Here is a 115,343-nt window from a genome sequence, read left to right on the forward strand (position 1 = left end):
GAGCGCTGAGTTTTTCGCAAAGCACGCTAAGCATTTTGTTTTTTTACCACCGAGTGCACAAAGTTTTCACAGAGGGCACTGAGTTTTTATTATTTTTAACCGCAAAGAGCGCTGAGTTTTTCGCAAAGCACGCTAAGCATTTTGTTTTTTTACCACCGAGTGCACAAAGTTTTCACAGAGGGCACTGAGTTTTTATTATTTTTAACCGCAAAGAGCGCTGAGTTTTCGCAAAGCACGCTAAGCATTTTGTCTTTTTACCACCGAGTGCACAAAGTTTTCACGGAGGGCACTGCGTTTTTATTATTTTTAACCGCAAAGAGCGCTAGTTTTTCGCAAAGCACGCTAAGCATTTTGTTTTTTTTACCACCGAGTACACTAAGTTTTCACAGAGGGCACTGAGTTCTATTTTTTTGTTTACCACAAAGGCGCGAAGGGCACCAAGGTTTTTCTATCGGATTTCACACTTAAGGTTGGGCAATTGATAAACAATTTCTTTGTAATCTCTGTGCCAACCTCCGTGTCCTCTGTGGTTAAATTTTTTACTTTATTATTTTTTTAAATAGATTGCTTCGTCATACTTCCTCGCAATGACGATTCATCTTAAGCTATTGCAGGTATTTCACCTATTATTATTTTATTTTTTACTTTATCTTTTTCTTCTTTTGTTAACGCATTTGCATTTTCTTCTACATCGCGGCTTACGCTTAGTATAATCCCGAAAGCCACACTGGTAAAAATCATTGATGTACCGCCCATACTTACCAATGGCAGCGGAACCCCTGTTACCGGACCCAACCCTACAGCTACCGCCATGTTTGCAAAGGCCTGTATGGTCAGACTGAAACTCAGTCCGGCCGCAAGCAATGCACCGAAGGCCTTGGGTGCCCGTGTTACGATCTTGATACATCGGTATAAAAGCACCAGGTATAGTATCATGATTACAATTCCTCCCACAGTTCCCCATTCTTCAATAATAATGGCGAAAATAAAATCGGAATACGGATGTGGTAGGAAATTGCGTTGTGTACTATTACCTGGTCCTTTACCAAAAACACCACCAGTAGCTAAGGCAATTTTTGCCTGATCTGCCTGGAAAGTTTTATCTGAATGCTGCATTTCAGGATGTATAAACGTATTAATACGCGACATGTATGTTTTTCTCCTTGGACCCAAAAAGAAAACAAAGAGCAGGAGTACGAAACCGCCTGCACAAACAATCGCGATCTGTTTAATACTGATCCTACCGATAATTAACAGCAAAATACTTACACCAAACAGCATTAATGCTGTAGATAGGTTGGCTAGTGCGATTAAAACAAACACCACACAAACCGAGCCCATAATTGGTATAAATGACTCTTTAACATTTTTAATATTTTCTTGCTTTTTGGTTAGCATCCTGGCCAAAAAGGTAATCAATGCCAGTTTAGCCAAATCCGAAGTTTGAAAGGTTAATCCGATTACCGGTATTTTAACCCATCTTGATGCATCGTTCAAATTCGTTCCGAATATTAGCGTATAAAACAGCAACGGAATGGTAACGATCATCAGTACCTTTGAAATACCCGCATAATAGCGATAATCGAGCAGGTGGGCAATATAGATCATCCCGATACCCATCAGCACAAAAATTAAGTGTTTGGTAAGTAAAAGCTTTTCTACCGCTTCTCCTTTTTTATATGCCAAGGTACCTGTTGCACTGTACACCGCCATTACGGATATAAGCGAAAGCAGGATGATGATCAGCCAGATCCATCTATCGCCTTTTGTTTTATTAAGTAGTGCCTGGAACATATATTGTACCTCCTATTATAATTCTCTAACTGCCGCTTTAAACTGGTTGCCGCGGTCTTCATAATTTTTGAACAGATCGAAACTTGCACAGGCTGGCGATAATAATACTGCATCACCACGTTTAGCCAAATGGAAAGCAATCTGCGCTGCTTCATCAGCTGAAAAAGTATTTACAATTACTTCTACATCATCCTCGAAAGCATCGTGGATACGTTTGTTGTCCTTACCCAAACAAACGATAGCCTTAACCTTGCTTTTAACCAGATCTTTAAGCATGTTGTAATCGTTTCCTTTATCAACACCGCCCATAATCAGCACTACATCGCTGGTCATACTCTCTAAAGCATACCAGGTAGAGTTCACATTGGTGGCTTTACTGTCGTTGATAAAATCGATCCCCGAAATTTTGGCCACATGCTCTAACCTGTGCTCAATATTTTTGAAATTGCCCATGCTTTCGCGGATGGTCTCATTTCTTAATTCTAAAACTTTAGACACAATGCCTGAGGCCATAGAATTGTAAATGTTGTGCTTGCCCTGTAAGGCTAAATCTGAAATAGACATGGTTAGTTGGTTATTTGGTTCTGTAAGGATATGTATAGTAGTTTCTTCTAAATAAGCACCCAGTTCTACTTTTTTAGTAATTGAAAAGGGATAGGCTTTCGCCACAGGCTTAATCAGCGCGATAGCTTTTAGGCTCTCTTCGTCATCTGCACAATAAATGAAAACATCTTGCGCTGTCTGGTTTTGAACAATCCGCATTTTAGATGCAGCATATTTTTCCAGTTTATAATCGTAACGGTCTAAATGATCTGGAGTAATGTTGAGCAAAACAGCAATATCTGCTTTAAAAGCGAACATATCATCAAGCATGAAGCTTGAGATTTCCAGCACATAATATTCGTAATCTTCCGTAGCCACCTGTGCAGCAAAACTCTGTCCGATATTACCTGCCAGGCCCGCATTTAAACCCGCATTTTTCAGGATATGATAAGTTAATAAACTTGTAGTCGACTTACCGTTTGACCCCGTAATACAGATGGTTTTTGCATTGGTATATCTTTTGGCAAATTCAATTTCCGAAACCACAGGAATCCCTTTTGCAACCAATTTTTTAATAATTGGCGCTGTAGGCGGAATACCCGGACTTTTAATTACCTCTGTTGCATTTAAGATCAGTTCTTCGGTATGTTTTTCATATTCGAACGGAATGGAAAGTTTTTCTAATGCAGCTTTATATTTATCGGTAATTACGCCATAATCGGAAACAAAAACATCGAAACCTTTTGCCTGGGCCAATTTTGCGGCACCAACCCCACTTTCGCCGGCACCAAGAATAACCACACGGCCCTGCCCGGTCATCGCTGACTTAGTATTGCTTGATGTGATGTTATTCGTGCTCATTATTTATTTTTATCAATTTTTACTACCTAAGAGATCTCAATCTCTTCTTTTTACCACCTTAGACACCTGAAGGCACCTTAGTTATTTTTCTTTTAAAGTTGAAACCTTACACCCTCAGCCTTTAAACCTTCCACCTTGAACTACCTTAACTTCAATGTTACAATGGTCATAATTGCAAGCATGATTCCGATAATCCAGAAGCGGGTTACAATTTTGGCTTCATGATATCCCTTTTTCTGATAATGGTGATGTAAAGGCGACATCAGGAAAATCCTGCGGCCTTCGCCAAATTTCTTCTTGGTATATTTAAAATAAGATACCTGCATAATTACCGACACCAGTTCTACCAGGAATATTCCACATAAAATCGGAATCAACAGCTCCTTGCGGATCATGATGGCAAATGAGGCGATGATTCCCCCAATGGCCAAACTTCCGGTATCGCCCATAAAAATCTGCGCAGGGTAAGAGTTGTACCAAAGGAAACCTACGCAGGAACCCACAAATGCACCTGCAAAAATCATCAGCTCTGCAGAATTTGGGATATACATAATATTGAGGTAATCGGCCATAATGGTATTACCGGATACATAAGCCAAAATACCTAGGGTGATCCCGATTACTGCCGAAGTTCCAGTAGCTAAACCATCAATCCCGTCGGTAATGTTTGCCCCGTTCGATACCGCCGTGATAATAAATACCGTTACAATCAGGAAGATAAAAAATGCATATTTCTGGTAATCGGTACCCAAAAACTTCAATACTTTTGCATAATCGAACTCATTGTTCTTATAAAAAGGCATATTGGTTTTAGTCGATTTTACATCTTGTGTATAATAAAAGGTTTCTCCCTTTTGGCGCAATACCATCGGAACCGTAGAAGTGCTTTTTACATCGTCCTGTACAGTTTCCCTTACCACAATATTTGGATGAAAGTACATGGTGCAACCTACAATTAAGCCTAAACCAACCTGACCAACAACTTTAAAACGACCTGCTAAACCTTCTTTATTCTTTTTGAAAACTTTGATATAATCATCTAGAAAACCTACAGCCCCCATCCAGATCGTGGTGATGATCATTAAAATCACATAGATATTGGAGATATTGGCAAATAACAGGGTCGGAATAAGAATACCAAGCAAAATAATGATACCCCCCATTGTTGGCGTACCTTGTTTTTGCATCTGTCCTTCTAAACCTAAATTTCTTACTATTTCTCCAACCTGTTTTTTATGCAGGTAATCAATTAACCTACGTCCGTAAACGGTAGTAATTACTAATGATAAAATAATAGAGATAGATGCACGGAAAGTGATGTACTGAAACAACCTTAACCCAGGTATATCATAATGCTTATGCAGGTATTCGAATAATAAATATAACATTAGCTGATTGGTTTTAATTGTTCAAGTAAAATTTCTTTATCATCAAAATGGTTCCTTACGCCATTAATTTCCTGGTATTTCTCATGCCCTTTACCAGCAACAAGAATAATATCTCCTGGTTGCGCTAAATGGCAGGCTGTTTTTATTGCCTCTTTTCTATCTAAAATGGATAGCGTTTTACGCTTATTGGTTGGTGACACACCTGCTTCCATTTCGCTGATAATCGCCTGTGGATCTTCCGTTCTGGGATTGTCGGAGGTTAGGATCACTTTATCGCTCCAATCGCAGGCTACCTGAGCCATAATAGGGCGTTTGGTTTTATCACGATCTCCCCCACATCCAATCACCGTGATTACCTGTTCGGTTCCTTTGCGGATATTGGCAATAGTGCTCAATACATTCTGAACAGCATCTGGCGTATGCGCATAATCTACAATACCTATAATCTTATCTGCAGAGGTGATGTAATCAAATCTTCCTTCAGCGCCTGATAAACGGCTCAACAAAGTCAGCACCTTTAACTTATCCTGCTCCAACAAAATCGCTGTTCCATACACGGCCAATAAATTGTACGCATTGAAAGAGCCTACAAGCTTGAAGTAAACGTCTTCGTTATCGATATCTAAATGCAGGCCACTAAACTGGTTCTCAATAATTTTTGCTTTGAAATCAGCCAGTTGTTTAAGTGCATAAGTCTTTTTATGCGCTTTAGTGTTCTGCAGCATTACCACACCGTTTTTATCGTCAATGTTGGTCAATGCAAATGCCGATTTAGGCAAAACATCAAAAAATGCTTTTTTTGCTTTCAGGTAAGCATCAAAAGTTTTATGAAAATCTAAATGATCGTGTGTTAAATTTGAAAACACACCACCAGAAAAAGTTAAACCTTCGATCCGGTGTTGAGAAACCGCATGTGAGCTTACTTCCATAAAACAGTAATCGCAACCTGCATCGACCATTTCTCTTAGGAGCTGATTTAATGCGATCGGATTTGGTGTGGTATGTGTTGCCGCCACTACCGTATCATTGATATAATTCTCTACCGTTGATAAGAGCCCGGTTTTGTAACCTAAATCTTTAAATAATTTAAAAAGAATAGTAGCAATGGTGGTTTTTCCGTTGGTTCCTGTTATGCCGATGAGTTTCAGATCTGCTGATGGATTTCCAAAATAATTCCCGGCAATGATACCCAAAGCCACCGCAGTGTTTTCTACTTTGATGTAGGTAACCGTAAAGTCCTGGATCTCTGGCAAATTCTCGCAGATAATTACACCTGCCCCCTGCTCAATGGTCTGCTCAATAAACTGGTGTCCATCAGCCACAGTACCCACTACAGCAAAAAAGATATCATCTTTACTTACTTTACGCGAATCGAAATTCAGCGCATTGATTTCCCTATCGGTTTTACCAACCAATTCTTTAATCGTTACGCCATAAAGTAAATCCTGTAATTGCATCATATTAATTATTGAATGATTGAATTAGAGAATGATAGAATGTGGCTATAGCCTTTAAACATTCACTCATTCAAAATTCTCTCATTTTATCATATCTTATTAATTATTGAATGATTGAATTAGAGAATGATAGAATGGGGCGATCGCCTACAACATTCATTCACTCAAAATTCACTCATTCAATCATGTATTAATTTAACTCTATCTGTACACCCAATCCTTTACCCACCTTTGTTCCGGCGATTATGGATTGACTGACCACTTTTCCAGAACCCGAAACCTTTGTTTTCAAGCCCGCATTCCCTAAAAGGTACAGTGCATCTTTTAATCCCATTCCCGCCACATTTGGCATCACACCTTTACGCTCGTTATTTTCTTGAAAAACTGTTCCTGCACTGGTATCTATAATATTGTAATATTCAGATTTTGAAGCAAAAAGCGGTTTAAAACCAAATGCTTTATACACTTTCTGAGTCGCTTTACTCTGTCCTGCTTTTGTTGGTGGGTTACCTGTATTACCTACCAAACGGGTCGGCATATCGTTATACATCTGCATATCGCTGGCATAAATACGGTCGGCCACTTCCCTAAAAACAGGTCCAGAAACCAAAGCACCATAATACCCTCCTTTTGGATCATTAATTACCACAATCATCGAATATTTTGGTTTATCTGCAGGAAAGTACCCCACAAACGAGGCCTGGTATTGTCTTTTAGCCTTATACCCTTTGTTTGCATCAGCTACCTGAGCAGTACCTGTTTTACCGGCAATTTTATAAAGCGGGTTGTGAACATATTGTTTACCGCTTCCTTCAGTAACCACCCCTTCCAGCATGTTTTTGATTTTACTCAAAGTAACATCTGAACAGATCTTATCTTTAATCACCCTGGCTTTAAACTGCTCAATCGGGTTACCTAACCTTCTGATCTCTTTTACAAAAATTGGCGCAATATATTTTCCATTATTTGCAACCGCATTATAAAATGACAACATCTTTAATGGGGTCAACTGCATCTCGTACCCATAGGCCATTTGCGGCAAAGTCATGTTTTTGTTCCAACTTTTATTTGATGGATTTTTTACTACAGGTTTTGCTTCACCTGGTATTTGTAAATCCATACTTTCATTCAGATGCCAATTATATAAATGATCGGTAAACTTTTTAGGATTAGCACCATATTTACTATTCACAAGATAAGACACAGCTGCGTTTGATGATTGTTCGAATGCTTTTTTAACGGTTACCACACCAATGCTGCCGTGCGAATCCTTGATCATGTGACCGGGTATTTTATAATTACCTGTGCCCACCATTGTATTGGTATCCACCAGCTCATCTTCCAAAAGCGCCATATAAGAGGCTAGTTTAAAAGTTGAACCCGGATCCTGGTTACCTGCAATCGCGTAATTAAATTTTTCTTTGTAAACACCCTCTTCCACTTTAGAATAATTGGCTACTGCTCTGATTTCGCCGGTAGCAACCTCCATTACAATTACCGCACCGTGGTCGGCATCGTACTTAATCAACTGCTTCTCTAAAGCACTTTGCGCCAGATCCTGCATATTGATATCAATGGTTGAAATAATATCAGCACCATCTTTCGGAGCCACCTCAGCCTCCTCGTTTACTGGGATATATACACCCCCAGCGATACGCTGCATTAATCTTTTCCCGGTTTCTCCGTTGATATATTCTTTATACGCTCCTTCTAAACCCACACCGTTTTTAACATTTTCGTTTTTATACCCAATGGTACGGGCAGCCAAAGCCTGAAAAGGAAGAATCCGTTTATTCTGCTGAACAGCAATTAAACCGCCGCTAAACTTACCGATGTTATATAACGGAAAAGTCCTGATGGTTTTAAGATCAGCATAACCCACTTTACGGTGGATCAGTAAATAGCGCGAGCTATCCTGACGACCTTTACGCAGGTATCTAGCATATTCCTTAGCCGTTTTATCCTGAAAGAGCTGAGCTAATTTATAACCCAGTGAATCTACTTTCTCGTTAAATACTTTATCATCGGCAATACCACCAGCAAACATATCCATACGCAGTTCGTATTCTGGTATCGAAGTAGCCAGTAAACTGCCATCGTTAGAATAAATATTCCCACGGGTAGCCTCCACATTTACATATCGTGTAGAAAGACTATCTGCCATAGCTTTCCATTTTTTCCCTTGCACATACTGTACCTGACCTAGGCGTAAAAACACCGCGAAAGCAAAAAGCACAATTAAGCCAAATGCCAGATATACACGAAGCAAGATGTTTGCTCTAATATTCATCGCTTTTAACAATTATTTTTTTTGGTGGTTCAATCAGTTCTTTTATCCCAAGGGTATCTACCTTTTTGGCAACCTCTGTCAATTTACTCTTGAACATCAGGTCGGCCTTGAGGGATTTATACTCCCATCTTAATTCTTTTACTTCTTTATTTAATTTATCAATCCGGCGAACATTGTTTACCGCAAAGTGACTATTGGCAATGTAAATCATTCCCAAAAGTGCCAGAAAACACAAATAAGGCAAAGCATCAGTTGCCGCCTCTTTACTTACTAATCCATCATTAAAAAGCTTGCTGATAAATGAATTGCTATCCATTTTTTCTTCAGCAGTTTTTGGCCTTTTGGGCGCAGCTTTTAATTCTGGTTCAGGCCCAACTTCTTCCTCCTCTATCTCTTCCCTAAACCTGTTCATATCTTTTCTGCAATTCTTAGTTTCGCACTGCGGGCCCTATTGTTTTGAGCAATCTCCTCATCAGTGGCAATTATCGCTTTTCGTGTAATTACATTAAATGGCTTTTGCTGGTTTCCGAAGAAATCCTTTTCTACTTCACCCTGAAATTTGCCTTTCGCCATAAAGTTCTTAACCGGCCTATCTTCTAAAGAATGATAAGACATGACCACTAAATGACCGCCAGGCTTCAACACATCAGCAGCCTGTAGCAGAAAATCTTCAAGCACCTGGATTTCGGCATTCACCTCTATACGTAACGCCTGAAACACCTGCGCCAGATATTTATTCTCTTTTCCTTTTGGGATATAACCGGCAATCGCCTCCTTCAAGCTGTCGATATCAGTAAAAGGCTGCTCTAAACGTGAAGTCACGATGGCACGGGCCAGCGATTTAGCATTCTTCACTTCTCCATAAATCCCAAAGATTTTATGCAGTTTATCCTCTGTATAGGTATTCAATATTTCGGCAGCCGTTAAGTCACGGTGCTGATCCATACGCATATCCAGATCGGCATTATGACGGATAGAGAAACCTCGCTGCGGCACATCGAACTGATGCGAAGAAACCCCAAGATCAGCCAGAATACCATCCACCTGCTTAAAACCTTTTAAGCGGAGATTGTTTTTTAAAAACCCAAAGTTCTGATCTATGAAAATAAAGCGATCGTCAGCAGGAACATTCGCTTGTGCGTCAGGATCCTGATCAAAAGCAATCAATCTTCCTTTCGGACCAAGATGTTTCAAAATCTCTCTCGAATGACCACCGCCGCCAAAAGTAACATCCACATACACGCCGTCAGGCTTGATATTCAAACCATCAATGCAAGGCTGCAACATTACAGGAACATGGTAATTATTCGCCATCTACTACTCCTTTCTTATCACCCATTACTTTCTGGGCAAGGCTTGCAAAATTGGCCGGAACATCATCAAAAATATCTTCGTATGCTTTTTTATCCCACACCTCGATACGATCCAACTGACAGGCCAGAACAAGATCACTGCCGATGCCCGCATATTCTACCAAAGATTTCGGCAAAAGCACCCGGCCGGCAGCATCAAGCGAAAGCTCGGTTGCCCCACGCGTAAAAGCTCGTACAAAGGCCCTGTTTTCCTGATCGTAAATATTAAGCTTGGCAAGATCGGCCACAACAGCATCCCATACTTTTTTAGGATAGATCACCAGGTTTTTTTCAAAACCCCGGTTAATAATGAGCCCATCATTTTCGGCATTAGGCAATTGTTTCTTAAGCGCAGCAGGTACCATAAGGCGTCCCTTTGCGTCAAGTTTACAATCAAATTCTCCTAAAAGTTGGGTCATAGTGGTATCTACACTTTATATCTAGTGTAAAAGTAAAGAGTTCTACCACTTTTTACCACTTTTTACCACAAAAAAGTTTTCCACATCTTTTTTGTTACAATTATGATGCTGCAATATACCTAGAATAAGTAGATCAGCACAAAACAAAAAGCCTTAACAATTGATAATAAGGCCATTAAAATAAAAATAACGAGAAGTGTCACACTCGCCCAATTTCTACTATATTTATTGGATTTTTCTCCAAAAGCACTCATTAATAGCTTTTAAAAAGTGGGAGAACCTCCCACTTTTTTATTTATTTACCATAATTTTTGCAAAAAAATCAGAAGAGAAAGATACTACTTTTTCATAGCCAGTACTTTCCTGATCTGTCCGACTATAAGCTGTGATTCGCTGGCTTGGATCACATGACCGCTTTTCTCTGCGCTGACTAACCAGCTGTCCGTAGAGAGTTTTAAGAAATCTGCTTGAAGACTCGCAACCAGATGCTGATATTCTTTTTTGATGGATTCGTCTTTAAAGCCTTTTGTACGGATAGCTGAGGTTCCGGTAATCACTGCGCGGTTTGAATTTATTCAGGTCCAACTCAAAATATCACTTATTTAGACTTATTAAAAATAATTTGGAGGAAAGCATTTAAAACGATTTCTTTGTAAGCGTAAACCAATATTGCACAACGAGATGCTACGCTCAAAAATGAAATCAGAAAACACCTCCAAAAAATTAAATTGGGCAAAACACCAAAAAAGGTGGTTCGGTAAATGGCATCTTTATGTTGGTATTATTGCCGGCGCAATTGTAGCCTTTGTAGGTGTTACAGGAAGTATCCTGGTTTTTCAGGATGAGATAGACCGCGCGCTGAACCCTAATCTGTTCGAAGTAATTGCGCAGAAACAAAAAATGCCAATTGAGGAAATTGTGCCTTTGATCAGAAAAAACTATCCCAGCTTAAAAATTGATTACCTGATGCTTAACAACTTCAAAAATCCCAATGAAGCATACAGCGTTCTGAATTTAAAAAGTGGTGGAGAAACTTTTATTAATCCATATACTGGAAAAACAACTGGTAAACGAATACACACCAGTTCTTTTATCCATGTGGTTACCGAGCTGCACCGAACTTTGCTTATTCCTGTAGCAGGCCGTTACATCTGTGGTTTAGCTTCTCTCTGCCTTTTAATTTTAACCATTTCTGGCCTGCGTTTATGGATCCCAAAAAAATGGAAACAACTAAAATCGGCACTTACCGTAAGGTTTAGCGGCTCATTTAAGCGGCAAAATTACGATTGGCACAATTCACTCGGGTTTTACTCCTCTCCCATCGTAGCAATATTGAGCCTTACCGGTTTTTCGATTACTTTTTCTACGCTTGTTATTCCACTGTTATTTTTGCTTAGCGGGAAATCTCCTCAGGGCGTAGCTGCGTTATTGGGTGCAAAATCTGCATGGCATGCACAAGCTGTACCCCTTCCACTTAAAGAGATTGTTGCCGCAGCGAAAGAAAAAATGCCCAATGGTTACATTGGTGGGATTTCTTTTCCGGCCGATAAAACAGGCGCCTACCGCTTAGATGTAGTGACTGGAAACCTGCCTAAAGTTGGAAAAAGAGAAATGCTTATTGTTGATCAATATACGGGAAAAGTGTTATTGAACAGCCGGAAGGATTTCCCTAATGTTGGCAATGCTTATCTTAGCTGGTTAACGCCAATCCACTATGGAAGCTTTGGCGGCAGGCCAACACAGATTATTGCCATCATTGCCGGCTTAATGCCACTTGCCTTATTTATTACTGGTTTTATTATCTGGTGGCCACGTTATAAGAAACAAAAGAAAGGCAAAAAACGAAAAACGAATGAAGCAGCTTTAGATGAGGCATTGGAAACTCCGACGATTGAAAAAGAATTAAAACCTGCGAAAACAACAACACCGCTTCCGAAACTGGGCAGTTATTTCCTTTTACAGTTTAAATCGGGATTAAAATATGCAATGATTATCCTTCCGATTAGTTTTATTATGGGTGCACTCTATGGCCTCCCTTCAGGAATTGTTATCCAGCCGGCCATTTTCGTAGTGGCTTTTAGCTGCGTGATGGTCTGTTTGAATTTTATATGCGCATTGTTATCAGAAATATTCAATATTCTTTTTCTACTTCCTTTTAAAAGGGGAAGCCATAGGGTAACAAGTTATTTTGCTTTATCAACTGCATTTTTTGTTTGTTACCTGGCTGTGTATGTCGTTCTGCTCAATACTGGTCTGGAAATCTTCTAAGTTACTGGCACCCTGCCTAAGGCTTGATGTTACCATCCGATTGATAACTCAAAAATTGTAAATTCTTATCGTGTCAGATGGTAACATCTGACATCACTGTTAAAATAAAAAGGGCCTGTACCATAGATTAAAATCACCATGATACAGACCTGGACATTACTGTTATTTCTTTTTCAATATGAAGCATAATCACTGCAAACAACACCTCGGTACAGCCTCTCCTATAAAAGATAATTATTTTGCTGGTGTAATTACAATTTTCCGGTATTCGATCGGTTCATGATCTCCCTGAAGATAAATAGGCCCGGGCTCTCCCTCATTACTATCCAATGCTCCTCCGGTAATACCCGGAATTTCCTGGTTACTGATGATGGTTTTGCCATTGGCTACCACTGTTACCAAACGGCCAACAAGGGTAATATCGTAGCGCTGCCATTCACCAGGCCCGAGTGTAACCATTTCATTGGCTGTTAAAAATCCATAAACACCACCGAATAGCACGCTGTTAGGGTGCGCATCTTTTTTGCTGTCCTCAATCTGCACCTCGTAACGGCCTCTTAAGTATACCCCACTGTTTCCCCCTTTGGCATATTTGAATTCTACATGGAGCTTAAAATCATTAAACTTCTGTTCGGAAATGAGATTTGAACCTGCTTTCGGACTGGTTAAAATACCGTTTTTAACTACCCATTGGTTTGGTCCATTGGTTTTCCAGCCAGATAGATCCTTACCATTGAACAAATTGATGGGTTTACCCCAGGCGGGTGCAACAGTCCTTTTCAGATAAGGTGCCTTAACACCTTTCCAGCTATATTGTTTACCATTGCAATCTATCATTGTTCCTTGAATTCCGGTATCGGCTACAGTGCCATCAATAATCAGATTCGAGGTACCACTTTCCCATTGTGGCGGAATTTCGAACCTAAACTTTCCATTGTCAAACTTCACTTCCGATACCGGACGCGCACTACCGGCAGTAGATACAAAATAACCAACCAATGTTTTCACGCCAGATAGTTTTACTTCCAGCCAGGCAGGTGCTGGTTTTCCGTTTACATCAACGGTAATGTCCCATCGGCCAATCAATGCTGCAGGCTCAATAGCAAGTTTAATATTACCAGGTATAGTTACTGACGAAGCAAATGTTTTTTGAGACAGACCTGCGAGGAGCAGACAGCTTATACTAAACAAAAAGATTTTTTTTCTCATAGATGTAATTTGATTTATTATGTACCTGATGTTTTCTAACCCAGGGCCACCACTAAGTTACAGGCCAAGGTAAATTGCCAGTAAGGTATGATTTATTTGTTTTAAGCGCAAGTAGCACCTGTCTCCTGCACAGTATCGTTACAAGATATTGCTGTATCATTATAACCATAAATCTTAAAAAACAAGTGTGCCAGGCAAACATATAGCTGTGCGGGTTGAAATCATCTAAAACAAAGGCCCTTGCAAACTGATCTGCAAGGGCCTCTTTTATTTTTAAGATTGATATTTTATCCATTAATGGCTTTAACACCTGGCAATTCTTTACCTTCCATATATTCGAGTAAAGCACCACCACCGGTAGAAACATAACTTACTTCATCTTCCATCCCGAATTTTGCAATTGCTGCAGCAGAATCGCCACCACCTATTAAAGAGAATGCGCCATTATCTTTAGTAGCCGCTACAACTGCCTCTGCAACAGCTTTAGTACCTACCTGAAAACTTTCCATTTCAAAAACGCCCATCGGTCCGTTCCACAATAAGGTCTTAGAATTTTTAATCACATCCTGGAATAAAGCAACCGATTTTGGACCGATATCCAGTCCCATCCAATCTGCAGGAATCTGACCAGAGTCTACATCTTTTTTATCGGCATCATTTGCAAATTTATCAGCAATTACCGTGTCTACAGGTAAAATCAGGTTTACACCTTTTGCTTTTGCTTTTTCAATCAGTTCTAAAGAAAGTGCTTGTTTATCAGCTTCTAATAATGAAGTACCGATTTCTCCTCCTTGTGCTTTAGCAAAAGTGTAAGCCATACCACCACCAATAATCAGGTTATCTACCTTATCCAGCAATTTTTCGATTAAAAGGATTTTATCAGATACCTTGGCACCGCCCATAATGGCAGTAAAAGGTCTTTCTGCATGGTTCAATATTTTCTCTGCATTTTCTACTTCTGAGGCCATTAAATAACCAAAGTATTTTGCATCTGGAAAAAACTGGGCAATAATTGAAGTTGAAGCATGTGCACGGTGAGCAGTACCAAAAGCATCGTTTACATAAACATCGCCTAATTTTGATAATTTCTCTGCAAAGGCAACATCACCTTTTTCTTCCTCTTTGTAAAAACGAAGATTTTCTAACAATAAAACTTCACCTGGTTTTAAATCAGCTGCCTGTTTTGCTGCGCTTTCGCCGATACAATCATCAGCAAACTTAACTTCAACACAAACAAGAGCAGATAGATCAGATAAGATGTGTTTTAAAGAATATTTATCGGTAGGGCCATCTTTCGGGCGGCCTAAGTGAGACATTAAAATAACCGCACCACCATCTTTTAAGATTTTAGAAATGGTTGGCAAAGCCGCCCTGATTCTTTTATCATCTGTAATTTTAAATTCGTCATCTAAAGGCACATTAAAATCTACCCTGATTAATGCTTTTTTATCTTTAAAGTCAAACTGGTCAATTGTATTCATGTTTAATTATTTTTGATTTAAGTTTAATTTCATTTCGTAATGGAACCCGATGCCTGGGATATCGAACTCTGGAGATTCGGTAGTGAAGCCGATTTTTTTGTAAAAAGCTGCCGCCGTTGAACGGGCATTACACCATAAATAATCGGTTTTATATTCTTTTAGATACTCAATTGCAAAAGTAACCAGTGCAGCACCATAACCATTTCCAACTGCATCAGGATGGGTGGCCATACCCCTAAGCTGATAGCCTTCTCCTTCTTCAGGAAAAAAATCGTTCCGCATAAATGTGGCTATCGATTTTATTTCTCCATCTTTTAAAAAACCCAGGTGAAAGGTATCATAAGCGGTATCGCCTTCAAAAATGCATGCTTCAAATGGTTTGCCATTGCGCAAAACCAGGCTTCTTAAAGGCAGAACTTCTTCGGGAAGAATAAATTTGACCATATTTTTAGTATCATTAGCTTGTATCGAGTATCAAGACACCGCCATAGGATGCACCGCAAACGTTTGCAAAGTTAATAAAGCAATTGAAACCCGATAATAATATCGACCTGATTTTTTAACATTTTAAATGCTGATCCAACAGACTTTAAAAACAAATAGATTATGTTTTGTTTTTTGTAAAGCAAGTTCATTACTGGTTGGCTACGTTCATTTAACAGAAGATAGTGCAAGAAAACTAAAAATGAATTCTACCAAGGAATTAAACTGGCGTTTTTATATTTCCTTGCACTGCCAAAGTGTTTAGCCCCGGGCATAGCGGCATCCCTGAAGCGCAGCGAAAGGATAAAGCGAAGAACGGGAACAATCTTTAATCGTAGATCAGACCTTGCGCTCCAAAAACCGATACTATTTTTTGTAAAGCAGGTTCATTGCCTGTAGGTTACTGTAGTCCTTCTTTCCGCTCCTATCTTTGTGATCGTAAGCAAATGATGATTGGCGCTGCAACAAAAAGGATAACCGCTGCAATAAGGTTTATTGAACCAAGGTTTGTGCATTAAGACCACAGCCAGATATCAACTTTAAAACTAAGGGTTGTTTTTGCATCGGTTTGCTTGCAGACAAGAAGTGTTTAGCCCCGGGCGTAGCGGCATCTCCAATGTCATTAAGTTAAGCCATCAGCACAGGCAAAAATAATTTAACCACAGATAGAAGGGATGCACACAGATATGGAAATTCGTGTTTATCTGTGTGCATCTGTGGTTAAAAGCTTCACTTAACTACAATTGAGCGGCATCTATGAAGCGCAGCGGAAGAATATACGAAAAACGGAAACAGACACTAATGGCTGTACTAGTTCTGTGCACCAAAAAAATTAAAGCCTCATATAAAATGTTCCAATTACTCACAAGGTCCATTCCTTTCATCTATCCGCTTCAATATAAAAGATAGTACCATGGCATAAGCCACATAGGCCACAAATACAAAAAAACCAAGCTGAAGCGCTGAATTGTTGGCTGTTACGGTTCTAAGCGTTCCACTTTGTACATTCAATCCTGAAAGCTGGCTCTTCAATATACCGTTCAGGCCAATATAGGTCATGGCAATGCCAACCACCATTACATCTGCCATATCCCATTTACCAAGGTCGAAGGCGAGGAAGCGCAATACTTTTCTGCTGCCAAAAAGATGTCCGCAAGACACATGAACCCCTCTGGCGATAATTCGCAGCAAAGGCAATACCACCACAAAAACAAGCAACAGTACACCAACTAGTACCGCATCAGGCTTTGGTTGTTCAATCAGCGTTCCTATAATACCCAGTATGCTTTTGCTCTGAAAGAACAGCACCTGGTTATTAAAAGCAATCTTATCGCCTAAAAGGCTAAATTCGAGTGACTGGATACGCGCATCAACCTCTATAATCGGCGAAGTAACGCCAACAGTGAGCAAAATCACGGCAAACAAAAGCGACATGATAAATAGTGGTACATGCAACTGCACCGATTTTCTTAAAAAAAGCCATAATATGAGTGCAATAGCTATGCAGCCCAGCATCCCCAAGCCACATTGAAGAGTCTCTTTTTTAATCTGTGTAAGCCTTGAGTTTACCAAACGGTCGTACGCGGTTGCATTAGCAACATGATATTTACGGTAGATGTTCTGTTCTACAGTAGTAATGGTGGTATCGGTGCTGTCGTAGGTCTGATTTTCCAGTTCATCTAACTTACTTGTTGCTACACTTTTAAGCCTTTTAAGGCTTGTTGGACTGGTAATTTTAGCCACAATAGTTTTCGCAAAAGAAGGAACCTGGGCATGGAGCTCATCTACATCAACAAAACTGTTAAAGGCCAGTTTTTTCAGTTTACCGCCAAGGGTTTTCTGAGGCTTGGTAACCTCCGACACGGCCTTGTTTACCAAGCCATGCAGCTCTTTTTCAACCTCCTTGCGCATGTCTTTTTTCTGTTTTGCAGTTAAGCTGAAACCTCTTACCCTTCTGTCAACAACTGCCGAAATTTTTTCTCCCCAACGGTCAACCGAGAATATACCAAAAGTGATGTTGTTCGACAAGCTGTAATCTTCTTTGATCCGTTTCTGTTCGTAAGAAAGTGAATGGAAGCGGTAGCCAAAATAGGCCTCGCCCAGCAAAAGGATGCTGAGACCAACGATAAGTGCAAGTGGTGCAAACCAGTTCTTTTTTGCGTGGATATTTTTAGGAGTATTTGTTGTAGTTGCCATAATAAATCAGTCAGCTTTAATAAACAGGTTAGTGGGCATCATGTGGGGTAATAAACTTCAATATCGTAGAAAGAATGAGGCCATAAAGTACAAAACTGATGAATATGATATATCCCGGCTGCAGGGCTGTATTATTAGTGGTTAAGATGGTAAGTGAATCATTTTTGATATTGAGCGCCTGGAGCTGACCTTCGAGCAGGCCGTTCAGTCCGATGTAAGCCATTAGGATAGCGATTACAATCACATCGGCCATACTCCACTTGCCCGATTGGAAAGCGAAGTACTTAATAATCCCATTTTCAGCCAGACGTTTACTGCCCAAAAGATGCACCCCAGTTGAGCTCAGTTTAACTACCGGGAAAAGGATGCTAAATACCAATATCAGCACCCCCACCAGGATAGAATCAATTCCGGGCTGGCTAATAAGCACCCTCACAACATCCATAATACTTTTACTCTGAAAAAACAGCACCTGATCTTTAAACACCACATGTTCGCCAAGCAGCACAAAATCGAGCGAACGGATCCGGGCATCCACCTCGATCATCGAGGCGGTAAGGCCTACGAAAAGGAGAATGAACGCAAATAGCAGCGACATTACAAAGAGTGTAACATGAAGATCCCTGCGTTTGCGGAGCCCCCACCAAAAACCAAGAACAACCACTACGCAGGCAAGCATACCAAAGGAATAGCCATAAGTTTTTGTGCGGATATCGGCGAGTGAGGCACTGAGCTTTTTATTGAGCAGCCCGGTAGAGGATACCTGATATTTACGGTACATCGCCTTTACAGAAGCACCGTTAGCAACGAAGGCACTATCGAGCTTTTCCTCGTCGGCCAATTCGTTAAACTCGCCCATAGCCATTTTGCTTAACTGCCGCTTGTTCTTCGGATTATCCACCTCGGCTATAATTTTTCTGGCAAAATCAGGCACCTGCGCCCGTATGCTATCAGGGTTCACAAAATTGCGGATCGCAAACTTCTGGATCTTTCCGCTTAAAGTCTTTTTTGGCTTATTCACTAAGGCCTCTGCCTTATTAATGAGCGCAAGCAGCACCTGCTCTACCTCTCTTTGCAATATTTTTTTTTGTTTTCTGGTCATCTTCAGGTTGCGGACCTGGTGATGCACAATCCTGGATACATTATCTTTCCATTGCTGCACCGAAAACAGCCCATAGGTAATGTTGTTGATATCAGCATAATCTTCCTTAATGCGCTCCTGCTGATCAGAAAGCTCGTGCAGCCTAAATCCGAAATAAGCCTCCGTGCCAAGGAGTATGGAAAGGGAGAGGATGAGCAGAAATTTAGGGAGCAAAGACTTTCTTTCTCTTATGTGTGTTTTTTGTGTTTCCAAGCCGATTACTTTACATGCTTACCGCTGTTCTATTTTCTTACCCGTTTAAACATCGGTAAATTTTAAAAGGCATTTTACCAATGGCATTATTTGGTCAGGTATTGGCAAATACAACCAACAGTACCTAAAAAGGTTTTGAAAGCGAAAAAAAAAAGGTCTTTATGGCTGTAGATAACAGCCGATTCTGTAAAACGGATCAATCATCTTTCAGTAATTATCGGGATGTAAGTTTTGGGAGGGATTTCCACCAGGCCAGTAATTTTTCTTTTAGTTCAGTGGTAACTTTTGGTTCCTGTTCTGCCAGATTTAGGCTTTCTTTTTTGTCCTTAAAGACATTGTACAACTGGATATCACTTCCGTTGCTGTTCATCAGCAGTTTCCATTGGCCCGACCTGACAGCCAGATTCGGGCTTTTATCAATTGGTCTGGGAAATTTAAAGGCAATATCGTTGCGCCCATATTCCCAAAATATTTCTTTTCCCCTGGCTGATGGTGTTCCATTAAAAACCTGACTTCGATCCACACCGTCTCCTTTATAACCGCCCGGCAGTGAAATCCCAGCCATTTTAGCAAGAGAAGGCAAAAGATCCAATGCGTTTACAACAGAATTTTCATCTATTTTACCCTTACCAATGTGCCCCGGCCAGCTGATGATAAAGGGCATTCTCGTACCACCTTCATAAAGCGAGAGTTTTGATCCCCTCAATCCTTCTGCCCTGCTCCCGCGAAAACTGGGCAAAGGGCCATTATCACTGGTGAAGATGATAATGGTATTTTTATCTGCACCTGATTGCTTCAGACCGTCTAAAAGCCTTCCGATCTGAATGTCATATTCTTTCAATACCAGTTTAAAAGCCGCCTCTTCCTGCGGGTTCATCGGGAATTGGCCAGTGTACTCGCTTTGGTTCCTCGGTACCCAGGGCGTATGCACATCGTCAGGCCATAGGTTTATAAAACAAGGCTGATCTTTATGTTTTGAAAGAAAACCGAGTGTTTTGTCTACAAAATATTTTGTCCGGTCCCAGCGCTTAATACTGTCCTTGTCAGACCAAATCCAGTCTGTTGCGGTAATGGCCGGATCGGGATCAGGGCTTTCATAGGTGCTGGCGTGGACATCGAAACCGTACTGTTCAAATCCAGGTGCATTTTTAACATCCCTTCCACCTCCCATGTGCCACTTGCCAAAGTGCGCTGTGGCATAACCTGCATTTTTAAAAAACTTCGCAATGGTGGGTGCCCCTGGGTCAAGGAAATCGGCCTGTTCGGCTTCCCTGTTATGTTTTTTATTGTCCAGATAGGTACTAAAATTCCACCTGCCCGGATACATCCCGGTAAGCATGCCCACCCTTGATGGTGAGCAAATCGGCGCTGCACTGTAGTATTGATTTAGCTTTAAGCCGTTTTCCGCAAGGCGGTCGATATTTGGGGTGGGCACAAATTTACCGCCAAAGGTACCCACATCACTAAAACCCATATCATCGGTCAAGATAACAATGATGTTGGGCTGCCTGCCTGCATGGTTCCTTTTGCTTTGCGCAGCGGCGCTTAAGCCCACTGTTAAAAGTCCAATGGCCAATATCGCGCTACAGGTAATATATCTACTCATATATCTTATCGTTTATTCCGGAAACCTATTGAACGAAAAATTTAGAAATCAAAAATGATACTACCAAATCTATAGATTTAATACAGATAAAAATGTAATTAATTAGAATTATCCAACCATCAGCCTAACCCGGGTAAATTCCATTATTTAATTAAATGAAACAGATTTACTGATCGCTTGTTGAATGGATATATTCTCATTTTGATCTGATCCGCAATATTATGAAAGAGGAAAACATAAAAAAAGCCGCCAGGATATTGTTGGGCGCAGGTTTAATTACAGCAGGAATTGGACATTTAACTTTTGCGCGTAAGCCTTTTCAGGCCCAGGTACCCGATTGGGTGCCCTTGAAAAAAGATGATACCGTAGTATATTCTGGTTTGGTTGAAATTGCTTTGGGAAGCGCCTTAATACTTACACCAAAAAAATATGAAAGTACCATTGGCAAAATTGCAGCTGGGTTATTTGTGAGTGTGTTCCCGGGAAATATCGCTCAGTTTACACATAAACGAAGTGCTTTTGGGCTAAATACCGATGGAAAGCGATTCCTGCGTTTATTCTTTCAGCCCGTACTCGTGTACTGGGCATTAAAAGCCACGCAGCCTAAGCAGTTACGGTAAGTTTAATGGTTTCAAAATAACTATCCAGCTTTTTTCCTGGCCATCATCTGGTATACTGGATCATGTTTCGTTTGGAACTATGCTTTTGGCATCAGTTAACCGATTTAAGCAATTAACCTTTTGAGTTGGGAATTTGAACTGGTGGTCAGGAATAAATTAACGATTGCATTAGGTAATTAACCATGAACTATTGACTAATGACTAATGAACCAATGACCAATAAACCAATGACCAATGAACCAGCCCTACGTTTTAGCCTTTACCAAGCTGATTAATTTTTTTCACCACATCGATCAAACGGCTGCTGTAACCAAATTCGTTATCGTACCATCCTACCACTTTAACCAGATCGCCAACGATAGAGGTTAATAGCGAATCGAAAATACAGGAATGTGGATTGTCGATAATATCGACTGATACAATTGGATCTTCAGTATATTCAATAAGGCCTTTCAATTCGTTTTGTGCAGCATGTTGAAAAGCTGCATTAATTTCTTCTATGCTTGTCTTTTTCTTTAGCAAACAGGTAAAATCGGTTAACGATCCGTTTAAAACCGGAACCCTGATTCCTGCTCCACCTAAACGGCCATCCAGTTCCGGAAAAATATGGGTAATGGCTTTTGCTGCTCCTGTTGTAGTTGGAATAATAGAGGATGAAGCTGCCCTTGCCCTGCGCAGATCTTTATGGTTTGCATCATGCAGATTCTGATCGCCTGTCATCGAGTGGATGGTTGTAATATAACCTTCTTCAACACCCCAGTTATCGTTCAAAATCTTAATCATCGGGGCAATATTATTCGTTGTACAACTGGCATTTGATAGTACAGGGCTACTTAAATCAATCTGATGGTCGTTTACACCTAATACCACCATCGGAATATCATCAGCAGCCGGGGCTGAGATGAGTACCTGTTTTGCGCCTGATGTGATGTGTTTTTCTGCTAATGATTTGGTTAGGTTTTTACCCGTACAATCGATAACCAGATCCACCCTAAGTGCCGACCAAGGCAATTCATCGGCATCCTTGATAGCGAAGACCGGAATAGAAAGCTGATTGATTACCAATGCATCGGGTTTTGCAGAAACATTACCTGCGAAAACACCGTGAACAGTATCGTATTTAAATAAATGAGCCATCGTTTTGGCATCTGCCAGGTCGTTAATTGCCACTACTTCAAATCCCTCAGCCAATGCTAAGCGTAAAAATGTTCTTCCTATTCTACCAAAACCATTTATTGCCAGCCTCATTATTATAAAAATTAGAGCGCAAAATTAGTATTTATTTATCAAAGCAAAGACCTCATTATATAAGATGGAAAAGTGATGATGAAACCTTATTGCAGCGGCTATTTTTTTCATCTGCTTTAAAAAAAATGAGGTTCTTTTTTAGGAGCGCAGCGCCTGTACAGCTATTAAGGTTTGTTCCCGTTCTCCGCTGTATCCCTATGCTGCGCTCCGGGGATGCCGCTGCGACCGGGGCTCGGCAACTTCTAACCTGCAAGGAAACCGATGCAAAGCTGTCCGAAGTTTTGACATACAGGCCTTGGTTCAATAAACCTTATTGCAGCGGCTATCCTTTTTGTTGCACCAACCAACAACATTCTGCTAGCCTTCACAAAAAGATAGGAGCGGAAAGAAGGACTGTCCTAACCGATAGGCACTACATTAGCTTTACTAAAAAAGTAATTTACTTCTGGAGCGCAAAGTCATCTGCTTTTTTAAAACAATAAGTTTTTTTTAGGAGCGCAGCGCCTGCACAGCTATTAAGGTTTGTTCCCGTTCTTCGCTATATCCCTGCGCTGCGCTCCGGTGATGCCGCTGCGACCGGGGCTAGGCAACTTCTAACCTGCAAGGAAACCGATAAATTAAAACAAAGTTAATACCGAGGTGGTCAGTCTGAGCGTAGTCGAAGACTTTTAGAGTCTGATAAATTAAAAGAGAGACGCTTCGACTACGCTACCATTGACGTTATTACGTAATTAATTATTAAGAGGATTTAATTCGTTTTTGTATTTCCATCCAGCTAGGCCGTAGCACATTATCTCCGTTCTACTTAAATCCGGTCTAACAAATTTTTCGGGCAGTACTAACCAGGCCAAACCACTACCTTAGAAAGAAAACGGCGAAGCCCTCATGAATGCGGCTGAAAACTATAATACGAATGAATAAATTTTCAGCCGGTGTTTTTTGTTCCTTTTTGACACCAAAAAGGAAGAGCCCATCGGCGGCGGTGAGCCGAGGAAAGCATGAGCAGTAGGAAAAAAAACAATCAACTATTTACGTTATTAATATTGATTTTTATACAATAAATTAACCCTCAAGGTGGCACCTTTCTCGTTTTGCCCTAACCTATTAGCATTGACTTCGACTAGCGCCAACCACCACAAAAAGATAGGAGCGAAAAGAAGGACTACCCAAACCGATAGGCACTACATTAGCTTTACTAAAAAAGTAATTAACATCTGGAGCGCAAAGTCACCTGCTTTTTTAAAAAGGTTCTTTTTTTTGGAGTACGGGAACATATGCTAAATTAATTTTACCTGCCTTTCTTTTTTAGCAGGCTTAAGGTAAGCAAGGTATTAAACGCAATGCAGAGACCAATAATGAGCAAAATCAATACAAAATTTCCAAGATGCTGAAGGAAAATGGTGGCAGCTATTGCAGCCAGATTAAACCCAGCAGTAGAAATTACGATCCAGCTGGGCTTAAACCCTAACTGCTCTAAACGGTGGTGGATGTGGTTACGGTCTCCCTTAAACGGAGAACTTCCTTTTAAAATACGGATGGTAAAAACTCGTAATGAGTCGAAAATGGGTACAATCAGTATTGCTACCGCTATTGCCGGCGCAGAATAAAAAGCCGGCCTGCTTCCTCCGGTAAACTTATTGAGCTCGATAAACTTAATGGCTAATGCAGCAGAAATAAGCCCGATGATCAGTGCACCGGTATCGCCCATAAATATTTTTGCAGGAAACCAATTGTACTTTAAAAAGCCCGCTATGGCACCTGCCAACGCAAAGGCAATAAATGCATAAGGCACCTGCCCCATAGAAGAAAACAAAATACCGAAAACCAGGCTCGTTAAAATGCCAATTCCACCTGCCAATCCATCAATGCCATCTATTAAATTAAACGCATTATTCAGAAAAATAATTAGTGCAATCGAAAAAAGGCTTCCCCATAAAGGCGCCATATCTCCTATACCCAAAACACCGTACAAACTTGTTAAACGGAAGGCACCAAAAAAAACCAGGATAAAGGCTACTACGATCTGCAGAATAAATTTTGTACTGGTATTGGTGCCATAAACATCGTCTTTTAAGCCAAGTGCCGCAAGGATAATGCACGATGCAATTAAAAAATTAGCTTCTTTAAAATTAATAATGGCAGAAAAAAGCAAGATACATACGGTAAAACTACCCACTATGGCCAAACCGCCTAAACGTGAAATATTGCGTTTATGGTTTTTACGGTAAAGGTCATTCTTATCAAAAAGACCATACTTTAAAGAAGTATAGATTATACTCGGAATACTAATAATTACGATTGAAAAGGCCAAAATAAATATGGCTATGCATAAATAGTCAGGGCTGGTATTCAGAATATCTTTTAGCAAAACTTATAACGACTTGCGGGCAAATATAATCATAGTAAGCTAAACAAAATTGTGATGCAAAATGTTTGACATGACATTTATCAAAATAATCGACTTACGTCGTACTAAACAGACAAAAAATATTCCAGATGTTAAGCCAGCAACCATTAAATGACACTAAAAAACTGATTAATAACACTAAAACTGGCTGAGTTTGCTCAACTTTTTCTGCAGCAATACCCAAAAAGGCAAGGGCATCTTATTTCTTTTTAAGGCTTTATAATCATTAATAAAAGCAGAGACCCGGCTCATCACAGATTGGTTGCTTAGGCCTCCCATGCGCATATTTACCATTAAGATAGGCAGGTAAAGCGCTTTTATTTTATGGGTATAAAAGTAACGTAATATCAATTCATAATCGGCAGCGGTACCCAGGTCTAAGGCATAATCTCCATTTTTTTCAAACAACGATCTTTTCAAATACAGTGTAGGGTGAGCGGGCATCCAGCCTTTTTTAAGATCCTGAAAAGTGTTTTGTCGTGATTTCCACGTCCTGATCGTTTTATGTGTTGTAGGATGGATATAATTGAGGTCGCCATAAAGTCCATCTATGTTCGGTTGATCAATGAAAGCTTTGGCTATTGATGCCAACACATCAGGGTGTGCAAATAAATCATCGGCATTTAAAATTCCGATCACCTCTCCCGTCGCCCTCTTAATCCCCTTATTAATGGCATCGTATAAACCTTTATCTTTTTCTGAAACAAAATAATCAATATGATGTTGGTTCTCCTGAATAATATCCAATGTCCCGTCTGTCGATCCCCCATCAATCACCAGGTACTCCACGTCTGGATAGGTTTGCGCCACTACAGAATTAAAACACGCTTGCAAGAATGTTTCTCCATTGTAAACGACTGTAATAAGAGATATCTTCATGGTTACCAAACAGCGATTCTTCGGCCTTTTTAAGCTGAAAACTGTGGTAAAGATAAAGAATAGCTTTACATATACCGAAATAGTCTCCTATTCGAGCAGACAAAGATAATCTATAGATTATTTCTTCTTCTGATGATGAACACACCAAAGAGACCTGCGGCGGCGCCAAGAGTCCAGGAATAGTCGTCGAGGTTGCATTCAAGTACATAATCCGAATAGTAAGTACCTTTAGTAGCAATACCTGTTGAGCAGGTTATAACCTCTAGAGCTGTACCTACCCCCACTGCCAAGACTACACCTCCACCATTGGTACAAACATAGCAAGATTTAGCTGAACTAACAGTACCCGTATAACAGCCATTACTGTTAGTTCCGGGTGTAGTATAAGGAATGATTGTACCACCCAAGTTTATTCCAAGTAGTACACTAGCCGGGATATTATAAAAAGTGGTATTTATCCGACATCCATCTGCCTTACTGAGAAAAGGCACTGAACAAGATAACATAATTAAAAAGACATAATATCTCATATATCATTAATGTGATACACGAAGCTACTAAGCTTATAAACTAAAAAACTCGTTCGTTTTGTTCAATACGATATTAACGCTATAGCTCTTAGTGATACAACTTACCACGAAGGAATAACAAAAGCAACTACATAAAGACTATAAATAAACTGAGCTCTTTTTACGAATTATGATAAGACCAAGAAATCCGATGGAGCTTATTAAATATGGCATATAATCATCTAATGGTAATGCCATACAATTGTTATCTGACGGTAAGTAATCCACCAATGTACCTTGATCGCCCGGATTGGAATCATAAGCACATTTGGAACTCATGTTAGATGAAGTTCCAGGATAAGTTGCGTAATTATTTGATTTTATTCTTAAAATTCCACATTGAGTGTCAGTAACCCCATTTCGAATATGAATCCCGCTTGACGCATAATAAATCGGGATCAATTGTGTTCCCTCTGAGATGAAAGCACCCGGTTTTTGTATGGTATAAATATCATTTCCGGTCCTACAGCCTAGGGCTCCGAATGAATAGGAAAAAAATAAAACTGTTGATAAGACAGTTAAAAAGAGATGTTTCGACATTGTTGTTTGGTACTAATGGGGGCACATACGTAACTCCCACTATCAGAGATGTTCTGCGACAAAAAAATTAAATAATAGACAACTAAATTTTGGAACAAAGTGACGAAGTAAATCAACACAATTCCTAAATAATCGTAAGATTAATATTACAAAATTAACCAAAAAGGTATAATTAAATTACCTAACGAAATGAATATGAATAGAATATGACACTCTTATTTCACGCTATAATTTGGCAAAAACGCCCCAGGAAATGCTTAAACAAAGAAAAGATAAAGAATTCGTTTGAAACAAAATCAGAAATCCTTGACAATTGTCATGAACAAAATGAACGAGACTAAATAATTTTAATAAAAACCTAAATGGTTAAATGTTTTTAAACTTGAAACGTGTCAGAGAAAACGAGCCAATCCCAGCTAACGCAAACAATGCAAAGGGAGCATAGTCATCTATTGGGCAATCAGTAGGGGTAGTAGAAAAAGAAACCAGTGTGCCAAAATCGTCGCCTGGGCCATTATACCCTTTGATATAACAAGACCCCTGGCCATTGCCAAGCCCACCATAACAATAGACCTGAGACAATGTATATCTATTCGTAAAATTATCATTGCGATACTGAGGAACACCATTAAACAAAATTGAACCATCACGCACATAATATATAGTATTGGACCCAAGTGTAGCCTGGCATCCTGTAACAATTGCACCATAGGAGTATGATGCAGATAGCAATATTAAGACAAAGACTATTATGCGATACTTCATTAAAACTAGGGATAAGACTTATACAAAAGTATAAATCCCTAACAAAAGACACTACTAAAGATGTATAATCATACAAAAAATACTATTTTGACACTAATTATGAGTATTAAAATATTTGTCCCGCAATGTTTGATTTAGTTTAATTCAAAGATAGGCAGGCACGGAGACGTATAAATCCAGTGTACTTCCTAAACAGTTTTTCAAATCCTATATAAAACGTACAATGAGTTATATATTTATCCATGAGATTCAAAGTAAAAAATCAATGAAAATTGAAAGAAATCTTTAACTTTTCTACCATTTCTCGTCCAGTAATAATTCCCTAAGAGTAAGCTAAAAGATCGAATTTATTAAAATTGATTGTCCTTGTCATTCAGCTATCTTTAAACAAAAAACAGAGTTGATCTACTCGAAAAAACGCTAGAAAAAAGGAGACCATTACATACAATAGCAGAATTTTAATTAAAGTATAAATACAGTGTATACTAAACTATTTTAAGATAAAGTCCATTAATTCTAATATAGAAATAACTAAAAGCCGCTAGTGGCAAAATCAAACACCAAATATAATCATCAATAGGGCAATTTGCCATATCATAGTAGACTAATGTTCCGTTCTCTCCTCCTTGCCGTTTACATGTTCCACCAGAGCTTACTGGAGTTGTTGAAATATTTGCATATGAAGCTGTGCCAGTGGAGCACACTATGTTTAAATCAAATTCCCAATTCTGTCCTCCCCCGATTTGATCTCTCAAGATTGCGCTTGGGACGCTACAACCTACAACGGAACAAAAGCCACTAAAGCTTAAGAAAAAGGCAACGATACTTAATAGTATACTTTTCATTTATTTTCGAGAACAATTTTTTCAACAATAATGCGCAAAAATCGTATAATAAATATTACAAAAATAGATGTAATTGATAAATATTAACGCCTATATTTCAAAAGACTTAAGCGTCATATCAAACTGGCTATCAATAAGATTGACAGTAACAGGACTTAACTCATCGACTCTTTAGCAGATGACTCCGTAAAACTAGCAGGAATATTAGTACAATTGCCAGCAAAATGATCTGAAACCATTTTTGTTCAGCGTTTATAAAATGTATTTTTGCTCTCGATATGTTTTAATATCTAGACCTATTCCTGTACCTTTAAAACCATGACTCGTTATAATTACATCTCACTACTATCGTTTTTCGTTATTATTTTTACCCTAATTCTTACTAGTTGTTCAGTCCGCAAGCAACATAGCTTATTCAATGCACCCAGTGATATTGTTACAGATACCATTAAACGGGTTTATGTAGTGAATGATCAGGGCATAAGCGATGCTTATTATAAAATCAAAATTAGCGATCAGTTGGCTATTAGGAATGTTCAAAACCCTGAGTTCGGGGCTACATTGAGTACAGGTGTTTCGGGTGCTTCAACAAATAATGTTGCAGCAGCAGGAACTTCACAAAATATTCTTTCTTATCCGGTAGAGCCTGATGGCATGGTTAATCTACCCGCCATTGGAAAAGTAGAAGTTGTGGGTTTAACCAGGCGGGAGGCTACAATCAAAATTCAAGATCTTTACAAACAAAAATTATTAAAAGATCCGATTATCGAGTTAACTGTTGTTAATTTAAAGGTAACCTTACTAGGGGAGTTTAGTAAACAAGGTAACTTTCTGCTTGAGAAAGACAATACCAGCCTAATCGAAATCATTGGTGAGGCCGGTGGCATTACGAAAACTGCAGATCCTAAAACTTTAAAGATTATCCGTGGTGACCGCAGCCATCCTGAAATTATTTATGTAAACTTAACCGACATTAATAGTCTGGCGAGTAAAAAGCTGGTCTTGCAGAATAACGACATCATTGTGCTACAGCCCACCAAAGGCTCCGCACTAAGTGAAAAACTTCAGAGTTTTAATAACATTGTACAGCCTTTACTTGTTGTTGTTAACCTTGCCGTGTTAATTTTTACCGTAACCCGCTAATGGAAAAAGCAGAAGATTTAGAAGTTAAGGCTGTTAATCAACAAATTGATTTTTACAAAATATTCAGGGTATTTTGGAGCAGGTGGTATTGGATTGCCGGCTGCATTGCCATTGCATTGGCTATTGCTAAAATAAAGGTACTTTATACATTACCTGTTTATCAAACCGGAGCGTCGCTTAAACTGCAGGACAGTAACCCAAGTGTGAGTACAAACAACCAGATGCCTACACAAGTTTATAATTATACCGATAAAATTCAGGCAGAAAGCTTTGTGATCCGCAGTAACGATGTCGTACTCAATGCCATTGCCAACCTTGATTACAAAATTTCTTACTATTTAAAAGGCAGGATCAGGACAACAGAACTCTACCCAAATATTCCTTTTCAGATCGAAATTATACAACAGGACTCAATTAATTTTAGTCGGGGATTATATAATATCGAAGCCATTGATAATAAAAGTTTTAGTATTAGCGATCCCAATGACGAAAAAGCCAAACAGACCATTCACCGTTATGGAGAAGTACTCCATATGGGTAATATGCAATTCCGCATTAAATCTACAGTGCCTAAAGGAGATTATAGTTTTAAATTTAATACAAAAGAAGATTTTATTGGACGGGCGATGGGCCTAAATGTGGCAGAAGCTGCCCGATTTACCAATGTAATGAGCTTAAGTTTAACGGATGGCAATCCTGTTTTTGCTGCCGATATGCTTAACGCCATTATGAAAGAATATGTCCGTTATGACCTGATCCAAAGACAGCGTTCAGCCAAACAGACAGTACAATTTATCGATACTCAATTGGGTTTTATCAATACTGAAGCCGGCAAATCTGGCAATACGCTGGCTAATTATAAAACTAAAAATAATATGGTCGATCTCGGATCTGCCACCACTACAACAATCGGTAAATTATCTGATTTCGAGAAGCAGAAAACTGAGCTCAATATTAAACAACTGGCGATTAAACAACTGGAAGACCAGGTTAACAATAACCGATCGAAGGTAGAAATTGGTTTGGATATTGAAGGCGATTTAAATAGCGGACTAGGCACATTGGTTACTCAGCTTAATGCTTTGCTGGCCAACAGAATACAAAAATTAAGTCAGTTTAATGCAGATTCGCAACCTGTAAGACAGATAGACCAACAGATTGCCAATGTAAAAGCGAGCATAAGAAGCAATGTACAGGCCATGCGTAAAAATAACGAAGAGACCATTCGTTATATCGACAGTCAAATTTCCGGTGTAAACCAGAATATCAGTACCATTCCTGCCAAAGAACAAAACTTTGTAAAACTCAGTACTAACTTTGAGGTGAATAACAAAGTACGTTCTTATTTATCTGAGAAAAAGTTGGAAGCCGAAATGAATGCTGCCGCCACTGTTTCCGGTGCGGCCATTGTAAATTTAGCTTATCCATCCTATTACTCCATTTCTGCGAATACGAATAAGGTTTACACTTTTGCCATTTTATTCGGCTTAGGCGCCGGAATGGGTTTGATCCTATTGGTCAGGTTTCTAAATCCTTACATCTACGACAAAGAAACTGTCGAAGGTTTAACCAATACCCCAATTATAGGCGTAATCCGCAAATTTCCGGACTATATTGATCAGGATAACCGTCAGGCGCTATCCATTGCGAAACCAAAATCAGTTTTCGCCGAGTCGGTAAGGTCTGTCCGGACCAACTTAAGTTTTATGGCCAGCCATAAAAAAAGCAAAGTGATCTGTATCACCTCTGAGATATCGGGAGAGGGCAAATCATTTGTTACCGTAAATCTGGCCGGTACGCTGGCGCTAATTGAGAAAAAAGTGATCTTAATTGCTGCCGATCTACGCAAATCGAGGTTACACAAAGTTTTTGGAAGTGATAACCGTAAAGGCTTGAGTTCCATTTTATCCGGACAACATAGCTTGGAAGATGTACTGATGCACGATGAGGTACACCATATCGACTTTATTCCATCTGGCCCTGTACCGCCCAATCCTTCAGAGCTTTTGCACACCGCCGCCATGCGCGATTTGTTGAAAGCCCTGGAAAAAGAATATGATTATGTTTTGGTCGATACTGCTCCTGTTGGTCTGGTTTCGGATGCAATACCGCTGATTAGAAATTCAGATGTAAATCTTTTTGTCATCCGCTCGGGCGTTTCGCAAACAAGAGCGGCAGCTATTCCAGAAAGATTATCACGTGAGTATGGATTGAGCAATATGGCCATTGTGTTGAATGCATTTGGCGATGATGCCCTTTATGCTAATTATTATACTACCGATTATAGCCGTGGTGGTGGCAACAGTACCTATTATTATTCTGATTATTCGGGCTACTCGGGTTCGGGCTACTATGATGATGAGAACCGGAAATGGTGGATGTTTTGGAAAAAGAAATAGACTTAATCGATTAATTTTAAATCGGTTAACTGCGATTGGTAAAAGAGACATGGGAAAGATGAGATGATGTGTTTAATTGTTGAAATAGATTAGTTAATGATCGATCAAAATTACAGGTGGTATCCGGTTTATACGCGTTCGAGGGCTGAAAAAAAGGCGTATGAGGAGTTAACGAGAAAGGGTATCTCTTCTTATCTCCCTCTAAAAAAGACGGTTAAACAATGGAGCGACCGTAGAAAAATTATTGAAGAGGCTTTGATTAAGTCGTACCTGTTTGTGTATATTTCGGCCAAAGAATATGCTGAAGTTTTGATGACCAATGGCATCGCCAGGTTCATCTATTTCTCCAGCCAAATAGCGTCTATACCCGAACAACAAATCAATGATCTTAAACTTTTGCTCGCTACCGATGCAGATCTTGAGGTTTTTGAATACGACATCAAACCTGGTGAGCGTGTGCTGATTAAAGCAGGTCCATTTAAAGGAATCCTGGCTGAACTGGTATCGATACAGAATAAACAACGTATTATTTTACGTTTACAAAATATGGGCTATGCAATAAATATCAATACATCGATAGCTTTTGTGGAACCGCTATAAAACGTGAGATTTGAGTCCTGAGATGTGAGAAAGGACTCAGCAAAATATATAAAAAAATAATCAGTTCATTTTTAAAAACAAAATGTGACTGAGAGGGCGAAGCTGTGCCCAGCCAAGAATATTAAATGACCATTACTGTTTACACGTGTGCCGCATAGCGGGAATTATAGATAGCAGCAGGCCGATCGATCTGCTTCAGAACGAGGTTAAAGGCATGTGTACCATAATGGCACATGGTGGCCCAGATGATGAAGGTTTTTACGCCAATGACTGTGATGGAATTGTAATGGGCCATAGGCGTCTTGCTCTGATCGATTTATCTCCTAAAGGACATCAGCCCATGTTTTATCACAATGGAAAACTGGTGATTTCTTTTAATGGGGAGATTTACAATTATTTGCTCTTGAAAAAAGAACTTCAAGACCTGGGCTTTCAGTTTAAGACCGAGAGTGATACCGAAGTTATTTTAGCCAGCTATGCTGCATGGGGCGTTGAAAGTTTCGACAAATTTAAAGGCATGTTTGCTTTTTGTTTGTATGATGCTGATCGGCGACATAGCTACCTGGTACGTGACCCATCGGGTATTAAACCCTTATACTTCCGCGCTATCGAAAACCATCTCGTTTTTTCATCGGAAGTTAAAGCCTTTGCGGAGACAGATTACATTTATACTGAACACCCAGATTGGAAAATTCTTTTTCTGGCTTTTGGACATTTGCCAGAGCCTTATACCACTTTTAGCGAAGTGATGATGTTAGCTAAAGGCCACTATCTGACCTGGCAACATCAATCGGATACTTTCGAGATTAAAAATTACGTGCAGCAGCACTCCATAAAAGAAATCACAAATTACCAGGAAGCCAAAACTACGGTGCAACAAAGTTTATATGTCTCGGTTAAAAAACATCTTTTATCTGACGCTAAAATTGGTGTTTTTTTAAGTGGTGGGATCGATAGTAGTATTTTGACATTACTTGCTGATAAAATTCTAGCCGAGCCTACTGAGTTGAGCAAGCTCAATACCGTATCGATCAATTTTGAGGAAACAGCATTTTCTGAGAAAGTCTTTCAGGATATTGTTGTTCAACAACTTCATGGAAATCATTCAGAGTATACCATCACTCCTGCCCTCTTTTCCAAACATTTCCCCGCAGCTTTAAAAGCCATGGATCAGCCCTCTGCTGATGGCATTAATTCGTGGTTTGTTAACTATTTCGCTAAAGAAAATGGCTTAAAAGCTGTTTTATCTGGCATAGGTGCAGATGAACTGTTTGGGGGCTATCCTTCTTTTAAACGGATGGGATGGGTTAAACAATTGAAAAGATTGCCTAAGTTCATTCTTAGAAAAAGCCTGCGCTTTAAAAAAGCATCCTTAAAACGGGCATATTATTTAAGTTACCGGAATACAGTTGGCGAGTATCTTTTCTTGAGGGGCATATTCACTCCTGAAGAAATCGGCAGGTTATTATCGTGCTCAATTGCACAGATTGACCAGGTACTTCAAAATATATCGATCAGCCCTATTCCTAATCATTTAAAAGATGGTGAAAGAGCCAGTTGGTTAGAATGTAATTTATACATGCAAAATCAATTGCTTAAAGATACCGATACCATGAGCATGCAACATGGTGTAGAGGTCAGGGTTCCTTTTTTAGATCAGCATTTACTGGGCACGTTAGCTGCTATGGATGCTGACTTAAAGTTTAAAGGTAATTATGCTAAATCACTTCTAATTGATGCTTTTACAGACATTCTTCCCCGATCGATCTGGGACCGCAAAAAAATGGGCTTCACCTTCCCTTTTCAACATTGGTTGAGAAAAGATGAACATTTTCTCCATTCGATAAAAACCAGTGAGAATACATTCGCCTCAACTATGGTTGATGATTTTAGGCATGGGAATTTACATTGGAGTAAAGTGATTGCACTTTATCAGGTATTCACAAGGTTTAGGGTTTAGGGTTTAGGGTTTAGGGTTTAGGGTTTAGGGTTTAGGGTTTAGGGTTTAGGGTTTAGGGGAAACAAATTTGAAAAACAAAAAAGTTCTATTTCTTACTTTACATACGTTCAGTTTAACCGGAGGTATAGAAAAAGTGAGCAAAGCCTTTGCGAAAACGCTTGATGACCTGAAAACCAGTGCGCAAATCCAGTCTTATCGAGTATTGTCGATGTATGATGATGAACCTGATCTGGGTTATGTATCACAAGGCTCATTTAAAGGATATCATGGCAAAAGAACAACTTTTGGTTTAGCTGCCATCAAAGAAGGATTAAAAGCAAATGTGGTTATTTTAAGTCATGTACACTTATTGCTTTTTGCACGGATTATCAAAATACTAAAACCGAGTATCCGTATCGTGCTCTTTGCTCATGGGATAGAGATTTGGAATGCCTTAGCTGGCTGGAAAAAGCAAATGCTGAGCAAAACAGAGATCTGGGCGGTGAGCCGATATACAGCAGATCAGATTATACATCGTCATGGAATAACTGCAAGCAAGGTCAAAGTGTTAAACAACTGTTTAGACCCATATTTTAAATTAGACGAATCGGTTTCAAAACCTGCTACGCTTCTCGCTAAATATGGCCTTAATAGCAATCAAAAAGTGATGTTAACGATCTGTCGTTTATCTTCATCAGAACAATATAAAGGTTACGACCTGGTTATCGAATGCTTAGAGCAGGTAGTTAAAATTTATCCAGATTTGGTTTACTTGTTAGCTGGAAAAGCAGATGGGGCAGAATTAGCGCGTATTCAAAAGCTCATCACTAATTATAACCTGCAAAAAAACGTGATACTTACGGGCTTTATAACAGATAATGAACTTATTTTGCATTATCAATTAGCAGATGTATTTGTTATGCCGAGTAAGGCAGAAGGATTTGGACTCGTTTTTATTGAAGCTGCAGCCTATGGTTGCGCTATAATTGGTGGCAATGCTGATGGCAGCAGGGATGCGTTAATGGACGGCAAACTAGGTACCCTTTTAAATCCTAATGACACTGCAGCAATGGGTGAAGCGATTATCACGACTTTACAAAAAGAAAAACATGAATCTAAAGTAATCCAAACCATGTGTTTTGAAACATTTGGATACAGCCAGTATCAGGAAAAAGTATCGAACTTGCTATTAGTATAAGGTGATAAATATAAATAAGCATGCATAACGACGAGCACACCTGGACCATTGAGGCTAAAGCTTCCTTATTTGATCTAAAGCTTAACGAAATTTGGGCTTACCGCGATCTGCTTTGGTTATTGGTTCGGCGGGATTTTGTTTCTTTCTATAAACAAACCATATTAGGCCCATTGTGGTTTTTTATTCAGCCCTTATTTACCACTATCATTTTTACCTTTATTTTCGGGAATTTAGCGGGAATCTCTACTGACGGTCTGCCTAAGCCGCTATTTTATATGGCAGGAATTACGGCCTGGAACTATTTTGCAGATTGTTTAACCAAAACATCAACTGTTTTCAGGGATAATGCTGCGATTTTTGGGAAGGTTTATTTTCCTCGCTTAATCATGCCACTTAGCATAGTGGTGAGCAATTTGGTACGTTTTGGCGTACAAATGATCCTTTTCCTCATCATGTTTCTCTATTATTATTTAACTGATGCAAGTTTTCAACCCGCGTGGACCATTACACTAGTTCCCGTTGTAGTAATCTTAATGGCTTTATTGGGCTTGGGAAGTGGGATGATTATCTCGGCCATGACCACAAAATATCGGGATCTGGCATTTTTGGTAGGATTTGGTGTGCAGCTATTGATGTATGCCACCACCGTAATTTACCCCCTATCTACTGCATTAGAAAAATATCCAAAATATGCCTGGATTATTAAATATAACCCGATGACCCCTATTATAGAAACTTTTAGATATGGATTTTTAGGTGAAGGGAGCTTTAGCTGGTTTAGTTTGGGTTACGCTACAATTGTTACGATAGTTTTACTGTTAATTGGTACTGTGGTTTTTAATAAAGTGGAACGGAATTTTGTTGATACTGTTTAAAACTGCTTAAATCAAAAGGTGGAAGACTTAAAAAATAGAATTGGGATACTTGATGGGTTTAGAGCCATTGCAATCTTATTTGTGCTACTTTTCCATTTTTATTCTCGCTGGCCACAGTACTATCCTTATAAAAACAATTTCGACTATTTTTCTTTAGGAAAATACGGTGTACAGTTTTTTTTTACGATAAGTGGGTTTGTAATTTATTATTCACTTACCAGTACAAAGTCATTTTTAATATTCTGGAAAAAAAGATTTATACGTTTGTTTCCATCTATGCTAGTGGCATCCATATTCACATTTGGCGTATTCAATTTTTTCGATAACGCATTTATCCTTAAAGATAGCCATGAAATCAAAAATTTCTTACCAAGTATTACATTTATTAATCCGGTTACATTTAATCTGCTAATACATCGCCTTGGCTTCAACATTAGTACTTCATACTTGAGTGGTTCGTACTGGAGCCTGTGGCCAGAAGTTCAATTCTACCTATTTGCCAGTATAATTTATTATACTAATAAGGTTCATTTCATTAGAAACTTTTCTTTAATATCCGTTGCACTTATAATTATTTATATCTTTTTTAAAGAAATGGATTTAGGGTTAGTTAATGTTTATTATCTAAAGAAGTTATTAGAAATATTACGGGTATTTTTATTCTATCACTTCAATCTTGCGGCTTATTTATCCTATTTTGCAATTGGAACGCTATTATGTCAAGTTTATACAGATAAAAACCTAGCTATAAAAGAAACAGAATCGCCAAGTCGATACATAATAATCCCTTTAATTTTGCTACAGTTTTATCTTGCTAATGATTTAACTATTGGATTGATTAATTTCTTGATTATTATAATGTTTGTATTATTCATATTTCAACCAAAGTATCTATTTTTCGCACAATATCCGATTGTTAAAAAAATTGGTGTAAGCTCCTACTTCTTATATCTGATACACGAACACATAGGTGTGCTTATCATCCATAATTGGGGTGGATACTTACATCCGACATTCATTGCTCCATTAATGATTATAATAAGTTTTATAATTATGAGCATAATATACTACACAAAAATCGAAAAAAACATTTCTACTAGGTTAACCAAGTTGTTTATTAATGTCAACAAGAAAAAATAATATTGCTATCCGTGTAGAAAATCTCAGTAAAGTTTATCAACTGGGCCAAATCGGCACGGGTACAATTAGTCGCGACCTGGAGCGTTGGTACGCACGCATTCGTGGAAAGGAAGATCCATTTTTACGGATCGACGAAAGCAATCAAAATACCAAAAGTACAAGCGATGCGGTTTGGAGTTTAAAAGATATTAACTTCGAAATTGAGCAGGGTGATGCAGTAGGTATCATTGGAAGAAATGGTGCAGGGAAGAGTACACTTTTAAAAATACTAAGTAAGGTTACTGCGCCAACTAAAGGCAAAATATCTGGTAAAGGCAGAATTGCAAGTTTATTGGAAGTGGGAACAGGATTTCATCCCGAACTTTCAGGGAGAGAAAACATTTTTCTGAATGGCGCTATTTTAGGCATGCGTAAAAAAGAAATCCAACGTAAACTTGATGAAATTGTTGATTTCGCTGGAATTGAACGCTATCTGGATACACCTGTTAAAAGATACTCATCAGGAATGTACGTACGTTTGGCTTTCGCCGTAGCCGCACATTTAGAATCTGAGATTTTGATTGTTGATGAGGTATTAGCTGTGGGCGACATAGAATTCCAGAAAAAGTGTTTGGGCAAGATGGGCGAAGTGAGTAAAGGTGAAGGAAGGACTGTACTGTTTGTGAGCCATAATATGGGCGCGGTGCAGAAATTATGTAATAATGGTATTCTATTACGAGATGGATTAATTGAATCGTCTTCGTCGATAGATATTGTTACTAGTAAATATCTTTCTATGGGCTCGTCAATACAAGCCTTATACCACATAGAGACTTCTCATAACGACAAAGAGCTAGAAGCTTATGCTTACTCTCTGAGTGTCGAGGATCTCAACGAAAATTTAATTAATGAAATACATGTAGGGCATCCTTGGCAAATAAGAGTAAAATTCAAATTAAATAAAAGAGTTAACCACTTTATCATAGCTTTAGGAATAAATACAGTATTAGATTTAGATATTCGAACTTCATGGAGCGAGAAAACAGATCTAGATGAAGGTTTTTATGAAGCTATTTTTAAAGAAACTAATTTATTATTCTCTGCAGGTGAATATAAATTAACGCTTGGCCTATCTACTTATGAAAGGACAATTCACTACATTGAAAATGTGGCATCTATTATCATCTCAGATATAGCAGTAACTGATTTAGATAATACTATATTAAGAACATCGAATGGTATTTTACTTAACCCAATGAAGATTGAGATTTCGTCTAGAAACTATCATTAATATTCACAATGACTCAGCAATGATTAGTAGCCTAAAAAACAAAATTATTCTACTATTAAGATCGACAAAACATGCTCTGACACCAGAAAAACAAATGTTTGTGAAAAAATCATTCTCACAATGTGGAGAAGATATAATTGTTAATTATATCTTCGAACAAATCGGAATAACAAGACCAAGCTATTTGGACATTGGTGCGCATCATCCTTTCTATCTTAATAATACACAAATGTTTTATGAGAAAGGTTGTGTTGGAATTAATATTGAGCCTGACCCTTCGCTGTTTAAGCTATTTCCAAAATACCGAAAAAGAGATTTGAATTTAAACTATGGTATTGGCGCAACTGAAGGTGAACTCGAACTAAATGTTATGAGCTCTGCAACACTAAACACTTTTTCTTCTTTTGAAGCCAATCGTTTTCAGACCGATTTCGGTTTTAAAATTGAAACGCAAGTGATGATAAAAATTCAAACGATTAAGTCCATACTAGACAAATACCAAATCTATAAATTTCCTGATTTTCTAAGCATAGATATTGAAGGATTAGAAGAGGAAGTAATCAAATCTATTGATTTTAATGAGGGTAAACCAATTGTGATTTGTCTTGAAACAATTTCATATTCAGAAACAGGAAGAGGCGAAAAAAATCATGACATTATAAGTTATTTAGAAAACCAAGGTTATATTAAATATGCCGATACAAATGTTAATACTATATTCGTTTTGAAAGAAAAGTGGGAAAGAGATTAGTTTTATGCAACCTTAAGGGTGGTTTAGGAAATCAAATGTTTCAGTATGCTGCAGCTAGAGGCACTTTTAAAGAACAATCCATCAGTTTTGATCATACTTTTTTGAATAAATACAATAAAAACAACGAGATATTCACTGCCAGAAAATTTGAATTAGGCATTTTTAAAAACTTAAGAACAGAAAAAATAAATAATCTATTTTTGACCTCAATAATATCAAAAAATCTCCTCTTAAGGATTTTAAAAAGAATTTTTCATTTAAATGTTAGGGTAATATCTGATTTTGACAAATGCGATCAAAACTGCTCAAGCTACAATAATGAAAGATTTATATACATGGATGGGTACTTCCAAAGTGAACAATACTTTAAACATATCCGAGATGAACTATTGGAAGAATTTAACTTCCCAAAGCTTCCTGAAAGTGTTACGCCATTAATGCTTAAAATTATAAGTTTTAACAATTCCGTAGGCATCCACGTAAGACGGGGTGATTACCTAAAATCGCCGAATCTAAGTTTTCATGGCATTTTAGATATAGAGTTTTATACTAAAGCCATTAAAGCTTTGGAACAAAAACTTAGTAGCTTACATTATTTTGTTTTTTCTGATGATATATCATGGTGTAAAGACAAACTATCATGCGTAAGCTCAAACCTCACCTTTGTTTCAACTAGTGAAGCCGCTTGGGTAGATATGTGCTTAATGAGTAAATGCTCCCATCAAATTATAGCAAATAGCTCATTCAGCTGGTGGGCAGCGTGGCTAAATAAATCGAAAAAAAAAACTGTAATTGCGCCAAAGAATTGGTTTGTTAATCCGCCTAGCCCAATCTTTTCAAATTTAATCCCTAGTGATTGGATAATTATTTAATGACTGAATTAGTAAGTATCATAATGCCAGCATATAATGCCGAATCTTTTATCGAAGAGGCAATTAACGCTGTAATCAAGCAATCTTACCTTAATTGGGAGCTCATTGTTGTGGATGATGGTTCTAATGATTCAACCGCTAACATTGTTAAAAAGATACAACTTTCTCACGGAAATATTATATACGTGCATCAAAAAAACAAAGGTTTAGGTTCAGCCCGAAACTATGGGATTAAAACAGCAACAGGACGGTGGATAGCTTTTTTAGATTCAGACGATTTGTGGAAGCCAAATAAACTTGAAGTACAGATTAACGCATCTCAAAGAATTGATACTGATATTATATTTTCGAGCGGTTATTATTTGAATGAAAAAACCCAGGTTTTAAGTCCTTACAATAGCTGGATAGGGATATTTAGTGGGCAAGAGTTATATCCTATGCTACTGCGACATAACAATATACCTGTTCTTTCTGTACTGATAAAAAAAAGTCTTGCAGAAAAAATTGGTTTACAGGATACCAATGTATTAGCTTTCGGAAATGAAGATTGGGATTATTGGCTAAGAGCAAGTAAAGAAAATGCGCTGTTTTTAGGATTGGAGGAAAAGTTATTTGAGTATAGGGTACATGAGCATTCAATGTCTCAAAAATCGGTTCGAATGCGTATTGCAAACCTTTATGTTTTAAATAAGAATTATACCGCAAGGTTGCTCACGAAAGCAGATCGCGATTATTTCAGGATGGTTTTTGTTAACAATATCCCATTTCTTATAAAGAATTTAATTTCTGGAATACAGTTTTCCTTGTTATATATTTTATTGCTTTTTAAAATAACGGGGAAATATCTTCCCTCTTTTCTAATTAAACATCCAAAATTAAATTCTAAAACTATATAGTCGTTATGAATTATATATCGTACAGCTTGTGGGGATGTGATAAAATTTATCTGGCAGGTATAGTTGTGAATGTTGAGCTTGCTGAAAAAATTTATCCTGGATGGAAAACAATCGTTTATCACGACAGTAGTGTACCAATAGAAACCATCCTAAGACTACAGCAGCTAGGAGCAATTACTATTGATGTAACCGGCGACATTTATGGAATGTTTTGGAGGTTTTACGCAGCAGATTTACCAGATTGTAATTATGTTGTTTTTAGAGATAGTGATTCAAGACTATCAATAAGAGAAAAAATGGCCGTAAATGAGTGGATGATTAGCAATAATGCTTTGCACATCATGCGGGATCATCCCTACCACCAAGATCCGGTAAACAATATCCCTCATTTTATTTTAGGGGGTATGTGGGGCATTAAAGGCAACGTGATTGAAATGAAAAAAATGATCAAACACTATAGCCTAGGTAGAACACTTGCCTATGGTAGTGATCAAATATTTTTGAATGATGTGTACCACAAATTAAAAACATCAATAATAATACATGATGATTTTTTTTCAAACAAACCATTTCCCATTAAAAGAACCGGTTATCGCTTTATTGGCGAAAGAATAGATGAAAATGAAAATCCGGCAAGCGAAGATTGGAAAGTTATAAGAAATTACTATAGAGATAAGAATAAGATAATTTCTTTATTAAAAACAATTAAAGAAAAAATCAGGTCAGCAACTTCATTTCTGCTTAAAATTAAATAAAGATTTGGTAAAACTCCCTAAAATCTCCGTAATAACCCCTTCATTTAATCAGGCTGAATTTATCGAGCAAACAATTTTGTCTGTCATCGGGCAGCAATATCCCAATCTAGAATATATCGTTATTGATGGTGGCAGCACAGATGGCACACTCGAAATAATTAAAAAATATGAGAAAAACATACATTATTGGGTAAGTGAGAAAGACGCTGGTCAAAGTAATGCCATAAACAAAGGATTTAAAGTTGCAACAGGCGATATTTTATGTTGGTTAAATTCTGATGATTACTATCTACCTGAAACATTATTCACAGTAGCATCTATATTAACAAATAGCAAAGCAGATCTTTTACATGGCAATTGCATCCATATTAATGAAAAAAGTAATTTTACCCATGGAAGCTATTTCGACCTGGAAAAGAAGTGGGATATTAATCATGGTGATTACATTCTTCAACCCAGCAGTTTTTGGACCAGAAGGACTTTTGAACTAACCGGTACTTTAAGGGAAGACTTACACTTTGGGTTTGATTGGGAATGGTTTGCAAGGGCTAATTCGGTAGGGGTTAATTTCATTTCAACTACGCGATTTTTATCAGTTTACAGAATACATGGCGAACAAAAATCCAACAATGAAAATATTGAGCGTTTTAAGGAATTAATAGGAATAGAAAAACAGTTTAATCCAGACAAATTTGTTTATATAGACAAAAAACTGAAAAACGACTTCTTCAGAGCATATATATTAGCGGAGTTCGCACTTTTCCGCAAAGTAAAATATAGGATCTTAAAATTATTATACCCTAAATTGATGAAATTAGTTGATAGGTCTTATCTAAAAAGATATGTCGAATACTTTTACGAACAATCAAAGTAATGCACTTACCTAATTTAAAGCAATATTTAGAAGAGTTTATAAAAAAAGGCGTTCGTTACCCTTTAGATCCTTTATCCTATTCAACAACGGGTCTATTAAATAAACTGCCCGATCCAGCTGAACAAAGTACGGGCTGGCCATGGGATGAAGAAACTGATCCGAATATTTATAACAACAATAAAAATTGGCCTAAAATAACCATTGTAACACCATCATACAATCAGGCAGCTTTTTTAGAGCAAACAATTAGATCAATATTGCTACAAAATTATCCAAATCTCGAATATATTGTAATGGATGGAGGGAGCACCGATGGTTCAGTAGAAATTATCAAAAAGTATTCATCTCACATTAGCTATTGGGAAAGTGAATCAGATCGCGGACAAGGTCACGCAATCAATAAAGGTTTCAGCCTTTCTTCAGGCGAGTATTACGCTTGGATTAACAGTGATGATTATTATCTTAAAGATGTTTTTAGCTTAGTTATAAACAACTTTATAAAAACAAAAAGCAAATTCGTATATGGGTACGCCTATAATTATAGTATCGAAAGAAAACAATACCATTTTGTTAAGATACTTCCATTTTTAGATTTTTTTATAAAAATACCTGGCATTATACAACCATCAACCTTCTGGGCATCTTCTATCCATCAACCAATATGGGAAGAATTACACTGCTCGTTAGATTTTGAACTTTGGATGAGACTTGCAAAGGGTAAGAAAAAATCTCTTATTAAGCTTCCACTTTCTGTTGCTAACGAGCATCCACAGGCAAAAACCTTCGATAAAAACATGCAGGATAAATGGGCAGAAGACCATGAAAAAATATGGGCAGAAAATGCACATGGTAGAGTATACGAATGGAAATGGATATTTTTTCTAAATAGGGTAAGGGTTAAGATTTATCGTTTATTTGGATTACATGAATAAAGTAGTTTTCAAATAGGTATAGTAAATGACAAAGTTTTAAAAAGAGTCAATAATGATTGTGAAATTTTCGTTGCCCCCTCTCGATATGAGTCTTGTGGATTAGTGTATATAAAGGCGATGATAATTTTCTTAATAAATAATGAAGATATTAGAAGTAAGCAAGATTATAACGCAAGGCAAAAAATTGAAATTACTTTACTAAAGAAATTCTTTCATCAAAGTCAGTTGACTATTATAAATCATTATTGATTGAAAATTTCCCCTTAATTAATAACAAATTATTATTAAATCAATACATACTCTTTGAGAAAAATTGCCATAATGATGGTAATTTTGAGTTACTGTCATCCTTATTTTTCTGGAATTGCAAATTATAGCTTACTTCAGTTCATTGATACATTTGTTACAAATGGAGATAAAGGCGTTACTTTTGTTAATCAATCTTCTAGAAAAAAAGTAATTAAAAAATGGAAAAATGTTTTTAGTATTAAAAAAGGAAATTAAGAAATGTTAAATTTCGTTTCCGTTATTATACCAACTTATAATCCAAACGAAGAACGGTTGAGATTAACACTTGAAGGTTTGATGCATCAAACTTTGCCAACTAAATTATGGGAGTTAATTATTGTTGACAATAATTCTTCAAACCTATTTGATAAAAGTCTGAATTTGGGTTGGCATATTAATGCAAAAATAATCAAACAACCAAAGCAAGGTTTAACTTTTGCGCGATTAAAGGGTTTTTTAGAAGCTAAAGGTAATATTATAGTGATGATTGATGATGACAATATCGTGAATGAGAACTATCTTGAACAAGCTATAGATATTTTATCCAATAATATTCAACTTGGTTGTGCTGGAGGAATTTCTGCACCCTATTATCTTTCAGATCCACCATTATGGTTAACCCATTTCGCCAAAAATTTGGCGCTGAGAAATTATGGTCAAGATGTTATTATTGAGAAATGGGATAGCCGATATCCAGAATATGCCCCAATCGGTGCCGGGATGGTAATCAGAAAAAAGGCACTGAATAACTATATCAATAAAATAACAGATGTAAATCATCTGATTTTAGATCGCACCGGAACTAAACTCAGCTCAGGAGGCGATAATGATATTGTTTTGGAAATTATAAAGTCTGGCTGGTTGGTCGGTTACTTCCCAAAACTCTGCTTGCAGCATATTATCCCAAAGGAAAGAATGCAGGCCGGCTACATGTCTAAACTGGTTTATGACTCAAATATTTCATGGATAAAAATATTAGAAAACCATGGAATTAATCCCTGGAAAAAAATTCATCCCATTACCTTATTACCCAGATTTGCAAAGGCCTGGGTTAAGAATAAGGCCTGGATAGGCGGAAAAAATTTTATTATGTGGCGAAGTGATTGTGGCATGTATAAAGGATTATCAGAAATTTAAATGAGTGACAGCAATCAGCTAGTCTAAAATTTCGAGATCAACTACAACAACCTGAAGAGAAATTTTACAAAGCAATTGCGTTAATTATTTCCAAATAATGATAAAAAATTTAAGGGTAATATGATTTGGTTAACTTACCAAAACCTTATTAATAATATATATCGGTTTCCAAGATCTAAAATCCAATACATACAAAAACTTGGAGGGTTAAGGTCCTATTTAATATTGCTTTGGAATACTAAATTAATGGAAAAAAGTTCACATAAAATTTCTAAGGTTGTTTCTTATGATGATGGTCACCCTATATACTTTTTAACCGGCAATAAATATTACTACCAAACAATTTACTGCATCAGGTCTCTTATTACGGTATCTAGTGAAAAATTCAAATTTATACTGGTAGACGACGGCAGCTTCGATTCTGCAATGATAAAAGAAATTGAGCATCAAATCCATAATGTAATCATTATAGATCAAGAACTAATAAGTAAAAACATTGAGGTAAAATTGCCTAAAAGCCAATACCCTTTATTGCATAAAAAACGGGAAGAATACCCACATATTAAAAAGTTAACAGATATACATACTTTAGATGGTGATTGGAAAATTGTGCTGGACTCTGATATGTTATTTTGGGATTCTCCATCCGAATTGATCGATTGGATAAAAGCCCCAGGTTGTAATATTTATATGAGAGACTGTGTGCAATCTTATGGATATAGCACGCGACTTATGGAAAAGTTATGTGGTAATCGCGTGCCAGAATTGGTTAATGTTGGTATTATCGGATTAAATTCCAATGATATTGACTGGGAAGATTTAGAAGTATGGTGTAAAAACCTGGAAGAAAATGAAGGTACCTCCTATTACCTTGAACAGGCAATAACAGCTATGCTCTTATCAAGAAACCCTGGAGTAGCCTTGTCGCCGCAAACATATATCGTAAATCCAACTGCTAAGCAGGTTGAAAAGGCTAACGGAATTCTACACCATTATGTCGACCTATCTAAAGTGCATTATTTTAATTTAGCCTGGAAAAAAATAATGTTATGAAATTACAGCTTGGAAAATTTTTATACCGATTATATTTTCAACCTACGCTAAAGTATAGGTACAACATTACACATTTTGGCTTTAGGGGCTGGTTTAAAATGCACCAGGGTGAAAAGGCTATGAAAAAAGCAGCCCTTAAGCTTAGAAATCAACTTCAAAAACCATTATATCAAAATATAGAATTAAACTTTTTAACTGGGAAGAACTATTGGCATCAAACTATTTTCTGCATAGAATCTTTTATAAAAAGCTACGGGAACAATATCGCAGTAAAAATTTATTCCGATGGATCTATCAATAAAGAGATCACAACTATTTTTAAAAAATATTGTAATGAAATAATAATTGTAAAAGATGAAGAGATAAAAGAAAAATTAAATGAGGTTTTACCAGTAAGCATGTTCCCAACACTTAATTATTTAAGAAACTGGCACCCATTTTTTAGGCGTCTTATTGACATACATGCAGAAAGTTCCTGGAAAATACATTTAGATAGTGACATGTTATTTTTAAAGCTTCCAACTGAAATTTTTGAGGCGTACACCAATAAGAGTGCGATTTATATGTTTGAGCAACTTAACAGTTCGTATTTTGTTGACGATAGTAAAATAATCAAGGATAAATTCGGAATTGATTTGGTTGAAAAGGTTAATGGTGGTGTAGTTGCATATAATGGCAGTTTAGTAGATTATGTAGATTTAGAAAAAGTTGCTAAAACACTAATGATAAATTATAGTAAAGCATCACCAGCAGAAATCGAACAAACGTTAATGAGTTATCTGCTTTATAAACAAAACGCATTTGGATTAAATAAACATGAATATAAAATATACTATGAAAGTGAACATATTGACCTAAAAGATAACACATTAAGGCACTATATATACAAAGCAAAATATGCTTATTTAACCGCTGAATGGAAGAAACTAGTCCATTAGTTTCTATCTGTATGCCGGCTTATAATTCGGCCAATTACATTGCAGCCGCAATTAATTCTGTCATAAATCAATCTTACAAAAACCTGGAATTAATTATCGTAAATGATGGTTCTACAGATGAGACATTTAGCATTGCCAACAATTTCGACGATGATAGAATTGCAGTATATACAACTGATAACCGTGGACAATGCGCGGCCGCAAATGAAGCTTTTAGGTTAAGTAAAGGTAAATTCATTAAATTTTTTGACTCGGATGATATTTTATCTGAAAATTTCGTTGAAGAACAAATAAAATTGATTCATAATAAGCCGGGCTGCATAGCGTGCGCCTCTTGGGGGCGTTTTTATGGAAATGATCTTTCAACATTTGAACTTAATGCCAATCAAAACGATTATGATCAACAACCTTTTGAATGGTTAATTAATTCTATGCGTGATGGCCATGTGATGTTACAATGTGCGTTATGGTTAATCCCAAGGAATATTTTGCTGAAATCAGGATTGTGGAATGAGAAGTTATCATTAATAAACGACTTTGATTTTTTTATCAGGGTATTATTAAAAGCCGAATATCTATATTTTTCACCAAATTCCATATTATATTACCGAAGTGGCGTTTTGGATTCTTTGTCTTCTCAAGTTACAAGAAAAGCGGCGCTATCTGCGTTTACATCTTTAACTTTTGGTATAGATAGTATGCTGGCGAAAGATAACAGTATCCAGATAAAAAAAATAGCGGCCAATACTTTCCAGAATTTTATTTATGATTATTATCCAGAATTTCCTGACCTCATAAATTTAGCAGAAAAAAAGGTGTTCGAATACGGCGGATCTGATATAAAGTTTTCTACTGGCGGAATTATGTCAGTGCTCTCTAGAATCGTAGGTTGGAAAATGTCCAAAAGAATCAGAAAACTCTTAAAAAGATGAAAAATAAATTAAAATTATTTCTCCATTCAAGAGGGTGGTTTATAAGAAAATCTCTGGGTCTTGGAATCGGTACAGATCTATTCTTTGATTTAAAATATAAACTAAAGATAGATATCAAAACTTTGATAGATGTAGGTTCTCATCACGGAGAAACAATAGAAAGTTTTAAACTTTATTATCCTAAATGTTCAATCATAGCTTTTGAACCTATAACAGAAAACTTTAATATTTTAAAAAGAAAAGAAAAGGGCTGGAAGAAAGTAAAGATTGTAAAATATGCCTTATCTTCTTTTATTGGCGAACAGTTGGTATCATTACAAAGAGATTCCCAAACTAACAGTCTCAGAGAAATCGTAAATAAAGAAACTAAAAATGAATCTGTAAAGATTACAACATTAGATCATTATTTGGAACAAAATGAAATTACTGAAATAGACCTACTCAAAATAGATGTAGAAGGATTTGAAAAGGAGGTCTTAAAAGGATCGAAGAATACGCTCGAAAAATATAAGGTCAAAATAATTTTTGTAGAAGCAAGCCTCGATATGCATGACCAAATTCACTCTCAACTTATAACACTTCAAAACCTGTTAAATGATCATAATTTTAGTTTAGTTGGCATCTACGATCAGGTAATGTTTCAAAACCCCGTTAGACTGGGTTACTTTAATGCGCTCTTTAAACTTAGTGAAAAGGAATAATTAACTATAGTAATATTTTAGAAAGCTAATTGATTGTCTATATCATTTGACTAAAATGAAAAATGAAACCATTCGGGTTTTCGTAATTACCTATAAGAGAGCTGCGTTACTTAAACGCGCTTTAAATTCTCTTATCAATCAAACTTATACAAATTGGGTTGCAGAGGTAATAAATGATGATCCATTGGATACCGAGGTTAATGAATTACTAAGGGCACTCGCTGATGAAAGAATAGCTCTAAAAGATCATCCTACAAATTTTGGTGCTACCAGAAACTTCAACTACTGCTTTAGTAAAAAAACGGATGAACCTTATGCTTCCATTTTAGAGGATGATAACTGGTGGGAAGAGGATTTTTTAGATAAAATGGTTGCAGCCATTAATGGCTACTTAAACGCACAGATGGTAGTGTCAAATGAGAAAATATGGATCGAACAAAACGATGGTAAGTGGCTTGATGCAAATCGAACAGTTTGGGATAAAAAAACAGGTACAGAATTACTGGAATTTAATTTAAGGGATAAGTGTGGCTCAGCTAAAATATGCAATAGTGCTATGCTGTGGAGAACTTCCTGTTCAAATTCTTGGTTAACACCTAATGATTTACCGGTTGATGTAACTGAACATTTTAGGGAAAGGGTTATACCGCATCCAATACTTTTGGTTAATAAACCACTCGTAAATTTTTCACAAACTATTGCAACAGCCAGATCTCAAAATCCTTCTTTATGGGGATCTTACCAAGTATTATTGGTAGCTTCTGCATTTAGGAAAATACACGGTATAGAACGGAGTAAATTAGCCTATGATTTATTCTTAAAAGCCAGAAAAGATGGCAATAGCCCTTATAAAACGACCTTATTACATGCGGCATTGGCTGATAAAAGTGCCAGGGCAATATTCTATATGGCAACTCTACCCGAAATATTACGGTACTTGCTAACATGGCTTAAAAAACCCATTACCAGTTATACAACAATTAATGCAGTTCATAATAATAAAGAACATTTTCATTATTTAATTAATATAAATCCTAATAAAGGCTGTTAATTAATCTTTAGAACCCCAATCGATAATTTGAAAATAGCTATCATAGCCAGTCCAAACATCCCTGTTCCACCAGATCAATATGGAGGAATAGAGCGGATTATATATATGTTGATCCAAGAACTTAACAAAAAAGGACACGACATTACCTTATTCGCTCATCCCGATTCTAAAGTAGACTGTAAATTGATCCCTTATCAAGAATCTAAAAAATATACCTTTAAGGATTTTATTAAAATAAATCTTTTAACATCTAAAAATAAAAAATTCGATTTGGTCCACACCTTTGGAAGAATGAATAATATTGCTTTTTTAATGCCAAAAAAGACAATTAAGATCGTATCCTACCAACTTCCTCCTACCGTTTCGCAAGTTAAAAAAGCAGTTTTATTGGCTAATAGAAATTCTTTATACTTTTCGGCCTGTAGCAATTACATTGCAGATCAAATCAGTAAATTTTGTGATATAACTACAGTTTACAATGGAGTGAATAGTGATGAATATCAATTTAACCCGAAAATAAACGATCAGGCACCTCTCGTTTTTCTTGGGCGCATTCAATGCGATAAGGGTACACACCTGGCAATAGAGGTTGCTAAAAAAACGAAAAACAGGTTAATCATTGCTGGAAATATTCCTAACGAAAAGTTGCACATAGACTATTTCAATTCCCAAGTAAAGCCCCATCTCAATAATCAGGATATCACGTACATCGGGCCGGTAAATAATAAAGAGAAAAATATATTACTTGGTAATGCCAAAGCCTTTTTAATGCCCGTAACATGGGATGAACCATTTGGTATCGTCATGACAGAAGCATTAGCTTGTGGCACCCCTGTAATTGGTTTTAAAAGAGGAGCTATACCAGAAGTTGTAGTAGATGGTTATAATGGTTACGTATGTGAAAACGTTGAACAAATGATTATTGCCGTTAATCATATAAAAAAAATAAATAGGGAAAACTGCAGGAAAGTACTGGAAGAAAAATTTTCTGCGCAGGTAATTGCTGATCAATATGAGCGCTTATATAAACGTGCATTGAAAATTTAATGAAAAAGATAACTTTCATTACAACAGCGCAACCCACAACGAATCCCAGACTGGTTAAAGAAGCCGAATACCTCAAGAGTTTAGGATTTGAGGTAAAAGCAATTGTTTGTTTTTACGAGAGATGGGCAGATCAATTTGATTTGGACATCATTTCAAAGAACCCAGGGATGTATATTTTTTGTGGGGGGTCACCTTTCGGCAATATTCTTGAAAAACTAACCTATTATAAAACGCGTTTACGTCAAAAAGTTTGGAAGGAAATATTCAGATTGACCAAAAATGGGAGATTTGCAGAAAACGCAATTAGCAGGGCGCATGCCGAATCCTTACGTGCAGCAAAAAGTACGAATGCAGATTTATTTATTGCACATAACTTAGGTGCTTTACCCGCTGCCGCCATTGCCGCAACTTTTTGCGCTGCCAAAGTTGGTTACGATGCTGAAGATATGGATTCAGGGCAATATCTTTCCAGGAATGACTATATGTACTTACTTAATTTATTGATTGAGCAAAAGTACTTTTCAAAAACAGAATACTTTACTGCAGCCAGCCCATTGATTGCCAATAATTATAAAAAAAAATATTCTTTTTTGAAACCGGTAGTGATCAACAATGTTTTCCCTAAAACAAAATTATTACCTATCCAAAATACAGCAAAAGGAACCTTAAAACTTTTTTGGTTTTCTCAAACTGTAGGAACACATAGAGGGATTGAAGAGGTAATTAGGGCAATGAGTGATATTAAAAAACCAGTGGAATTACATTTACTGGGAGATTATGATGAAGAAACAAGATCCCTTTTCACAAAAATCGCTACAGATGAAAACCTCACCCCCAAACAGATCATCTTCTATCGACCAATTCCGGCAAAAGATATTTTCAAATTTGCTGCAGGTTTTGATCTTGGATTGGCTACCGAAATAGGTACTCCACTTAACAGGGATATTTGTTTAACCAATAAGATATTTACATATATTCAATGCGGATTGCCAATTATAGCAAGCAATACTAGTGCACAGACGATGTTTATAAATGAATATCCGAAATCTGGAAAAGTTTACATTCGGGGAGACAGGCAATCTCTAAGCAATGCCATCAATCACTATATTGATTCCCCTGAATTATTAATAAATACAAAAAAATACAATTACAATTTAGGTCAAGATGCATTAAATTGGGAGACCGAAAGCAAAAAATTTATAGAGGTAATCAATAAAACACTTATATTTTGAAAAAAGCGCTAATCATTTCACCATACTTTACCCCAGCTAACGCTGCGGAAATTCATAGAGTAAGGATGAGTTTGCCATTTTATCAAGATTTTGACTGGCATGTAGAGGTTGTTTGTGTAGCAGAAAAATATACAGATGCAGTTTTCGATTATTTATTGGATAAATCAATTCCGGAAAACATCAAGATTCATCGGATAAAAGCATTAGATAAAAAATTAACTTACAAGTTCGGTTTGGGCAGTATTGCATTGAGGTCGCTCTGGCATTATAAGCAATATGTTAATCGTTTATTAAAAAGAGAAAAATTTGACCTCATCTTCTTCTCAACAACTCAATTTCCAGTATGCGTTTTAGGCCCGTATTGGAAAAAGAAATTTGATATTCCATACATCATTGACATGCAGGACCCTTGGTTTACCAGTTATTACGAAGATAAACCAAAGTATAAAAGGCCAAAAAAATATTGGTTTTCCTATCGGCTCGATAAATATTTTGAACCAATCGCTATGAAAGATGTTAGTGGTTTAATGGCCGTTTCAGATGCTTATCTGGATGATTTAGTCCTTCGATACCCCCATCTTGAAAAGATACCAAAAGCAACGATAACATTTGGCGGATTTAGGAGAGACTTAGATATTGCCAACGAAAATGCAGATCTGCTTAAACTTGCATTTGATAACAATAAGGAATTCAAACATATTGTATACGTAGGTAGGGGCGGCTTTGATATGCAAAAGGCTGTTAGCCTTTTGTTTAAAGCGTTTAAAAAGTGTTTACAATCTAACCAAAATCTATTCGATAAGCTAAGATTTCATTTTATAGGCACCAGTTATGCCCCATTGGGTAGCGGGCAAAAAACACTTTATAGCGTAGCAGAAAGGCTGGACGTAGAACAGTATGTATCCGAACAAACAGATCGGATTTCTTTCTACGATAGTTTGTATAATTTACAGTCTGCCGATGCCTTATTTATCCCCGGGCATGAAAAACCAGCATACACAGCCTCCAAAATATATCCTTACATCATGACTGAGAAACCAATTTTGGCTATTTTTAACATGGAGAGCAGTGCTGCACAATCCTTGCTTGATTGCAAAGCAGGCTATGTGGCAAATATTCTGAATTTTAAAAAGTCAATGGAAGTTATTAGGTGTTTCTTAACAGGAGTAGCAGAAAACAATTTGCCTGTAGGAGAAACTGACTGGAGAGAATTCGAAAAGTATCGGGCCAGGGCAACTACTCAAAAACAATGTGAGTTTTTAGATAGCTGCCTGGAGAAAAAATCAATAAATTGAAAAAATTAGCAATAATTGTTAGCCACCCAATACAATATTATGCACCGCTATTCCAGCTGCTCGCTTTACAATGTGAATTAATGGTATTTTATACTTTCGGTAAGCATAGCGAGAAAGAGATATTTGACGAAGGTTTCAAGAAAAAAATAAGCTGGGATTTACCAATTTTGGAAAACTATAATTATTATTTTGTCGAAAATAAAGCTAAAATACCAGGACACTATTTTAATGGGATTAAAAATCCAACCTTAATAAATGACATAAGAGCATTCCAACCTCATGCTATTTTAATTTATGGATGGTCTTATCGAAGTCACCTAAAAGCGATAAGATCATTTAAAGGGAAAGTACCCGTATGGTTTAGAGGAGACAGTACCCTACTTGATCCTTTACCGTTTTGGAAAAAATGGATAAAAGATATTTTCTTAAATTGGGTTTACAGGCATTTAGATTTAGCTTTTTTTGTAGGCCAGGAAAACAAAAGCTATTTTAAAAGATATGGGCTAAAAGAAAATAAATTGATTTTCGCACCTCATGCAGTTGATAATGAACGATTTTCTGAGGATCGATCAACTGAAGCTATTGAGTTAAGACAGCGCTTTGGTATATCAAACGAGGAAATTTTAATCCTTTTTGCCGGAAAATTTGAAGCGAAAAAAGACCCTGTCATTTTATTAGAAGCCTTTATAAAATCAGACCGTCCGCTTACCCACCTACTTTTTGTGGGTAATGGCGAGTTGGAAAAAAGTTTAAAATTAAAGGTCAATGATTTAGGGAAGTATGAAGATGGGATAAGTACTAAAGAAATGGATAGGAGGCATAGGCTTGCAAAAAGAATTCATTTTATGGATTTCCAGAACCAAACTCAAATGCCTGTCGTTTATCAAACCTGCGATTTATTTTGCTTACCATCGAAAGGCCCAAATGAAACTTGGGGGCTGGCGGTTAGTGAAGCTATGGCTTCGGGGAAGGCAATTTTGGTTTCCGATAAAGTTGGTTGTACGAAAGATTTAGTTTCTCCTGAAAATGGATATATTTTTAAATCAAGAGATTTAACGGAGATAACCGGTATTATAAATATATTAGAAAAGAAAAAACTTACTACTCTTGGAAAAGCATCTTTAATTAAAGCTTCTTCTAGAACGATAAAAAACATCATTGATCCACTAATTAAACATTTATATAAAAATGGCGAGTAGCTTTTCAGACCAGATACCGACAATAATAAATATTATACGACAATTAAAGCCGTTAAAAATTTTAGATATTGGGAAGGGATTTGGAAAATATGGATTTTTAATTCATGAATATGTAGGAATACCTTCTGATAAGAAAATAGACTCAGACCTTACCCTTAAAGAACAAAGCAATATTATAATAGATTGTGTTGAAGTTGATAAAACATTGATGCTTAAGCACATTAGCCACATTTATAGAAACATATTTTTTTCTGATATTTTCGATTTATATCAGAAATTAACTGAAGATTATGATCTTATACTTATGATTGATGTTATTGAGCATCTTAGCAAAGATAAATCACTTAAAATGCTGCAACATTTTTTGGACCAGAATATAGATATCCTTATTGCAACACCAAAAGATTTTTTTCAACAGGAGCTTTACGAAAGTATATATGAGAATCATATTTCTAGTTGGAGCGTCGATGACTTTAAAAATCTTAAAAACGCTATTATCCAAAAACAAAAAATTGAGTCTGGTTTAGTATTTTTTCTATCGACAAGAAAAGTTGCTTTTACTGGTTTTGGAAACTCTTTTTTAACGAAACTAAAAAGAATAAGAAGGCTACTACTCTCTGAAATTTAATGACTCCGGATCTTAAAATTAGCGTTATATTACCCGTTTATAATGGCATGAAATATCTTGAGAAATCAGTATTATCCGTGATAAATCAAAATATATTTCACTATGAATTTATAATATGTGATGATTGCTCAACTGACGAGAGTACTAAATTTTTAAGAGAAATCGAAAAAAAATATTCACAAAAAGTAAAGGTTATTTATAATAATGTAAACCTTGGTCTATTCAAAACCCTTAATAAACTGATTAGCTTTACCAGCTCTCCGTTAATTCACTTATGGGCACAAGACGACATTATGATGCCAGATTGTTTAGAAAAATGTATAATATTTCATGACCTGCATGCAGATATAACAATGAGCTATCATGGTGTTGAATATATAGATGAAAATGGAACCGTTAAACCATTTGAAAAAATTGACGGTACCCCAATTATAATAGACACTGATAGTTATGCCAGTATGTCCTCTAAATGGGGTTGTATTCCAGGGAATATTTCAAATGTGACTATTAGCTCAGTACATGCTTATGCTGTCGGATTATTTAACGATGAAATGATTTTAAGTGCTGATTTTGATTTGTGGACAAAACTTGCCTCAAAAGGAAGTATAGGAAGAATGACTGAAAAACTAACCTTTCTCCGTTTGCATGGTGGTCAACTTAGTAGAAATTATGGAAGCATTGCCTTAAGAATTAAAGAAGATATACCCATACAAAAAAAAATATCTTCATTGCTGATAAAAAATGAAGATCAATACAGAATAGCCAGGCGCTATTGGCGATGGAAAACTCAACCAAGTTACTTTAATGATCTATTATTTTTATTTTATGTTAAGGAATATAATGAAGGTAAAAAACTAATGTTATTGTTGAAGTCTGAAACAAATTTATTTGGTTTGTTTATGAGATGGTCTGTGGTTCGGCTACTTCGTGCATTTAAACTGGATATAAAATTTTATCAGATTTTTTTAGAAAAATAAATGGCAAATTTTCGAAAAATCGGTAAAGTAGAAATTATATTAATGTTTTTACTGTTGCTATACGCGATCACGAGTTATAATCCTCTTGCAACAAGCTGTGCCGTTTTAACACCTTTTCTACTAATTAAATTATTATGGAAAGAAGATGAAAGCCCATATCTTTTCGTCGCTTCATTACTACAATGGCTTTCTATAACAATTAAAGTATTTTATTCAAATTTCATGGGACTTGAATTTCAGGAAGTTTTTGAAAATTATAAAGAAATTGAAAAAACTTATTATGTGAGTTTAATTGGAATAATATCGGTTGCATTGGGTATTCATATAATAATCAGGCGATACGCTGTCGAAAAAGAAGATTATGCAGAAATCGCATTAAGATACGATTCAAGGAGATTAGTGCCATTATATCTTATTGTAACCATACTTTATCCAATATTATTAAATAATTCTTACTCTATGGGCGGATTTCAACAACCCATAGCAAAACTTGCCGACTTTAAATGGATGATTTTTTTCATCTTCATGATGAGTACCTTTTTTACTAAACAATATAAATTGTTTTTTTTAATTACAGGCCTTGAAGTTATATTAAGTCTTACAGGCTTCTTTTCTAGTTTTAAGGATTATTTTTTGGTTTTATTTGGTGGTTTAACGGTTATATTTTCAAAAAAAATAAAGTTTAAACAAATAATTCCCCTTGCAGGCCTAGCCATTACATTCTTTTATATGATTGTTATCTGGCAATATATTAAACCAGAATACAGAAGTTACCTAAATGGGGGAACTATTTCTCAAAACTCCATCAGAACAAACAGTGAGTCGCTATCTAAGCTACAAGAGCTGGTTGGAAATGTTAACCAAAGTAATATTGATGCCGGGTTTAAACAGACGATCGACCGGATTTCTTACATAGATTTCTTTTCCGCAACAATAGACTATGTACCAAGAGTAGTTCCACATACACACGGACGGTTATGGGGAGATGCGGTGGCGCGTGTATTGCAACCACGGCTTTTTTTTCCAAATAAAGAAATCATTGACGATTCTGAAACAACAAGAAAATACTCAGGTATGCAGGTAGCTGGCGCAGAATCTGCTACCTCCATAAGCTTGGGTTACATGACTGAAAACTATATTGATTTTGGCATTCCAGGAATGTTTGTTAGTCTATTTATCTACGGTTTAATTATTGGAATTGCTTACAAATATGTAATGACCAGCAGTCCAGATAAACTAATTGGAACCGCCATGACAATTCCATTATTCATATTGATATATATGTTTGAATCTGCGTTAAACAAATTAATAGGGGGGCTATTTATGTATCTACTTATCTATGAACTTATCCGTCGTTTTGCGCTTAAAAGGTTTTTGCAACAGATTAAAATTTAAGTGAAAATCATCCATATTTCCGCTTCTTACAAACCGGCCTACATTTATGGGGGGCCTATACAAAGCGTTGCGAAACTGTGTGAAGCATTGGTAAGGTTAACGGTTAGCGTTGAGGGGTTAGGGATTCATGATGTACAGGTATTAACAACTACGGCAAATGGAACATCTGAACTAGACGTAATCATAGGCAAAACTACTTTAGTCGATGGGGTAAAAGTTAGCTATTTTAAACGCTGGACTAAAGATCATAGTCATTTTTCGCCTGGGTTGTTACTGAGTCTGAGAAAGATCCTTCGTTACACTCAGGATGACGAAATAAACACGGACAATCGACACCTAAAAGGTCCACCCCGTCTTGCAGACACCCCTCCAAAGGAGGGGAATATTGTACACATTCATGCCTGGTGGAATTTGGTTTCTGTTTTAAGTTGCTGGATAGCGAAATGCTACAAAGTGCCTGTAGTGCTCTCGCCAAGAGGGATGCTCACAGCTTACACACAGCATAATCGCCATTCATTTTTCAAACAACTTCTTCATCGATCAATCGGGAAAAAACTTCTACAATATTGCCACATCCACGCTACCAGCGAACAGGAGAAACAGGATATACTTAAAATTGTTATGCCGAAAAGCATTACGGTAATCCCAAATCTGGTTAGTATAAAGGAATCGGTTAGCAGTTCTCAACTGGCTATTGACAATTACGATACACCAGTTTTCCGCTTGATTTTCCTGTCACGTATTGAAGAAAAAAAAGGACTTGAGCTGCTGTTTGACGCTTTATCCTTGCTGGATATTAACTGGCAACTGAGCATTGCAGGTTCGGGAAAAGAAGGCTATGTTGAAAGTTTAAAGCTAAAAGCGGAAAAACTTAAGCTAAATCCACGTATTAATTGGATAGGACAAGTTACTGACCAAGATAAGTATAACTTGATAGCCAAACACGATTTATTGGTCCTCACTTCTTTCAATGAAAATTTTGCGAATGTAGTAATTGAAAGTTTAAGCATTGGAACCCCTGTTTTGGTTTCGGACAAAGTTGGCCTGTCAGATTATGTAAGTGAAAAGCAGTTGGGTTGGATCTGTAAACTGGATGCAAATGATATCAAAGTAACGATATTGAACGCCTTTCATGATCAGGAAAAAAGGAAAAAGATCGGGCAAATGGCACCGGAAATAATCAGAAAAGATTTTGATGACCAGATTTTGGCCAACAGGTACCTGGAAATGTATAAAGGACTGATGTAATGAACAGGAATTTCAGCTTTATTATTTTAACCTTCAACGAGGAAGTGCATTTGCCCCGATTGTTGGAATCTATTAAAGATCTGCATGCCGAAGTTTTTATTCTCGATAGCGGCAGTACTGATGATACTTTAAAAATTGCGCAGGCTTATGGAGCTGAAGTACAAAGCAATCCTTTTGTTAATCATCCCCAACAGTGGGATTTTGCACTAAAAAACTTTGCTGTTAAAACACCCTGGACTATTGGTTTAGATGCCGACCAGATTGTAACCCCAGAACTCTTCGCGATGCTCCAAAAATTTAAGGATACTAATTTCGAAGGCATAAACGGAATCTATTTTAACCGCAAAAACTATTTTCAGGGAAGTTGGATCCGCTATGGCGGCTACTACCCTATTTATCTATTGAAAATGTTCAGGACAGGAACCGGTTATTCTGATCTGAACGAAAATATGGATCATCGTTTTATTGTTCCTGGTAAAACCCTAATTTGGAAGAAGGGACATTTGTTAGAAGAAAATCTTAAAGAAAACGACATCGATTTCTGGTTAAAAAAACATGAAAAATATAGCGATCTGATTGCTCAGGAAGAGATTGAACGCATGCAAAACTTACGCAAGCAATCGTTAAACCCCAACCTTTGGGGCAATCCTGATGAAAAAAAGGCCTGGCTAAAGAGATTGTGGTGGAAACTGCCGCTGGGTTTAAGGCCGTATTTATATTATAGTTACCGGATGATTTTTAAATTGGGTATTTTAGATAATGAGACTGCACGTCGTTTTCATTATCTGCAGGGCCTTTGGTTTAGAAAGTTGGTGGACAAAAAAATAAACAAACTCAAAAATCCCTAGCCATTAAAGGTAATAATTAGATCAAGAAAAATCCTACATTTATCCAGAATAGCAATAATGATATGAACGAAATCCAGATCAAACAGGCCAAGAAACAAGCAGATTTAAAAGCAATCAAATTCGTAATTGCCCTTTTTGTACTCTATATCCTATTCAGTCAGGGAAACTTGTTTATGAATAGCGTAATGACTCCAGGTGCAAGGTTTTATAATGCAGGCCTTGCTGAACATTTCAATTATATCCAAGGATTAAAGACAGCATTAATTGTTCCTGCAGTGTGGATTATCAAAGCTTTCGGGTTTTACGCCATTTACAATGAATCGGATGTGATGGTTGTAGCAGGTCCATATCTCAGGATTAATTATTCCTGTTTGGGGCTTGGAGTGATGAGTTTTTTGGCTGCCTTTGTCCTTGCCTTCCCCGCCCCCTGGAAATCGACATTTAAGATGTTAGCCATTGGGATTCTCACCATCTATGTTTTAAATGTTTGCCGGATAGCGGGTTTAGGCGTTCTGCTCGGTTTGTTTGAATCACAGCGACAGAACTTTACGTATCATCACGAGGTTTTCAATGTAATTGTCTACATCTGCATTTTTGTAATGTTATATATCTGGATCAAGAACAACACCAAAGGTATCAGAAAGGCAAAAACCGAAGATACTATTCAACCAAAGCAAGACTAATTATACCTTGAATAAAACGCAGCTAAATAAGAACTTTGATACGGGCGGCTTCCAGATCGAAGCTTCCGTTTTGAAACAGTTTTTATGGTATTTTACAGACGTGTTCTTTTTTAAAAGCCGGATCATGCCCATCAGTTCTGTCCTTGTTTTCCTTTTAAGGCTTTTTGGTGCCAGAATCGGAAAACAGGTAAGGATCAAACCTGGTATCCATGTAAAATACCCCTGGAAGCTGATTATTGGAGATTTTAGTTGGCTGGCTGACTGTTATATTGAGAACCTGGATCTGGTGACTATTGGAGAGAACTGCTGCATTTCTCAGCAGGCCATGCTGATAACAGGCAATCATAATTACAGTAAAATCAGCTTTGATCTACTAATTGGTCCAATCAATATTGAAGAAGGGGCCTGGGTTGGAGCCTGTGCCAAGGTATGTCCTGGAGTTAATATCCATAACCATGCTGTACTTACTATGGGAAGCGTAGCGACAAAAGCGCTTGATGCTTATGGTATCTATCAGGGAAATCCAGCTACAAAAGTAAAGGAGCGCGAAATTCTTTAAAGCATGAATATTCCAATTATTATGCTGCATCATATCGGTAAGCCTACTGGCGCCGGATTGGAAAGTTGGAGTATTACAGCACAAAAATTCAGCTTGTTATTAGATCTGATTGAGCAAAAAGGATTTACCACCACTACCTTCGAAGAAATAAGCAATGGTAAACTCCAAGACTACGCTAACAAGGTTATCCTGAGTTTTGATGACTGCCCAAATTCACTTTTTGAATTTGCCATACCTGAATTGTTGAAACGGAAAATGAAAGCAGTATTTTCTATCCCAACTGCACAAATCGGAGGATTTAACCAATGGGATGTAACAGAACAGGGTTTCGCAAGTGTAGCACTGATGAGTGCAGAACAATTACAATACCTTTCCAGCCTGGGTATGGAAATTGCGAGCCATGGCAAACACCATTTACGGGCAAGCAAGATCAGTGCACAGCAATTCGTTGAAGAAATTTCAGCATCAAAACAGTTGCTCGAAAAGCTAATCGGCAAAAAAATCTATACATTAGCCTATCCCTATGGAGAAGTACCCGAAAATCATCAACAATTGTTAAAAGATGCTTGTTACGCATATGGCATCTCTATCTACCACCCAAAAGAGAACAATTTTGCATTGCGCCGAATAGGTATCCATCAATCCGATACTTCAAAATCTATTTCCTTCAAACTTGGCCAAAGTTATCAGCTGATGCGGATTTTCCTCGACCCACTCCTATTCCTTCTCAAATTTTTCAGGGCCTGAAAAGACCTACTTTCCATTTCTGTTGATTCAGGTTTATTATTTCTTCGATGGAAAGAAAATTATATTGCTGTTTTAATTTCTGCCAAATTATTTCATGGCCAATATAATCGCACATGGAAACTATAAAACAGCCTCCTTTATTCAAATTCTGATCGATACATTTCTGAATGGTATCCAATGGCCTGTTGAAATAGTAGAGGGTCTCGCTGAAGATAATAACATCAAATTTTCCTTCTAAATTTCGGTAATCAAAATCTAGCTGTTCAAAGCTAATATCTGGAAATGCAGCCTTGGCTTTAGTTATAGCATTGTCCGAAATATCGATTCCTACATAATTTACCAGTTCTACTCCCAGTTTCAAGTAACTATAAAGAACCCCTTGTCCACACCCCACATCTAAAATTTTACCCGATCCATACTTTTTAAACAGATCTACAATAGCTAAATAATGATCTTTCTCAACTTCAGTATAGAGATAATCCCAATCTTTCCCTCCAAACTGTTTTTCCCATATTGATTTCGATACCCTATTGCCAAAGCCATATCTAGATAATACGAATGTGTAAAGCAAACGCCTGAATTTATTTTTAATCTTATCAAAAAGGAGCTTCATGTTAAAATCGGGATGCATAGGCCTATAATTCTTCGAAAGGATATATGTGACGATCATAAATAATGAACAAATATAATTTTCCTGATGAAGGATGAAGAATTAAAAACAATTTTATTAATTTTTGCATTATTAATAATACAACAATCCTATCATAAAAACTCAAACAAACCTTGTAGTAAGGTATGCCATTTGAAATTTTCTTGCTTCTACAACTTTTCCTTAAAGCCAGAATATGAAAAAAAGTAGTTGATCAGAATAAAATGCCGGCTTTATGGTTGATATTATCAAGTTTGGCGGCTTTGGATGAACAAATAGTCTATTCATTTTTTAACTTTGCAGAACATGCTACTTAAACTAGAGCAGAATTAAACCAAATGAATGTTATCCTGGCCTCTACTTCTACGCTATTTGGCGGCAATTATCTGGAATACCTAAAAGATGAGCTCATTACGCTCTTTGCCGGGATAGATGAAATTATATTTATCCCTTTTGCAAGGCCGGGAGGCATTTCGCATGAAAAATATACGGCCAAAGCCCGCGATTTTTTCGCACAGCTAAATATCAGCGTTAAAGGCCTGCACGAATTTAACAACCCCATTGAGGCGATCCGTACCGCCAAAGGTTTTTTTACCGGGGGAGGCAATACTTTTCTTTTGGTAAAAACACTTCACGAATTGGGAATGATGAAACCCTTAAGTGAAAATATCAAAGCGGGGAAAGCTTATCTGGGCTGCAGCGCAGGAAGTAACATCGGTGGCATGAATATGAAAACCACCAATGACATGCCTATTGTATATCCGCCCTCTTTCGATTGCATGGAACTCGTTCCTTTTAACCTCAATCCCCATTACCTCGACCCAAATCCGGAGTTAAAACATAATGGAGAAACAAGGGAAACCAGGATTATGGAATTTCTAACGCAGAATAACATAAAGGTGGTGGGGCTGCGCGAAGGCAATTGGATTAGGATATTGGATAATAAAATCACCACGCAGGGGAGCGAAGATACAAGGATTTTTGAAGCAGGCAAAACCCCCTATGAACTCCCGCCAGGCAGTTCTTTGTTATAATAGTTTATTGAAGAATAATACAGCGATCAAAATTAAAACCTAAATATCTGCAAGTTATGATGGATTTAGCATCATAAACTTACAGATATTATTCTTCTTATAAATTCATTTCAGGGTCTTAATAGCAGGAAAGATACTGATCCCGAACATTCGGGACAGCATAACGCAAACTCCAGGTTACAAAGCTACAGAAGTGCTCTTTTTTCGTGAACGTAGGTAGATAACCAATCCACCGAAAGCCACAATCAATATGATAGGAATAATCAGTGTAGCCTGCAGAATTTCAGGACCTGCCAGATTTTTGGCATTGGCAAGCGCCTGTGCTGGTTCCGAATTTTCCGGAGCTTTTAAATAAGCGCTTAACGAGGCGCCGGCAGGTAAATGTTTAACAATCAGGTTATCGTAAAAGCTCCCCATAAACATGGTATAAATAGAAACAGCAAACATCCCTGCACCCCCCATTAGGTTTAGTCCAAGTGCTCCAGATTTAGGAACATTTTCCGCCACAAAACCGATCATAGTTGGCCAGAAATAACAAACGCCTATACCGAAAATAATTGCAGCGAAGAAAATAGAATTTCCGGTAAAAGTGCTCAGCATGTAAAGTCCGGCTGCAGCAAATATTGCAGATAAGAGCAGTACGCCCTGAGGAGCAAGACGGTGAACCACAGGTTCGGCAAAACCCCTGCCAATTACCATAATCCCCGTAGTTAGCGTAAGCAATAAAATGGCATTATCCGTTACATTTTTCAGTAATAAACCTATCCATTGACCGGTAAATAACTCGGTAATGGCCGTACCGAACATACAGATGAACATAAAGATAAACAATGGAGAAAGTACTGCTTTATACATATCCGAACTGGAGTAACCGGATGATACCCTTTCGGTAACCGGAAAATCTAACTTTGAAAACAGGTATCCGTAAATTAAAGTCGGAATAATCATCATGGCCACCTGCACCTTCCAACCCAGGCCAAGCTGAACAAACAAGGTAACCAGCAAGGTGCCGATTACAATACCCCCTGGAAACCATAGGTGAAAATGATTTAAACGGGTGGTTTTATTTTCGGGATATAAAGCGGCTACCAATGGATTACATGCGGCCTCTACAGTACCGTTGGCAATCCCGATTAACAGCGTTGATAAAAACAGGCTCCAGTAGCCTTGGGCAAAAATGGTAAGCACAATGCCGGCCAGATGGAAGATAAAGGCCATTACCAGCAAACGTTTCATGCCGATCATATCGACTACAAATCCTCCGACCACAATAGCCAGCGGAAATCCCCAGAAGGCAGCTGCCGTAATGGTGCCCAATTGGGAGGTACTCAATTGAAAATCTATTCCGAGCTGGTTCATTATCCCGGCGCGGATGCCGAAGGAAAGAGAGGTAACCAACAACGCCAGGCAGCTTGCCCAGAATAGTTTGGTTTTTTGAATGTTAAGCATATGTTTGGTTTATATTGGTTTTAATTTTAGAATAAAAAAAAGGTTTTTTTCTAAAATTAAAAATTTTTGTGATAAATAGTTGTTCTTTTTTCACTAGTGTAATCTGATGTAGTCCACTGGCTTACGCCCTACCGCAAGTAATTGATTAATTTGGATTGTGTTGCTGAACGATAAATTTGATTTTCTCCGTTTCATTCTATAAATTGAGGCGGAATCTTATCCAAGCTCCATTAACCGTTATGAAAAGATATCTTTTTATTCTCTTTTTAGCAATCTCTTTTTCTGTACAGGCACAGTCTAATGCTGCCAATTACAAATACATCATTGTACCTGAGAAATTTAGTTTTCTCAAACAGATTAATCAATATGGCTTAAATACCCTTACCAAAGCTTTTTTTGAAGAAAAGGGTTTTACGGTGTATTTTGATAATGCTGAAATACCAGAAGAAATTGCAACAGACAGATGCAAGGCCCTGGTAGTAGAATTGCAGGAAAACAACAGCATGTTTGTTACCAATCTTACCCTTTTACTTAAGGATTGTAAGGGCGCAGTAGTGATAAAAAGCAAGGCAGGTAAAAGCAGAGAGAAAGAATACGAGACCGCTTACAATTTGGCATTAAAAGATGCATTTACGTCTTTTAATGATTTTAAATATGTAACAGGCAACCCTACAATGGCTACCAATCCAACACCTGCCCCGGCAAACGTAGCGGCTAAAACAGTGCCAGTGCCTGTTAATCAGCCAATCGTTGCCAAAACAGAACAACAAGAGGGGCTATTGTATGCCCAAGCCATAAGCAATGGCTACCAACTGATAGATGCAACGCCCAAAATTGTAATGACCTTACTCAAAACATCTCTAGAGGATTGTTATATTTCTAACAATGGGAACACGAATGGTATAGTTTTAAAAAAGAATGGAACCTGGTTCTTCGATTATTACAAAAACAATGTTCTTGTTTCCGAAAAACTATCGATTAAATTTTAGGCATTATAGCGATCCCCAACGGGCAGAATGTGAAGCATCTGCCCATTTAAACCCAGGTTCTGAGCTTGGGTAATATTGATTTAGCACATCTTTTTAATAATTGACTTAGACCACTTTCCAGGCAGGTATTAGCTCCCCCAGTCTATCTGTTTAGCGTATCACAGTTCATAGCTGATTAACCAGCGCTACTTTTTTCTTTCATTTTTCTCAACCATAGGGTCATTCCCATGACCTCAATTTACCGGAACTTACCGCAAAAATTAACAGGCCTTTAAAGCAAATGGTCAGCTGTTGTTAATGCTAAGCCAACAAGATTAAGATCACATACAGGAATTAAGCGATAGGCATGGAAGTATCCATAAAAATGAACTCTTTTTCGCCCGATTTTTAGACCCGTTCGTCGAGAATTAAGCTGTGTTGGTATAATTGAGTGTTTTCTGCTGCAACGTTTTGGCCATGGTGGTGTCTTATCTACAAAACAATCACAAAATAATAATCCAAAAATATAAATAACAGCATTATGAAAACCTCAATCAAAACCCTAACAAAATCAGTACTGGCAGCTATCGTTTTAACTTCTGCTATTTTCTCAACAAGTGTAATGGCAGGCGAGAAACAGCCAATCAAAATTTCGGCACCTAAAAACATCAGCCAGGTTGTTGTAAGCGGAAATGTAGAAATTACGTTGATACAAGGAGAAAAAGAAAGTGTAAGCTACAATGATGATAACACTGGTAAAGTAAAAGTGATCCAGGATGGACATGCATTAAAAATCAGTTCGGCAGATAGAAATACGGCTAAGATTACCGTTTATGTAAAAAATATTTTCAGAGTACAGGCTTCTGAAAATGCCGTAGTAAAAACAGCAGGCAAATTGGATGCTAAATATCTTCAGTTATTCTTAAAAGGAAATGCGGTTGCCGAAATCGATTCAGACACAGAAAGTTTATATACCGTAATTGAAGGCCGTGCAGATTTAAAATTAAGCGGAGCTACCGGAGAACATATATTAGTAATGGGAAGCACACCCAAATTGAATCTAGATAAATTTGCTGCAATGAAAACACAAATGAGCTCACCTGTAGCTGGTACAGAACAAACTGCTTCATTAGCAAAATAATAAATAAAAATTTAACATTCTAAGAGCGATGAAATCTATTCATCGCTCTTTTTTTGTTCTTACAGCGCTAAATTGTAAGCTGTAACATCATTTTTTAGCATTGTAATTTTACCGATTAAGAGGCAATATGCTAAATGGGAAAGGACTTTTCTGCTGTTGATTTTTTGGTAAACTGATCATTTCCTTTAGATTTGATAAATCGTTTTACCGTTATAAGCAGATTAAAAAGATTTACATCATTAATGATACAGACGGCAACCCGTCAGCGCTAAATATCGTTTTTGAAAAATGTTATGTTTGCCACATCTAATCGAAATTCTTGAAATGAAAAAATATACATATTGTTTATTGAGCGCAATATTTCTGCTAATAGCTTGTATCAATTTTGCACATGCACAAGCTAAAAAACAACCCGTAGACTATGTTAACCCGTACATTGGTAACATTAGCCATTTACTTGTACCCACTTACCCTACTGTTCATTTACCTAACAGCTTATTGCGGGTTTATCCGGAGCGTGATAATTTTACCAGTAATACTATAGCTGGTTTGCCTGTTGTGGTTACCAGCCACCGGGGCAGTTCGGCCTTTAATTTGAGCCCTTTTCAGGGCGACCTCAAAAATGTGGGTAACGTAATTTCTTATGGCTACGACAATGAGGTGATTAAACCCTATTATTATGAGGTTGACCTCGATGATTTTGGGATAAATGTACAATTTGCGCCATCGCACCAATCGGGAATATATGCGCTCAGCTTTTCGCAGGCAAATGCTCCGGCTTATCTTGTTTTAAACACCAGAAACGGGGCGCTAAAGGTGAGCCAAAATGTGGTAAGTGGTTTTCAGAAACTAGACAATAATACCAGGGTTTACCTATACTTCGAAACTGATTTAACACCCGTTGAATCAGGCAGGCATGATGGAACTAAAATTGATTCCAGAGAAACATCTGCTTCCGGCCGTGATGCTTATCTTATTTTAAAATTTCCTGCTCAAACCAGACAGATTAAGGCCCGTTATGGGATATCATTTATCAGTGAAGAACAGGCAAAACACAATCTCCGTCGAGAAGTCAAGGATTATAACCTGAACCAGGTGGCGCAGACAGGAAAGAATATCTGGAATACCACGCTTGGAAAGATCATGGTAACAGGCACTGATGAAACAGCCAAAACCATATTTTACACTTCCCTTTATCGCACTTACGAAAGAATGATCAGCTTATCTGAAGATGGAAAATATTTTAGTGCCTTCGACGGAAAAGTGCACAACGATAATGGTATGCCATTTTTTACTGACGACTGGATTTGGGATACCTACCGGGCAACACATCCACTCCGTGTGATTATTGAGCCAAAAATGGAAGGCGATATGATTAATTCTTACCTGCGAATGGCACAACAGATGAAAGACCATTGGATGCCAACCTTTCCGGAGGTAACAGGTGATAGCCGAAGGATGAACAGCAATCATGGCGTGGCCACCGTAATTGATGCTTATAACAAGGGTTTGAGAAATTTTAATCTTGATGAAGCTTATCAGTATTGTAAAGCAGCCATTACCGAAAAAACCCTGGCCCCGTGGTCTTCAAAAAAAGCAGGTGTTTTAGATCAGTTTTTTAAAGATAAGGGCTATTTCCCTGCTTTACCTGAAGGCGAAAAAGAAACCGCAGCAGAAGTTCATGGTTTTGAAAAACGCCAGCCGATAGCCGTTACCCTGGGTACGGTTTATGATGAATGGTGCCTGGGCAATATTGCTCAGCAATTGGGTAAAACCGATGAAGCAAAATACTTTTTAGATAAAAGCAGCAGTTACCATACAGTGTTTAATCCGGACACCAGATTTTTTCATCCGAAAGATGCAGAAGGTAAATTTATTAAACCGCTGGATTACCGCTTTTCGGGCGGACTTGGTGCCAGAGAAACTTACGACGAAAACAATGGCTGGCTTTACCGATGGGATGTGTTGCACAACCTGGGCGATTTGGTAAATATGATTGGCGGCAAACAGGCTTTTGTTGATGAACTGGAGAAAATGTATAATACACCGCTTGGGAAAAGCAGATTTGATTTTTATTCGCAGTTGCCTGATCATACAGGTAATGTTGGACAGTTTTCTATGGGTAATGAACCTGCCATGCATATTCCTTATTTGTACAATTATGCCGGACAGCCCTGGCGCACGCAAAAAAGAGTAAGGAGTTTATTAAGTCAGTGGTTCCGTAACGATTTAATGGGTATTCCTGGCGATGAAGATGGCGGTGGCCTTACTTCTTTTGTAGTATTTTCGCAGATGGGTTTTTACCCGATAACCCCAGGCTTGCCCATGTATGTAATTGGCAGTCCCACTTTTGCCAACGTAAAACTTGATCTGGGAAATGGCAAAAAGTTTGAGTTAAACTGTATAAATTATTCTCCTGAAAATAAATACATTCAATCGGCTAAACTGAACGGGCAAGTATGGAATAAATCGTGGTTTGCTCACGAGGATTTAATGAAAGGAGGCAAATTGGAGCTGGTAATGGGCAAACGTCCAAATAAACTATGGGCGGCGGATGAAGCGTCACTTCCCCCTTCATTTAAAATGCCTGCGAAATAAAAATGACTGAGATTTTGGGAGATTAATATTGTTTTCAGGTATTATCTCCCCAGCATACCATTAGTGATTACTGGAGCTAAATGAGAGGTGATTTATCCCCATCATCATAAAAAACGCTGTACCAGTTCTTCCCACTCCTGGTCTAATGATAATTGTGGTCTTTTCTCTCCGGCTTTAGCATACCAATAATCGGCATTCCAACTATCGCCTTCTTTGCGGTGCAGGTAGGCATGGATGCGGGCAGAAGCAACATCGCCTAAATGGTCTACCTGGTTATGTGCCGTATGCCAGTCTCCTTTTGCATCGTACCAAAGTGCGCGCAATTGAACCGACATGTTACGATCAGGCCCATCTTCTTTTAATGACATTCTAAATTCAGCTATATTCTTCATTAAGTTCTGAGTGTATTTTAACGATTATACAAAATAATCGTTAAACAGCATGCTTGCCGCCTGATAAAAAAAAAATATTTCGATTAATATTTTTGTTGCTTTCCACATCTTTTAATGTTAGCACAAAACACTAGATCACAAATATTTATCGTTAATTACCACCTTTACGCTATTTGTTTTAGCCGCCCAATTTTTGCACCCTGGCATCTTAGCATAAAAACCATCTCCTGAAAAACTTGTTGTAAAAATGGGCATCTTTATTAATGGCCCCTTTAAAAAAAGCAATTATGGATTCAGGAACTATTGTATACAGCAATTTAGAAGAGCTCTCAAAAAGTAGTTATCAATTAACAGACGGCGAGGCAAACATTAAAGGTTGGCCAGTAAGAAATGAAGCTGGCGATTCAGTTGGAAAGGTGCGCGACCTCCTATTTGATCCCGAGCAAAATGCGATACGCTACGTTATTGTGGAGCTTGCGGATATGGGCGAAGATTTGGAGGAAAAGGCTGTGCTGATCCCCATCGGGCTCGCAAATTTAGGCGAAGATAAAAAAGAAGTTATTTTACCCGATATCCACCAAGATCAGTTCAGGGCAATGCCAAGATATATTATTGGTGAGGTTACCCCTGAATTGGAGAACCAGATCCGCAGGGTAATTGGAAGTCCGGCGGCGTTGCGGATGGAAGATGAAATTGTAGAGATTGACCGTGCAAACTTTTATCGTCACCATCATTTCGATAAGAATAGTTTTCCGGAGCACAATCCCCGCAATCAGGATCCCGACCCGTTAATTTAATGGATACATTAAATTTATAAATGATGCACATGCATCGCGAGTATAGTTTACATTCAAAAAAACGAGGTTGTATCATAAAGGCGATTTCACCTCAGATGATGTTATGTTGTCCGAAGGACTCCTACGGAGAGCTTATCGAAACATCTTAAGACCCTTCGACAAGCTACCACAGACTCCAATGGAATGATCGTCATCTCGACCGAAGCACTGCGGAGTGGAGAGATCTTTGAACCATGTTATTAAAATCAAATTAAAGATCTCTTCTCGAATCTTCGGGATCGAGATGACGATACTTTCAAATCAATTAAATATTTGCCCTTCGCGATAGTCGTGGTCTATACTTTCCAGCTTACCTGCCTTGAAATGAAGGGTTACTGTTGAAGATCCACTGATGCTTGCACTTACAAAGTCTGAAAAACCAAACTGCCAGTCATCGTGATTATTCATATCCGGATCGTATGGTTTGTTTAAAGGCTTATCCGAAAGTACAAATCCATAAGCTGTATAGGCTGGTAACTGATGGATTTTGATCAGCTTTGCTGTTAAACCTGCAACTGGGTCGTCAACTTTTATCGCGATATCATCAGCCACATTTTCTGGCCATTTGCTTACTGGTGTGGTGAGGCCACCGCCTGTGGCAATCTGCTGCACTTTATCTCCGCTAAAAAGCAGCACTACACGATCTAAAGTTCCGGTATTGTTATAAATAGTGAGCGCATAATAATAAGGAAGAAGCTGGCCCAGACTTTCTGGCGAACTGTAAGGCTTGTGGCCAAAAATTGCCACATGCTGAAAGTCGAGGCTTGGTCCTGCCTTTTGCAGTTGGGTATATACTTCAGCATGTGAGCTGCCGATCTTTATTCCCCATTTTTCTCCCTTTGTTATGGTTTCAGAATAATTTCCCTGTTTTTCCTTTTTACATCCGGCGATGCAAAATAATACGAGCAAAATTGGCAAGATTTTTTTCATTAATGTTTAGTGTTAATTTAAGGTATAAACGTGTATATAGCGTTACCTGCTACAAGCTAAGGCAAATAAATTTAAATGTGCCAATTCAGCTCAAATTACAAATAGCCGGGCTAGCGTATATTCGATTTGCGAATTCCTTTTGGTTTATTTAACTTCAATCATCTAAAGGCCAGGCATGAAACGCATTTTATTTCTGTTATGTATCATCATCAATATATCGGGTTGCAAAAAAGACACCGATAATACCACGAATGAAACCTTGAATGGCAAATGGTCGACAGGGGGGTATGACCTCGAGCTTTACAACTCTTCTGGAATCAAAGTTAGCCATATCGTGGCAGATGCCGTAAAATCCTACTGGACATTTGATGATAAACAGGTTAAAGTTTCTACTGATGTTAATACATCGGTAAAGTTTTCAGACTATATTCTGAGACGAAATGCAGATAACCGTATCCTCACTTTCAGCAATCCTAATTTTGCCGCACAGAGCACCTGGAGCATTGTAGCACAGACTGACCAGTACATGCGGATTAGTGCTGATGTAACCGATAAACAATCGCTTATTTACGGAACTAACCAAATTGCTGCAAGAGGCGTGATGAATATCTACCTCACAAAGGAATAAATCTGATCATCTCCAGTTAAACGATTAGCAATATTTGGTTGCTTATTCAGAGAAAACAGTTGTCGGATCAATCTCTTTAAAAAGATAAAGCGGGTGTTGTGGCAAAGTACCATGGCTAACTGCAGCAGGCATATCCTCTTTCATGGTATTAGTATCTTCAACCGTTACCTTTCGGTTTAAAACATCATAGGTTGCTCTGGTATGCTGTCCGGCACCTGCGTTAAACGTTTCCATATAGGTAAAAACAAGTTCGTTATCTATAAAGCGGTACCTGGTTTCGCGGTTACCTACCGGACCGCTGCCATAAGTTGATATAATTAAATTTCTTTTTTGATCTATGCTGATGTCTTCACTGTCATATTGCTGGTAATCGCCATTAATATAGGCAGCGCCAACGGCCAGCCAGGAGCTGGCGTATAAACGGTACCCACCTTCTGGCTGTTTCAATAAAATTAAGGTAGGGCGCAAATCTGTACTGTCTGTCTTATTCTGGAGCACTAACACTACATCTTCCAGTTCGTCATTATTTAAAAGGCCCTTGGTATCCATTGCAATTTTATACGATCCGGGAACAAAATCTTCAACAGTGTTTCCGCTTGGTGAAAATTCGGTCTGCGTCGCTTCTTTCGGACTTTCAGTTTTAGGGTTAAGTAGTACTTCCTGTGTATCGCGCGCAGCCTCAACAACATGCTCAGGGTTGCTGATTGCTGCATGCTGAGGTTTCATACCTGCACCAAACCAATGCAGTTTATAAATAAACGCAATGGCTATTATCGTTATGCATGCTAAAAAAGTAAGGATAATTTTAGTTTGTTTCTTCATCAATTGTTTATGGTTAATCTCCTGCAGTTTTTATTTATTTTTCAGGTCGGAATCAAAATCTTTCACAATCCGCAGTACGGCCTGTGCAGTTACCGTAATGAAAAAGCCTGATAAACAAAGTAAAACTGCATTTCATTAAAAATTTATTCACGATAGGTCATTTGTATGCTTTAAAGCCTGAAAATAGCAAATGCTGAATTGAAATTATTTAATTTTTATTGAACAACAGTATAAATTTTCATTAAATTCTCTCTGGCATTCATGTGCTCGTATTTTTTAAGTTTGATTGTAAATGAAATAGCCAAAACCGCCGGCTATAAAATCAATCCTAATCCCTATTTTTGAAAACCTATATTCCCATAAAGGATAATATTCAATACTGCTTAAGCTCAATGATAACACGAAATTCTTTTTACCCAGCCATCCGGAACTTAATATCTTTACTCCTTATCCTATTTTTTTCTGGCCATGTGTTTGCACAGAAAGATAAGCCTGTAGATAAAGGGCAGGATGTATCTATTCTTTCAGATTCTGCTACATTAACCAAAGGCGATTATCTGGCGCACCTGGAAAAAGTATTTGAAACCGTAAATAAAGTTCCGGTAACTGTTGGCTCATTTAAGAAACTTAAGCCAATAGAAGCACATTTAACGCAGGATGAAGCTGCACTGGCGCTGCTTAAAAGCCGGTTAACACAAAGCGACAGATCACCTAACCTGCAAAACCTGCAGATGGATCAAACCCTGCTGGAGGAACTACAGAGCAATAACAGGGATTGTTTGGCAGACCTTGATGAGTATGAAAAGGAATTGCGGGCTTTAAAAACAGAAATTCTTAACCTGCGTAAAGATACCGTACTGATTAAATTGTTTACAGTGCCTGCCATACAGGTTATGTTTAAAGAACAGTTTGCAGAGCTAAGGAAGAAACGTATAGTGATGGATAGCTTACTAAAAACCACCACCTTATCAATCAATAATCTGCAAGCCAGAACCTCTTCTAACCTCATCAATATTAAAGAGTTAATGTACCTTACCGATAGCCAGCTCGATGCCGTAAGCATTAAAGCTTTTGGTAAAGAGCGCCGTTATTTGTGGGAAACGGTAAACAGACGGGCCAATAAAAGCATGGGCTTCCGTAGGTTTATAAAAGGAGAACAAGAAATATCGGGTTATTATTTTGTGTACACCAGGAGCAGCAGATTGTTATTGCTTTTTACCTGTACCATATTCTTCCTTTGGGTATTTTTCAATTTTAGAAGCGTAAAACAGCGGGGCCGTTTAGAAACCCTTGATGGTTTTTCACTGGTTAGTCCGCAGCCTTATTTAATTACTTTTATCATGCTCTTTGCATTGGCCCCAATATTCGATCTGAGGGCGCCTGCGCTTTACATCGAAGCTGTTGAGATTATACTGGCCATTTTGCTCACTGTGTTTTTCCGCAAAAAGCTAGACTCAAAGTTATTTTACTATTGGTGCATATTTCTGGTGCTTCTTCTTGCTCCGGTTTTTTTACGCCTTTTGGGTATGCCGCCAAGATACCAGCGTTGGCTGCTGCTGTTCTTAACCACCAGCTCGGTTGCCTATGGCATTATGGTATGGAAAATGCTCGATGAGAAAACCAAAAGATACAGAATGATCCTCACCACGGGTTTTATTTACGTTGGCTTTTCCATTATTGCCACCTTTTGTAATCTATTTGGCCGCTTTACCCTCACGCAGATTTTTTATTCTACCGGGGTAAGCTCGCTTTTAAATGCCATATCGCTAACCATCCTGGCCAAAGTATTGGTAGAGGCCTTTTTGCTACAGATGAAAAGCAGCAGGATCCGTAAAGGATTTCCTGAGTATTTTGATTGGCAGCCTGTAATTACCGGACTTAAAAGGCTAACAGGTATTGGTGCTACCATAATCTGGTTTGTCATATTTACCACCAACCTGAATATTTTTAATGGACTATACGAATCGGTAATGGAAATCCTCACCCAAAAAAGAACCATAGGCAACTTTTCTTTTACCTTTGGCGGTATCGTATTGTTTTTGGGCATTATCTGGGTTGCCAACTTTTTGCAGAAGTACATTGCCTATTTCTTTGGTGATACAGGCGACGACAGTTTTGATGATAACAAAGGGGAGCGTTCGAAATTACTTGTAACCCGTTTGGTATTATTAATTGGCGGCTTTTTAATCGCCGTTGCAGCCTCCGGACTGCCAATTGATAAAATAACGGTTATTCTTGGTGCATTGGGTGTTGGGATCGGGTTGGGCTTGCAGAATATTGTAAGCAATTTTGTATCGGGGATTATCCTTATTTTTGATAAAACCATCCGAATAGGCGACATTGTGGAGCTGAGCAATAAAAAAGGAAGGGTAAAGGAAATCGGCGTACGGTCCAGCACTTTACTTAGCGATGAAGGCGCCGAAATTATTATCCCTAACGGTTCTATTTTATCGAACAACATCATCAACTGGACGCTGAGTAACAACCAGATGCGAATAGATATTTCTTTATTGATTGCAAAGCCCTTTAATTCTACTGAAGTGGTAAACCTGATCAGAGAAATTATTGTAGAGAACAGCAATGTTTTTATCAGCAAAGAACCTATTATTATGATCAGCCCGGTGAGTAAGCTCAACAGTACCATCAATATTTATTTCTGGTGCAAGGATATATCCAAAGCCGATCTGACCAGAAGCATGATCAATGCGCAGATATTTGAGGCATTTGAACAGAAAGGGATCGAAATCCTTTAACTACACTAATTGAGGCAGGATAAATGCCGGGTTGATCTTCTATAAATTTCAGGATGATGGTAATTTAACGGGACTGAGATAAGTGTTTGAAAAATGATTCGGCTATACGCTTCCCTATAAGAAGAAACAAAAAAAACAAACGACCGTTAGTGCGAATAAAAGCACAACAAAAAAAGAAATTTTTCTGTCCTTCTTAAAATACCGCCATATCTGTTCAAAAATAATGGCCAAAAACCAGATCACTACTACTGCAGCGGCCAAAATGATATAACCAACTGGCCCCATGGTATGGCGGTGTTCATTTGCAGTGCAAAGCGCATGGGGATTGTAGGTAAACTCCATTAACAGATATATCGCTAGTAAGGGCAATACCAAAAAAGCCAGCCGAACCAGTATCTGCCTGACTAAAGTTTTCTTAATACCCATTTGTTGTTACACCGCTTGTTTTTAAGTAATAAGTTGGTTTTCTAATATTCTTATTCCCTAAGATAATTCAATTCCGCTAAACAGCTAAATCCAAAATGTCTTTTTATCTTTAATGCATGAACAAACTTCTCCTTTCTGAAATTAATATCTATCCAATTAAATCATTGGGTGGTATCCGGCTTGAAAAAGCACAGCTTGAAGAAAGAGGCCTGCAATACGATAGAAGATGGATGCTTGTTGATGAGGAAGGTATATTTATTACCCAACGGAAACATTTTGAACTGGCAATGCTTCAAGTAAATATTGGCGATGGTAAATTAACCGTTTCCCATAAAACAACACCCGGGCAATGTATATCCTTCTCTTTGGATGAAAATACGGGAGAAGAGTTATCTGTTGTAATATGGAATGATACCGCCATTGCGCTAGAAGTAAATAAAACTGTTAGCGATTGGTTTTCCAATTTCCTAAAATTTAAGGTGAGATTGGTAAAAATGCCTTTAACTGAAAAAAGATTGGTAGATCGGGATTATGCTACGAATGATGAAGTGGTCAGTTTTGCCGATGGTTATCCTTGCCTGCTTATCGGCCAATCTTCGCTTGATGGGCTTAATGAAAAGCTCGACGACCCAATCCGAATGGACCGTTTCCGCCCAAATTTTGTTTTTACAGGCGGTGAGCCACATATTGAGGATAGTTTTAACGATTTTTACATCGGCGAAGTTTTATTTTCTGCTGTAAAACCATGTGCCAGATGCGTGCTCATTACCATCAATCAGCAAACCGGCGAGAAAGGGCAGGAACCATTAAGAACATTGGCCAGCTACCGTACGGTAGGTAAAAAAATCATGTTCGGCCAAAACCTGCTTCATCAGCAATTGGGGATTATCCGTGTTGGCGATGAGGTAAAGGTTGTAGACTGGAAAAACTAATACTTCTTATCGCATAACACATAGATATTTAATCCCTTTATTAATCGTCCTGCTCAATTATTTGATAACCGGCTTGGTAAACAATCCATCAGTTTTTTTTGCTAACATCGCATAAGTTTTTAATCGGGAAACATGAGTGGAACTATTATTTCTAAAATATTAATGGCTATTGTAGTTGGCAGTGCATTTGGGCTGTTTTATACGCTCCTGCTAAATCTGCACGGTTTTACCAGAGTGAAGTATAAATATGTAGCCATCTCTATCGCTTTAGTTCTATTTCTATTAGGCCTGTACAGTTTTGAGGCTGCAGGCATAGGTTGTTTTATTATTGGTATAGGGATTTTTATTCTCGCTATAGCACTCATAGTAAGAGGTACAGCCGATTCGCTCAAATCGCTTTCAGCCAAGTTCTCATCTGGCGACAACAAAACACAAAGCAATGAAGATCTGCGGCTTAACAACACAGCTTTCAGCAGTTACGTAGGTGTGGTATTTCACTTTGTGATTATTGTTCTTATCTGCTTGTCTATATTTACCTATGCCGATGATACTATATTGGACCAGGCAAAAATGGACAGATTGATCAGTGATGCTGTTTTTCAGTTTTCGAGTACAATTATGCTTATGCTGCTAGGTCTATTTAATCCCTTTGTCCCCGCCTCGTTAAGGTTATTAAGCATTGCCAACCATATTGACAGCCTTAAATACCCTAAACTCTACCTCATACTTTCAGGCAAAAAATTCTGGACAGTTTTAAAAAGTCTGATCTGCCTGGGTATTATTTTATACTTCATTTTCCATGGCTATTTTGACCTTTTGGTATGGGATAATACAGCGCCTTATATGAATGCATATATTTTCATTATCGGTCTCTTTATCTTTATTAATCTGGTGGAAATGATTCGTAGGCCTGAAGTTTTTTTTAAAAAAAACCTGTTTAGGATAACGATGTTACTGCGGTCGGCCTTTGTGAGCATTTTCGTAAGTGCCATCCTGGTTTTCTCCACCTTGGTTATTTCTACAGCTGTTGGTGCAGATATTAATAAACTTAAAGTAAGTTCGGAAGCGATACTTTTTCTTGGCTTTAACATTGTAATGTGTTACAATGAGTTTAGGCTGGCGAGGGCCTAGATGATACAATCATCCTTTATTATTATGGATAACTTGTAAGGATAAATGTAAGCATGCCCGGAACATTTGCATGCATATTTTGATGATCGCTTGAGGCAATTTCAAAACCCATTTTTTCGAGTAGTTTTACAGAAGGCGGGTTATCGCTTGATGGGCAAGCAATAATGGTTTTAATGCCCATTACCTCAAATGCATACCTGAGTATACAGGTAATAATCTCTACCATGAACCCTTTACCTTGAAACTCAGGAAGCAGCTCATATCCCAATTCCACAGTCTCGTTCTGGATATCAAAATTCCATAGGCAGGCTGCACCTATCATAGCGTTATCGCCTTTATAAGAAGCAACCCAGTATATAGACTGATCATTATTGATCAGATGATCAATTTTATTGATGTATGCAATGGCTTCGTTAATATGAAGAAAGGGCGCCTTGCCCGTTAAAGCAGCCACTTCAACATCAGAGCGCAACTGATAAATTACCGGAGCATCTTCCAATGAAAGTCTGCGAAGGATTAATCTCTCGGTTTCGAGTACAGGGAAAGTGGAAAAATCGAGTGGTTTCATCTGGTTAACTTAAGGAAGAATTGCTGCAATCAAAGATTATTATCTAGCGGAAGATAACGATTTTTTCTATATGAATTAAAGTTTCTCAATCGGCGCAAGGCGAATATAACTCATTACCACTTAAAGGTACTTGCTGGCGGGGAACATCGACATCGACTCACCACAAAAAGCCCAAAAGGAGAGCCTGGCTTTACCTTTTAGGTAACCAAAAGGTAAAGAAAAGGTAACCCAGGGGTTAACTTGGGGTTAACTTGGTATAGAGAAAGGGTAAACAACAGGTACAGAATGGGTAAGGGAAATTTGAGTTCTTTTTTGATTGCCTATACCAGGTACCCTTTGGGTTTGCGGGCTGCTTAACCCTCATTTATAAGAATTTTCTTAAAAATCACTAATGAAGGTATCGTCATCTCGACCGTAGTGTTCCAAAGGAACTCCTTCGGAGGAGAGATCTTTTAAATCTGATTTCAATAACCTGGTACAAAGATCTCTCCATTTCGCTGCGCTACAGTCGAGATGACGGCCCAATTTTAGAAATTTGTCATTGATAGGAGTAATTTATTTTATAAAAATCCATATAAATGACAGAGGCATTTTATTTTGCGGTGATAGGCTTCGAAAAATCGTCATTGCGAGAAGGCTTTTTCAGTCGACGAAGCAATCTTTATGGCAAGGATCACTCGCATGAAAGATTGCTTCGTCGTTCCTCCTCGCAATGACGACTTTTCTTAAGAGATCTGTCAATGGCATTCTGTCTAATCTACAGACACAATTGCAGCGCCTTATTATGCTGATAAAACAAAAAGCGTTAAATGATAAGCTATTGCTTTACCGTCACATTTATCTGATAAAGCTTATCGTGCAAAGCTTTCATCTGTGCTTCAGAAAACTTGATATCTTTTCGATCATAGGTCATTAAACCATTGGTTTCTACTTCTACATCGGTAGTTTGAGTATACACTCCGGCAGAAAGCCCTAATGGGATTAATTCTGCTAAACGTTTGGTAAACTGGTCATATTTATTAAATAAATCGGTTTTGTTTTTAAAACTCTGATAACCCCAGTTATTTTTCTGTTGCCACACATGGCCATCAATAGGCAGGCCAAGCCCACCAAACTCGCCCAGTACAAGGGCATAATCTTTTCCAAAATAATCAGGGCTAGGCATAGCCGGATGCGGGTAATTATGTAAATCGATAATATCGCCAACCGGATAAAAATTACCTCCACTGGCCGTATTCACCAATCTTGAAGGATCTTTCTCTTTTGTCCATTTGGCAATTTCTACTGTTTTAAACTGCCCCCAGGCCTCGTTGAAAGGTGTCCATACCACGATAGAAGGCACGTTATAAAGTGCATCGATAATGGCATTCCATTCTTTTTTGTAATATCCTTCAGATTCGGCGCTTCTGTTTTGATCCGATCCATGGTCTAAAACACCAGGGCGGTTTTCCCAGCCGTTACCCAGGTCGCCGCTTGGCATATCCTGCCAAACCAGCATACCTGCTTTATCGCAGTAGTAATACCAACGTGCGGGTTCAACTTTAATGTGCTTTCTGATCATATTAAAACCCATTTCTTTGGTTTTATCGATATCGAACTTTAAAGCGGCATCTGTTGGTGCCGTGTAAAGTCCATCTGGCCACCAACCCTGATCTAGCGGGCCATACTGAAAAACAAATTCATTGTTTAAGAGCATACGCTGAATACCGTTCTGATCTTTGCCCATTGAGGTTTTGCGCATGGCAAAATAACTTTTCACCTCATCTACCTTTTTGTTTTTAGAGATCAGCTCCACTTTCAGGTCGTATAAAAATGGGTTTTTAGTATTCCAAAGTTTAGGATCCGGTATTTTTAAACTGATTGCGCCAGTGCCATCTGCAGTCTGCTCAGCCACTTTCTTAGTACCATCCCATGCTGAAACCTTAACCTGATCGCCTGCGGCGGCACCTGTTAAAAACGGGGTAACCGATACGGTTTGCTGATCGATATCCGGTGTTATTTTAATGTGATCGACATGAGCTTTATTTACCGCCTCAATCCACACCGTTTGCCAGATACCGGTTACCGGGGTATACCAGATACCTTCCGGTTTTTTTACCTGTTTTCCCCTTGGTTGAGGGCCTTCATCTGTAGGGTCCCAAACTTCTACCGTTAAAATCTGGTTTCCACTCTTGTTTAAAAACGGCGTAATATTAAAACTGAAAGGATCGAAACCGCCTTCATGTTTACCAACCGCTTTACCGTTGATGCTCACTGTACTTCTCCAGTCAACCGCGCCGAAATGAAGCAAAATTTCTTTGCCCTTCATGTTTGCGGGTACAGTGAAGCTGGTTTTATACCACAGTAAGCTATCTTTACCTACTGTTTTGCCAACACCAGAAAGTGAAGACTCTACCGCGAAAGGCACAAGGATTTTACCCTGGTTGATTGCAGGTTGTTGTGATTTTGCAGAAATGGCATAATCCCAAAGCCCGTTCAGGTTTTTCCAGTTGCCGCTACGCTCAAACTGTGGCCGCGGATATTCTGGCAATACATTTTTAAGATTAACTTCCTGGGCCCATGGTGAAGAGATTTTCCCTTTTACCATCGACCACGATTTGTCCTGCTGCTGCGCAGAAAGGGAAAGCGAGAGCCCCAGCAGCGAGAAAAGGATGGATACTTTTTTGTTCATTGGTTTAAATTTGTGTGTTAAAGTTAGGGTTTCGTCAAATGTGTTAACTTAAGTATTAACTAGTTTCAGTCTGTCCAAAGGATCAAGGACAGATTCTTATAGAAAGGTCGTCATTGCGAGGAACGAAGCAATCTTAATGCGCACGCTAATAGCGATCGTTGTAAGATTGCTTCGTCGGCTGAAAAAGCCTTCTCGCAATGACGATGCCTGCTACCCTACAATTTGCTAATCTTCCGTTATTTATATCGATTTTTATACAATAAATTAACTCCCTACTAGTAATAATTTATTTGCTGTTAAGTTTTTTAATCAGGTTAACTTCATCTAAACGGTAAGGGGTACCATCGGGCTGAAAGATTTCGTGAAACCACTCAATCGGATCAGATCCATCGGCAAGCGGGGTATCCCAGGCATATTTGGTGTTGGTTTTACCCGCAGCAAAACCCCAGTTAATGGCGCCTACATTTTCGCTTTTTAGCATGGGCAAAATATTAGCGAATCGGCTGTTGCGCGATCGGGCCATATATTCGGTACAGATTAATGGACGGCCGCTCGCTTTTAACAGGTCGATGGTTCTTTGGTGCCAATCTGGTGCTTCATAGTTATGGTAGGTTACAATATCTGAGTTGGCAAGCTGTATCTCGTTAAGCTTTTCGAAACCCCAGCTCCACAATCCGATAGAAATCGGCTGATCGGGATTAACCGATCTTGCCCAGCTAATGGTTTTGGTTAACAAAGGTATGGTGGCTTCTAACTTTCCGCTATTTCCGGGTTCATTGTATAAATCCCAAAGCAAAATCCTTTTATCGTGCGCAAAATGGGTAAGTACATCCTTTACATATTTTTCGAGTTCAGGAAAATTGGCCTCTTCCTTAAAAGCAGGATCGCCAGGATCTTGCAACCAGCCCGAATTGTGAATACCCGTTTTAGGCTCGGGCTGTTTACCAATGGCCGAAGTTTTATTCCAGCAATCGTCGAAAAAGACAAACATCGGTTTAATACCATGTTTTTGGGTAATGGTTAAAAATTGGTCCATTCTCTTTTTAAAACCTTCAGGATCCTGACTCCAGGCTTTACTGAACAAGAATACGCGTAGTGTGTTAAAACCAATTCCTTCGGCCCAGCCCAGTTCTTTATCGATGAGATCGGGTGAAAAAGTATCGGCCTGCCACATTTCCAGCTGATTAATTGCATTGGAAGGAATGTAGTTGGCACCTGTTAACCATTTATGTTCTTTGTACCAGGCATTGGCTTTTTCTATCGACCAAACCTTTGCAGGCTCGGCACTTTTTTTTGTTTTTTGCGCAAAACCCAAGCTGATGTTAAAGCTCAAGACGGCAAGTAGTGCGTAGTTTTTTAAGTTCATATTGGTATATATCTGATTAGTTTTTATTGTGGTTAGCTGGTGATATTATGTTCAGTCCTGCTTTTACCGGAGTTCCAAAATTTGGTGTCCCGTCGTTATTCCAGCTGAACTTTTGGGTACGGGGCGAGCGGAAACCTCCGCAGCCCTGGCCCGGTTTATCATTGGCGTGATATAGGATCCAGTCTTCTTTTCCATCTGGCGATTTAAAAAATGAGTTATGGCCTGGCGCATAAACGCCATCTTTTGGCGATTGCTGAAAAACAGGTTGATCGGATTTTGTCCAGGAAGCAGGGTCGAGCAGATTGCTTTTAGCCGAAGCTGAAAGCATACCCAAAGCATAAAAATCTGTCCAACAGCCACTGGCCGAATAAATGACAAATATTTTATCACCGTGCGGCAAAAACTGAGGTCCTTCGTTTACATCCACATGCGCTCCTCCACCAAGGTCCCCGATTTTTTCCCAGCTAAATTTAGGTGTAGAAATTTTCACCCGTTTACCTTCTACTGTCCAGGGGTTTTTAAGTTTGGCTATAAAAATTTCCTGCTTGCCGTTTTCATCTCCCTCCCATCCAGACCAGATCATATACAACTGGCCTTTAAAATCGATCACATCTCCATCAATGGCCCATTTATCTGTCGGATCGGTGATTTTGCCTTTAAATACCCACTCGCCTTTCATCGGATCGGCCGAAGCATTTTCCAAAACGTACATGCGGTGGTTTTCGTTTCTCCCATCATCTGCTGCAAAGTAAGCGTACCATTTGCCCCTTAAAAACATCACTTCTGGTGCCCAGATTTCTTTACTGTACTTGGTTCCTATAGGTGCTTTCCATATGGTTTTCCGCTCCGCGTCTTTTAAGCCATCCAGGGTTTTGGTTTTCCAAAGATCTACGCGGTTTCCGGTAGTATGGGTATAGTAATAGAAACCATCTTTGTAAAAGCTATAAGGATCGGCACCCGATGGCAATAAAGGATTGGTAAATGTTTGTGCATGTAAACCTGCTACGTTTAACAGACACAATGCGACAAACAGATATCTTAATTTCAAAGCATTCATTTTTAAATCTTTACGTCTTTTATGTTTTTTGATTAACGGCGTTCCTTAATCTTTAAAAAAAGCGATTTCTTTTCTTAAATCGGCCTACTTTTATCTCAATATTTCTACAAATGCAATCAATTAATCTTTATTTTTTTTTGCTGCGCTTTGCATTAAAAACCGAAAACTTTCAGGCTCGACCTCCATGCGGTAACTACCATTTTTGCCTTTTACAAAAGCAGCTTTGACTATAGCCGTAGCTCTTGGCGATACTTTATAATTTGAATAATGCGTATGGAAAACATATTGTAATGCGCCGTTTTTATCCATAAAGAAATCGCCGTGCCCGGTGCCATTTATTTTTAATAATTTTTTACTGATGATGGGGTTGCCCTGATACTTGATCCAGGGACCGGTAGCAGAGCTTGAAGTAGCATATCCCACAGCATAGTCAGGATTTCTGAAATCATTAGCCGAATAAAAAAGATAGTAAAGATTTTCTTTTTTGATTACCGTTGGTCCTTCGGTTACCGGCCAATCGGTTTTCGCTGTATTCTCCCAGGGTGTTGTTCCTGATAAACAAAATTTTGTGGTTTCAGGTATTACATCAGAAAAATCAGCCTTCAGTTGTGTTACAAAAATCCTGTTGCCATGATCGAGCTTTACATGGTAGAGGTAGTTCTTCCCATCAGTATCGGTAAATACAAAAGGGTCGATCTGCTTGCCTGTACCCGAAATTGCTTTTAATTCTTCCTGAACAAAAGGTCCTGTCGGGCTTCTACTATGCGCAATGGCAATCTGCTCATCTGCGGTATAGGCCATAAAATAGTTTTTGCCTCTTTTAAATACCTGCGGCGCCCAAAAACCCTTGTTTCCAAAGGCATCGCCCTTTTTTAATGCAAATCCTTTATTTTTTCCGGTCGGTTTAGTCCAGTTTTTAAGGTCGCTGGAAGCATAAACCAGGAAACCTTCATTGCCACTTGTACCATATAAATAGTATACGCCTTTATCTAAGAAAATAGTCGGATCGGCTAGATAAATGGTATCGTTCAATGCCTTTTTGTACGGATTAGCAAATGCTTGCTGGTCTATAAAAAACACTGACGTGCTTAAAAAAAAGGCGAAAAGATATTTCATTAATAATGATTTGCTAAGGGTAAGATACTGATAAGCCAGAATTTTCATGGTATAAATGCCATCCTGAGAAATAATTTATTTTATAAAAATCAATATTATTGACATAGTTTTAAGAGAATGAATAACCTCGAAGTGTCGTCATTGCGAGAAGGCTTTTTCAGCCGACGAAGCAATCTTTATAGCAGAAATTGCTAGCATGAAAGATTGCTTCGTCGTTCCTCCTCGCAATGACGACCCTTATACTGGAATCTGTCAATGATCGCTTGCCGAAGTACTGGCTTAAATATATTTATTAAAGCGTTTCGACAAGCTCTCTGTAGGAGTCCTTTGGACAACGTGACAAATTCCATTTAGATTTACCTTCTAAAACACCTTCCTTGGTTAAAAACTTATTTTGGTTACGGGCGTAAAAATCAGGTCGTCTACTCCTGCAATTTTAACTCCTATTCTGGCAAAAACATAATTTTGTGCAGGTACAATTGTAGGGATACTTACACTCATATTTAAGTTATTCAGGTCGGCAAGCGCTGCCCCCGTAAGTTGCTGTATCGCAATATTGTTGCCTCCATCTACAAACTGCGTTTTGTTGATATAAAGCGATACACTTTCTATGTCCTTTGCATTGGCATCAGTGATAATTTTTTCCAGTTTGCAGAACCCGTTCACCTTTCCAGATGCAGTTGTTAAACTAGCGCCACGGATCATGTAATAAGGCATTACTTCTATATCCATCACCTTGTTACCGCTAATGTTTACCGCTATGGTGTCTTGTTTACCAGCTGCATTTTTTTTCCACAAAAACGGCCCCTGGTTTGGTGAGAAAACCAGTTTATAGTTCCCATCAAATAACTTAGCTGAATAATTACCGTCCTGGTTAACGTTTACGTTTAGTGCAGAATAGTTGCCAAAGCCCGACTGCCAAAGTTCGAAATTTACCTGGCCGTACTGCACATTGATTGCTTCGCCCTTATATACGATCCTTCCTGTAAAATCGGACGCAGGTCCTTCGTAATTATCTTTTTTACAAGAGGAGAATAACACGGCTATAATTGCCCCTATAATGAAATAAAATCTATTTTTCATGTCTATATCTGATTATTGATTAGGGTTTCTGATAATTTTCGGATTGCCATTAAGTACATCCTGCCCGATTGAAGAGTAGTAATTACCGATACGGAAACGGTGCGCTGCAGTTACACGACTAGGTTTAATCACTTTAAAAATATACTTTAAATGATTCGCATTACCCGGATTATAGTATTTATATGGCCACAAACCGAACACTTGTGTACTGGTGCGTGTTGCGCTTCCAATATTTGTTGCGTTGGTAAAATCGGCCGCCGACATGTTGTTGCCGTTCCATACTTTATCGGCCAGTCTCCAACGTTTCATATCCCAAAGCTGATGTCCTTCAAAAGCAAATTCCACTTTACGTTCGTGTACGATACGATCGAAGGTAATATCGGCCGAACTTAGTGCCGTGGTTAATCCCGCACGGTCTCTTACGGGTTTAATATAATTGGCTGCAGTAGCGGCATCGCCCAATTCAAAAGCGGCTTCGGCAGCATTTAACAATACTTCGGCATATCGGTAACGGATCCACCATACATCACTCCGGGTACCAATCTGACCTGAGCCTGTAGCAGGATCTAAATATTTACGCACGTAAAATCCCGATTGTGCGCTGAATTCAAGCCCATCAACAGGACCATCACCGCCCACTACCTGCACCGAACCTGGGTTACCAGGAAGTACATTGCTTTTACTCTGCGCAAAATTATCGCCGGTTACAATTGTACCATCGGCCAATTGATAACCCGCCCATATATCAACTGTTTTTGCTTTAAACTGTGTTCCGGGAAGAATTACCGTACCGGCTAAACGTGCGTCACGCCCAGCAAAAATATCGGTAATATTGGTGTAATAAACAGGATTTCCACTAGCATCAACAGCAGCTAAAGAGGCATAGGTATTATCGAGCTTTTCGAAAGATTGCACCAGATTTAATGAAGGGTTTAACCTTCCGCCCTGTGCCTCTTCGGCAGAAGAACGCGGTTGGTTATCGATTGTAAAACCATGAACTTTATTGGTTTTCAATTTAAAATCTTTAGCAAATATTACCTCTGGATTGCTGCCTTTATCGGTAAAAAGGGCTGCAAAATTATCAGACAGGTTTGGGTTCTTTTTGTAAAGCGAATATTTACCGCCATCGATAATTTCTTTAGCTGCATTTAGCGATTTGGTAAAATAACCGTTAGCCATTGCAGCAGGAATACCAACCTCTCCACCCGGAAGGGTTAATTGGGCATTGCTATATTTGGCAATAGAACCAGCGTATAGTGCCGCTCTCGATTCCATGGCCAGGGCCGCAGCTTTTGTAGCCCTGCTCTGAATGGTTGCGTTATCCGGAAGTATGGTTTTAACAGCTTCCAGTTCAGCAATTACAAAATCGTAAATTTCAGATTCTTTTGCCCTTGGGTATTGCAGGGAACTTGGGTCTCCGCTATAATCATAGGCCAGGGGAACAGTAATAAGCGGAACACCGCCCATTCTTTTTACCATTTCAAAGTATACACCGGCCCTGATAAAACGCGCCTCAGCTAAAAAACGATCGCGGTCTTCGGCTTTTAAAGCGGTCGCTTCCTGTCCACGTTTAATAAACAGATTCAGGTCGTTCACCAGTCTGTAAACGCCCATATCCCAGTATCTCCATGCATCGTATCCGTATTCCAGGTTCTGATGGCGACCATAATCGCCCCCAGCTGAGGCAAACCCCTCATCAAAATCGGCAAATAACCACCACGATTCGATACGCTGAAAATCAGGGAAACGATCGTACAGATCGCCAACTACAGTAAGCACCAGGTTAGGGTCTTTCCATACGGCATCAATGGGCAGGGTACTGGTTGGTTGTTTATCCAAAAATTCGGAATCTTTTTTACACGACTGCGCAAAACTTAAACATGCAATGGCAGCAAATGCGTATATATATTTTTTCATTTGATTAGTCTTTTTCATGTTATAGCGATAATTTAAGACCTATGTTAAAGAACTTGTTCTGTGGATATTGCAATCCATTATCATCGGCAATTTCAGGATCTACACCATATTCTTTCAGGTTATCGATAGAGAACAGGTTATATCCGTTTACATATACCCTTGCATTCTGGATCTTGATTTTTTCTGCCCATCTTTTTGGCAAGGTATAACCAATTTCAAGTGTACGTGCTCTTAGGTACCTCACATTGTGCAACCAGAAGGTCGAGTTTCGGGTATTGTTACTATGGTCGCGGTCGTTAAAACGGATTGCAGGATATTTGCCGGCCACCCAGGGGCTGTTCAGGTCGTAAAGATTAGTGCGGTGCCAACTGTCATCAGCAAAGTTCTGCAACAAAGCGCCTCCGTTCTGGAATGCCCAGCGCTGTTCCCAATTCTGGTTCCAGGAGTACATGGCACCACCAGAAAAATCGGCGGTAAAATCGAAGTTTTTATAAGAGCCACCAATGGTGAAACCAAAGCCAACGTTAGGCTGCCCCGCTGTGGTATAACCAATCGGTCTTTCATCTAAACCATCAATAATCCCGTCGCCGTTCTGATCTTTGTAAATTAAATCGCCAGGCAATAAAGATCGGTTACCTTTTCCATCAATATTAACATTATAATTGTTGATTTCATCGATACTCTGAAATTGTCCTGTTACTTCATAACCCCAAAAAATATCGGCATATCTATCGGTACCATTACTTCGGTAGTTCTCCCATGAGTTGCCAAAACGTGGCTTATATCTTTCTAAAAGTTTTTTTCTGCTGATGGAAATGTTTCCGCCAACATTGTAGTTAAATTCACCAATTTTATCTCTGTAGTTTAAAGAGAATTCGCCTCCAAATTGGGCATCGCTCTCCAGGTTTTCAACATTTAAAGGATAGCCCAGTTCAATAGGTACAATTACATCATTTTTAATGGCCGGTAAACCAGAACGTTTTCTATAAAAATAATCTGCCGTTCCCGAAAGTTTGCTTCCGAACATCGTAAAATCCAGACCGATGTCGGTAATTTTACTTTTAAACCAACTCAGGTTATTGATAATAGGACCTTTATCCCTCGAAGTGGTGATGTTTTTTCCATCCAATATCACGCTGCCCTGATTGTAGTTATAACCCGGGATATAGGCAAAAGGATCTATACCCACATCATCATCCCCCAATACCCCATAAGAAGCACGGAGTTTCAAATCGTTTAAGATATTGCTTTCGCCTAAAAGCGATTTCATAAATTTCTCTTGCGTAATTCTCCATCCAATTGATGCTGATGGGAAATAACCCACACGCCTATCTGGTGCAAATTTCCAGGAGGCATCTCTACGGCCCGAAAGCTCCAGGTAATATTTATTATCGTAGTTGTAATTTAACCTACCCACGTAACCGATACGGGCCTGCTCTTCCTGTATATCAGCAAAATCCTGCCCATCCATATCGGCAAACTGAAGCACAGGTAAAATATTAGTCTGTGGTACAGCGTGCTGAAAGGTATAAGTTCTAAAACGATCCAAGCGCTCAGCTACCAATACCCCACCAACGGTATGTTTGCCAAAAGTGCGGTTATAATTGGCCTGAAGCTGATAGGTATTGGTGTATACTTTTTCGTTTCTACGCTCTCTGTATGGGTTTGAACTGCCTACTTTTTGTTCATAAATACCTGTTTCAGGGTGATAGGTATATACATTATAGGTATACTCATGCCCATTGATTACGTTATCGGCAATGTAATAAGAATATAAACCTTTTATTTCTAAACCTTTGATCGGTGTTTCATAAGAGGCTGATAAATTGGTCTGCAAAACTCTCCAGTCTGATTTCCAGTAACCGCTTAAGGCTTTACTCTGTACAGCGAACTGCTCCGTATTGTGCCCAATATCGTTCGGGTAATTCGGATTGCCATTGGCATAAGCCTGTTCGGTGGGTCTGTTTCTCAATAAGGCAAAACGGGCAGCCCAATAATCATCTCCTCCCGGTACACCTGGCTGATCGCGGCTTTCGATACGGCCGTTGATGAGCATACCCACCTTAAAACGATCGGTTATTTTAGCTTCGATATTACTCTGGATGTTGGTCCGGTTAAAATCAAATTCTCTTGCTGTGCCATATACGCCCTTCTGATTTAAACGGGTAGCAGAAAAGTAATAGTTTACCCTGTCACTTCCACCTGAAGCACTTAGATTTACTGAAGTTTGGGGTGCGTTAGGTGCAATGATAATGTCTTTCCAGTTCTGGCTTTGGTAGCCATATTCTGTTCCTGCTTTCCATTTATCCAGTTCTGCCTGGGTAATACTGGTTGCGCCGTTCTGGTTCATTTCTGCAGTAGCCTGTCCCACTTTCCATTGGTAAGCATTAGTTGTTTCCGGGAAACGCACCCAGTTCTGCCAGCCCGTGTAAGCATCAACACTAAAAGTATTGCGGGTACTGTTTTTCCCCCTTTTAGTGGTAACCAAAATTACACCGTTTGATGCCCTGCTACCATAAATAGCAGCCGATGCATCTTTAAGCACACTGATACTTTCGATATCGTTAGGTGAAATATTATTGAACTGGCCGGCATCCTGTTGAATCCCGTCGATAACATAAAGCGGGTTACCCATGTTACGGATCTGGATATTGGCGCTCGCACCAGGTCTGCCGTCAGGCATCCTGAAAGATACACCTGGCAGCTTTCCGGCCAAACCTGTACTTACTGTAGAACCGCCGTGCACTTTTTCGAGGTCTTTACTGCTAATTGATGAAATGGCACCCGTAATGGCTTCCTTTTTCTGCGTGTTGTAGCCTACCACAATAACCTCTGACAGATCGTTATTGGATGGTTTAAGGCTAACATTGATTTGCGTACGACCAGCCAATCCAACTTCCTGATTGGCATAGCCCACATAAATAAAGATCAGGGTAGCATTTTTATCGCTTACCTGAATTTTGAATTTTCCATTGCCATCGGTAGTCACTCCTGTGTTGGTACCCTTAACTTTAATACTAGCACCAACAACTGTTTCGCCCTTTTCATCAGTTACGGTTCCGGTAACAGCTATTTGCTCCTGGGCACTGAGCTGAAAGGAAAGTAAGATTAAGGTGATGGAAGTAAAAATAGCGGAGAGGACTTTGCGTTTCAAAAACATTTTTTGAAGCGGGTACCAATCCAGGCAGACAAAGCCGCCATAAGAGAATAAACTTCTTTTCATATTAGGTTAGGGATTTGGTTAGTTAAAGCGCTAAATGGATTTAGTTCTATTTAATTCTTATCCAAAGATTCGGTTTTTAGCTTTTCAGAGGGATACGCATTTGTATCAATCTTTCTTCATTTTGTCTCGATTCGTATTTAAGGGGTCTGTTTAACCACGGAAACTCAGAAACACGGAAAATGCCATTCATTGCGTCATCCTGAGTTTAGCTCAGGATCTTAAGCAACAGTTTTTTGGAAACGATGGGGCTGCCATACTTCGGTTAGGGAAGTCCTGCTATCACTCCAAGTCCTCTCCCGATAGAAAAAATCGGGATCCGGGCTTTACGTTTTATCAGGTTTATTAACGCAGGCCTGTAGTGCTATTGAAACTGGGCTAACGCTCGTTTCTAACGAGCGTTGAATAGTGTCGTTTACAAACGATAAAATCGTTTATCTATTTAAGCACTCGTTAGGAAACGAGCGCAAGCAATTACGAGCAAAGTCTTAATGCAGTAGCTTCGCGTTAGGGATTGTAAGGGTTCAGTACCGATCCTTCATCGGTACCGGAGCGAAGCGCAGCCCTGAAAAGCCCGACCTTTGCGCAGCTTAGGTAACGCCCAGATTAGTTTGCAATTGGCAGTAGGAAGTTTTCAGGTCTATAAAAAGCGTACACTCAGATTAGTTTGCAATTAGCAGTTGACAGTTTTCAGGCCTATAAAATTGAGCTACTTAAACCATTAAGGCTTTACCAAATAAAAATCGAATCTGTCTCAATCTTTCTACTTATCCGCTCAAATTCAATTTAGCCTGAAAGCAAAGCATTTCTTTAATATATTTGATGCAGCTGACCAAGATATCTTGAAAAAAATCTTCATCCTTTTATGTCTTTTGTTTTCGGTCCACCTGCTGTGGGGGCAACCTTATTATTTCAGGCATTATCAGGTAGAAAACGGACTTTCTAACAATACAGCCTTTTGTAGTGTGCAGGATGGTAACGGTTTTATGTGGTTTGGCACAAAAGATGGCTTAAACCGGTTTGATGGTTATTCTTTTAAAACCTATCGCCACGACCCAGACCAGGCTGGCAGTTTAGGCAACGATTTAATCTACGCACTTCACCACGACCGGGAGCAAACACTTTGGGTAGGCACCAACAGCGGCGTTTACCAATACCATCCGGCAAAAGAAAGCTTCAGCATCATTAAAGAAACCAAAGGGATGCGGATTATAGATCTGGCCAGCGATCAGCATGGAAATTTATGGATCTTGTCTTCATTTAAAATATACCTATATCAAAAGCGCACCAAGAAAGTACAGGCTTTTACCCATAATGCACCTTTCGATGCCTCGCTGGTAACGGTTTTAAAAGATGGCAGCGTATGGATCAGTACCGGAAGGGGAACGCTTGAAAAATACAATCCCAAAGCGAATAATTTTCAGCGTTTTAACATCAACGGTAAAAATGCAAAAACGGAATACGGCTGGGTAGCCAGAATTGCAGAAACCGAAAATGGCAATTTACTGGTAGGCACCACAAATCAAGGCGTTAAGCTCTTTAATCCGGTTACTTTAGCATCGAAAAATATACTCCGGTTAAACGACGACCAGACGCCAATTTTTGTCCGGGATATCAAAAAAACAGGCCCTCATGAATTTTGGATTGCCACCGAATCGGGCATTTACATTTACAATGACGAAAGTGGAGCGATTATCCATATCAAAAAACAATACAATAACGATTATTCTTTAAGCGATAATGCTGTTTATACCATTTGCCTTGACCGCGAAGGAGGCGTTTGGGCCGGCACCTATTTTGGAGGTGTAAATTACTATTCGAGCCATACTTCACTCTTTACCAAATACTTTCCGCAAAAAGGTACTAACTCGATCAGCGGAAGCGATGTAAGGGAAATTACAAGGGATGGCAACGGAAATTTCTGGATCGGTACGGAAGATGCCGGGCTGAACAAACTTGATGTAAAAACAGGAATATTTAAACACTTCTTACCGGATGGAAAACCCGGAAGCATTGCTTATTCCAATATTCACGGTTTATTGGTTGATGGTGACAAACTCTGGGTTGGCACTTTCGAACATGGACTGGATGTTTTAGACCTGAAAACAGAAAAGGTAATTAAACATTACCAGGCAGGTGCTGGAAATGCTTTACGCACCAACTTTATTGTTACTTTTTGTAAAACACGGGCTGGTGAAATTTTAGTGGGAACCATTAACGGGATTTACCGTTATAACCGAAAACGCGATGATTTTGAACCTGTTGCCGGCCTCCCCTTTATTTTTTACTATTCGGTTATCGAAGACAGTAAGGGTAATATCTGGGCAGGTAGCTTTAACGATGGCTTATTTCAGTTTAACTTATCCAAATCGGGCTATGTGAACTACCGAAATATGCCGACAGATGCGAAAAGCTTAAGTCATAACACCGTAAATAGTGTTTTTGAAGATCGTAAACAACGCATTTGGGTAACCACAGACGGCGGCGGACTTTGCAGGTTTGATCAGAAAACGCATCAATTTAAGCGTTACGGCATAAAAAATGGTTTTCCCAGCAATTACCTTTTCCGCATTGAGGAAGATGCCGCAAATAAGTTCTGGATAAGCAGTACCAGGGGACTTATCCATTTTGACCCTTCCACAGGTTTAAACAAAACCTATACTAAAGCCAACGGTTTGCTTACCGACCAGTTCAATTACAGTTCTGCCTATCAGGATGAGGATGGCCGAACTTATTTTGGAAGCGTAAAAGGGCTGGTCAGCTTTAATCCGGCCAACTTAAAAGCAACATCATACGAAACCCCTGTATTTTTAACCGGGTTTCAGATCAACAGTTCAGAACTCGGTTTAAATGGAGCAGATGCTGTTTCTGATCAATCGATCGTTTATGCCGATACCATTGAACTTAACTACAACCAATCTTCTTTTAGTATCGATTTTGCGGCATTAAGTTATCTCTCTCCCGAAATGACAGAGTATGCCTATAAAATGACCGGGCTTTATAAAAACTGGGAATATTTAAAAACAAACAGGAAGGTCTATTTTACCAAACTTGCCCCCGGGAATTATATTTTTGAAGTGAAAGCACTGGTTGAGGGAAGTAGTAGCTGGAGTACCAAAAACGCGAAGTTACTGATTAAAATCCGACCTCCTTTTTACCTCAGTCCTATCGCCTATCTGCTTTATCTGATCGCGGCAGGTGGAATTTTCTTCTTTCTGGTACGAAGTTATCACCGAAAAATCGCGTTAAAAAACAGCAGGCGGATGGAAGTTTTTGAGCATGAAAAACAAAAAGAAGTATATCAGGCGAAAATCGAATTCTTTACCAATGTTGCCCACGAAATCAGAACACCGCTCACGCTGATTATCGGCCCGATGGAGAAACTGATTAAACAGGCGGATGCCGTGCCCGCGATAGAAAAGAATTTACGGATTATGGGGCGGAACACTGATAGGTTGCTCAAATTGACCAATCAGTTACTGGATTTCAGAAAAACGGAAACCAGCGAATTTTCATTAAACTTCGTCAAGGCCGATATTTCAGAGATCATGAAAGATGTATTTCTTCAGTTTCAACCTGCTGCAGAACAGCAAGACATTAAGTATAACCTTGATTTACCTGAGAAAAAACTCTATGCTTATATTGATGTTGAGGCTTTTTACAAAATGATCAGCAATTTGATAGACAATGCCATTAAATATGGAAAAACCGTGGTACAGATCAACCTATTATTGCAGGAAGGCGATAAGTTTGCTGTGCGGGTAAAAAACGACGGACATAGAATCCCCATTGAAATTAAAGAGAAGATATTTGAACCTTTTTTTAGGGGCAAAGAAACAGAAATAAAGGCAGGAACGGGAATAGGTTTATCGATTTCAAAATCGCTTGCTCAACTGCATAGCGGGGAGCTTTATTTAGATTTTAATGATCATGATTTTAATATATTTGTATTGGAATTGCCTATCCATCAACTTATAGAATTTAACCTGAACGGAAAATGGAAGAAATTGTAGGCAAGCTGACCATAAAAGATACTGAAGATATGGAAAAATCTGTAGTGTTACTGGTTGATGATAATGAAGATATTCTTGATTTCATTTCAGACGATCTGGAAGAAAAATACCATGTACTACAGGCCAGAAACGGTATAGAAGCATTAGCAATATTACAGCGTGAAATTGTTCAGCTCATCATCAGCGATGTAATGATGCCAGAAATGGACGGTTTCGAATTTTGCGCAAAAGTAAAATCTACCTTAGAATTCAGCCATATCCCCGTTATCCTGCTTACCGCAAAAAATTCTTTGCAATCTAAAATTGAAGGTTTAGAACTGGGTGCCGATGCCTATGTAGAAAAGCCCTTTTCTCCGGAGTTTTTACAGGTACAGATTTCGAGCCTGATTAAAAACAGGAACAAGATCAAAGCGTATTTCGCGAGCTCTCCCCTGCTCCACCTTAAAAGTATTGCTTATTCAAAGGCAGACGAACTGTTTTTGGAAAAATTACAGGATACCATCAACAAAAACATCAACAATCAGGATCTGGATGTAGAGCATCTGGCAGAAAAGATGAATATGAGCCGGCCAACCTTATACCGGAAAATTAAATCCATTTCTAACCTTAGTCCAAACGAACTGATTAATTTGGCAAGACTAAAAAAAGCTGCCGAGTTTTTAAATGAAGGGTTACTGAAAATTTACGAAATATCAGAAATGGTTGGTTATAGCTCTCAATCGCACTTTGGAAGAAACTTTGCCAAACAGTTCGGCATGTCGCCAACCGACTATGTAAACAGTAAAATTATTGATAAAAAAAAGCCTTAAAATCAATTAGTTAAGCATTGTTATTTTCTTAATTTTTCCGTAAATTGTCATAACCAAAATATAGAAGTTATGAACATGCTTAAGAAAATCCAGATCTGGGGCGATCACCATCACCCAAAATGGTTAGACTATTTTAGAATCTTATTAGGCCTTATTTTAATTTGGAAGGGAATTGATTTTTACATCAATATGCCAGCCTTTAGTAATTTAATGAGGGGTGCTTTTTTAGGCACGGCTGTGAGCATTAGCTTACTGGCACACCTGATTATTATGTTACACTTAATTGGGGGCTTAGCCATTACCCTGGGCACACATACCCGCGTATTTTGCCTGGTTAATTTACCAATATTGATTGGGGCGGTATTTTTTGTAAATATTTCTGGTGGAATTTTTAAACCCTATTCAGAATTTTGGTTTTCGGTCTCTGTATTAATCGGACTCGTTTGTTTTGCAATTGAGGGAAATGGTGTTTTATCGGTAGACCGAGAAAAAATTTATCCCAAAGAGGCGCTTTAGTTTAAACCTAAAGCTAAAATTGCAGCTAAAATGGCCTTTATTGAGCCTTTATATGTTTTTTTGAAAGTTTTTATGCGAGCTAACTAAATGATTAGCAACGCTTAAAATATTTATGCAAATATTTGAATGGAAATCATTTGCAGATTTGCGCCAAGTTCGTACTTTTGCAGCGGAGAGCTGGCAGAGTGGTCGAATGCGGCAGTCTTGAAAACTGTTGACTGTAACAGGTCCGGGGGTTCGAATCCCTCGCTCTCCGCCAAATTAGTTTTAAAGTGCTTCGAAAGCCCGCAAATTATAATAGCGGGCTTTTTGCTTTTCCGGAATATCATTCCATTCACTCAATCAGATAGTTAAAGTGAGAGATGCGGTGAGTTCCAAAGGGAAAGTCAGAATACTCACCGAATATGACTTAAACCATTAAATATCAAGCTGTTTAGCGGTTAAACATCTTGATTTGATTTGCCTGTAAAGTTAGATTTGTTAACCATTAAGGTGAGTATTATGAAAACTAATTTTAGCTTACTCTTTTATTTAAAGAGGAAAAAAAACTATCAATCTGGACCTGTAGCTATCTACATGCGGATTACTGTCAACGGAAAACGGGTGGAAATGACTTCCGGAAGATCCTGCGAACCCAGGCAATGGAATACTGTAAATGGCCGAAGCAGTGGAAAGAAAGAAGATTCGAAATCCCTCAATGCCTATCTGGATGATCTTCAATTTAAGATCCATGAGGCCCATCGTCAATTAACACTTCATAATGAAGAAGTCACAGCAATCTCTATCAGAGATAGATTTCTTGGAAAACAAGGAAGCCATCATACTATAATAGGCGTATTCAAGGAACATAACAGAAAGTTGGAGATCCTCATAGGGTCAGAATATACGAAGGGAACCGCTGAGCGATATCGCACATCGTTAAAGCACGCTATAGACTTTTTGCAATGGAAATATTCTGCAGCAGATATGGATCTACGAAAAGTAAATCATGAGTTTATAACAGAATACGATTTTTACCTAAGATCAGTCCGGAAATGCAATAATTGGGGAAGAATCAAATATAGGCCGAAAAAGATGGCCACGATGGACGAAAATCAGTGGCCACTATTCCAAAATATGTTTCAATGAAGGGGTGGGCTTGTGCGGGCGGGAATGACAAATTCCAAAAATAAAAATGCCCGGCAAATAAAACCGGGCACCCTTATATTGAAGAATTAAGACTTGCGGATGGTATCGACCGCAATAAACATTTTGTTAATATCAGGGAGTAAAATAAAACCATATTTCTGATAAAAATCGACTGCCTTTTGATCAATCGGATCGACGATAAGTGCCAGGACACCCAGTTGATCGGCCAGTCCCAGCGTTCTTTCCATGGCGTCCATCAGTAGATGTGGGCCGTAACCATTTCCTTTACTGTCTTTATCGACAGCCAATCTCCCCAATAACACGGCTGGAAGGTCGGCGTAAGACGGTGGGAACTTACGGATAAGATCCACTGGCATATCCATTCTTGATATTGAACTGCTTGATAAGGTGTAATATCCTAAAACCTTGTCGTTTTCATCTGGCAGCACATAAACCGCTGACAGGTCTTTCTTCACATCCTGTGAAGCTTGTCTTCTTATGTAATTATCTAAAAGTGGGGTCTCACTGTCAAAACCCTCCTTATCGTGTTTTTTTTCTAATAGTTGTATTTTCATCGCCCTGAGCTGATTTGAATTTTTGATAATTTAATCGAGCTTGCTTAAGTGCGGCATTTGGTTCCGCAGGGTTGAGAAGGGCCTCTAAAAATATCCTTTTGTCCTGCATAGAACTCAGGATAATGTTGCTATCCTTAATGATCTTATGGGCCTGCGCCTGGACGTGATAAACAATAAATTCAGAAAGGCTTTTAAACCCGCTTAATTCCGCAGCGTACTTAATTAACTCTTTTTGTTCCTTGTTAATGCGAACATCAATTCTATCGTTAATTGTTATAGCCATAATGCTTATCTAAGTATTTTTTTATTATTTTCTAGTATATATATTGTTTCTCTTGAATTTTCTAAATGTGTCGTCGCCTTGTATCTCCAATTGCGAACGACTAATCTTATTTGTTCTGTTTTAATCGTATAATTTAAGTTAAACATGTTAATTCTCTCTCTGCTTACCACCTGGTTGGTTTGCTTGGCAAGCAATGGTCAAAGTATATAAAGAACTTTCCTATCATAGCAAAATCTTTGACCTGTATCATCTAATTGTTTTTGATGCGGATTTGGGTTTTCTGTATCTGTCGTACTTTCTGTTTCTTATTGTATTTTGTTTTATTCTAGTGATTCCGATAGTCGCCACCAACTGGGTGACGGATGCATCGCATTAACAATAACGAATGTACGTATTATTTACGTACAAAACAAATAAAATTCCAATTATTTTTGAAATGCCTGATTTTATACCATTTCATATCCAGCAGGAAAAACCCAATAACATATCCAGGCGGGCAACTAAACCATCTAACATATCAATTAATGGCATTTTGCGCCAGTAAGACATTAAAAAAAATCGCATTGCTCACAAAAACTTGTGGACCCCCTGAACAGAAGCACAGTGGAGAAAATCATGAGTTCTTAAACAGTTGAGGAATGATAAAAAAAACCTAAATTTGTGAAGTGGTCAAAATCGTTTGATATTCAGGCTTTCAAAATTTTATTTTTTGTTTTCTGCGCTTATATTTGTCCTTCAACGCTCCGACAATGACCAATATTACCCGCTGCAATTATCTGGAAGAACCCCACCCCTTTGATGTTTATGTCCCTGAAAACTGCCGTTTTCTACTTCTTGGTACGTTCCCGGCCAAGAAAAAAGACCGGCGATTCAACTTTTTCTACCCCAGTGGCAGAAATCGTTTCTGGGAGGTGATGGCTAAGGTATCCGGGCTGACCCCTACTGTTTTTACCGACCCGGAGGCTGGGATGGAGCGAAAAAAAATACTCGATAAACTCCGACTTGGCCTTGCAGACCTTGGCAAAAAGGTTCTTCGGCAGGGGGACAGTTCAATGGATATCAATATCTTTCCGGTTGAGTTTCAGGATATCTTCGGACTGATTGAAGACCATCCAACGATCACTTATATCGTATTGACCAGCAAGGGTAAGGGCAACAGTGCCACCAGTTGGTTCAGGGCTTACTGCAAATTGAATGGATTAGAGGTTAAGATCAATGATAGCGTTACCTATCCCCACCAACTGAAATTAAAGATTGCGAATCGGCAAATTACCATTGTCGTGTTGCCCTCTACCTCTAGTGCCTGTCCCTATCCGACTACAGAACTCATTGCTTTTTATACGGATCTTTTGCTCCACGATAGCTAATTCGCTCATGCTGTATACCATTAAACAAACCATTATCCGCTTGTCCAGACCGGTTTTTAAAGTCATTGATTGCATCAGGGTGTGGCTCAAACGCAATGACGTGTTTTTTACCGTTGGCTGTACAACGGCGCTTTCAGTTATGGCCATTATTGTCTCATCGAACGCCAATAAAATCGCGCAAAGGCAATCCGATATGGATCATCAGGACCGGCTCGCCGAATTCAGGGTGACAACAACTCCGGTGATCGATAAACGGACAAGGATGTGGGAAGCTTCAAGGATGGAAGTGTACGAAAGGGCGGGTAGGGCAAAAAACACGGAAGTAGAGACGGTTACCTGGCTGGAAATCGACTACAGTAATAGCGATGGCAACAGCAGGTCGTCCAGGTTCAGGCTTGACGGTTATTATGATCACGCGATTTTATCCGCTGATGGCAATGGGTTAATTGCGACAATTTCGGCAGAAAAAAACCAGGCAAAGGAATTTGCCCTGGAAGATTATATTGAAGAGACAGCAAGATTTCGCCATGCCTATGTGAGTTTTAAGCTAAAGAGTTTTCTTAAAATAAAGTACCTCGACTTCGAGAACATGGAGCAAGAGGATTATTTTGATACTGCTGTTTCCCCAGGAATATACCTTACCCTAGATACCCTTGGCAAATATTTCGATGCCAAACGCAACCCGTTCGATAGCGCGCATCGCATAGATTTGCAAAATGAGCGGTCCCCTTCCAGAATATTACCCTATTTGGAATAGTCTTGTGGTGTGCTGTCAATTATCGGCGTTTGCTTGATAACAAAAACGTTTAACACCGTTTGATCAAGTTCTCGGACGAAGGATGGTACCAAATCAACTTGAAATGATTCATGCAATTCTGAGTGGATGCTATCAATGCGCCGAGACTGTCCCAGACCAAAATAAATAAAGTCCTTACTAGTGCAATGTAATCTAGACTTGCTTTCATCTTTGTAAACGCAGCAATCATCGGCTAGGCGATTCCAGCGAAAACTTATCGTGGAGATGGAAATTAAGCACTAAAAAATGTTAGGTTTTTGCTCTCTGTCTGACGAGGTTGCGATAATTTATGGGCAAAATCACTTGCATTTTCCTAGCAGTTGGCAGGCGAATATTGCCCACGCGATTGTGCAGCAAGGGCCTAGTGCAAGCCTGACTGAAATCGTCTTCTCTTTGAAAATTGTTTTGAGCGTTCGCCTGATACATTAAAACCTATAAAAGTCTCAGCTAGTTAAATATAGCGAATATACAAGTCATCCACCAAACTCACTCCCACTTGCACTAGCAAGGAGGTGATATGTATCAAATATTCTTACTCAATTGTATTTTTTATCATTAAAAAATATTAGATTCGTAATGCATTTTAATGTCTTATTACACTGTCAATGTCACTCTATTTTAAAATCAAATTTTACTAAACTAAATTAACAGCTATGAAAAATTTATTAAAGTACTTACTAATTTTAAACATTGCATTATTCTCTGTGGCTTGTCGCTCAGATAAGGATGGTCTTTTAGACGAACCACCAATTACGGCAACCACTGACTTCTACAAAAACGCAAACCAACTGGCTGCGACTTATGATCCTTCAAACACCGTAAGCCAGGCAATGAGGGATCAGATTTACGATTTATACAAGAAACAAAAGTGGGGCGAACTGGAAACACTATTTATAAACAACAATTTAAACGGAAAATGGCCACCCGCAAACGGAGGTTTCAATACAGTAGATGATACACCAATCATGATGGGCCAAAAATACGATAGATATAGTGGTGCGATCGGAACCTACAGCGGAACAGGAGCTCCAACCTTGGGAGGAAGTTTCACCAGTCCAATCATCAATGGAATCGTGTACACCTTTGGTCAAAGAGCCTTGAATCAACCAGAAAATACTTATGATTTTTATTATGAAATCGAAGTTTTAAATAATTCATTAACTTTCAAAGGCCAAACAGCAGATATTATTCCATGGTTTAATCAGGTGGGCTATGGTAAGCAGACCATGTGGAAAATCCCCATCGACCCAGCGACTGGCTACCAAAAAACCTGGAATAAATTGGCCCAGGAAGGGTATATTAAAGTAACAATTAAGAAAAACCCGAGTGGAAAATACCCGGGAGCTGTGGGCGTTGTTATTGCACAATAAAATCATTTAGATGTATTCCATTTCAAAAAAAATATTCATTGAAAAACAGGTTTCTGTTGCCAAAAATACGTTCAGCAATGCAGAGATCGGTAACTCAGCAGAAGTAAAATTCAAATGTTGTAACTGTGGTCATGAAAATATCGTTAAAATAACGCCATATGAATCAGGCTTTCCGATTTTTCAATTGTACAATAACGAAAAGGTTTTAGCTAAAAATGAATTGTTAAAAAATAAAATTGTCTCCGAAACCTCCATAAATTTACTTCACTTTGGAGAACTGACCGTAAATGATTTACCGACATTGTACTTTGGAACAGATTGTTCGTCTTGTCATTCAAAATATATTTGTGTTTTTAGCTATGGCGAAAAACAACCCGGACTGACTTTGCTGACCATTTCCGGCGTATGGAAGTATAATGAAATTTAAGCCTGGGTACTCCATCTGGCACAAGTTTTAGCGCCCAAGCCCTTAGCAAAAGCTTAATTTGGGCTTTCGTTAAATCAATGCATTAATCTCCAAAAAAAATCTCCGCTAGTTAAATACAGGGAATGCACAAGTCATCCACCTAGCTGCCTCCCACTAAGACTTGCACTAGTAAGCGCAAGTCTTAGTGCCCCAGCCTGAGCAAAGGATCGACTTGGGCTTTCGTTAAATAAATACATTAATCTCTAAAAAAATCTCAGCTAGTTAAATATAGGGAATGCACAAGTCATCCGCCCCAGCTGCCTCCCAATTAAGACTTGCACTAGTAAGGAATGGGCAACTATAATGAGCAGAGACATTCTATTTTTTTTAACATGGGTGATTAAACGGGCCCTGATATTGCTGATGAAACGTAGACTATTTACAGCATCTCACCTTATTTCCCAATTATTTTTAGCTATTTTCGTTAGACTGGTCTAAGATGAACTAACATGAAGAAATTTTTCACATTATCTATTTTTCTCCTAAATGCTGCCATATCTATTTACGCTTTTGGACAAGACAGTACAACTTTAAAATCAGACAGTTTAAAGAATGGAAGGTTAGAAAAAGAGTTCAATAAGGTAAATCAACTTTCTGCAGAACGGCTTTCTGATTCGCTTAAGCGAGCTGATCTTGAGCAACGTGTAAGTTCTTTAGGGATAGCTGACAAATTACAGCGGGAAAGTTTAATGGCTGAATTAAAATCACTCAAAAAAAGAGATTCCATTCATCGTTTCCGTCAGATAAGTCAGATAGATTCTTTACGCAAAATAATCAAAGGTGTACCGGTTGTATTTAATGGCGACACGCTTTATTTTATTTATGCCAAACTTGGTAGTTTTAGTGCCGCCGACAGGGCAAAAGCTGTGGCTGAAAGGCTAGAAGGAGTTGGCGATGGTGCGAATTTTTCATCTGATTCACTTAAGCTTATTCCTGCCGAACAAACTACCGACCTGCTCTATGGTAATACCTTATTGCTTTCTATAACCGATCAGGATGCACTATGGGCCAGAAGCGATCGGCCGCTTTATACTTCAGCAATCAAAAAAAGGGTGGTGGCCGCCCTTGATAAATATGTTCACGATACAAGCTGGCAAGTGCTATTGAGGGAAATTTTATTGACGATATTGGTTATTACAGTGGTAGTTGGCCTGATCTACTTTATTAATAAGCTCTTCAGGAAGATATCAAGCAAATTTTTCTCTACTGAAGGACGCTTTAAAGAGGGACTAAAGATTAAAAATTATGAACTTCTGGATGCGGGCCGTCAATTGGCAATAATCGCAATATTATTGAAAATCATTCGCTATGGGGTTATTCTGGCGGTAATTTATCTGGCTTTCCCTGTGCTTTTTGGGATTTTTCCTTTTACCCGCGATCTATCGGTTAACCTGTTAAACTATATCCTCAGCCCACTTAAAAAGATCGGCATATCGATATGGAACTATTTTCCCGACCTGATGACCATATTGGTTCTTCTGGTGGTATTCAGATATGTGATCCGCTTTGTTAGGTTTATCAAAGTGGAGATCGAACGGGGCAAACTCACTATACCAGGTTTTTATAAAGATTGGGCCAACCCTACCTATCAGATTATCCGTGTGTTAATTCTGGCTTTTATGCTTATTGTCATTTTCCCTTATCTCCCGGGATCTGATTCTGGTGTTTTTAAAGGGGTTTCGGTTTTCATGGGTGTTCTTTTCACTTTCGGATCAGCTGGTGCACTAGGTAATGTTGTTGCAGGCCTGGTGCTCACCTATATGCGGGCCTTCAGAATTGGCGACCGCGTAAAAATCGGAGAGGTTACAGGAGATATTATTGAAAAAACTCTGCTGGTTACAAGAGTGCGAACGATCCAAAACGAAGTTGTTTCTATTCCAAATTCTACTGTAATGAACAACCATACCGTAAATTTTAGTATTGAAGCGCAGGAAAAGGGACTCATCATCCATACCACAGTAACGATTGGTTATGATGTGCCCTGGAGGCAAGTACATGAACTGCTCACTAATGCCGCACTTGCTACAGAGCTTGTTGATGCTGAACCGAAGCCATACGTGCTCCAAACCAGCCTCGACGATTATTATGTAAGCTATAGATTAAATGCCTTTACTAAATCGCCAAACCGGCAGGCCGTAATCTATTCTGCTTTGCATGCAAACATACAGGATCAGTTTAACCAGGCCGGAGTGGAAATTATGTCGCCACATTATAAAGCGCTCAGAGATGGTAATGCAACCACCATTCCAGCAGACTACTTACCTAAAGATTATCAGGCACCATTATTTAGGACAGAAAATATCAACCAAAATAACGATAACCCTAACGCACTACCAAAGAAATAAAACTTTATTTTCTCTGAGTGTAGCGAATATATTATGCAACAAAAAATGCCCTATTATTTTGGCTTTTTTTGTTTACACTGTATCCAAAGCGCTCCTCATTTCCGAATAGCAGATTTGTAAATTGTTCTTAAAAAATTAAGAAATGATTAAAAAACAGGAAAAATCCGATTATTAAGACTGATATAGGCGTATCGGCATTTTTTTTGTTATGAAACAAGTATGAAAAGGAATGATATAATCAGTGCGCTCTTAGGTATATTGATTATGGCCATCACTTATTGGCTGCTGTTTTACAGGCTCTCCTCTCCTAAAGAGCGTAAAGAAATTAGAATGTCCTCCTCGACACCAAGATTAAAAAACTTAGAATAATTACTCCTTACTGATGTTTATTTGGTGAAGTCCTAAATTTTATTTTAAGGCATGAATGGCTTTTGACAAAAACTATAAACACCCCCTAATCATACAGAAAAGAGAAAGATGGATGATACTTTGAAGAAGAGAACTTTACTTTTTAACCACTGATGCACACAGATAAATACAGATTTTACATCCAGGTGCATTCTCTATCTCCTTAAGATCAGAGCCATCTGTGTCAAAATTATATCGATCTATCCAGAGGGCTAAAATAATAACATTGGGCGTGCTGCCGGAAGGATTGTGGTTCGAAGCATATTCCGATTCTACAGGACAAACAGCTATATTGCCTAAAGCATTAATGGCCTAAATGTTGAAGAAACAGATTAAGATCGTCGTCTTTTCCCAAGCCCAGTTTTTGTTTAATCCGGTAGCGGCTCATACGTACGCTCTTGGGTTCGATGCCCAAACGGATGGAAACCTCTTTATTGGTCAACCCCATCAACATATATGAGCAGTATTTTAAATCGAGCCGCGTTAGTGCGTGATTTGCTTTGTCCTGCAGACGTTCAAAAAAAGCAGGATTGGCATCAAAAAAATCTATTTTATATTCTTCAAACTCTTTATCCATCCTTTTCTGTTGATTCACAATCCGTTTAATCTGTTCATCAAGCGAAAGATGGCTCTCACTGTTTACCTTGTCTGATATGAGTTCCAGCAGCTCATTTTTTTCTTCAATCTGTAAATTTCCGGCTAATAACTCTTTTTCCAGTCGTTCCTGCCGTTCTTTAAGTAAAGCTTGCTCGGCCTTTAACTGCAAGGCTTCGGCTTCTTTTAATTGTGCTTTTAGTTCTGCAGCATCCTTTTGCTGATCGATTAATTCCTGTTTCCTGACTGAGGCTTTGAGTTTGTAGTTGTAGGAGATCAACAGCAAAAGTAAGGCTAGTATTCCGGCAAGCCCTGAAATGATATAGAAAACATTTAATTTTTTCGTGTAAGCACTTTGTTGATGGAGATATGCAATTTCCTGTTCTTTTTTTTCAGACTGATATTGTGCCTCAATCCTGACGGTGTTATTTATTTTCTCTTCGTCGAAAGCTTTTTTATAATTCGTAATGTACGCTTTTAGATAATTTAGCGCTGCTGCCTTATCTCCTTTTTTCTCAGCGATATTAGACAGTCCCTGAAATATCCTGGACTTTGTGAGCGGCATTTTAACCACTCCATCTTCTATTTTGCCTAAACCAGTTAATAATATTTTTTCAGCCTGGTCATAATTGCCATCCCGCAGGTAATATTCACTTTTTAACCCGTAACAATTTAATAAAATCTCCTGTAAATTCGTTTTTGTAGCAATTTCAATCGCCACATCCACATATTTTTCGGCGCTATCGCGATAGCTTGCCGGAAAGTACTGAAAATAGGTATTGGCAGTATTTAGCGCTACTGCCGCGGTATTGCTGTATACGAGCAAACGTCCTTCTTGTTTTTTAGAGAGCCAAAGTGCTTTTTTGTAAACCTTTAAAGTCGAATCAAGCAGATTACGTTTTGTGGTATCTAGCTTAAAGCGATCAAAAAAGGTTTGTCCTATGGTAAAATAAGCGTTATTCAACAGATCCACTTGCTGGCTTTTTACTGCCGTTAGATAGCATAGATCGGCATATTTTTGTTGTTTAGATGGGTTGTTCCCATATCCATAAAAGCTGGCCAGGTAATGATATATCGTACTCTCATATTCGTAAGCATTTTCTCCCCTAAAAAAATCGAGTGCTTTAAACATTTTGGTAATAGATTTATCATTCTCATCATTAACAAGGTCTAACCAGCCATTTCTAAACCATACAAAACCTAGGGTAACGCTATCTTTCGTTTTCTTTGCATAGTACATGGCGCTATCAAGGCTTTGATAAGCATTTTTCATGTCTTTTTTCCAAACATATAAATGTACCAGGGTGGCATAGGTCATCGCTTTACTTTTCCCATCCTTTAGGCCCGCACTAATCTGAAGGGCCTGATTAGCCAACTTGAAAGATAATGGAAGGTCTTTTTCAAAATTGGCCTTCGCCAGCTTGCACAATACATTTACACGCAGCTCTTTGGTTGTACCCTTTTGTGCAAGTAAATGGTTTAACGAATCGATATAGATTTTTTGGGCCTCTGCACTTTTAAAAAAAAGGAAAAAACAAATAAACAGGCTTAATAAAGTTTTCAGTGGTAGCTGCATATTCAAAAATAGAAAAGAAACACTTTTATAAAAGCAGAAGTACAACAAATAAATGGGATATAGCTCTTTAAACGGCTTTTGTAGTCTCCTTGTAGACGCTATTTTAAAAACAGGTAGTTGCTGTGTAGCCTGTCTTTTCTTGGCTGACGGTTTAAACGCCTATAACTTTGAATTATTCAATTCACCAAAAAATTTAATCACATGAGACAGAAAACAATGGCTATTGTGGCCTACATTACACTAATCGGTTGGATCATTTCTTACCTGGAGTTCAAAAAATCAACAGAAAAAAGTAAACTGGTTAATTATCATCTTGGGCAATCGCTTGGACTGATCATCACATCTATTCTTTTAAGCATTTTGAGCAGTGTTATTTTAGTAATTATTCCATCTTTAGGTGCTATTTTTTACCTCATTTTATTCATTCCATTTGTATTATTATTGCTTGGCATCATAGCGGCCAACAACGAACTGGAAAAACCTGTCCCACTCATCGGAAAAATATTTGAAGGAAAATTCAATTTCGCTTCTTAACATCAATTTACAGATGGGCAGCTTGCGCCTTCGTCTGAAAGTTTACATTACCAACGGCAGCACCGCTCTGCAGATGAGTCTTTACGCAAAAACGCTGACCATTGACGGCACTACGATATTTTCCCAATAAAAGCAGTGGCCAACTGCAGAAAAACGTGTTATGATGCCCCCATACAATTGTTATAGGAATAAATGGCAAAATCTTTGAGCCGGCTTAACAAAATCACATTCAATAAAAACGATAATGAATCCCGAAATCTACAAACAACGGTTTACCACAGAAGATACACCCGGATGGCAGGCGATAGATGATCAATTGGAAAAGATATATGGCAATACGGAACCACGTCATTATCCACCATTGTGCGGAATCCATTATGCAGCCGGTGGAACAGACCCAATAGATGGTATCAGCGTTTATGATAGCAGCCACCAAACCTTTCATCGGCACATGATCAGTTATGGCATGAGCGAACTGTATTATAACGAAGAAAAAGCTGGAGGCGAATTTAGCAGATGGGGCTTTGAATTTACATTTAGATTGGCGCCTTTTAAAGATGATGAAAATGATCCTATCTGGGCAATAAACGTAATGAATAACCTCGCCCGGTACGTATTTTCGAGCGGTAAATGGTTTGAAGAAAATCATTTTATTCCAGCTAATGGGCCAATAAGATTAAATACAGAAACAGCAATAACGGGCTTTGTTTTTGCCTTAGATCCCGAACTGGGAAAAATGGACACCCCTCATGGCGAAGTAAGCTTTTTACAGTTGGTTGGCATTACCAATGCAGAAGTAGAAGATTTGAAAAAAAGCCCTACAATAGGTGCTGTACAAGAACTGATCGAAAAACTGAAAAAGGATAATCCGCTGTTAATTACAGATCTGACCAGAAAATAATTTAAAAATCCTCCATAACGTTATGATACCAAGAAATGTCCTTTTAGTCTTGCTGATTTTGATTGTTTCCTCTTGCCAGTCTGAAAAAGCAGTTCATTTGAAAACAGTCCTGGAGCAAAAGAAACGGGGCGTTTTCAATATAATGCGGGGCAAAAACGGCCCTAATGAACAGAAACTCAAGTGCCTGATTGATGGCGATTTTAAATGCGCCCAGCAGGCAATAACCGAAGAGGAACGGGCATTCGATAAAATCATCAGTGAAATAAATGCATTGGAAACAGGAGATATTAAATATGGCAACGAACTAAAATCGGCAACAAGCAACTATTATAAGGCTGTTAAAGAATCCGAAATTTTTGACCGCTTAGTTATTGCCCAGCAACAGATCAGTCAAAATAAAACAAATACTGAAAAAATACGGGATGCTGCAATACACCAACAAGGGCAATTATCAAGAGACAAGCTGGAAATGAGCAAAGCAATCAGTAAAAAAGAACAGGTATTGGCCGAAGCACAAAAACAGTTCAATTTACTTAATCATTTAAACTAACCTGTTTTTTGCCTTGATAAACACTTAGAAAAACTTTAAGCCATGTTCCGCAAAAATAAGTTCAAATCCTCATCTTTGTCAAGTCCCAGTTTTTGTTTAACGCGGTAACGGCTCATTCGCACACTTTTGGCTTCGATATGCATCAGCTGGGCAATTTTTTTGGTATCCATCTTCAAGTGCAGATAAGCGCAGAGTTTAAGATCGAGTGCAGTGAGTTTTTGTTGTGCCCTTTGATTTAACAGAGCGAAAAATTCTGGATGTACCTGTTGAATCTGAAATTTTGCTTCTTCAAAGTCATTGTCCAAAAGCAGTTCTTCATTCCAGATTTTATTAATATTCAGTTGATGGTTGTCATTAAATTTTTCTTTGATCTGAAAAAGCATCTCTTTTTTATGTTCCAGCTGCAATTGGCTGGCCATTACTTCTTTCTGTAACTGCTGTTGTTGACTTTCCAATAATTGCTGCTCAGCTTTTAACCTTGCCTGCTCTTCTTTTTCGAGTTTCATCTGCAATTCAGCATCCTGTTTTTCCAAGTGCAGCTGTTTTTCGCGCTGCAATGAATACCTTAACCTAAAATGGTAAGACCTGAACATGAATATTAGCCCCAACAGCGAGGCAATGGCAATACCAATGTAAAGATACTTTTGCTGCTGCGCATATTTTTCGCTCTGTTTTAACAGCTTCACTTCATTGTTTTTTTTTTCCGCTTCGTACTGTACTTCTAGTTTTTGAGCATTTAAAGCCTGCTTCTGATCGAAAAGTTTACTATTGTATGCTGTTGCTTTTTTCTGAAACTCAAGTGCCTTTTCGTAATGGCCATTTTGCTCATAAAAGCTGGACAATGCCGTTACAATATTGATCAGCGTGTAATAATAAGGCGCCTGCTGGTCTTTCATCATACTATAGGCCTCCTGTAAATACCCTTCAGTCATGACCGTATTTTTATCTCTTTTGGCGTATTCGCTCAAAATCCCCAAACTGCTCGCCCTAACCTCTTCCCCATTCAGCACTCCTTTCATTACCTCGTTGGCCATGCTTGCATACCGAATGGCATTTGCTTTCGCAGCCTGATCCGTATCAGGAAAGTATTTCAAATAATAATCTGCGCTATTGATACAAGCCATAGCGTATGTTTTTCTGGCAACGTATTGAGGGTACTGTTTATAAAGATCCTGTACTTTATTTAAGTAGTAAATAATACTATCCCGCTGTAATTCTCTTTTTGTTGCTACAAAATTGTAATCAGCAGCTACCGACAGGGCAATATAACAGTTACTCAATAGGTTATAGTCGGTAGTTTTAATTGCACTTTCAGTAGCCTCTCGAGCATATTTATTTACATTTTTTACATCGTCCCACCTGGTATTCAGTGCATATAGCTGGTAATATATTTTGGCAGTAAGGTAAGGATCGTATTTTTTCTCCAACATTTTAAGCCCCATCTGGCAATACTTAGTTACCAATTCGTTATTATCGATAGCATTGTAGAATAAAGCCTGCGCGTAATAAGCATAAGCTAAGGCAATAGGCTGTTGTGCCTTTTGCCCGATAGTTAAAGTGGTATCGCTTGTTTTTTTCAACAAAGCAAACTGCTTCATATTTGCATAAACATTAGCCAGCATGGTATATGCTTTTGTGGCTTCGGTAAAGTTTTTGAGTTTTATGGCCAAACTTACACTTTGTTGCGCCTTTGCAATTGCGGCTGCATAATTTGCATTAGTCCTATATCTTTCTGCCAGTTGCGTAAGCAGGGCTGGTTTATCCTTCTCACTTAAATTATCGAGCGCTGTACTATCCAATAAGCTTTGCGCCTGGACCGTATAACATCCTATAACGATCCCAATCAAGAGTAATATGTTTTTAAAAACCAGACGCTTCATATCGTAAAATTAGTATAAAGATTGGAGCTTGGGTAAAATTGTAGACAAAAGCTAAAAACAACCAAAAAACATAAAATACTAATTAACAACAACTTAATAACATCTGTAGATGTATTGTAGACGTTTTTAAAAAATACAGTAGATGTTCTGTAGGCGGCAAATTCTTTTAAAGAATGATCATTAACTCCAAATTTGACCTAAATAATTTTTTAATCTAAAAAACAGAAACCATGGACAACAAAACCCTTTCAATCATTTCTTACATCACCCTTATAGGTTGGATAATAGCTTATTTTATGGGAAAAGATAAAGCTGACACCTTGCTTAAATATCACTTAAGACAGTCGTTAGGCCTCGCCATTGTGAGTATCATTTTCAACATAGCATTTACCATCATTGCCCTTATAGTGCCTAGTTTATCTTTTTTGGGCTTTGTTGGTTATGCATTTATCATTCTTTGGATTATGGGGATTATCAATGCGGCCAATGGTGCATTAAAACCTGTTCCACTTATCGGTAAATGGTTCGAAGACAAGTCTTCATTTGTTGGTAAATACTAAAAAGAAGTTTATGCGCCTCAACATCAAAAATGTCATGCTAATGGTGATGGTTTCGACCATCACCGCATGCAACCTTACCGTAAATACCCCCGAAGAATATTTTGACCAGGCAGCCTTAAATGCCAATGATATATCGCGTTTTGGCACTTACTATTTAAGGTTATCAAGAATATCTTAAAAACGTATCTGGTCCAGGCAAAGTTACCAATTGCGAAGAATACCTGAAAAATTACATTGCAGTAGAAAAGATGCTTTTTTAATTGTTATTAGTCAGTCACTCAATATCTCAACCGGATTACTATGAAACAAAGACTTTCGATATTCTGGATACTTTACATGTTGTTTTTTGCCATTCCCTTCCCTATGTTGTTATATTACAACATTAAGAGCGAAAACATGCCGAACCTGATGGAAAGAAACCCATGGCTATCGTTAAGTTTGGTAGCAGTTTCTGTGTTGTTATGGATTATTCTCTTAACAGGCTATTACCGCAAATGGGTAATCCGTACTTTTTTGATGAAGCGCAATATAGAAAAACTCAAAAATACCGGTGAGCCCCGTGAGGCCAAAATTATTGCCGCTGTAAAAATGTCAGAACCAAATGCAGCTTATGATACCTATGAACTCACACTCCAGTTTAAAAATCTGGCAGGTAGTGAAATCAGGCAAAAAACCATAATAAATGATTCAAAACCTTACGAACGCCGCTATGAGGTTGGTAAAACGGTGGGCATACTGTTGGATAAGGAAGCAAACAAAGTCCCTTATCTCATTATCGCCAGTACAGAAGTGAGCATAAACAAAACCATAGTAATGCTGGTTAACCTGGGTTGGCTCGCTTTTACCTGTATTGTTGCAGGCTATTTTGTTTATTCCTATTCCTCAGAAAGCGAAGGCATGGGCTGGCGTTTTATGAGCTTAGGCCATCCGTTGTTGGTTTGCCCTGCAGGACTTCTTTTTTACCGGTTTTTAGGCGCTATTATCCAAAGCAAATTTTGGGGTAAACCAAATGAATTGTTCCTGATCAAATTTAAAGGTATCCGGACAACCGCCAGGTTGATTAAGGCTAGCCAAACGGGAACCTTTATTAACGAACAGCCAATGATTAATTTTGAGGTGGAATTTACCGATCAACATAGCCAAAAGCATAGGGCAAACCTAAAAATGATTGTTGATCTGCTCGATCTGGATATAACCAAACAGGAACATGTATCCATTTTTTACCTCAAAGAAAATCCACAGAAAATTGCCCTTGAAAAAGACCTGAACGAAATTAAAGGAGAATTCTGATGAAAAACTTAACCCATATCTCCTGGCTGATGATACTTTGCTGCTTCTTTGGCTCGGGCTGTAAACAAATCACAAAAAGTGTAGACGAAACCTTTCATCCAAACGATTCTTTGGCTAATAAATACAATAAAGAAAACCGTATCCAATCAGAGGGCGAATATACCGGAACCACTAAAACAACAACGACAACTTCTACACAGCATCATCAGGAAAAATTTGTAGTGATAAACGGTGATACGGTTAAAACACCAGAACTTCAGGACAAGGCAAAAGAACTTTTTCATGACCTGGAACTTTTAAAACAAAAGCAAACACCAGCAGATAGCAAGGAAATCCAAAAAAGGGTAAATGAATTTTTAAAGGATATGAACCTGCCTCAGCCAGGGGCGAAAAACAGCAATAGAGAAAAATCAACAGCAAAAGTCAGAAAAGGGATGTTAAGTGCTTCAGCATTAGCACAGGCAGAAGAGAAACTAAGACAGCTACCACAATACCGTGATAGAGAAATTGTGATATATGAATCTGTACATTTTTACGAAGATGGCTCCATTAAACTGGCCTTACAGCATCCCGAAAACCCTAAATATGTGGATGAATATTCATACAAAGATGGCATCTGGTCTTCCCCGAAACCTTTACAGGCCAGGAATATCGAGCGAAGGACATTTCCTTTAAGTAAAATAAATTTTGCAGATGCGCAAAAAGTAATGCAGATTTATAACGATAAAGCCGTCCAGGTTGAAGGTGCAAAACCCACCACCACGGCCTACATTTCAATTTGGGATGATGGCATGCGGTGGTTTCCATCAACAATAAATGGCAGCCGCGAACGCTACGATCTTCAGTTTAACAATGATGGAACGCTTAAAAGTTTTAGGCAGGAGTGAAAATATGAATGGGATGATAATTAAAGATTAAAGTAATAGCATTTAATAGCATTCGACCGCAGTAGAGAAATATTTAAAACTATCAAATAAACATCGTTCAAAGATTTTTCCGTTCGCTACGCTCCAGTCGAAAAAACTCATTTACAATGTGTTATTTGGCAAATGATTACGGATCTTGGACTCCATCGCCAGAAGCTCCCCTTGCGTGGGAATGATGATCGACTTCGGCCCTCACACCAACTCTGTTCACTCTGCGCCTTTCTCTTTGTGGCCTCTGTGGTTAAAAAATGGAATTAATTCTGAAGACTAACTGCAGTTAAAACTGTAACTACAACAAATCCTTCAACACTACCATAAAATAATCTTCGTTTGCGACGAGCATTAGCGAGATATGCATTTAATGCACAACAAGAGTTTAGAAGCGATAAAATCGCCTTTCTCCTCCCATCCTCGTTACAAACGAGGACGATGATCTATCTTAAATAAGATTCCCAGCTGCGTGGGAATGATGATCGACCTCGGCCCTCACACCAACTCTGTTCCCTCTGCGCCTTTCTCTTTGTGGCCTCTGTGGTTAAAAAAATGGAATTAATTCTGAAGACTAACTGCAGTTAAAACTGTAACTACAACAA

Annotated in this window: 100 protein-coding genes and 1 tRNA gene (1 of these 101 running past the window's edge); 61 read left to right on the forward strand and 40 right to left on the reverse strand. The window is 38.4% G+C overall.

Annotated elements, in window-relative coordinates; translation table 11 throughout:
• Positions 1–600: 600 nt before the first annotated feature.
• The 9 genes from ACTJKN_RS22325 to ACTJKN_RS22365 all read right to left on the reverse strand — a co-directional run bounded on the left by ACTJKN_RS22325 (position 601) and on the right by ACTJKN_RS22365 (position 10,661).
• Positions 601–1,794, reverse strand: coding sequence for an FtsW/RodA/SpoVE family cell cycle protein (locus ACTJKN_RS22325; RefSeq protein ID WP_440827916.1), 1,194 nt, complete (start codon positions 1,792–1,794; stop codon positions 601–603).
• A 15-nt stretch (positions 1,795–1,809) separates the two neighbouring features.
• Complete coding sequence (gene murD / locus ACTJKN_RS22330) at positions 1,810–3,198, reverse strand: UDP-N-acetylmuramoyl-L-alanine--D-glutamate ligase (protein WP_440827917.1); 1,389 nt, start codon at positions 3,196–3,198, stop codon at positions 1,810–1,812.
• A gap of 140 nt (positions 3,199–3,338) precedes the next feature.
• A complete protein-coding gene (gene mraY / locus ACTJKN_RS22335; RefSeq protein ID WP_440827918.1) occupies positions 3,339–4,586 on the reverse strand; it encodes a phospho-N-acetylmuramoyl-pentapeptide-transferase in 1,248 nt (415 codons plus the stop codon).
• Positions 4,586–6,046: a UDP-N-acetylmuramoyl-L-alanyl-D-glutamate--2,6-diaminopimelate ligase gene (locus ACTJKN_RS22340; protein ID WP_440827919.1), complete on the reverse strand. Its 1,461-nt coding sequence runs from the start codon at positions 6,044–6,046 to the stop codon at positions 4,586–4,588. Before ACTJKN_RS22340 ends, mraY begins: the two co-directional genes overlap by 1 nt.
• A 187-nt stretch (positions 6,047–6,233) precedes the next feature.
• Complete coding sequence (locus ACTJKN_RS22345) at positions 6,234–8,333, reverse strand: penicillin-binding transpeptidase domain-containing protein (protein ID WP_440827920.1); 2,100 nt, start codon at positions 8,331–8,333, stop codon at positions 6,234–6,236.
• On the reverse strand, positions 8,323–8,745 hold the full coding sequence (locus tag ACTJKN_RS22350; protein WP_108199761.1) for an FtsL-like putative cell division protein: 423 nt from the start codon (positions 8,743–8,745) through the stop codon (positions 8,323–8,325). The genes ACTJKN_RS22345 and ACTJKN_RS22350 overlap by 11 nt, the downstream gene beginning before the upstream one ends.
• Complete coding sequence (gene rsmH / locus ACTJKN_RS22355; RefSeq protein WP_440827921.1) at positions 8,742–9,647, reverse strand: 16S rRNA (cytosine(1402)-N(4))-methyltransferase RsmH; 906 nt, start codon at positions 9,645–9,647, stop codon at positions 8,742–8,744. Before rsmH ends, ACTJKN_RS22350 begins: the two co-directional genes overlap by 4 nt.
• Entirely contained in the window at positions 9,637–10,104 is a 468-nt protein-coding gene (mraZ, locus tag ACTJKN_RS22360) for a division/cell wall cluster transcriptional repressor MraZ (protein WP_440827922.1), read from the reverse strand. Before mraZ ends, rsmH begins: the two co-directional genes overlap by 11 nt.
• Before the next feature lie 338 nt (positions 10,105–10,442).
• Positions 10,443–10,661 (reverse strand): hypothetical protein, encoded by a 219-nt coding sequence (locus ACTJKN_RS22365; protein WP_440827923.1) that lies wholly within the window; start codon positions 10,659–10,661, stop codon positions 10,443–10,445.
• 139 nt (positions 10,662–10,800) lie between these two features.
• Between ACTJKN_RS22365 and ACTJKN_RS22370 the strand changes: the two genes are divergently transcribed.
• On the forward strand, positions 10,801–12,372 hold the full coding sequence (locus ACTJKN_RS22370; protein WP_440827924.1) for a PepSY-associated TM helix domain-containing protein: 1,572 nt from the start codon (positions 10,801–10,803) through the stop codon (positions 12,370–12,372).
• A 234-nt stretch (positions 12,373–12,606) separates the two neighbouring features.
• Here the strand turns inward: ACTJKN_RS22370 and ACTJKN_RS22375 are convergent, their stop codons facing one another.
• The 7 genes from ACTJKN_RS22375 to ACTJKN_RS22405 all read right to left on the reverse strand — a co-directional run bounded on the left by ACTJKN_RS22375 (position 12,607) and on the right by ACTJKN_RS22405 (position 20,701).
• A complete protein-coding gene (locus tag ACTJKN_RS22375) occupies positions 12,607–13,581 on the reverse strand; it encodes a 3-keto-disaccharide hydrolase (protein WP_440827925.1) in 975 nt (324 codons plus the stop codon).
• 52 nt (positions 13,582–13,633) lie between these two features.
• Positions 13,634–13,876 carry a hypothetical protein gene (locus tag ACTJKN_RS22380; RefSeq protein ID WP_440827926.1) on the reverse strand — a complete coding sequence of 81 codons (243 nt, stop codon included), beginning with the start codon at positions 13,874–13,876 and terminating at the stop codon, positions 13,634–13,636.
• Positions 13,869–15,062 carry a phosphoglycerate kinase gene (locus ACTJKN_RS22385; protein WP_440827927.1) on the reverse strand — a complete coding sequence of 398 codons (1,194 nt, stop codon included), beginning with the start codon at positions 15,060–15,062 and terminating at the stop codon, positions 13,869–13,871. The genes ACTJKN_RS22380 and ACTJKN_RS22385 overlap by 8 nt, the downstream gene beginning before the upstream one ends.
• A 6-nt stretch (positions 15,063–15,068) precedes the next feature.
• Entirely contained in the window at positions 15,069–15,506 is a 438-nt protein-coding gene (locus tag ACTJKN_RS22390) for a GNAT family N-acetyltransferase (RefSeq protein ID WP_440827928.1), read from the reverse strand.
• Positions 15,507–16,403: 897 nt separating this feature from the next.
• The gene (locus ACTJKN_RS22395) at positions 16,404–17,741 is read right to left on the reverse strand and encodes a paraquat-inducible protein A (RefSeq protein ID WP_440827929.1); all 1,338 of its coding nucleotides are present in this window, start codon (positions 17,739–17,741) and stop codon (positions 16,404–16,406) included.
• 28 nt (positions 17,742–17,769) lie between these two features.
• Positions 17,770–19,095 carry a paraquat-inducible protein A gene (locus ACTJKN_RS22400; RefSeq protein ID WP_440827930.1) on the reverse strand — a complete coding sequence of 442 codons (1,326 nt, stop codon included), beginning with the start codon at positions 19,093–19,095 and terminating at the stop codon, positions 17,770–17,772.
• Positions 19,096–19,309: 214 nt separating this feature from the next.
• Complete coding sequence (locus tag ACTJKN_RS22405) at positions 19,310–20,701, reverse strand: sulfatase-like hydrolase/transferase (RefSeq protein ID WP_440827931.1); 1,392 nt, start codon at positions 20,699–20,701, stop codon at positions 19,310–19,312.
• Between the two features lie 221 nt (positions 20,702–20,922).
• Here ACTJKN_RS22405 and ACTJKN_RS22410 point away from each other — a divergent pair, with 221 nt between their 5' ends.
• Entirely contained in the window at positions 20,923–21,321 is a 399-nt protein-coding gene (locus tag ACTJKN_RS22410; protein WP_440827932.1) for a DoxX family protein, read from the forward strand.
• A gap of 252 nt (positions 21,322–21,573) precedes the next feature.
• On the opposite strand, the gene gap is transcribed toward ACTJKN_RS22410, so the two are convergent.
• The 5 genes from gap to ACTJKN_RS22435 form a co-directional block, all read right to left on the reverse strand.
• Entirely contained in the window at positions 21,574–22,569 is a 996-nt protein-coding gene (gap, locus tag ACTJKN_RS22415) for a type I glyceraldehyde-3-phosphate dehydrogenase (protein WP_440827933.1), read from the reverse strand.
• 1,288 nt (positions 22,570–23,857) lie between these two features.
• The gene (locus ACTJKN_RS22420) at positions 23,858–24,937 is read right to left on the reverse strand and encodes an MraY family glycosyltransferase (protein WP_440827934.1); all 1,080 of its coding nucleotides are present in this window, start codon (positions 24,935–24,937) and stop codon (positions 23,858–23,860) included.
• A gap of 177 nt (positions 24,938–25,114) precedes the next feature.
• The gene (locus ACTJKN_RS22425; protein WP_440827935.1) at positions 25,115–25,855 is read right to left on the reverse strand and encodes a glycosyltransferase family 2 protein; all 741 of its coding nucleotides are present in this window, start codon (positions 25,853–25,855) and stop codon (positions 25,115–25,117) included.
• Between the two features lie 110 nt (positions 25,856–25,965).
• Positions 25,966–26,361 carry a hypothetical protein gene (locus ACTJKN_RS22430; RefSeq protein WP_440827936.1) on the reverse strand — a complete coding sequence of 132 codons (396 nt, stop codon included), beginning with the start codon at positions 26,359–26,361 and terminating at the stop codon, positions 25,966–25,968.
• 1,853 nt (positions 26,362–28,214) lie between these two features.
• Entirely contained in the window at positions 28,215–28,574 is a 360-nt protein-coding gene (locus ACTJKN_RS22435; protein ID WP_440827937.1) for a hypothetical protein, read from the reverse strand.
• Between the two features lie 318 nt (positions 28,575–28,892).
• Here ACTJKN_RS22435 and ACTJKN_RS22440 point away from each other — a divergent pair, with 318 nt between their 5' ends.
• From ACTJKN_RS22440 to ACTJKN_RS22600, 33 genes are all read left to right on the forward strand, one after another.
• Positions 28,893–29,717, forward strand: coding sequence for a polysaccharide biosynthesis/export family protein (locus ACTJKN_RS22440; protein WP_440827938.1), 825 nt, complete (start codon positions 28,893–28,895; stop codon positions 29,715–29,717).
• Positions 29,717–32,116, forward strand: coding sequence for a GumC family protein (locus ACTJKN_RS22445; protein WP_440827939.1), 2,400 nt, complete (start codon positions 29,717–29,719; stop codon positions 32,114–32,116). The genes ACTJKN_RS22440 and ACTJKN_RS22445 overlap by 1 nt, the downstream gene beginning before the upstream one ends.
• 96 nt (positions 32,117–32,212) lie before the next feature.
• Entirely contained in the window at positions 32,213–32,716 is a 504-nt protein-coding gene (locus ACTJKN_RS22450) for a UpxY family transcription antiterminator (protein ID WP_440827940.1), read from the forward strand.
• A gap of 145 nt (positions 32,717–32,861) precedes the next feature.
• Entirely contained in the window at positions 32,862–34,676 is a 1,815-nt protein-coding gene (gene asnB / locus ACTJKN_RS22455) for an asparagine synthase (glutamine-hydrolyzing) (RefSeq protein ID WP_440827941.1), read from the forward strand.
• A gap of 67 nt (positions 34,677–34,743) precedes the next feature.
• Complete coding sequence (locus ACTJKN_RS22460; protein WP_440827942.1) at positions 34,744–35,853, forward strand: glycosyltransferase family 4 protein; 1,110 nt, start codon at positions 34,744–34,746, stop codon at positions 35,851–35,853.
• Between the two features lie 20 nt (positions 35,854–35,873).
• Positions 35,874–36,728, forward strand: coding sequence for an ABC transporter permease (locus ACTJKN_RS22465; RefSeq protein WP_440827943.1), 855 nt, complete (start codon positions 35,874–35,876; stop codon positions 36,726–36,728).
• Positions 36,729–36,746: 18 nt separating this feature from the next.
• Entirely contained in the window at positions 36,747–37,868 is a 1,122-nt protein-coding gene (locus ACTJKN_RS22470; RefSeq protein ID WP_440827944.1) for an acyltransferase family protein, read from the forward strand.
• The gene (locus ACTJKN_RS22475; RefSeq protein WP_440827945.1) at positions 37,849–39,138 is read left to right on the forward strand and encodes an ABC transporter ATP-binding protein; all 1,290 of its coding nucleotides are present in this window, start codon (positions 37,849–37,851) and stop codon (positions 39,136–39,138) included. The genes ACTJKN_RS22470 and ACTJKN_RS22475 overlap by 20 nt, the downstream gene beginning before the upstream one ends.
• A gap of 100 nt (positions 39,139–39,238) precedes the next feature.
• Positions 39,239–39,889 (forward strand): FkbM family methyltransferase, encoded by a 651-nt coding sequence (locus ACTJKN_RS22480; protein ID WP_440827946.1) that lies wholly within the window; start codon positions 39,239–39,241, stop codon positions 39,887–39,889.
• Positions 39,874–40,761 (forward strand): alpha-1,2-fucosyltransferase, encoded by an 888-nt coding sequence (locus tag ACTJKN_RS22485; RefSeq protein ID WP_440827947.1) that lies wholly within the window; start codon positions 39,874–39,876, stop codon positions 40,759–40,761. The genes ACTJKN_RS22480 and ACTJKN_RS22485 overlap by 16 nt, the downstream gene beginning before the upstream one ends.
• Entirely contained in the window at positions 40,746–41,657 is a 912-nt protein-coding gene (locus ACTJKN_RS22490) for a glycosyltransferase family 2 protein (RefSeq protein ID WP_440827948.1), read from the forward strand. Before ACTJKN_RS22485 ends, ACTJKN_RS22490 begins: the two co-directional genes overlap by 16 nt.
• A gap of 5 nt (positions 41,658–41,662) precedes the next feature.
• On the forward strand, positions 41,663–42,412 hold the full coding sequence (locus ACTJKN_RS22495) for a hypothetical protein (protein ID WP_440827949.1): 750 nt from the start codon (positions 41,663–41,665) through the stop codon (positions 42,410–42,412).
• Between the two features lie 4 nt (positions 42,413–42,416).
• Complete coding sequence (locus ACTJKN_RS22500) at positions 42,417–43,286, forward strand: glycosyltransferase family 2 protein (RefSeq protein WP_440827950.1); 870 nt, start codon at positions 42,417–42,419, stop codon at positions 43,284–43,286.
• Positions 43,286–44,218: a glycosyltransferase family 2 protein gene (locus tag ACTJKN_RS22505; protein WP_440827951.1), complete on the forward strand. Its 933-nt coding sequence runs from the start codon at positions 43,286–43,288 to the stop codon at positions 44,216–44,218. Before ACTJKN_RS22500 ends, ACTJKN_RS22505 begins: the two co-directional genes overlap by 1 nt.
• 303 nt (positions 44,219–44,521) lie before the next feature.
• Positions 44,522–44,722, forward strand: coding sequence for a hypothetical protein (locus ACTJKN_RS22510; RefSeq protein ID WP_440827952.1), 201 nt, complete (start codon positions 44,522–44,524; stop codon positions 44,720–44,722).
• Between the two features lie 3 nt (positions 44,723–44,725).
• Complete coding sequence (locus ACTJKN_RS22515) at positions 44,726–45,643, forward strand: glycosyltransferase (protein WP_440827953.1); 918 nt, start codon at positions 44,726–44,728, stop codon at positions 45,641–45,643.
• Between the two features lie 246 nt (positions 45,644–45,889).
• On the forward strand, positions 45,890–46,696 hold the full coding sequence (locus ACTJKN_RS22520; protein WP_440827954.1) for a hypothetical protein: 807 nt from the start codon (positions 45,890–45,892) through the stop codon (positions 46,694–46,696).
• The gene (locus ACTJKN_RS22525) at positions 46,693–47,634 is read left to right on the forward strand and encodes a hypothetical protein (protein WP_440827955.1); all 942 of its coding nucleotides are present in this window, start codon (positions 46,693–46,695) and stop codon (positions 47,632–47,634) included. Before ACTJKN_RS22520 ends, ACTJKN_RS22525 begins: the two co-directional genes overlap by 4 nt.
• The gene (locus ACTJKN_RS22530) at positions 47,613–48,566 is read left to right on the forward strand and encodes a glycosyltransferase family 2 protein (RefSeq protein WP_440827956.1); all 954 of its coding nucleotides are present in this window, start codon (positions 47,613–47,615) and stop codon (positions 48,564–48,566) included. Before ACTJKN_RS22525 ends, ACTJKN_RS22530 begins: the two co-directional genes overlap by 22 nt.
• Positions 48,563–49,267, forward strand: a complete 705-nt coding sequence (locus ACTJKN_RS22535; RefSeq protein ID WP_440827957.1) for an FkbM family methyltransferase — start codon at positions 48,563–48,565, stop codon at positions 49,265–49,267. Before ACTJKN_RS22530 ends, ACTJKN_RS22535 begins: the two co-directional genes overlap by 4 nt.
• Positions 49,268–49,322: 55 nt before the next feature.
• A complete protein-coding gene (locus ACTJKN_RS22540) occupies positions 49,323–50,318 on the forward strand; it encodes a glycosyltransferase (RefSeq protein ID WP_440827958.1) in 996 nt (331 codons plus the stop codon).
• A 27-nt stretch (positions 50,319–50,345) separates the two neighbouring features.
• Complete coding sequence (locus ACTJKN_RS22545; protein ID WP_440827959.1) at positions 50,346–51,365, forward strand: glycosyltransferase family 4 protein; 1,020 nt, start codon at positions 50,346–50,348, stop codon at positions 51,363–51,365.
• Positions 51,365–52,597, forward strand: coding sequence for a glycosyltransferase (locus tag ACTJKN_RS22550; protein WP_440827960.1), 1,233 nt, complete (start codon positions 51,365–51,367; stop codon positions 52,595–52,597). The genes ACTJKN_RS22545 and ACTJKN_RS22550 overlap by 1 nt, the downstream gene beginning before the upstream one ends.
• Positions 52,594–53,892: a hypothetical protein gene (locus ACTJKN_RS22555; RefSeq protein ID WP_440827961.1), complete on the forward strand. Its 1,299-nt coding sequence runs from the start codon at positions 52,594–52,596 to the stop codon at positions 53,890–53,892. The genes ACTJKN_RS22550 and ACTJKN_RS22555 overlap by 4 nt, the downstream gene beginning before the upstream one ends.
• Entirely contained in the window at positions 53,889–55,091 is a 1,203-nt protein-coding gene (locus ACTJKN_RS22560; protein WP_440827962.1) for a glycosyltransferase family 4 protein, read from the forward strand. Before ACTJKN_RS22555 ends, ACTJKN_RS22560 begins: the two co-directional genes overlap by 4 nt.
• Entirely contained in the window at positions 55,081–55,719 is a 639-nt protein-coding gene (locus ACTJKN_RS22565) for a hypothetical protein (protein WP_440827963.1), read from the forward strand. Before ACTJKN_RS22560 ends, ACTJKN_RS22565 begins: the two co-directional genes overlap by 11 nt.
• On the forward strand, positions 55,719–56,696 hold the full coding sequence (locus tag ACTJKN_RS22570) for a glycosyltransferase (protein ID WP_440827964.1): 978 nt from the start codon (positions 55,719–55,721) through the stop codon (positions 56,694–56,696). Before ACTJKN_RS22565 ends, ACTJKN_RS22570 begins: the two co-directional genes overlap by 1 nt.
• Complete coding sequence (locus tag ACTJKN_RS22575; protein WP_440827965.1) at positions 56,697–58,091, forward strand: hypothetical protein; 1,395 nt, start codon at positions 56,697–56,699, stop codon at positions 58,089–58,091. It abuts the gene before it with no gap.
• Entirely contained in the window at positions 58,092–59,339 is a 1,248-nt protein-coding gene (locus tag ACTJKN_RS22580; RefSeq protein WP_440827966.1) for an XrtY-associated glycosyltransferase XYAG1, read from the forward strand.
• Entirely contained in the window at positions 59,339–60,187 is an 849-nt protein-coding gene (locus ACTJKN_RS22585; RefSeq protein WP_440827967.1) for a glycosyltransferase family 2 protein, read from the forward strand. The genes ACTJKN_RS22580 and ACTJKN_RS22585 overlap by 1 nt, the downstream gene beginning before the upstream one ends.
• A gap of 62 nt (positions 60,188–60,249) precedes the next feature.
• Positions 60,250–60,870, forward strand: a complete 621-nt coding sequence (gene xrtY, locus ACTJKN_RS22590; RefSeq protein ID WP_440827968.1) for an exosortase Y — start codon at positions 60,250–60,252, stop codon at positions 60,868–60,870.
• Positions 60,871–60,877: 7 nt separating this feature from the next.
• Complete coding sequence (locus tag ACTJKN_RS22595) at positions 60,878–61,429, forward strand: WcaF family extracellular polysaccharide biosynthesis acetyltransferase (RefSeq protein WP_440827969.1); 552 nt, start codon at positions 60,878–60,880, stop codon at positions 61,427–61,429.
• Between the two features lie 3 nt (positions 61,430–61,432).
• Positions 61,433–62,176, forward strand: a complete 744-nt coding sequence (locus tag ACTJKN_RS22600; RefSeq protein ID WP_440827970.1) for a polysaccharide deacetylase family protein — start codon at positions 61,433–61,435, stop codon at positions 62,174–62,176.
• Here ACTJKN_RS22600 and ACTJKN_RS22605 read toward each other — a convergent pair.
• Positions 62,166–62,789 carry a class I SAM-dependent methyltransferase gene (locus ACTJKN_RS22605; RefSeq protein ID WP_440827971.1) on the reverse strand — a complete coding sequence of 208 codons (624 nt, stop codon included), beginning with the start codon at positions 62,787–62,789 and terminating at the stop codon, positions 62,166–62,168. The two genes, ACTJKN_RS22600 and ACTJKN_RS22605, sit on opposite strands and share 11 nt — an antisense overlap.
• 374 nt (positions 62,790–63,163) lie before the next feature.
• Between ACTJKN_RS22605 and pepE the strand changes: the two genes are divergently transcribed.
• Positions 63,164–63,859 (forward strand): dipeptidase PepE, encoded by a 696-nt coding sequence (gene pepE, locus ACTJKN_RS22610; RefSeq protein WP_440827972.1) that lies wholly within the window; start codon positions 63,164–63,166, stop codon positions 63,857–63,859.
• 177 nt (positions 63,860–64,036) lie between these two features.
• Here pepE and ACTJKN_RS22615 read toward each other — a convergent pair whose 3' ends face one another.
• Positions 64,037–65,308 (reverse strand): MFS transporter, encoded by a 1,272-nt coding sequence (locus tag ACTJKN_RS22615; RefSeq protein WP_440827973.1) that lies wholly within the window; start codon positions 65,306–65,308, stop codon positions 64,037–64,039.
• A gap of 239 nt (positions 65,309–65,547) precedes the next feature.
• Between ACTJKN_RS22615 and ACTJKN_RS22620 the strand changes: the two genes are divergently transcribed.
• The 3 genes from ACTJKN_RS22620 to ACTJKN_RS22630 all read left to right on the forward strand — a co-directional run bounded on the left by ACTJKN_RS22620 (position 65,548) and on the right by ACTJKN_RS22630 (position 70,015).
• A complete protein-coding gene (locus ACTJKN_RS22620) occupies positions 65,548–66,297 on the forward strand; it encodes a hypothetical protein (RefSeq protein WP_440827974.1) in 750 nt (249 codons plus the stop codon).
• 520 nt (positions 66,298–66,817) lie between these two features.
• A complete protein-coding gene (locus ACTJKN_RS22625; protein ID WP_440827975.1) occupies positions 66,818–67,417 on the forward strand; it encodes a GIN domain-containing protein in 600 nt (199 codons plus the stop codon).
• A gap of 324 nt (positions 67,418–67,741) precedes the next feature.
• Complete coding sequence (locus ACTJKN_RS22630; protein WP_440827976.1) at positions 67,742–70,015, forward strand: GH92 family glycosyl hydrolase; 2,274 nt, start codon at positions 67,742–67,744, stop codon at positions 70,013–70,015.
• A 104-nt stretch (positions 70,016–70,119) separates the two neighbouring features.
• Here the strand turns inward: ACTJKN_RS22630 and ACTJKN_RS22635 are convergent, their stop codons facing one another.
• Entirely contained in the window at positions 70,120–70,407 is a 288-nt protein-coding gene (locus ACTJKN_RS22635; RefSeq protein ID WP_440827977.1) for a hypothetical protein, read from the reverse strand.
• Positions 70,408–70,694: 287 nt separating this feature from the next.
• Here ACTJKN_RS22635 and ACTJKN_RS22640 point away from each other — a divergent pair, with 287 nt between their 5' ends.
• Positions 70,695–71,204 carry a PRC-barrel domain-containing protein gene (locus ACTJKN_RS22640; RefSeq protein WP_440827978.1) on the forward strand — a complete coding sequence of 170 codons (510 nt, stop codon included), beginning with the start codon at positions 70,695–70,697 and terminating at the stop codon, positions 71,202–71,204.
• 300 nt (positions 71,205–71,504) lie between these two features.
• Here ACTJKN_RS22640 and ACTJKN_RS22645 read toward each other — a convergent pair whose 3' ends face one another.
• Positions 71,505–72,173: a hypothetical protein gene (locus ACTJKN_RS22645; RefSeq protein WP_440827979.1), complete on the reverse strand. Its 669-nt coding sequence runs from the start codon at positions 72,171–72,173 to the stop codon at positions 71,505–71,507.
• A gap of 175 nt (positions 72,174–72,348) precedes the next feature.
• On the opposite strand from ACTJKN_RS22645, the gene ACTJKN_RS22650 reads away from it, so the two are divergent.
• Entirely contained in the window at positions 72,349–72,801 is a 453-nt protein-coding gene (locus tag ACTJKN_RS22650; RefSeq protein WP_440827980.1) for a hypothetical protein, read from the forward strand.
• Between the two features lie 42 nt (positions 72,802–72,843).
• On the opposite strand, the gene ACTJKN_RS22655 is transcribed toward ACTJKN_RS22650, so the two are convergent.
• The gene (locus ACTJKN_RS22655) at positions 72,844–73,623 is read right to left on the reverse strand and encodes a hypothetical protein (RefSeq protein WP_440827981.1); all 780 of its coding nucleotides are present in this window, start codon (positions 73,621–73,623) and stop codon (positions 72,844–72,846) included.
• Between the two features lie 392 nt (positions 73,624–74,015).
• Here ACTJKN_RS22655 and ACTJKN_RS22660 point away from each other — a divergent pair, with 392 nt between their 5' ends.
• Positions 74,016–76,376, forward strand: a complete 2,361-nt coding sequence (locus tag ACTJKN_RS22660) for a mechanosensitive ion channel family protein (protein ID WP_440827982.1) — start codon at positions 74,016–74,018, stop codon at positions 76,374–76,376.
• Positions 76,377–76,490: 114 nt separating this feature from the next.
• On the opposite strand, the gene ACTJKN_RS22665 is transcribed toward ACTJKN_RS22660, so the two are convergent.
• The gene (locus tag ACTJKN_RS22665; protein WP_440827983.1) at positions 76,491–76,802 is read right to left on the reverse strand and encodes a hypothetical protein; all 312 of its coding nucleotides are present in this window, start codon (positions 76,800–76,802) and stop codon (positions 76,491–76,493) included.
• A 116-nt stretch (positions 76,803–76,918) separates the two neighbouring features.
• Here ACTJKN_RS22665 and ACTJKN_RS22670 point away from each other — a divergent pair, with 116 nt between their 5' ends.
• Entirely contained in the window at positions 76,919–77,734 is an 816-nt protein-coding gene (locus ACTJKN_RS22670; RefSeq protein WP_440827984.1) for an MOSC domain-containing protein, read from the forward strand.
• A gap of 132 nt (positions 77,735–77,866) precedes the next feature.
• The gene (locus ACTJKN_RS22675) at positions 77,867–78,865 is read left to right on the forward strand and encodes a hypothetical protein (RefSeq protein ID WP_440827985.1); all 999 of its coding nucleotides are present in this window, start codon (positions 77,867–77,869) and stop codon (positions 78,863–78,865) included.
• Positions 78,866–78,887: 22 nt separating this feature from the next.
• Here ACTJKN_RS22675 and ACTJKN_RS22680 read toward each other — a convergent pair whose 3' ends face one another.
• From ACTJKN_RS22680 to ACTJKN_RS22715, 8 genes are all read right to left on the reverse strand, one after another.
• Complete coding sequence (locus ACTJKN_RS22680) at positions 78,888–79,433, reverse strand: GNAT family N-acetyltransferase (RefSeq protein WP_440827986.1); 546 nt, start codon at positions 79,431–79,433, stop codon at positions 78,888–78,890.
• A gap of 817 nt (positions 79,434–80,250) precedes the next feature.
• On the reverse strand, positions 80,251–82,104 hold the full coding sequence (locus ACTJKN_RS22685) for a glycoside hydrolase family 2 protein (protein WP_440827987.1): 1,854 nt from the start codon (positions 82,102–82,104) through the stop codon (positions 80,251–80,253).
• A 286-nt stretch (positions 82,105–82,390) separates the two neighbouring features.
• Positions 82,391–83,470 (reverse strand): 1,4-beta-xylanase, encoded by a 1,080-nt coding sequence (locus tag ACTJKN_RS22690; protein ID WP_440827988.1) that lies wholly within the window; start codon positions 83,468–83,470, stop codon positions 82,391–82,393.
• 16 nt (positions 83,471–83,486) lie between these two features.
• Entirely contained in the window at positions 83,487–84,527 is a 1,041-nt protein-coding gene (locus tag ACTJKN_RS22695; RefSeq protein ID WP_440827989.1) for a glycoside hydrolase family 43 protein, read from the reverse strand.
• 120 nt (positions 84,528–84,647) lie between these two features.
• Positions 84,648–85,643, reverse strand: coding sequence for a glycoside hydrolase family 43 protein (locus ACTJKN_RS22700; RefSeq protein WP_440827990.1), 996 nt, complete (start codon positions 85,641–85,643; stop codon positions 84,648–84,650).
• A 381-nt stretch (positions 85,644–86,024) separates the two neighbouring features.
• Complete coding sequence (locus ACTJKN_RS22705; protein ID WP_440827991.1) at positions 86,025–86,726, reverse strand: DUF3823 domain-containing protein; 702 nt, start codon at positions 86,724–86,726, stop codon at positions 86,025–86,027.
• A 12-nt stretch (positions 86,727–86,738) separates the two neighbouring features.
• Positions 86,739–88,643: a RagB/SusD family nutrient uptake outer membrane protein gene (locus tag ACTJKN_RS22710; protein WP_440827992.1), complete on the reverse strand. Its 1,905-nt coding sequence runs from the start codon at positions 88,641–88,643 to the stop codon at positions 86,739–86,741.
• A gap of 19 nt (positions 88,644–88,662) precedes the next feature.
• The gene (locus tag ACTJKN_RS22715) at positions 88,663–91,866 is read right to left on the reverse strand and encodes a SusC/RagA family TonB-linked outer membrane protein (RefSeq protein ID WP_440827993.1); all 3,204 of its coding nucleotides are present in this window, start codon (positions 91,864–91,866) and stop codon (positions 88,663–88,665) included.
• 839 nt (positions 91,867–92,705) lie between these two features.
• Here ACTJKN_RS22715 and ACTJKN_RS22720 point away from each other — a divergent pair.
• The 5 genes from ACTJKN_RS22720 (at position 92,706) to ACTJKN_RS22740 (ending at position 98,329) form a co-directional block, all read left to right on the forward strand.
• The gene (locus ACTJKN_RS22720) at positions 92,706–95,876 is read left to right on the forward strand and encodes a ligand-binding sensor domain-containing protein (RefSeq protein ID WP_440827994.1); all 3,171 of its coding nucleotides are present in this window, start codon (positions 92,706–92,708) and stop codon (positions 95,874–95,876) included.
• Entirely contained in the window at positions 95,861–96,685 is an 825-nt protein-coding gene (locus ACTJKN_RS22725) for a response regulator transcription factor (RefSeq protein WP_440827995.1), read from the forward strand. Before ACTJKN_RS22720 ends, ACTJKN_RS22725 begins: the two co-directional genes overlap by 16 nt.
• Positions 96,686–96,754: 69 nt before the next feature.
• On the forward strand, positions 96,755–97,201 hold the full coding sequence (locus ACTJKN_RS22730) for a DoxX family protein (RefSeq protein WP_215132325.1): 447 nt from the start codon (positions 96,755–96,757) through the stop codon (positions 97,199–97,201).
• Between the two features lie 171 nt (positions 97,202–97,372).
• Positions 97,373–97,460 (forward strand) — tRNA-Ser (locus tag ACTJKN_RS22735).
• 242 nt (positions 97,461–97,702) lie between these two features.
• Positions 97,703–98,329 (forward strand): phage integrase SAM-like domain-containing protein, encoded by a 627-nt coding sequence (locus ACTJKN_RS22740; RefSeq protein WP_440827996.1) that lies wholly within the window; start codon positions 97,703–97,705, stop codon positions 98,327–98,329.
• An 86-nt stretch (positions 98,330–98,415) separates the two neighbouring features.
• On the opposite strand, the gene ACTJKN_RS22745 is transcribed toward ACTJKN_RS22740, so the two are convergent.
• Together ACTJKN_RS22745 and ACTJKN_RS22750 are read right to left on the reverse strand one after the other, a co-directional pair.
• Entirely contained in the window at positions 98,416–98,904 is a 489-nt protein-coding gene (locus ACTJKN_RS22745; RefSeq protein ID WP_440827997.1) for a GNAT family N-acetyltransferase, read from the reverse strand.
• On the reverse strand, positions 98,870–99,187 hold the full coding sequence (locus ACTJKN_RS22750) for a DUF1778 domain-containing protein (RefSeq protein WP_440827998.1): 318 nt from the start codon (positions 99,185–99,187) through the stop codon (positions 98,870–98,872). The genes ACTJKN_RS22745 and ACTJKN_RS22750 overlap by 35 nt, the downstream gene beginning before the upstream one ends.
• A 749-nt stretch (positions 99,188–99,936) precedes the next feature.
• Between ACTJKN_RS22750 and ACTJKN_RS22755 the strand changes: the two genes are divergently transcribed.
• From ACTJKN_RS22755 to ACTJKN_RS22775, 5 genes are all read left to right on the forward strand, one after another.
• Positions 99,937–100,554, forward strand: a complete 618-nt coding sequence (locus ACTJKN_RS22755; RefSeq protein WP_440827999.1) for a hypothetical protein — start codon at positions 99,937–99,939, stop codon at positions 100,552–100,554.
• A gap of 7 nt (positions 100,555–100,561) precedes the next feature.
• Positions 100,562–101,311 carry a hypothetical protein gene (locus ACTJKN_RS22760; RefSeq protein ID WP_440828000.1) on the forward strand — a complete coding sequence of 250 codons (750 nt, stop codon included), beginning with the start codon at positions 100,562–100,564 and terminating at the stop codon, positions 101,309–101,311.
• Between the two features lie 692 nt (positions 101,312–102,003).
• The gene (locus tag ACTJKN_RS22765; RefSeq protein WP_440828001.1) at positions 102,004–102,720 is read left to right on the forward strand and encodes a hypothetical protein; all 717 of its coding nucleotides are present in this window, start codon (positions 102,004–102,006) and stop codon (positions 102,718–102,720) included.
• A gap of 10 nt (positions 102,721–102,730) precedes the next feature.
• Entirely contained in the window at positions 102,731–103,147 is a 417-nt protein-coding gene (locus tag ACTJKN_RS22770; protein ID WP_440828002.1) for a hypothetical protein, read from the forward strand.
• 488 nt (positions 103,148–103,635) lie between these two features.
• A complete protein-coding gene (locus tag ACTJKN_RS22775; RefSeq protein WP_440828003.1) occupies positions 103,636–105,531 on the forward strand; it encodes a mechanosensitive ion channel family protein in 1,896 nt (631 codons plus the stop codon).
• A 712-nt stretch (positions 105,532–106,243) separates the two neighbouring features.
• Here the strand turns inward: ACTJKN_RS22775 and ACTJKN_RS22780 are convergent.
• Positions 106,244–108,109, reverse strand: a complete 1,866-nt coding sequence (locus ACTJKN_RS22780) for a helix-turn-helix transcriptional regulator (protein WP_440828004.1) — start codon at positions 108,107–108,109, stop codon at positions 106,244–106,246.
• Between the two features lie 201 nt (positions 108,110–108,310).
• Here ACTJKN_RS22780 and ACTJKN_RS22785 point away from each other — a divergent pair, with 201 nt between their 5' ends.
• The 3 genes from ACTJKN_RS22785 (at position 108,311) to ACTJKN_RS22795 (ending at position 110,094) form a co-directional block, all read left to right on the forward strand.
• Complete coding sequence (locus ACTJKN_RS22785) at positions 108,311–108,643, forward strand: DUF4870 domain-containing protein (protein WP_440828005.1); 333 nt, start codon at positions 108,311–108,313, stop codon at positions 108,641–108,643.
• Between the two features lie 244 nt (positions 108,644–108,887).
• Positions 108,888–109,544, forward strand: coding sequence for a suppressor of fused domain protein (locus ACTJKN_RS22790; RefSeq protein WP_440828006.1), 657 nt, complete (start codon positions 108,888–108,890; stop codon positions 109,542–109,544).
• A 22-nt stretch (positions 109,545–109,566) separates the two neighbouring features.
• A complete protein-coding gene (locus ACTJKN_RS22795; RefSeq protein ID WP_440828007.1) occupies positions 109,567–110,094 on the forward strand; it encodes a hypothetical protein in 528 nt (175 codons plus the stop codon).
• Positions 110,095–110,129: 35 nt separating this feature from the next.
• On the opposite strand, the gene ACTJKN_RS22800 is transcribed toward ACTJKN_RS22795, so the two are convergent.
• Positions 110,130–111,974: a helix-turn-helix transcriptional regulator gene (locus tag ACTJKN_RS22800; RefSeq protein ID WP_440828008.1), complete on the reverse strand. Its 1,845-nt coding sequence runs from the start codon at positions 111,972–111,974 to the stop codon at positions 110,130–110,132.
• Between the two features lie 230 nt (positions 111,975–112,204).
• Here ACTJKN_RS22800 and ACTJKN_RS22805 point away from each other — a divergent pair, with 230 nt between their 5' ends.
• The 4 genes from ACTJKN_RS22805 to ACTJKN_RS22820 all read left to right on the forward strand — a co-directional run bounded on the left by ACTJKN_RS22805 (position 112,205) and on the right by ACTJKN_RS22820 (position 114,711).
• Positions 112,205–112,534 carry a DUF4870 domain-containing protein gene (locus tag ACTJKN_RS22805; RefSeq protein WP_440828009.1) on the forward strand — a complete coding sequence of 110 codons (330 nt, stop codon included), beginning with the start codon at positions 112,205–112,207 and terminating at the stop codon, positions 112,532–112,534.
• A gap of 10 nt (positions 112,535–112,544) precedes the next feature.
• Positions 112,545–112,712, forward strand: a complete 168-nt coding sequence (locus ACTJKN_RS22810; RefSeq protein ID WP_440828010.1) for a hypothetical protein — start codon at positions 112,545–112,547, stop codon at positions 112,710–112,712.
• Positions 112,713–112,834: 122 nt separating this feature from the next.
• A complete protein-coding gene (locus ACTJKN_RS22815; RefSeq protein ID WP_440828011.1) occupies positions 112,835–113,824 on the forward strand; it encodes a hypothetical protein in 990 nt (329 codons plus the stop codon).
• The gene (locus ACTJKN_RS22820; RefSeq protein WP_440828012.1) at positions 113,824–114,711 is read left to right on the forward strand and encodes a hypothetical protein; all 888 of its coding nucleotides are present in this window, start codon (positions 113,824–113,826) and stop codon (positions 114,709–114,711) included. Before ACTJKN_RS22815 ends, ACTJKN_RS22820 begins: the two co-directional genes overlap by 1 nt.
• A 623-nt stretch (positions 114,712–115,334) precedes the next feature.
• Here the strand turns inward: ACTJKN_RS22820 and ACTJKN_RS22825 are convergent.
• Positions 115,335–115,343 carry the final stretch of an arylesterase gene (locus ACTJKN_RS22825; protein ID WP_440828013.1) on the reverse strand. 675 nt of this gene lie beyond the right edge of the window, so 9 of the gene's 684 nt are visible here — the last part of the coding sequence; the start codon falls outside the window, past its right edge — the gene reads right to left on this strand; the stop codon is at positions 115,335–115,337.

Origin of the sequence: Pedobacter sp. 22163 (genome assembly GCF_052045595.1) — a bacterium.
Lineage (GTDB): Bacteria > Bacteroidota > Bacteroidia > Sphingobacteriales > Sphingobacteriaceae > Pedobacter.

Bases quoted from the DNA above. Each gene is read 5' to 3' on its own strand.
- ACTJKN_RS22710 (WP_440827992.1), bottom strand. From the start codon at position 88,643: ATGAAAAAATATATATACGCATTTGCTGCCATTGCATGTTTAAGTTTT.
- ACTJKN_RS22700 (WP_440827990.1), bottom strand. From the start codon at position 85,643: ATGAAATATCTTTTCGCCTTTTTTTTAAGCACGTCAGTGTTTTTTATA.
- ACTJKN_RS22520 (WP_440827954.1), top strand. From the start codon at position 45,890: ATGGAAAAAAGTTCACATAAAATTTCTAAGGTTGTTTCTTATGATGAT.
- ACTJKN_RS22635 (WP_440827977.1), bottom strand. From the start codon at position 70,407: ATGAAGAATATAGCTGAATTTAGAATGTCATTAAAAGAAGATGGGCCT.
- ACTJKN_RS22395 (WP_440827929.1), bottom strand. From the start codon at position 17,741: ATGGCAACTACAACAAATACTCCTAAAAATATCCACGCAAAAAAGAAC.
- mraY (WP_440827918.1), bottom strand. From the start codon at position 4,586: ATGTTATATTTATTATTCGAATACCTGCATAAGCATTATGATATACCT.
- ACTJKN_RS22375 (WP_440827925.1), bottom strand. From the start codon at position 13,581: ATGAGAAAAAAAATCTTTTTGTTTAGTATAAGCTGTCTGCTCCTCGCA.
- ACTJKN_RS22725 (WP_440827995.1), top strand. From the start codon at position 95,861: ATGGAAGAAATTGTAGGCAAGCTGACCATAAAAGATACTGAAGATATG.
- ACTJKN_RS22370 (WP_440827924.1), top strand. From the start codon at position 10,801: ATGAAATCAGAAAACACCTCCAAAAAATTAAATTGGGCAAAACACCAA.
- mraZ (WP_440827922.1), bottom strand. From the start codon at position 10,104: ATGACCCAACTTTTAGGAGAATTTGATTGTAAACTTGACGCAAAGGGA.
- rsmH (WP_440827921.1), bottom strand. From the start codon at position 9,647: ATGGCGAATAATTACCATGTTCCTGTAATGTTGCAGCCTTGCATTGAT.
- ACTJKN_RS22600 (WP_440827970.1), top strand. From the start codon at position 61,433: ATGAATATTCCAATTATTATGCTGCATCATATCGGTAAGCCTACTGGC.
- ACTJKN_RS22650 (WP_440827980.1), top strand. From the start codon at position 72,349: ATGAAACGCATTTTATTTCTGTTATGTATCATCATCAATATATCGGGT.
- ACTJKN_RS22760 (WP_440828000.1), top strand. From the start codon at position 100,562: ATGCTGTATACCATTAAACAAACCATTATCCGCTTGTCCAGACCGGTT.
- ACTJKN_RS22425 (WP_440827935.1), bottom strand. From the start codon at position 25,855: ATGAAGATATCTCTTATTACAGTCGTTTACAATGGAGAAACATTCTTG.
- ACTJKN_RS22495 (WP_440827949.1), top strand. From the start codon at position 41,663: ATGAATTATATATCGTACAGCTTGTGGGGATGTGATAAAATTTATCTG.
- ACTJKN_RS22380 (WP_440827926.1), bottom strand. From the start codon at position 13,876: ATGGATAAAATATCAATCTTAAAAATAAAAGAGGCCCTTGCAGATCAG.
- ACTJKN_RS22765 (WP_440828001.1), top strand. From the start codon at position 102,004: ATGAAAAATTTATTAAAGTACTTACTAATTTTAAACATTGCATTATTC.
- ACTJKN_RS22525 (WP_440827955.1), top strand. From the start codon at position 46,693: ATGAAATTACAGCTTGGAAAATTTTTATACCGATTATATTTTCAACCT.
- ACTJKN_RS22430 (WP_440827936.1), bottom strand. From the start codon at position 26,361: ATGTTATCTTGTTCAGTGCCTTTTCTCAGTAAGGCAGATGGATGTCGG.
- murD (WP_440827917.1), bottom strand. From the start codon at position 3,198: ATGAGCACGAATAACATCACATCAAGCAATACTAAGTCAGCGATGACC.
- ACTJKN_RS22465 (WP_440827943.1), top strand. From the start codon at position 35,874: ATGCATAACGACGAGCACACCTGGACCATTGAGGCTAAAGCTTCCTTA.
- ACTJKN_RS22440 (WP_440827938.1), top strand. From the start codon at position 28,893: ATGACTCGTTATAATTACATCTCACTACTATCGTTTTTCGTTATTATT.
- ACTJKN_RS22780 (WP_440828004.1), bottom strand. From the start codon at position 108,109: ATGCAGCTACCACTGAAAACTTTATTAAGCCTGTTTATTTGTTTTTTC.
- ACTJKN_RS22550 (WP_440827960.1), top strand. From the start codon at position 51,365: ATGAAAAAGATAACTTTCATTACAACAGCGCAACCCACAACGAATCCC.
- ACTJKN_RS22665 (WP_440827983.1), bottom strand. From the start codon at position 76,802: ATGGGTATTAAGAAAACTTTAGTCAGGCAGATACTGGTTCGGCTGGCT.
- ACTJKN_RS22685 (WP_440827987.1), bottom strand. From the start codon at position 82,104: ATGAACAAAAAAGTATCCATCCTTTTCTCGCTGCTGGGGCTCTCGCTT.
- gap (WP_440827933.1), bottom strand. From the start codon at position 22,569: ATGAGGCTGGCAATAAATGGTTTTGGTAGAATAGGAAGAACATTTTTA.
- ACTJKN_RS22815 (WP_440828011.1), top strand. From the start codon at position 112,835: ATGAAACAAAGACTTTCGATATTCTGGATACTTTACATGTTGTTTTTT.
- ACTJKN_RS22800 (WP_440828008.1), bottom strand. From the start codon at position 111,974: ATGAAGCGTCTGGTTTTTAAAAACATATTACTCTTGATTGGGATCGTT.
- ACTJKN_RS22630 (WP_440827976.1), top strand. From the start codon at position 67,742: ATGAAAAAATATACATATTGTTTATTGAGCGCAATATTTCTGCTAATA.
- ACTJKN_RS22445 (WP_440827939.1), top strand. From the start codon at position 29,717: ATGGAAAAAGCAGAAGATTTAGAAGTTAAGGCTGTTAATCAACAAATT.
- ACTJKN_RS22785 (WP_440828005.1), top strand. From the start codon at position 108,311: ATGAGACAGAAAACAATGGCTATTGTGGCCTACATTACACTAATCGGT.
- ACTJKN_RS22620 (WP_440827974.1), top strand. From the start codon at position 65,548: ATGAAAAGATATCTTTTTATTCTCTTTTTAGCAATCTCTTTTTCTGTA.
- ACTJKN_RS22805 (WP_440828009.1), top strand. From the start codon at position 112,205: ATGGACAACAAAACCCTTTCAATCATTTCTTACATCACCCTTATAGGT.
- ACTJKN_RS22345 (WP_440827920.1), bottom strand. From the start codon at position 8,333: ATGAATATTAGAGCAAACATCTTGCTTCGTGTATATCTGGCATTTGGC.
- ACTJKN_RS22540 (WP_440827958.1), top strand. From the start codon at position 49,323: ATGAAAAATGAAACCATTCGGGTTTTCGTAATTACCTATAAGAGAGCT.
- ACTJKN_RS22515 (WP_440827953.1), top strand. From the start codon at position 44,726: ATGTTAAATTTCGTTTCCGTTATTATACCAACTTATAATCCAAACGAA.
- xrtY (WP_440827968.1), top strand. From the start codon at position 60,250: ATGAACGAAATCCAGATCAAACAGGCCAAGAAACAAGCAGATTTAAAA.
- ACTJKN_RS22340 (WP_440827919.1), bottom strand. From the start codon at position 6,046: ATGATGCAATTACAGGATTTACTTTATGGCGTAACGATTAAAGAATTG.
- ACTJKN_RS22535 (WP_440827957.1), top strand. From the start codon at position 48,563: ATGAAAAATAAATTAAAATTATTTCTCCATTCAAGAGGGTGGTTTATA.
- ACTJKN_RS22730 (WP_215132325.1), top strand. From the start codon at position 96,755: ATGAACATGCTTAAGAAAATCCAGATCTGGGGCGATCACCATCACCCA.
- ACTJKN_RS22435 (WP_440827937.1), bottom strand. From the start codon at position 28,574: ATGAAAAGTATACTATTAAGTATCGTTGCCTTTTTCTTAAGCTTTAGT.
- ACTJKN_RS22530 (WP_440827956.1), top strand. From the start codon at position 47,613: ATGGAAGAAACTAGTCCATTAGTTTCTATCTGTATGCCGGCTTATAAT.
- ACTJKN_RS22795 (WP_440828007.1), top strand. From the start codon at position 109,567: ATGATACCAAGAAATGTCCTTTTAGTCTTGCTGATTTTGATTGTTTCC.
- ACTJKN_RS22745 (WP_440827997.1), bottom strand. From the start codon at position 98,904: ATGAAAATACAACTATTAGAAAAAAAACACGATAAGGAGGGTTTTGAC.
- pepE (WP_440827972.1), top strand. From the start codon at position 63,164: ATGAATGTTATCCTGGCCTCTACTTCTACGCTATTTGGCGGCAATTAT.
- ACTJKN_RS22410 (WP_440827932.1), top strand. From the start codon at position 20,923: ATGAAAGAGGAAAACATAAAAAAAGCCGCCAGGATATTGTTGGGCGCA.
- ACTJKN_RS22820 (WP_440828012.1), top strand. From the start codon at position 113,824: ATGAAAAACTTAACCCATATCTCCTGGCTGATGATACTTTGCTGCTTC.
- ACTJKN_RS22740 (WP_440827996.1), top strand. From the start codon at position 97,703: ATGAAAACTAATTTTAGCTTACTCTTTTATTTAAAGAGGAAAAAAAAC.
- ACTJKN_RS22715 (WP_440827993.1), bottom strand. From the start codon at position 91,866: ATGAAAAGAAGTTTATTCTCTTATGGCGGCTTTGTCTGCCTGGATTGG.
- ACTJKN_RS22405 (WP_440827931.1), bottom strand. From the start codon at position 20,701: ATGAGTAGATATATTACCTGTAGCGCGATATTGGCCATTGGACTTTTA.
- ACTJKN_RS22675 (WP_440827985.1), top strand. From the start codon at position 77,867: ATGAGTGGAACTATTATTTCTAAAATATTAATGGCTATTGTAGTTGGC.
- ACTJKN_RS22625 (WP_440827975.1), top strand. From the start codon at position 66,818: ATGAAAACCTCAATCAAAACCCTAACAAAATCAGTACTGGCAGCTATC.
- ACTJKN_RS22505 (WP_440827951.1), top strand. From the start codon at position 43,286: ATGCACTTACCTAATTTAAAGCAATATTTAGAAGAGTTTATAAAAAAA.
- ACTJKN_RS22775 (WP_440828003.1), top strand. From the start codon at position 103,636: ATGAAGAAATTTTTCACATTATCTATTTTTCTCCTAAATGCTGCCATA.
- ACTJKN_RS22565 (WP_440827963.1), top strand. From the start codon at position 55,081: ATGGCGAGTAGCTTTTCAGACCAGATACCGACAATAATAAATATTATA.
- ACTJKN_RS22695 (WP_440827989.1), bottom strand. From the start codon at position 84,527: ATGAATGCTTTGAAATTAAGATATCTGTTTGTCGCATTGTGTCTGTTA.
- ACTJKN_RS22385 (WP_440827927.1), bottom strand. From the start codon at position 15,062: ATGAATACAATTGACCAGTTTGACTTTAAAGATAAAAAAGCATTAATC.
- ACTJKN_RS22750 (WP_440827998.1), bottom strand. From the start codon at position 99,187: ATGGCTATAACAATTAACGATAGAATTGATGTTCGCATTAACAAGGAA.
- ACTJKN_RS22755 (WP_440827999.1), top strand. From the start codon at position 99,937: ATGACCAATATTACCCGCTGCAATTATCTGGAAGAACCCCACCCCTTT.
- ACTJKN_RS22645 (WP_440827979.1), bottom strand. From the start codon at position 72,173: ATGAAAAAAATCTTGCCAATTTTGCTCGTATTATTTTGCATCGCCGGA.
- ACTJKN_RS22680 (WP_440827986.1), bottom strand. From the start codon at position 79,433: ATGAAACCACTCGATTTTTCCACTTTCCCTGTACTCGAAACCGAGAGA.
- ACTJKN_RS22705 (WP_440827991.1), bottom strand. From the start codon at position 86,726: ATGAAAAATAGATTTTATTTCATTATAGGGGCAATTATAGCCGTGTTA.
- ACTJKN_RS22615 (WP_440827973.1), bottom strand. From the start codon at position 65,308: ATGCTTAACATTCAAAAAACCAAACTATTCTGGGCAAGCTGCCTGGCG.
- ACTJKN_RS22640 (WP_440827978.1), top strand. From the start codon at position 70,695: ATGGATTCAGGAACTATTGTATACAGCAATTTAGAAGAGCTCTCAAAA.
- ACTJKN_RS22475 (WP_440827945.1), top strand. From the start codon at position 37,849: ATGTCAACAAGAAAAAATAATATTGCTATCCGTGTAGAAAATCTCAGT.
- ACTJKN_RS22585 (WP_440827967.1), top strand. From the start codon at position 59,339: ATGAACAGGAATTTCAGCTTTATTATTTTAACCTTCAACGAGGAAGTG.
- ACTJKN_RS22660 (WP_440827982.1), top strand. From the start codon at position 74,016: ATGATAACACGAAATTCTTTTTACCCAGCCATCCGGAACTTAATATCT.
- ACTJKN_RS22655 (WP_440827981.1), bottom strand. From the start codon at position 73,623: ATGAAGAAACAAACTAAAATTATCCTTACTTTTTTAGCATGCATAACG.
- ACTJKN_RS22450 (WP_440827940.1), top strand. From the start codon at position 32,213: ATGATCGATCAAAATTACAGGTGGTATCCGGTTTATACGCGTTCGAGG.
- ACTJKN_RS22605 (WP_440827971.1), bottom strand. From the start codon at position 62,789: ATGAAGCTCCTTTTTGATAAGATTAAAAATAAATTCAGGCGTTTGCTT.
- ACTJKN_RS22810 (WP_440828010.1), top strand. From the start codon at position 112,545: ATGCGCCTCAACATCAAAAATGTCATGCTAATGGTGATGGTTTCGACC.
- ACTJKN_RS22570 (WP_440827964.1), top strand. From the start codon at position 55,719: ATGACTCCGGATCTTAAAATTAGCGTTATATTACCCGTTTATAATGGC.
- ACTJKN_RS22350 (WP_108199761.1), bottom strand. From the start codon at position 8,745: ATGAACAGGTTTAGGGAAGAGATAGAGGAGGAAGAAGTTGGGCCTGAA.
- ACTJKN_RS22325 (WP_440827916.1), bottom strand. From the start codon at position 1,794: ATGTTCCAGGCACTACTTAATAAAACAAAAGGCGATAGATGGATCTGG.
- ACTJKN_RS22770 (WP_440828002.1), top strand. From the start codon at position 102,731: ATGTATTCCATTTCAAAAAAAATATTCATTGAAAAACAGGTTTCTGTT.
- ACTJKN_RS22670 (WP_440827984.1), top strand. From the start codon at position 76,919: ATGAACAAACTTCTCCTTTCTGAAATTAATATCTATCCAATTAAATCA.
- ACTJKN_RS22790 (WP_440828006.1), top strand. From the start codon at position 108,888: ATGAATCCCGAAATCTACAAACAACGGTTTACCACAGAAGATACACCC.
- ACTJKN_RS22575 (WP_440827965.1), top strand. From the start codon at position 56,697: ATGGCAAATTTTCGAAAAATCGGTAAAGTAGAAATTATATTAATGTTT.
- ACTJKN_RS22390 (WP_440827928.1), bottom strand. From the start codon at position 15,506: ATGGTCAAATTTATTCTTCCCGAAGAAGTTCTGCCTTTAAGAAGCCTG.
- ACTJKN_RS22690 (WP_440827988.1), bottom strand. From the start codon at position 83,470: ATGAACTTAAAAAACTACGCACTACTTGCCGTCTTGAGCTTTAACATC.